Source organism: Actinomyces provencensis (assembly GCF_900155435.1).
GTDB lineage: Bacteria > Actinomycetota > Actinomycetes > Actinomycetales > Actinomycetaceae > Pauljensenia > Pauljensenia provencensis.
Genome location: NZ_LT700212.1, coordinates 120,507 through 223,330, shown reverse-complemented (window position 1 = coordinate 223,330; position 102,824 = coordinate 120,507). Strand labels below are relative to the sequence as shown.

70 protein-coding genes, 1 tRNA gene and 4 pseudogenes are annotated in these 102,824 nt (G+C 69.3%); 46 read left to right on the top strand and 29 right to left on the bottom strand.

Features of this window, described 5'->3' with window-relative positions:
• Nucleotides 1-89 precede the first annotated feature (89 nt).
• A tRNA-Arg gene (locus BQ9890_RS00910) sits at nucleotides 90-162 on the bottom strand.
• A gap of 526 nt (nucleotides 163-688) precedes the next feature.
• Between BQ9890_RS00910 and BQ9890_RS00905 the strand changes: the two genes are divergently transcribed.
• The 3 genes from BQ9890_RS00905 (at nucleotide 689) to BQ9890_RS00895 (ending at nucleotide 4,969) form a co-directional block, all read left to right on the top strand.
• Nucleotides 689-1,621, top strand: a complete 933-nt coding sequence (locus tag BQ9890_RS00905) for a methylenetetrahydrofolate reductase (RefSeq protein WP_075888630.1) — start codon at nucleotides 689-691, stop codon at nucleotides 1,619-1,621.
• Between the two features lie 92 nt (nucleotides 1,622-1,713).
• Nucleotides 1,714-4,044, top strand: coding sequence for a 5-methyltetrahydropteroyltriglutamate--homocysteine S-methyltransferase (gene metE / locus BQ9890_RS00900; protein WP_075888628.1), 2,331 nt, complete (start codon nucleotides 1,714-1,716; stop codon nucleotides 4,042-4,044).
• A gap of 502 nt (nucleotides 4,045-4,546) precedes the next feature.
• Nucleotides 4,547-4,969 (top strand): winged helix-turn-helix domain-containing protein, encoded by a 423-nt coding sequence (locus BQ9890_RS00895; protein ID WP_075888626.1) that lies wholly within the window; start codon nucleotides 4,547-4,549, stop codon nucleotides 4,967-4,969.
• Nucleotides 4,970-5,033: 64 nt separating this feature from the next.
• Here the strand turns inward: BQ9890_RS00895 and ilvA are convergent, their stop codons facing one another.
• Nucleotides 5,034-6,422, bottom strand: coding sequence for a threonine ammonia-lyase IlvA (gene ilvA, locus BQ9890_RS00890; protein WP_078062134.1), 1,389 nt, complete (start codon nucleotides 6,420-6,422; stop codon nucleotides 5,034-5,036).
• 94 nt (nucleotides 6,423-6,516) lie between these two features.
• Between ilvA and orn the strand changes: the two genes are divergently transcribed.
• A complete protein-coding gene (gene orn, locus BQ9890_RS00885) occupies nucleotides 6,517-7,194 on the top strand; it encodes an oligoribonuclease (RefSeq protein WP_268258636.1) in 678 nt (225 codons plus the stop codon).
• A gap of 165 nt (nucleotides 7,195-7,359) precedes the next feature.
• A complete protein-coding gene (locus tag BQ9890_RS00880) occupies nucleotides 7,360-7,683 on the top strand; it encodes a cupin domain-containing protein (RefSeq protein WP_143226190.1) in 324 nt (107 codons plus the stop codon).
• Between the two features lie 208 nt (nucleotides 7,684-7,891).
• Here BQ9890_RS00880 and BQ9890_RS00875 read toward each other — a convergent pair whose 3' ends face one another.
• The gene (locus BQ9890_RS00875; RefSeq protein ID WP_075888622.1) at nucleotides 7,892-9,619 is read right to left on the bottom strand and encodes an HNH endonuclease signature motif containing protein; all 1,728 of its coding nucleotides are present in this window, start codon (nucleotides 9,617-9,619) and stop codon (nucleotides 7,892-7,894) included.
• 214 nt (nucleotides 9,620-9,833) lie between these two features.
• Here BQ9890_RS00875 and BQ9890_RS00870 point away from each other — a divergent pair, with 214 nt between their 5' ends.
• Together BQ9890_RS00870 and BQ9890_RS00865 are read left to right on the top strand one after the other, a co-directional pair.
• Nucleotides 9,834-10,319 (top strand): hypothetical protein, encoded by a 486-nt coding sequence (locus BQ9890_RS00870; protein ID WP_075888620.1) that lies wholly within the window; start codon nucleotides 9,834-9,836, stop codon nucleotides 10,317-10,319.
• Nucleotides 10,320-10,592: 273 nt separating this feature from the next.
• The gene (locus BQ9890_RS00865) at nucleotides 10,593-11,105 is read left to right on the top strand and encodes a sulfite exporter TauE/SafE family protein (protein ID WP_230297755.1); all 513 of its coding nucleotides are present in this window, start codon (nucleotides 10,593-10,595) and stop codon (nucleotides 11,103-11,105) included.
• Here BQ9890_RS00865 and BQ9890_RS00860 read toward each other — a convergent pair.
• Nucleotides 11,026-11,592: a GNAT family N-acetyltransferase gene (locus tag BQ9890_RS00860; protein ID WP_075888618.1), complete on the bottom strand. Its 567-nt coding sequence runs from the start codon at nucleotides 11,590-11,592 to the stop codon at nucleotides 11,026-11,028. The genes BQ9890_RS00865 and BQ9890_RS00860 overlap by 80 nt on opposite strands.
• A gap of 211 nt (nucleotides 11,593-11,803) precedes the next feature.
• Here BQ9890_RS00860 and BQ9890_RS00855 point away from each other — a divergent pair, with 211 nt between their 5' ends.
• Nucleotides 11,804-12,484: a single-stranded DNA-binding protein gene (locus BQ9890_RS00855; protein ID WP_075888616.1), complete on the top strand. Its 681-nt coding sequence runs from the start codon at nucleotides 11,804-11,806 to the stop codon at nucleotides 12,482-12,484.
• Here the strand turns inward: BQ9890_RS00855 and BQ9890_RS00850 are convergent.
• From BQ9890_RS00850 to BQ9890_RS00830, 5 genes are all read right to left on the bottom strand, one after another.
• The gene (locus BQ9890_RS00850; RefSeq protein ID WP_075888614.1) at nucleotides 12,475-13,209 is read right to left on the bottom strand and encodes a holo-ACP synthase; all 735 of its coding nucleotides are present in this window, start codon (nucleotides 13,207-13,209) and stop codon (nucleotides 12,475-12,477) included. The genes BQ9890_RS00855 and BQ9890_RS00850 overlap by 10 nt on opposite strands.
• A gap of 159 nt (nucleotides 13,210-13,368) precedes the next feature.
• Entirely contained in the window at nucleotides 13,369-22,716 is a 9,348-nt protein-coding gene (locus BQ9890_RS00845; RefSeq protein WP_075892497.1) for a type I polyketide synthase, read from the bottom strand.
• 53 nt (nucleotides 22,717-22,769) lie between these two features.
• Nucleotides 22,770-24,350 (bottom strand): acyl-CoA carboxylase subunit beta, encoded by a 1,581-nt coding sequence (locus BQ9890_RS00840; protein ID WP_078062132.1) that lies wholly within the window; start codon nucleotides 24,348-24,350, stop codon nucleotides 22,770-22,772.
• Nucleotides 24,347-26,209, bottom strand: a complete 1,863-nt coding sequence (locus BQ9890_RS00835) for an ATP-binding protein (RefSeq protein ID WP_075888612.1) — start codon at nucleotides 26,207-26,209, stop codon at nucleotides 24,347-24,349. The genes BQ9890_RS00840 and BQ9890_RS00835 overlap by 4 nt, the downstream gene beginning before the upstream one ends.
• Before the next feature lie 145 nt (nucleotides 26,210-26,354).
• Nucleotides 26,355-27,350 (bottom strand): biotin--[acetyl-CoA-carboxylase] ligase, encoded by a 996-nt coding sequence (locus BQ9890_RS00830; RefSeq protein ID WP_195907599.1) that lies wholly within the window; start codon nucleotides 27,348-27,350, stop codon nucleotides 26,355-26,357.
• 617 nt (nucleotides 27,351-27,967) lie between these two features.
• Between BQ9890_RS00830 and ettA the strand changes: the two genes are divergently transcribed.
• Nucleotides 27,968-29,650, top strand: a complete 1,683-nt coding sequence (gene ettA / locus BQ9890_RS00825) for an energy-dependent translational throttle protein EttA (protein WP_075888610.1) — start codon at nucleotides 27,968-27,970, stop codon at nucleotides 29,648-29,650.
• Nucleotides 29,651-29,878: 228 nt separating this feature from the next.
• Here the strand turns inward: ettA and BQ9890_RS00820 are convergent, their stop codons facing one another.
• Nucleotides 29,879-31,057, bottom strand: coding sequence for a cation:proton antiporter (locus BQ9890_RS00820; protein WP_075892493.1), 1,179 nt, complete (start codon nucleotides 31,055-31,057; stop codon nucleotides 29,879-29,881).
• A gap of 177 nt (nucleotides 31,058-31,234) precedes the next feature.
• Here BQ9890_RS00820 and BQ9890_RS00815 point away from each other — a divergent pair, with 177 nt between their 5' ends.
• Nucleotides 31,235-31,594: an MGMT family protein gene (locus BQ9890_RS00815; RefSeq protein ID WP_075888608.1), complete on the top strand. Its 360-nt coding sequence runs from the start codon at nucleotides 31,235-31,237 to the stop codon at nucleotides 31,592-31,594.
• A 20-nt stretch (nucleotides 31,595-31,614) separates the two neighbouring features.
• Here the strand turns inward: BQ9890_RS00815 and BQ9890_RS00810 are convergent, their stop codons facing one another.
• On the bottom strand, nucleotides 31,615-32,595 hold the full coding sequence (locus BQ9890_RS00810) for an acyl-CoA thioesterase (protein ID WP_075892491.1): 981 nt from the start codon (nucleotides 32,593-32,595) through the stop codon (nucleotides 31,615-31,617).
• A 143-nt stretch (nucleotides 32,596-32,738) separates the two neighbouring features.
• On the opposite strand from BQ9890_RS00810, the gene malQ reads away from it, so the two are divergent.
• Nucleotides 32,739-34,922: a 4-alpha-glucanotransferase gene (gene malQ, locus BQ9890_RS00805; RefSeq protein WP_230297754.1), complete on the top strand. Its 2,184-nt coding sequence runs from the start codon at nucleotides 32,739-32,741 to the stop codon at nucleotides 34,920-34,922.
• Between the two features lie 29 nt (nucleotides 34,923-34,951).
• Here malQ and BQ9890_RS00800 read toward each other — a convergent pair whose 3' ends face one another.
• Nucleotides 34,952-35,410, bottom strand: coding sequence for a PTS sugar transporter subunit IIA (locus tag BQ9890_RS00800; protein ID WP_075888604.1), 459 nt, complete (start codon nucleotides 35,408-35,410; stop codon nucleotides 34,952-34,954).
• A complete protein-coding gene (locus BQ9890_RS00795) occupies nucleotides 35,407-35,637 on the bottom strand; it encodes a PTS sugar transporter subunit IIB (protein WP_075888602.1) in 231 nt (76 codons plus the stop codon). The genes BQ9890_RS00800 and BQ9890_RS00795 overlap by 4 nt, the downstream gene beginning before the upstream one ends.
• 396 nt (nucleotides 35,638-36,033) lie before the next feature.
• Here BQ9890_RS00795 and BQ9890_RS00790 point away from each other — a divergent pair, with 396 nt between their 5' ends.
• Together BQ9890_RS00790 and BQ9890_RS00785 are read left to right on the top strand one after the other, a co-directional pair.
• Entirely contained in the window at nucleotides 36,034-37,464 is a 1,431-nt protein-coding gene (locus BQ9890_RS00790) for a PTS transporter subunit EIIC (protein WP_078062501.1), read from the top strand.
• A 139-nt stretch (nucleotides 37,465-37,603) separates the two neighbouring features.
• On the top strand, nucleotides 37,604-38,233 hold the full coding sequence (locus BQ9890_RS00785; protein WP_075888598.1) for a GNAT family N-acetyltransferase: 630 nt from the start codon (nucleotides 37,604-37,606) through the stop codon (nucleotides 38,231-38,233).
• A gap of 532 nt (nucleotides 38,234-38,765) precedes the next feature.
• On the opposite strand, the gene pepN is transcribed toward BQ9890_RS00785, so the two are convergent.
• On the bottom strand, nucleotides 38,766-41,351 hold the full coding sequence (gene pepN, locus BQ9890_RS00775; protein ID WP_075888594.1) for an aminopeptidase N: 2,586 nt from the start codon (nucleotides 41,349-41,351) through the stop codon (nucleotides 38,766-38,768).
• Nucleotides 41,352-41,510: 159 nt separating this feature from the next.
• Between pepN and BQ9890_RS15075 the strand changes: the two genes are divergently transcribed.
• Both BQ9890_RS15075 and BQ9890_RS00770 read left to right on the top strand, forming a co-directional pair.
• The gene (locus tag BQ9890_RS15075; protein ID WP_143226188.1) at nucleotides 41,511-41,762 is read left to right on the top strand and encodes a hypothetical protein; all 252 of its coding nucleotides are present in this window, start codon (nucleotides 41,511-41,513) and stop codon (nucleotides 41,760-41,762) included.
• A gap of 72 nt (nucleotides 41,763-41,834) precedes the next feature.
• On the top strand, nucleotides 41,835-42,371 hold the full coding sequence (locus tag BQ9890_RS00770) for an IS110 family transposase (protein ID WP_326844901.1): 537 nt from the start codon (nucleotides 41,835-41,837) through the stop codon (nucleotides 42,369-42,371).
• Between the two features lie 179 nt (nucleotides 42,372-42,550).
• Here BQ9890_RS00770 and BQ9890_RS00765 read toward each other — a convergent pair whose 3' ends face one another.
• Nucleotides 42,551-44,560 (bottom strand): M13 family metallopeptidase, encoded by a 2,010-nt coding sequence (locus tag BQ9890_RS00765; protein WP_075888590.1) that lies wholly within the window; start codon nucleotides 44,558-44,560, stop codon nucleotides 42,551-42,553.
• Nucleotides 44,561-45,017: 457 nt separating this feature from the next.
• Between BQ9890_RS00765 and BQ9890_RS00760 the strand changes: the two genes are divergently transcribed.
• The 3 genes from BQ9890_RS00760 to BQ9890_RS00750 are packed head-to-tail and all read left to right on the top strand — an operon-like array spanning nucleotide 45,018 to nucleotide 50,652.
• Entirely contained in the window at nucleotides 45,018-47,960 is a 2,943-nt protein-coding gene (locus BQ9890_RS00760; protein WP_195907597.1) for a YhgE/Pip family protein, read from the top strand.
• On the top strand, nucleotides 47,957-50,206 hold the full coding sequence (locus BQ9890_RS00755; RefSeq protein WP_075888586.1) for a YhgE/Pip domain-containing protein: 2,250 nt from the start codon (nucleotides 47,957-47,959) through the stop codon (nucleotides 50,204-50,206). Before BQ9890_RS00760 ends, BQ9890_RS00755 begins: the two co-directional genes overlap by 4 nt.
• A 53-nt stretch (nucleotides 50,207-50,259) precedes the next feature.
• A complete protein-coding gene (locus BQ9890_RS00750; RefSeq protein ID WP_075888584.1) occupies nucleotides 50,260-50,652 on the top strand; it encodes a hypothetical protein in 393 nt (130 codons plus the stop codon).
• 121 nt (nucleotides 50,653-50,773) lie between these two features.
• Here BQ9890_RS00750 and BQ9890_RS00745 read toward each other — a convergent pair whose 3' ends face one another.
• Nucleotides 50,774-51,556, bottom strand: coding sequence for a MerR family transcriptional regulator (locus BQ9890_RS00745; RefSeq protein ID WP_075888582.1), 783 nt, complete (start codon nucleotides 51,554-51,556; stop codon nucleotides 50,774-50,776).
• Between the two features lie 13 nt (nucleotides 51,557-51,569).
• Nucleotides 51,570-52,061, bottom strand: coding sequence for a VOC family protein (locus BQ9890_RS00740; protein ID WP_075892489.1), 492 nt, complete (start codon nucleotides 52,059-52,061; stop codon nucleotides 51,570-51,572).
• Between the two features lie 264 nt (nucleotides 52,062-52,325).
• On the opposite strand from BQ9890_RS00740, the gene BQ9890_RS00735 reads away from it, so the two are divergent.
• From BQ9890_RS00735 to BQ9890_RS00725, 4 genes and pseudogenes are all read left to right on the top strand, one after another.
• Nucleotides 52,326-53,201: a M23 family metallopeptidase gene (locus tag BQ9890_RS00735; RefSeq protein WP_075888580.1), complete on the top strand. Its 876-nt coding sequence runs from the start codon at nucleotides 52,326-52,328 to the stop codon at nucleotides 53,199-53,201.
• Nucleotides 53,202-53,508: 307 nt separating this feature from the next.
• A pseudogene (locus BQ9890_RS00730) lies at nucleotides 53,509-54,201 on the top strand (type I restriction-modification system subunit M); the annotation flags it as partial.
• 99 nt (nucleotides 54,202-54,300) lie between these two features.
• Complete coding sequence (locus BQ9890_RS15070) at nucleotides 54,301-56,004, top strand: hypothetical protein (protein ID WP_143226186.1); 1,704 nt, start codon at nucleotides 54,301-54,303, stop codon at nucleotides 56,002-56,004.
• 320 nt (nucleotides 56,005-56,324) lie between these two features.
• Nucleotides 56,325-57,353 carry an IS630 family transposase gene (locus BQ9890_RS00725; protein WP_075888578.1) on the top strand — a complete coding sequence of 343 codons (1,029 nt, stop codon included), beginning with the start codon at nucleotides 56,325-56,327 and terminating at the stop codon, nucleotides 57,351-57,353.
• Here the strand turns inward: BQ9890_RS00725 and BQ9890_RS00720 are convergent.
• Nucleotides 57,341-58,621 carry an ISL3 family transposase gene (locus BQ9890_RS00720; protein ID WP_075888576.1) on the bottom strand — a complete coding sequence of 427 codons (1,281 nt, stop codon included), beginning with the start codon at nucleotides 58,619-58,621 and terminating at the stop codon, nucleotides 57,341-57,343. The genes BQ9890_RS00725 and BQ9890_RS00720 overlap by 13 nt on opposite strands.
• A gap of 220 nt (nucleotides 58,622-58,841) precedes the next feature.
• Here BQ9890_RS00720 and BQ9890_RS00715 point away from each other — a divergent pair, with 220 nt between their 5' ends.
• The 10 genes and pseudogenes from BQ9890_RS00715 (at nucleotide 58,842) to BQ9890_RS00665 (ending at nucleotide 70,196) form a co-directional block, all read left to right on the top strand.
• The gene (locus BQ9890_RS00715; protein ID WP_078062127.1) at nucleotides 58,842-59,915 is read left to right on the top strand and encodes an IS630 family transposase; all 1,074 of its coding nucleotides are present in this window, start codon (nucleotides 58,842-58,844) and stop codon (nucleotides 59,913-59,915) included.
• Nucleotides 59,851-60,202 (top strand): annotated as a pseudogene (locus BQ9890_RS00710) (transposase); the annotation flags it as partial. The gene BQ9890_RS00715 and the pseudogene BQ9890_RS00710, both read left to right, overlap by 65 nt.
• Before the next feature lie 191 nt (nucleotides 60,203-60,393).
• The gene (locus BQ9890_RS00705; protein WP_075888572.1) at nucleotides 60,394-60,933 is read left to right on the top strand and encodes an HXXEE domain-containing protein; all 540 of its coding nucleotides are present in this window, start codon (nucleotides 60,394-60,396) and stop codon (nucleotides 60,931-60,933) included.
• On the top strand, nucleotides 60,930-61,349 hold the full coding sequence (locus tag BQ9890_RS00700) for an HXXEE domain-containing protein (RefSeq protein ID WP_075888570.1): 420 nt from the start codon (nucleotides 60,930-60,932) through the stop codon (nucleotides 61,347-61,349). Before BQ9890_RS00705 ends, BQ9890_RS00700 begins: the two co-directional genes overlap by 4 nt.
• A gap of 229 nt (nucleotides 61,350-61,578) precedes the next feature.
• On the top strand, nucleotides 61,579-61,731 hold the full coding sequence (locus BQ9890_RS16750; protein WP_230297751.1) for a hypothetical protein: 153 nt from the start codon (nucleotides 61,579-61,581) through the stop codon (nucleotides 61,729-61,731).
• Nucleotides 61,732-61,811: 80 nt separating this feature from the next.
• Nucleotides 61,812-62,282: a helix-turn-helix domain-containing protein gene (locus tag BQ9890_RS16060; RefSeq protein ID WP_075888566.1), complete on the top strand. Its 471-nt coding sequence runs from the start codon at nucleotides 61,812-61,814 to the stop codon at nucleotides 62,280-62,282.
• Nucleotides 62,171-62,953, top strand: coding sequence for an IS630 family transposase (locus BQ9890_RS15060; RefSeq protein WP_230297750.1), 783 nt, complete (start codon nucleotides 62,171-62,173; stop codon nucleotides 62,951-62,953). Before BQ9890_RS16060 ends, BQ9890_RS15060 begins: the two co-directional genes overlap by 112 nt.
• Before the next feature lie 203 nt (nucleotides 62,954-63,156).
• The gene (locus BQ9890_RS00680) at nucleotides 63,157-65,565 is read left to right on the top strand and encodes a type I restriction endonuclease subunit R (RefSeq protein ID WP_230297749.1); all 2,409 of its coding nucleotides are present in this window, start codon (nucleotides 63,157-63,159) and stop codon (nucleotides 65,563-65,565) included.
• Between the two features lie 644 nt (nucleotides 65,566-66,209).
• On the top strand, nucleotides 66,210-68,789 hold the full coding sequence (locus tag BQ9890_RS16555; protein WP_268258635.1) for an excinuclease ABC subunit UvrA: 2,580 nt from the start codon (nucleotides 66,210-66,212) through the stop codon (nucleotides 68,787-68,789).
• Nucleotides 68,790-68,819: 30 nt separating this feature from the next.
• The gene (locus tag BQ9890_RS00665) at nucleotides 68,820-70,196 is read left to right on the top strand and encodes a GNAT family N-acetyltransferase (RefSeq protein WP_075888558.1); all 1,377 of its coding nucleotides are present in this window, start codon (nucleotides 68,820-68,822) and stop codon (nucleotides 70,194-70,196) included.
• A gap of 159 nt (nucleotides 70,197-70,355) precedes the next feature.
• Here BQ9890_RS00665 and aspA read toward each other — a convergent pair whose 3' ends face one another.
• From aspA to BQ9890_RS16050, 6 genes and pseudogenes are all read right to left on the bottom strand, one after another.
• Nucleotides 70,356-71,801, bottom strand: coding sequence for an aspartate ammonia-lyase (aspA, locus tag BQ9890_RS00660; RefSeq protein ID WP_075888556.1), 1,446 nt, complete (start codon nucleotides 71,799-71,801; stop codon nucleotides 70,356-70,358).
• A gap of 85 nt (nucleotides 71,802-71,886) precedes the next feature.
• Nucleotides 71,887-72,810 (bottom strand): asparaginase, encoded by a 924-nt coding sequence (locus BQ9890_RS00655; protein WP_268258652.1) that lies wholly within the window; start codon nucleotides 72,808-72,810, stop codon nucleotides 71,887-71,889.
• A gap of 269 nt (nucleotides 72,811-73,079) precedes the next feature.
• Nucleotides 73,080-74,033: an SDR family oxidoreductase gene (locus BQ9890_RS00650; RefSeq protein WP_230297748.1), complete on the bottom strand. Its 954-nt coding sequence runs from the start codon at nucleotides 74,031-74,033 to the stop codon at nucleotides 73,080-73,082.
• 3 nt (nucleotides 74,034-74,036) lie between these two features.
• Nucleotides 74,037-76,070: a cation:proton antiporter gene (locus BQ9890_RS15055; protein ID WP_230297747.1), complete on the bottom strand. Its 2,034-nt coding sequence runs from the start codon at nucleotides 76,068-76,070 to the stop codon at nucleotides 74,037-74,039.
• Nucleotides 76,071-76,215: 145 nt separating this feature from the next.
• Nucleotides 76,216-77,385 (bottom strand): annotated as a pseudogene (locus BQ9890_RS00640) (SLC13 family permease).
• Nucleotides 77,310-77,759: a hypothetical protein gene (locus BQ9890_RS16050; protein WP_230297746.1), complete on the bottom strand. Its 450-nt coding sequence runs from the start codon at nucleotides 77,757-77,759 to the stop codon at nucleotides 77,310-77,312. Before BQ9890_RS16050 ends, BQ9890_RS00640 begins: the two are co-directional and overlap by 76 nt.
• A gap of 712 nt (nucleotides 77,760-78,471) precedes the next feature.
• Between BQ9890_RS16050 and glpA the strand changes: the two genes are divergently transcribed.
• Genes glpA through BQ9890_RS00625 form a run of 3 tightly spaced genes read left to right on the top strand, consistent with a single transcriptional unit; the run spans nucleotide 78,472 to nucleotide 82,540 of the window.
• Nucleotides 78,472-80,058 carry an anaerobic glycerol-3-phosphate dehydrogenase subunit GlpA gene (gene glpA, locus BQ9890_RS00635; RefSeq protein WP_075888554.1) on the top strand — a complete coding sequence of 529 codons (1,587 nt, stop codon included), beginning with the start codon at nucleotides 78,472-78,474 and terminating at the stop codon, nucleotides 80,056-80,058.
• Nucleotides 80,055-81,302, top strand: coding sequence for a glycerol-3-phosphate dehydrogenase subunit GlpB (glpB, locus tag BQ9890_RS00630; RefSeq protein WP_075888552.1), 1,248 nt, complete (start codon nucleotides 80,055-80,057; stop codon nucleotides 81,300-81,302). The genes glpA and glpB overlap by 4 nt, the downstream gene beginning before the upstream one ends.
• A complete protein-coding gene (locus BQ9890_RS00625) occupies nucleotides 81,302-82,540 on the top strand; it encodes an anaerobic glycerol-3-phosphate dehydrogenase subunit C (protein WP_075888550.1) in 1,239 nt (412 codons plus the stop codon). Before glpB ends, BQ9890_RS00625 begins: the two co-directional genes overlap by 1 nt.
• A 142-nt stretch (nucleotides 82,541-82,682) precedes the next feature.
• Here BQ9890_RS00625 and BQ9890_RS00620 read toward each other — a convergent pair whose 3' ends face one another.
• Nucleotides 82,683-84,365 carry a DEAD/DEAH box helicase gene (locus BQ9890_RS00620; RefSeq protein WP_075888547.1) on the bottom strand — a complete coding sequence of 561 codons (1,683 nt, stop codon included), beginning with the start codon at nucleotides 84,363-84,365 and terminating at the stop codon, nucleotides 82,683-82,685.
• Nucleotides 84,366-84,752: 387 nt separating this feature from the next.
• Between BQ9890_RS00620 and BQ9890_RS00615 the strand changes: the two genes are divergently transcribed.
• Complete coding sequence (locus BQ9890_RS00615) at nucleotides 84,753-85,682, top strand: DMT family transporter (RefSeq protein WP_075888545.1); 930 nt, start codon at nucleotides 84,753-84,755, stop codon at nucleotides 85,680-85,682.
• A 169-nt stretch (nucleotides 85,683-85,851) separates the two neighbouring features.
• Here BQ9890_RS00615 and BQ9890_RS00610 read toward each other — a convergent pair whose 3' ends face one another.
• On the bottom strand, nucleotides 85,852-86,712 hold the full coding sequence (locus BQ9890_RS00610; RefSeq protein ID WP_075888543.1) for an SDR family oxidoreductase: 861 nt from the start codon (nucleotides 86,710-86,712) through the stop codon (nucleotides 85,852-85,854).
• Nucleotides 86,713-86,831: 119 nt separating this feature from the next.
• Between BQ9890_RS00610 and BQ9890_RS00605 the strand changes: the two genes are divergently transcribed.
• The 7 genes and pseudogenes from BQ9890_RS00605 to BQ9890_RS00580 all read left to right on the top strand — a co-directional run bounded on the left by BQ9890_RS00605 (nucleotide 86,832) and on the right by BQ9890_RS00580 (nucleotide 93,322).
• Complete coding sequence (locus BQ9890_RS00605; protein WP_075888541.1) at nucleotides 86,832-87,191, top strand: winged helix-turn-helix transcriptional regulator; 360 nt, start codon at nucleotides 86,832-86,834, stop codon at nucleotides 87,189-87,191.
• Between the two features lie 239 nt (nucleotides 87,192-87,430).
• Entirely contained in the window at nucleotides 87,431-88,405 is a 975-nt protein-coding gene (gene glsA, locus BQ9890_RS00600) for a glutaminase A (RefSeq protein ID WP_075888539.1), read from the top strand.
• Between the two features lie 45 nt (nucleotides 88,406-88,450).
• Nucleotides 88,451-89,627, top strand: a pseudogene (locus tag BQ9890_RS00595) (MFS transporter); the annotation flags it as partial.
• 63 nt (nucleotides 89,628-89,690) lie between these two features.
• Entirely contained in the window at nucleotides 89,691-90,029 is a 339-nt protein-coding gene (locus tag BQ9890_RS16045) for a hypothetical protein (protein ID WP_230297743.1), read from the top strand.
• Nucleotides 90,026-91,183, top strand: coding sequence for an AI-2E family transporter (locus tag BQ9890_RS00590; RefSeq protein WP_075888537.1), 1,158 nt, complete (start codon nucleotides 90,026-90,028; stop codon nucleotides 91,181-91,183). The genes BQ9890_RS16045 and BQ9890_RS00590 overlap by 4 nt, the downstream gene beginning before the upstream one ends.
• A gap of 134 nt (nucleotides 91,184-91,317) precedes the next feature.
• On the top strand, nucleotides 91,318-92,529 hold the full coding sequence (locus BQ9890_RS00585) for a trans-sulfuration enzyme family protein (RefSeq protein ID WP_075888535.1): 1,212 nt from the start codon (nucleotides 91,318-91,320) through the stop codon (nucleotides 92,527-92,529).
• 37 nt (nucleotides 92,530-92,566) lie between these two features.
• Nucleotides 92,567-93,322, top strand: coding sequence for an SDR family NAD(P)-dependent oxidoreductase (locus BQ9890_RS00580; RefSeq protein ID WP_075888533.1), 756 nt, complete (start codon nucleotides 92,567-92,569; stop codon nucleotides 93,320-93,322).
• 13 nt (nucleotides 93,323-93,335) lie between these two features.
• Here the strand turns inward: BQ9890_RS00580 and BQ9890_RS00575 are convergent, their stop codons facing one another.
• Nucleotides 93,336-94,694, bottom strand: a complete 1,359-nt coding sequence (locus BQ9890_RS00575) for an MFS transporter (protein WP_195907596.1) — start codon at nucleotides 94,692-94,694, stop codon at nucleotides 93,336-93,338.
• A 426-nt stretch (nucleotides 94,695-95,120) separates the two neighbouring features.
• On the opposite strand from BQ9890_RS00575, the gene ileS reads away from it, so the two are divergent.
• Nucleotides 95,121-98,381, top strand: a complete 3,261-nt coding sequence (gene ileS, locus BQ9890_RS00570) for an isoleucine--tRNA ligase (protein WP_075888529.1) — start codon at nucleotides 95,121-95,123, stop codon at nucleotides 98,379-98,381.
• Between the two features lie 135 nt (nucleotides 98,382-98,516).
• On the opposite strand, the gene BQ9890_RS00565 is transcribed toward ileS, so the two are convergent.
• Together BQ9890_RS00565 and BQ9890_RS00560 are read right to left on the bottom strand one after the other, a co-directional pair.
• Complete coding sequence (locus tag BQ9890_RS00565; protein ID WP_078062123.1) at nucleotides 98,517-99,374, bottom strand: PrsW family intramembrane metalloprotease; 858 nt, start codon at nucleotides 99,372-99,374, stop codon at nucleotides 98,517-98,519.
• Nucleotides 99,375-99,727: 353 nt separating this feature from the next.
• Nucleotides 99,728-100,426, bottom strand: a complete 699-nt coding sequence (locus BQ9890_RS00560; protein ID WP_075888526.1) for an MFS transporter — start codon at nucleotides 100,424-100,426, stop codon at nucleotides 99,728-99,730.
• 260 nt (nucleotides 100,427-100,686) lie between these two features.
• Between BQ9890_RS00560 and BQ9890_RS00555 the strand changes: the two genes are divergently transcribed.
• Nucleotides 100,687-101,748, top strand: coding sequence for a DUF4349 domain-containing protein (locus tag BQ9890_RS00555; protein WP_075888523.1), 1,062 nt, complete (start codon nucleotides 100,687-100,689; stop codon nucleotides 101,746-101,748).
• 280 nt (nucleotides 101,749-102,028) lie between these two features.
• Nucleotides 102,029-102,824, top strand: a 796-nt coding sequence (locus tag BQ9890_RS15040) for a class I tRNA ligase family protein (RefSeq protein WP_143226373.1), incomplete at its 3' end; no start/stop codon positions are given.

The window sequence follows — 102,824 nt, the reverse complement described above, 5'->3', positions numbered from 1 at the left end:
AGCGGGCGTGGCAACTCGACGACCTCGAAGCGGTCGCCCGAGTGCTTGGCGTCAGCCCTGCCGATCTGCTGCAACCCACGGGCCGTGAGTGCCCCCGACAGGACTCGAACCTGCAACCGTCGGATTAGAAGGCCGGTGCTCTATCCATTGAGCTACGGAGGCGGCGTGCCCTCACGGGCACCGGACAAGGATATCGCCCGCGACGCGGAGCGAGAACTCCCCGGGACCTGCGACTGCCGCTGAGCGTTCCCCGGCCGCCGCAGACCAGTCGGCGCACAGGTCCACGCTCGGCGTGCGACGCGCACCGCGGGGACACCCCGTCCGTGGTCCCCCGCATCGGCGCTGGTGGGGTGGGCACGCGATCCGCACTGCCCACACGGCGAGCCGGGACCGGGTGCGTTCACACTGTCCCGGAATGCGGACAGGTGTCGACGGACAGGGGTTTCGCTGAGACCCTGTCGCTCATGACCAACCGCGCGCTGCCCATCTCCCGCTCCGGCGGCGGCACGCGTGCGCGAATGTGCAACTGAGACAATCCCCGACCTGACCGTCACTGCCGCGACCCACCGACTGTGTCCGCGGCCCGCACCATCGGATGTCCCATGACCACCTGCACGTCCCCACATGCCGCCCCGCGCGTCCTGCGCGCCCTCCTCCCGTGCCCCTCCCGCACCCGGGCGGGTCTGCGATGAGCGACCCCAACTGTTCCCACGACCGTGGTGCCGTCACACTCTCCTTCGAGGTGATGCCCCCGCGGCGCCCCCATCTCGCCCCGCGCTTCTGGGCAACCGTGGACGCCCTGATCGGCGCCCACCCCGACTTCGTCTCGGTGACCTACGGCGCCGCCGGCCAGGACCGCAGCAGTGCGCGCAGCGTCGTGGACCGTCTGGTACGTGACACACCGGTGCAGCCGATCGCCCACCTGACCTGCGTGGGCAACTCCGTCGCCGAGGTCTCCCAGGTCGTCACCGACTACCTGGACACCGGGGTGCGGACCTTCCTGGCCCTCCGGGGGGACCCGCCCGCGGAGGACCCCAGCTGGACACCTGCGCCCGGAGGTGTCTCCTCCGCGACCCAGCTGGTCACCCTGATCCGTGCCCTGGAGACACGGCGTTGCGAGGCGCACCCGGGTGCAGCCCTGCGAGCGGCCTTCAAACCGCTGACCATTGCCGTTGCCGCCTTCCCGGGTGGGAACCCCGCGGCTGGCACCACCCCCGAACAGGAGGTCGAGCGCCTCCTGGTCAAACAGGCAGCGGGAGCCGACTTCGCGATCACCCAGCTCTTCTGGGACGCGGACACCTATGTCTCCTTCGTCGAGCGCGCCCGGGCGTGCGGCATCACCATGCCGGTGCTCGCCGGGCTGCTGCCCCCCACGGACCCGGCGCGGCTCCGGCGGGTCACGGACCTCACCGGCATCGAGGCCCCCCGGGGGATCCTCGACGGGCTCTCCGCCCAGGACGATCCGGTGCTGCGTCACCGTTTCGGGATCCACGAGGGCGCCCGCATCGCGCGGGAGGTCCTCGCTGCGGGTGCCCCGGGCGTGCACCTCTACACGTTCAACCGCTCCGCCCCCGCCCTCGACCTGCTCCAGGAGGCCGGACTTCTCGATCCCGTGACCTGAGGGCGCGGTGTCGCCCTCGTCCCTGTTCCCCTGCCCCCTTCCCGGCACCCATCCACACTTCCGCACCGAACCCCACCCCCGGAGGACCCACCATGACCGCCAGCTTCCCCACTGCCACGATCCTCGGCTACCCCAGGATCGGTCGGAACCGCGAGCTCAAGAAGGCCGTCGAGTCCTTATGGGCCGGACGCTCCGACGCCGCTGCACTGGCCGCCACCGAGCGCGACCTGCGCCACTCCACCCACGAACGCCTCATCGAGCTGGGCCTGGGAAGCGAGGACGCCTCCATTCCCGAGGCCGCCTCCCTCTACGACCAGGTGCTCGACGCGACCACCCTGTTGGGGGCCGTTCCCGACCGCTTCGCCGGGCGTGAGGGTCTCGACCTCTACTTCGCCCTGGCCCGCGGTGACGCAGCGGTGCCGCCGCTGGAGATGACGAAGTGGTTCGACACCAACTACCACTACTTGGTCCCCGAGATCGGGCCGGACACCCCGCTGACGCTCGCGGACCGGACCGTCGTCGAGCGCTTCACCGAGGCTCGCGGCTGGGGTGTGACCGTGCGACCCGTGCTCGTCGGTCCGGTCACCTGGCTGGCCCTGGCCAAACCGTCGGAGGACGCCCCCGAGGGGTGGTCGCCGCTGTCGCGCCTGGACGAGGTCGTGGACGTCTACGCCCAGGTCCTCGCAGAGCTGGCGGCAGCGGGAGCCCCCTGGGTGCAGCTCGACGAACCCGCGTTGGTCAGTGACAACCTGCCCGAGGCGCGCGCGGCACTGATCGAGGCGGCGTCCCGCGCCCACACCGCGCTGGCCGCCCGGGAGGAACGGCCCGCACTCCTCGTCACGACGCCCTTCGGGGACGGACGCGCGGCACTGGGGGCGCTGGTTGCCTCCGGTGTGGAGGCCGTGCACCTGGACCTGGTCCGTGGTGGCGCACCCGAGCCGGGGGACGTCGACCTGTCGGGGACGGTGCTGGTCGCCGGGGCAGTCGAGGGTCGAAACATCTGGCGGGCGGACCTGGGAGCGGTGGTGGGGGTGCTCGACTCCCTGCGCGAGCTGGAGCCCGCCGGTCTCGCCGTGGCCACCTCCACCTCACTGCAGCACGTGCCCCATGACACCGCCCTGGAGAAATGGGAGGACCCGGCCCTGGACGCAGCCCTGCACGAGTGGCTCGCCTTCGCCGACCAGAAGGTCTCGGAGGTCGTGACGCTGGCGAAGGGGGTCGACGGCGGGTGGCCGGGCATCGACCGCGAGGTCGCCGCCGCCCGCGACGCCCTGGCGGCGCGCGCCGTGGCCCCGGGGGTGTCCGTGGCACAGGTGCGCGACCGGGTCGCGGGACTCACGCAGGCCGACCGCACCCGTGTCGGGTACGCGGTGCGCGAAGCCGCACAGACCGCGCGCCTGGGTCTGCCGGAGCTGCCCACGACGACCATCGGGTCCTTCCCCCAGACCCCTGACATCCGACGTGCCCGAGCTGCCCACAACCGCGGGGAGCTGGATGACGCCGGGTACACGGCGCGCATGCAGCAGGAGATCGCCAGTGTGATCAGCCTGCAGGAGGAGATCGGCCTGGACGTCCTGGTCCACGGTGAGCCCGAGCGCAATGACATGGTGCAGTACTTCGCGGAGCTGCTGGACGGCTTCGCGGTGACACGCAACGGCTGGGTCCAGTCCTACGGGTCGCGCTGCACCCGGCCCTCGATCCTGTGGGGCGACGTCACGCGCTCCCGGGAGCTCACCGTCCCCTGGACGACCTACGCCCAGTCCCTGACCCCGCGCCCCGTCAAGGGCATGCTCACGGGGCCGGTCACGATCATCGCGTGGTCCTTCGTGCGCAACGACGTGCCCCTGGGGCAGGTGGCCGACCAGATCGCGCTGGCCCTGCGTGACGAGGTCAGTGACCTGGAGGCGGCGGGCACGGCCGTCATCCAGGTCGACGAACCCGCCCTGCGTGAGCTGCTGCCCCTGGACGCCTCCCGCCACGAGGAGTACCTGGCGTGGTCAGTGGGCGCCTTCCGGGCCGCCACCTCCGGCGTCCTGCCGACGACACAGATCCACACCCATCTGTGCTACTCGGAGTTCGGCCAGATCATCGATGCGATCGACGCACTCGACGCGGACGTCACCTCAATCGAGGCGGCGCGCTCCCGCATGGAGGTCCTGCCCGAGCTCAGGGCGCACGGTTTCGAGCGGGGTGTGGGGCCGGGCGTGTGGGACATCCATTCCCCGCGCGTGCCGTCGGTGGAGGAGCTGGAGGAGCTGATCACCGAGGCGACGCGGTCCATCGATCCCCGTCACCTGTGGGTGAACCCTGACTGCGGCCTCAAGACACGCGACTACCCCGAGACGGTGGCCACCCTGCGCAACCTGGTCCAGGCTGCCGGTGACGTCCGCGCCCGCCTGCAGGAGCCCACGCCCGTGAGCTGAGTGTGGAGCAGCGCCCGTGATGGGGCCCGACCGCCCGGGAACGGTGGTCGGGCCCCTGTCATGCGTGGAGGGCGCGCCCGCACGAGGTCGTGGCCCGCACGCCGTCAGTGACGCCGCGCCGGGCCGCCGGGGCGGCAGTGCCACCGGGCGGCCGGGCTGTCGGTCCGGGCCGTCGGTCCGTGCCGTCGGGCCCGGGGGACATCGCGGGGTGCGGTGCTGAGGGACCGACGGCTCCCGGGCACCGGGACTCCCGGACCCCCACGGCGTCCCTGCGAGCTCCGCGTTCACATTCGCCCAGAATGTGGACACTGCATTGACCCCCGGTGCCCTGACGAGCAGCATTGGGTTCGTGAGCACATTCCCGCAGCAGACGAGCCCCCTCATGGGTGGCACCTGTGCGCGAATGTGTCGGTGATTGACGCCTCCAACCCAGTCAATCACCTGCCGCCCCTTGACCCCACCCTGAGCGTGGGAGTGCGGCACCAAAAAGTCGGATACTCACATGGCACTCGTGTACACGCCCGCCCGTCCCGCGCAGACCTCCACCGCCTCCTCCTCCTTCGAGGACTTCCTGGACGTCCTGGACAACCTGACGCTCGGCCAGAACGTCGTCATCGACGTCGACCAGCGCACCGTCCGCATCCAGCAGCGCAAGGTCGACCTGACCCGCCAGGAGTTCGAACTGCTGGCACACCTGACCCGCAACTCGGACCGCACCGTCACCCGTGACGAGCTCTTCGAGACGGTGTGGTCGAACCGGGGCCTCGACGCCGAGTCCCGGACCGTCGACGCCCACATCCGTCGCCTGCGTCGCAAGCTGGAGGTCGCAGACCTGATCTCGACGGTGCGCGGCGAGGGGTACCGGTTCAACTCCACCCCCGGTGTGCGCGTCCTCCAGACGCGGCGCCACGCCCTGGCCGCCTGAGCAAGATCCATCCGGGACACGGCAACACGTACCTGTTGCCCATGCTGAGTGGGGACCGGACGCCTCAGACCAACAGCCGGAACAGCTCGGAGTCCGTCCCGATCTCCTCGACGTGCAGGGGAGAGGACTCCATCCGGCGGCGGAGCCCGTCGATGTCCTCGCGGTGGGAGAGGTCGATTCCCACCAGGGCCGGCCCGGTGTCACGGTTGTTCTTCTTCGTGTACTCGAAATGCACGATGTCGTCGCCGGGGCCGAGCACCTCGCCGAGGAACATCCGCAGTGCTCCCGGCTGCTGGGGGAAGGTCACCAGGAAGTAGTGCCGCAACCCCTCGTGGCGCAGGGATCGTTCCATCACCTCGGCATACCTGGTCAGGTCGTTGTTACCACCTGACACGAGGCAGACGACGGCTCCGGGGCCGCCCTCGTCACCGTCCCCGCCGAAGAGCTGCCGGGCGGCTGTGGAGGCGAGTGCCCCGGCGGGCTCGGCGATGACCCCGTCGGACTGGTAGAGGTCGAGCATCTCTGTGCACACCGCGCCCTCGGGCACGGTCACGATGTCGTCCACCAGTTCGCGCACCACCTCGAAGGCCAGGTCGCCGGCGCGCCCCACCGCGGTGCCGTCCACGAAGGAGTCGACCCGGTCGAGTCCCACCGGGTGGCCGGCCTCCAGGGCGGCCTGCATGCAGGCGGCGCCGACGGGCTCCACCCCGATCACCCGGATCTCGGGTCGCGCGTGCCTGAGCCAGGTGAGGATGCCGGCCAGCAGTCCGCCACCGCCCACGGGCACGAGCACGCAGGAGGTGTCGGGGGGCATCTGCTCGGCGAGCTCCACGGCGATGGTCCCCTGGCCGGCGATGGTCATCGGGTCGTCGTAGGGGTGGACGTAGACGCGCCCCGAGGCCCGCGCCGCCTCTTGGGCCAGGGAGTTCGCACGGTCGAATGTGCCGTCCACGATGACCTGCTCGACCCACGCTCCGCCGATGGCCTCGATGCGCTGGCGCTTCTGTCGAGGGGTGTTGGACGGCAGGTAGATCGTCCCGCGCACCTCCAGGTGGGAGCACGCATAGGCCACTCCCTGGGCGTGGTTGCCGGCAGAGGCGCACACGACGCCGCGCTCGCGCTCGGCGGGGGTGAGCATCGACATGCGCGCGTAGGCACCACGCACCTTGAACGAGCGGCACTTCTGGAGGTCCTCGCGCTTGAGGTACACGTCCCGGCGAAGCTGGTCCGAGAGGCGCACGGAACGCTCCAGCGCGGTACGGCGCACGACTCCGCGCAGGGCGCGGGCGGCGACCTCGACGTCGGAGGTGGTCACCGGCAGCGATGCGGAGGCTCCGGCCGAGCCTGGTGCCGTCGTGGGGGATCCGTCCGTGTGGGACCCGGCCGTGGGGGGCTTGGGAGATGTGTTCGGCGGGGGAGTGGCCGACAGGGGAGCGGCCTGGCTGGTGGACATGCGCGGGGCCTCCTGGAGGATGGTGCGGCTGGCGGTCAGTCTAGTGGGGCACGACCCGGGCGGGCCCCTGCGACCACCGCACTACACTGGGGCCGTGAGCAAGAACTTGAAGAATCCACTGGTGTGGATCGACTGTGAGATGACCGGCCTGGACGTGGCGGAGGACGCGCTGATCGAAGTGTCGGTGGTGGTCACCGACGGCGACCTCCGCATCGTCGATCCCGGCATCGACGTCCTCATCACCCCGCCCCAGGCAGCACTGGACCACATGGGGGACTTCGTGCGCGAGATGCACACCAGGTCCGGACTGCTCGACGAGCTGCCCGGCGGCCTGACCATGGACGAGGCGCAGCGTCAGGTGCTCGACTACATCAAGCGTTTCGTACCCGAGCAGGGCAAGGCGCTGCTGGCCGGCAATTCGGTGGGCACCGACAAGGCGTTCCTCGTGGCCAACATGCCCGAGGTCATCGACCACCTGCACTACCGGCTCATCGACGTCTCCTCCGTCAAGGAACTCGCGCGGCGCTGGTACCGCCCGACCTTCGAGGAGGCCCCGGTCAAGCACGGTGGTCACCGCGCACTCGCCGACATCCTGGAGTCCATCCAGGAGCTGGAGTACTACCGCCGCGTCCTCTTCCCCGCCGAACCCGGACCGACGAGGGCGGACGCACGTCGCGTGCGCGACGAGGTGCTGGCCGAGCGCATCACGGCCGTCGGCACGGACGAGGCTGTTGCCGAGGGCGCTGCCGCAGGTGTGACAGCTTCCGAGTGATCCGTTGACGCATCTCTCGTGGGGCGGGTGTCCGGGAGTCCGGGCACCCGCCCTCGTGCGTGTGCGTAGGTGCGTGATGCCCAGGTGAGTGGTCCGTTCCCATCCCGGTGACCGTGATGCGCCGGCCCAGATGGGCGGGTGACGCCGGTGGGTAGGCTTGTGGTCATGCAGCTCATCGAGTGCCCATCGGTCGACCTGGGTGGTGTCGAGGGAGTGGCGATGTCCCACATTGCCGAGAACATGGAGCCTGCGCGCTTCCGCGTGGACCTGGCGGTGCTGGAGGCCGGATCTGCCCTCCCGACACATCGCGCGGGCCAGCGGCAGGTGTTCGCGGTCGTCGCGGGACGGGGACTGGTCTCCGGTGAGGACGGCGTGGAGCAGGAGATCACGCCCGGGCGGGCCGCTGTCTGGGAGCGCGGGGAGCGCCACTCCAGTCGGGCGGTCGAGCGGATGACGGTCCTGATCGTCCAGTCGAGCGTGGCCGACTGACCCAGTACCGGTGCGTGGTCCAGAATCGGCGCATGATCCGGCGTGATCCGCCGTGATCCGGGGTGATCCGGGGTGGCCGCCTGGTCCGGCGCAGGCACGAGGGCAGGGCGCGGCGGCCCTTCTCCGCTGGTGAGACACGGATGGATTCGTCGTCCCCGAACTGCTACCGGCACATCTGCCGGTGATCGTGTGTACGGACGCGGTTGTTTCAGGGGGCGCCCGGGCCGGGTTGGAAGGGCTCGCCCTCGTTGCCACCTGCCCCGCTGCCGCCACCGGTTCCGACATGCGTTCCGGCATGGGGCGTGGTGGGCTGCCGGTGCCGTGAGTGCCCGGCAGGGGGACCGTGGTCGGGGCGCACACCGGAACGTTCCCCGCGGTGTCGTCGCCACTGGCGGTGCCGGGACCCGGGGGCCAGGCGAGGGCGGCCCTCGGGGTCGATCCAGGGCGGTGCCGTCACCTGCGGGACACCACGGTCCATGGTGATCTGCCATCCGGCCTCATCGAGGGTGCGGTGGTGGTACCAGCACAGGAGGACCCCGTTGTCGGTGTGGGTGGGCCCGCCCTCGTGATGGGGGAGCACATGGTGGATCTCGCACCAGGTGGCGGGCACATCGCATCCGGGGATCACACACGCCCCGTCGCGGAGGGTGATGGCCCGCCTCTGGTGGGAGGTGAATACGCGATGGGGGGAGGAGAGACCCCGGATGCGGCCCTCCTCGTCGAGGATGAGGACCTGGGTGGCCCCCGAGCAGGAGACGTGCCGGGCCACGCCCGTGCCGACGAGCGTGTCCAGCGGGCTGCCACCCTGGATGAAGGCCGCGCCCCGGGGGTCGTTGAGCTCCTCCGCATCCACCGTGATGACGAGGGTGGGAGCTGCCCCGCCCAGACGGGGTGCGTCCTCGTGCGCGGCAGCGACCGTGAGAATCCCGGCGAGGGCGTCGTGGCGGCGTTGGGCCTGGGTCCGTCCCAAGCGGTCCAGGGGGGTATCCGCCCGCCGGGGCGCTGTGCCGGCTCCAGGATCCCTCGCAGCCGCGGAGGCGTCATCCGTGCCGCACACCCCGATGCCGTGCGGAGTGGTGGAGTCCGGCGGGGCGGCGTCGACGCGAGGGTTGAGGTAGGCGTCGAAGAGACGCTGGAGTTGGGCTGCGACCTCCGGGAGGAGTTCACCTCTCACACTCACGGTCCCCCTGTACTGGCGCCCCAGGGTGATGCCCCGCCGCCGCAGGGCCAGGTCCTCATCGGGAGCAGCGCCATCAGGGTCCAGGAATGCCTGCCACACCTGAGCCATGACGGCCACGTCATCGGCCCGTGCGCCCCCGCCGGGTGAAGCGCTGCTCCCCACGTTGGTGGTCCCGCTGTCGTCGGTCTCTCCTGAGCGCTCCGGATCGAGGGCCGGGTCGACCCCGTCGGGGGCGATGGAGGCAGCGGCGACGAGTTCTCCCTCGGCCACCGCCACCAGCCGCGGGTCCGCCCCGTGGGACAGGGGCGGGGTCAGCGACCGGGTGACTGCGCGTGTGGCGTCGAGTCCCAACTCGCCACGTTCCAGGGCCTGCGCCACGTGGGGGAACAGGGCAGGTACGGACTCTCCCGACAAGGACCAGGACGGCATCAGTGGCTCCGCCAGTCGGATCCGCTCCGCGGCTGTGCCACGGGAGACGTGGGTGATGCGCGTGATGAGCTCCGCAGCGTTTCGGCACCCGTACCGGGCACACAGGCGCTCGGCCCCCAGCGAGGCGCGCGAGCGGCGCGCGACCTCGCCCGCGAGCAACACACGGGCGGCATCGACCACGCGACCCGCCTCCTCTGCTCCGCGCAGGAGGTCGATGAGAGCGCCATCGTCGAGGCCGGCCAGGTCCAGGGCTCGGACCCCCACGAGGGCATCCACCGCCCCCGCGGGGCTGCCGCCCTCGCTCTGTGACCCCAGCTGTTTGCTCATGCCCCCAGTGTGACAAGCACCATGTGCATCTGCGCTGAGAGTTCCGCCCAGGTTGGGGAGGAGGGACCTGTCCTGTGGACAACGGACCCGGGCTGGGCAACTCCACGCCGCCTCCGCCAGCCGGACACACGTTCGGCACCGGTCGCCCACACGGCGTGCCCACCCCGTGGGAGCATGGGATGGTCAGGGAGTTCGGGCCGGGGGAGCCGATCACATGGATGGCGGGGTCAGTCAGCGCACTGTCACGGAGGCGACGGCTGCGCGCAAGGCAGCTGCGCTGGTCGTGCTCTGGATCCCCGTCCTCATACTGGGCGCGTACGTGGTGGTCATGGCTGAGCGTCTCCCAGCTGTCGTCGCCACCCACTGGGGGCAGGGTGTGGACCCGAACGGTTTCATGACCGGCCGTGGGAACGTCGTCTCTTCACTGATCCCCGCCGTCGTCGGCGCTCTGATGGGTACGGTTGGCGTCCTCAGGACGCCGAGGGGCACGCTCGTCCCCACCGCGGCGCTCCTGCTCGCGGGAGGTGCGCTCGCCTGCGTGCCGAGCGTGGTGCTCGTGCTGACCACTCGGGCCACGCTCGCTGCGGGGGATCCCACCCACGCCGACCTCGATGGTTGGATGCCGCTCGTGTTCGCCGCCATGCTGTGGGGGCTCCTGCCCCTCCGCCTGCTCCACCTGCGCATCTCGGCGGGACACTGAGCACCGGGGGTGGGCCGGGCATCCGGCCTACGCTGGGCGGATCACTCCCGTCCTCTTCCTGGTCCTCGTCCTCGTGGGGGTCGCTGCCGGGCTGGTCGGCTACCTCGCAGGTCTTGCCTCCCTGGTCAGCTATCCGGCTCTGCTGGCTGTCGGACTGCCACCGGTGACGGCCAATGTCACCAACACGCTCGCGCTGGTCGGCTCGGGACTGGGCACGACCGCCCGTCCGGCAGGGAGTTCCTCGCCCGCGGGCGGCGCGCGACCCTGGTCGAGGTGGGAGTCGCCCTGGTCGGTGGACTGGCGGGCGGGTGGCTGCTGGTGGAGACCGGGAAGTCGAGCTTCTCCTCGGTCGTGCCGTGGATGGTCCTGGCGGCGGCGCTCCTGCTGTTGGTGAGTCCGCACCTGCACGGTCTCACTGCTCCCGGGGCGGTCCCTCGCCCCGTCTTCCTGCTGGCGCTACTGCTGACCTGCGTCTACGGGGGCTACTTCGGGGCGGGTGCCGGCGTGATCCACCTGGCGGTCGCCGTGCTCCTGTCGGGCGCGGACTTCACCTCATCCGTCCTCGTGAAGTCGATCCTCCTGGCCGTCTCCAACCTCGCAGCCGCCGTGTTCTTCGTCCTCACCACCCCGGTGGGCTGGTGGGCTGCCCTGGCACTGGGACTCGGCTGCGCCGTGGGCGGCTACCTGGGCCCGGCTGTCCAGAAGGTCATCCCCGAGGCGGCGCTGCGCAGGACGGTGGTCGTCGCCGGGGTCGGACTGGCCGTCTGGCTGTGGGTGAACCGCTGAGCGCAGGATGGAGTTCTGCGGTGCTCACGGCTCGCAGCTGGAGTTCCATGGGGATGACGTCCACGCGGGGAGAGGCGACGGCTTCCCTGAAGCCTGCTCGACGGTAGGTGCGCAGCGCAGGTTCGTTCCCGCGGATGACGTTGAGGCGGACGCGGGTGGCACCCTGACGTCCGGCCTGCAGGAGCGCCCGGTCGATCAACACATGCGCCAGCCCCTCGCCGCGTCTGTGCGGGTCGATGATGACGCGCCCCAGCTTGACGGTGGTGCCGACCATCGTGAGGTCGACGTGACCGAGGGGAGGCATGCCGACCTCGTCGACCAGGACCCACGCCCCGAAGCCGGGGACGTCGTCCATGGCGAGGAGGTCGTCGACGCGCAGGGGCCAGCGCACCTGCGCCCCCGTGAAGAGGTAGAGGGCATCCGCGTCCACCACCCAACCCACGACCGCGTCCGCATCGGCGGGGGAGCGTCGGCGCAATTCGGGCATGGGGACTCCTCCTGGAGGTGACGGGCGGGCCGGGGCCATCTGTGGGAATGCTATCCGCTCTCCACGTCCCCATCCTCCGCCGGTGAGTTGTCCACAGCTGGGGAAGTCTCCTCCGCTCTGTCCACAGTCGCGATCACTGCCGGTGGCGTGACCGCAGCACGAGGGCAACCCTGTGCGCACCGACATCCGTCGGCCGAGCAAGGAGGACACCATGACGGGCAACACCAGCATCACCCTGAGGGGCCGGATCGGCACCGACCTGAGGAGGTTCGACACGCGCAACCGTCAGGTCATCGTCCGATTCCGCCTCGCGGTCTCGCAGTACCGGATCCGCGACAACGGGACGTTCGAGGAGCGTGACGCGCAGTGGTACACCGTGCGGGCCTGGGACCGGCTGGCCCAGAACGCACTGGCCTCACTCGCCAAGGGTGACCCGGTCATCGTGGTCGGGCGCCCCACCGTCAACGCCTGGAAGGACGAACACGGGGAGGCCCGTGGCGAACTGGTCATCACCGCGCAGAGCATCGGACACGACTTGAACCTGGGCCAGACCCGGTTCGCACGGACCGGCGCACTCTCGAGCACGCGTCCCACCGACCCGGTTGCCCAGGACCCCGGCTCCGAGGGTGCGACACCTGCGGGAGAGGGCGTCGCCCCCGACGCCGGGAGCGCTCCCGTGGTGAGTTCCGGGGACGACGAGGGTGTCGGACCGGGTCTGGAGGGTCCCGACAGTGGCCTCCCCGCGCGGCAGTCGAGCTGGGGACAGGACGGGGCCGACGAGGGCGACCACAGCGGGGTCGGTCCGGACGGTGTGCTCAATGACGACGTGGAGGCACCCGGAAGTGCGAGCGGGGTGTCAGACGAGGAGGAGGAACGCTCGGTCTACGCCTGAGCGACACTGCGCTCCCCGGGGCTCCCGTCCGGCCCCGGATCCGCAGGATTGACGCCGGGAGCCCCACGGTGCGGCCCACTCACGGGGAGAGGGACGGAGCCTGCGGGTGGCGGTCCGGCGAGCTTCCCGGCCATGGAGGTGGCGAGGAACTCGGCCGTCGCGGTGGCGTCATCGGTGCCGGTGCCGGTGCCGATGACAGCGGTGGTGTCGGCGGTGGAGGCGCGTTCGAGGACCACGGCTGCCACGGCGAAGTCACCGTCGTGGGAGAGGGAGACGTGCCAGCGCACGTCCGTGGTGGTGCCGGGTCCGGTGGTGCCGCGGGCGGCGTCCCGAGGGATGCCCCCACCCCGGTCACCCTCACCCAGGGTGCGTGCCACCTCCCGGGCGACGCGCCCGTGCAGGACCAGGGAGGGTCGGCCCCAGTGGTCCTGGACGACCTCGATCTCCGACCACACGAGGTCCTCGGGGGTGATCGGGGGTGGGGTGCCCGCCAGGGCCGCGGACCAGGCCTTGACGAAGGCCTCCTTCGCGGCCCAGCGTGCGCCGACGTGGGGAGCCAGGGCCGTGGGGTCACCGGGGCCCCCGCCCTCGGCGCGGGCACGGGACTCCACCACGCGACGCTCGCGCGCCGTGAGCACCGAGGTGACGAAGGTCGAGCCCGGCAGCCCCACCTGCTCGGCGAGAGCAGGCAGGGCCACCAGGTCGACTCCGATGCCGAGGATCATCCCGGCATCATCCCAGGACCGCGCCGCGCCGGTCCCGGGCGGTCCCCGCGGATCCGGTGGAGCCGGTGCCGGTGCCGGGGCCGGGCGCCCCGGGGAGGCGACCCTGCGCCCCGGGGAAACGACCCCCCGCCCCTTGGCTCCCGTGCGCCTCCGATCACGTCATTCCGCCACCTGACCGCTCGGCACGGCGTAGAAGCCGTCGGCCCCCAGTCGTGCCTGCGGATCCAGCAGGATCGCGGCCTCGACCTCGTGGGGGTCCACACCCTCGGACTCCGCGGGCAGACGCCGCGACTCGACGGGCTCGAAGAGCGGGGCATGACCCAGCATGCCCGACTCGCGGTGGCGGGTGCCCGCACGCAGGCGTTCGTCCGACCGCTCGCGCCACGCGGCCAGGTCCGCCAGCCCCTGCTCCGGGTCGTCGGCGGCGGCCACCACCAGCGCCTCGAAGGCACCGGGGTGGACCACTGCCACCAGGGACGAGACGTGGCCGAAGCCCAACGAGGTGGCCACCGCCGCCCGGATCGGGCCACGCGAGCCCAGGTCCAGCGGGGAGCGGACCCACACCAGGCCCGGATTGACGGCCATCTCCTCGTCCACGCAGTCCAGGGAGGCGTTGGCCGGGACCACACCGGTCTGGAAGAGCTGCGTGATGCCGGCGACCTGGAAGACACAGGCACCGCCCTTCGCGTGCCCCGTCAGCGACTTCTGGGAGATGACGAACAGCGGGTTGCCCTCACTCCGCCCCAGCGCGCGGCCGAGACGTGTGTGCAGGTCGGACTCGTTGGGGTCATTGGCGTTCGTGGAGGTGTCGTGCTTCGACACCACCGACACGTCGTCGATGGCCACGCCCAGCTGCGCCAGGCGCCGTGCGAGCGTCGAGTCCTTCCCCCCACGGGCGCAGGCGAGCGCACCGATGCCGGGCGCCGGGATGGAGGTGTGGGCCCCGTCGGCGTGGGTCTCGGCGAAGGCCACGACGCCGAGCACCGGCAGGCCCATGGACTTCGCGATGTCCGCCCGGGTCAGCAGCACGGTGCCACCACCCTGGGACTCGACGAATCCTCCGCGTCGACGGTCGTTGGCCCGCGAGAAGAAGCGCTCCGGGATTCCCTGCTCCAGCATCGCGTCGGTGGCCGCAGTGGCGTTCATCGACCCGAAGCCCTCGATCGACTCCACCTGGATGTCATCGGTGGCACCGGCCACCACGAAGTCCGCCTTGTGGCAGGCGATCTTGTCCAGGCTCTCCTCGATCGACACGGCCGCGGTCGCGCAGGCGCCCACGGGGTTGATCATCGACCCGTAGCCCCCGATGTAGGACTGCATCGTGTGGGCGGCGACCACATTGGGCAGGGTCTCCTGCAGGATGTCCTGCGGGTAGTCCTCACCCAGGAACCGGTCCACGAACAACTTGCGCATGGAGGTCATCCCGCCGAAGCCCGTGCCCTGGGTGGAGGCCACCTCGGAGGGGTGCACCGCCGCCAGGAGCTCCGCGGGCGTGAAGCCCGCCGACACGAAGGCGTCGACCGCGGTGACGAGGTTCCACACGGCGATCCGGTCGATGGAGTCGATCATCGAGGCCGGGATCCCCCAGCGCGAGGGATCGAAGTCCGTGGGGAACTGTCCGCCGACGCGTCGGGTCAGTGTCGCGCGCCTGGGAACGCGGGCCTCCCCGCCCTTGAGACGGGTGACGGTCCACTCGCCCGTGGCCGGGTCGCGGTCGATCCGGGTGAAGCGGGGATCGGCATCCAGGTGGCTGCGTGCCTCCACCTCGCTCTCCACCGGGAAGGTGATGTCCCGGTCGAGGAAGACCGAAGCCGCCTCCGGGCTGTACCCGTCGTGGAGGGGACCGTCATCGGTGAAGGAACGGATGCCCGAGCGTGCCACGACCTCGTCGCGGTAGCGTTCGAAGATCGCCGACTCCTCGACCAGCTGGTCATCGGTGTCGTACCAGCCACCGACCGGCGAGTCACGCCAGGTCAGCAGGCCCGTCATCCACGCCAGCTCCAGGACGCCGGCAGGGGTGAGGTCCACCGTGCCGTCGGAGTGGATGCCGAGCTCGGCCTCCAGTCGGGTGCGGGAGGAGCCCCAGGGGCCGACCTCGCCGAGTCCGACGATGACGACCGTGTCGTGCAGGTCGGCGTGCACGGGTCCCCACTGCGCGGGATCGACGTGGTGCACCCGGGTGCGGGTGGGGGAGGGCAGGGCGGAGACGACCGCCGGCGGGGCGCTCTCCCCGGCGGTGGCCTCCGCGACGGTGGCCTCCGCCTCCGCCTGGGCTTCCGCGCGCAGGGCCCGCAGGTCCAGCTCGCCGCCCAGTCCGCCCGTGAGGTCGGCCTCCACCGGCGCCTGCGCCGCGCTCGCCCGCACCTCGGGCGTGCACAGCTCCAGGAGCTTCCCGGCCATCTCGCCGGTCGACCAGGTGTGCACCCCGGCACGCTCCACGGCGCCGACCAGGGGATCGTTGCCCCCCATCAGCCCCGTGCCACGCACCCACCCGATGCGCGGGTGGGCCAGGGAGACACGGTCGGACCACACGTGCTCGGCCCGCCACCGGGTCGTGATCGCGTCGAAGGAGGACTTCGCCTCCGCGTATGCCCCGTCTCCGCCGAACATCCCCCGGTTCGGGGAGCCCGGAAGGACGACGTGGAGGCGGTGGTCCACTGCCGTGTCCGAGCCGATGGCGGCGAGTCCGGCGATGGTGCGCTCCACGCTCCACAGGAGCAGTCGGAACTGGTTCTCCGGGGCCGGCCCCGCATCGGCCAGAGTGCCCGACACGCGAGGGGCCGCGAAGGGGAAGAACAGGGTGGGGACCAGCGCGGGCTTGACCTCCACGGCCGAGCCCCCCACGGTCTTCGTCTGGGTGCTGCCCACCCAGTCGACCAGGGCGTCGACGTCACGGTAGCTCGACAGGTTCGCCGGCAGCAGCCACAGTCGGGCGCCCGGTGCCGCATGGTCGCGGTAGAGCTGCTTGGCGAATGCCAGACGACGTGCGTCCACCTTCGAGGCGGTCGCGACCACGGTCGCACCCCCTGCCAGGAGTCCGGCCACGACACCTCCCGCGATGGAGTCCGGCGTCATGCCCGTCACCACCGCGACCTCGCGGGCCCATCGCCCGGCGGGGTCCGCGGTGTCGGGAGTGCGCCCGGCCTCGTGCGCGATGTCGGAGAACCGTGCCTCCAGGTCCTCCAGACCCTCGAGCCTGGCGCGGGTCGCCCACCACTGGGCCTGGTCCGCCACGGCGCGACCGGCCCCGGTGAAGACGGCCGTGTCCGCCACCTCCTCCCCGACCCAGAGGCGCGCCAGGTCCTCGCGCGCACTCGCCCACCGGTCGTCGATGAGCACTGCGCGGTGTGCGTCGAAGTGTGGGGCGACCAGGTCCTGCCAGCCCTGCCCCAGCTCCGCCGCAACGGCGTCGACGAGGGCGCTCCCGTCGTCGTCCGTGTCCGAGGGCACGGCGGGCGCGTCCAGACCCAACTGGTGCAGGACCTGGCGTGCCGCGGTGGCCAGCACCCCGTCGGATCCGGTCACCGTCTCAGCGAAGGCATCCAGGGCTGCGGAGTCCACGACCCCGCCACCTGCGGTGCCCCCTCCCGCGGAGGGGAGGGACACCTGGGTGCCGTGGGCTGCGGCGACGGCCTGGACGGCCGCGTCGATCAGGGAGTCCACGCCGGCCGCGGAGGACGGAGCCTCCGAACCCAGCGTCGCGAGGTCGCCCTCGCGGGTGGAGGATCCCTCGCGGGTGCCCAGGAGGATCTCGCCGGTGACGTGGGCGGCCCAACCGGCTCCCAGTTGCCACGTACCCGTGACCCGTTCGGTGATGTGGGAGGCCTTGACGCCGAGCGCTCCGAAGAGTTTCCGCGTGCGCTCGCGGATGGCCTCGCCCAGCACCGGTCCGAAGGGCTGGTAGTTGTGGGCCAGGCGGTCCACGGTCTGGCTGAGCGTGGCGACGTCCGCCTCCGCCGCGCCGTCGATCGAGGCCAGGTTGAGCTCGGCGGAGAGATCCATGAGCAGCTGGTTGCGGCGTGAGGAGACGCCGTTGGTCAGTGACTCCGTGGTGTCACGGTCCAGGACCTGGTCGGGCCGTACGCGGGCTGCGTGGGCCAGGAGGACGTGGATCGCGTCGGAGGCGTGGAAGGGCAGGTCGGCGACGTCGGCACCCGAGGGGCCCGATCCGACCGGTCCGGCGGGCGCGGAGGCGGGTGCCGCTGCGGGTGTCACAGTGGCGGGAGTCGGTGCGGCGGCCGGGGCAGGAGTCTCCGTGGTGGCTGGTTCGGCGACCTGCTCCTCGTCCTCGGGGGACTCGGCCACGGCGACGTCCGTGTGGTAGACGCGTGCCTCGTCTCGTTGGACATTGCGCACGGTGACGTGCCTGCCCGCGAAGGTCGGCTGGCGCAGCGTGCGGTCCGCCAGGTTCGCGAGCGTCGGGGCAGCACCGAGGCCCACCTCGACGATCTCCTCGACCGCCACACCGCCCTGCTCGGGGGCGGAGAGGAGCACGGCCTGGGTCTCGATCCACCGGACCGGGGAGGCGAACTGCCAGGAGAGCAGCTCGATCAGGAGCAACCGCGTGAGCTCCGAGGGGTTCGCCGCAGCTGCCTCCCAGGCCTCGTCGGACGTGGCCAGGGGTTCCAGCGCCTCGGAGGGCACCACGTCGAGGACCGCGCGGACGAAGTCACGGCTGAGCTCGAAGGGGCGTGCCACCAGGTTGGGCACGTAGCGCCCGACCATCGTGGCCGGGTCGATGTCGTGGGGGACGCGCTCCTCGAGCTTCTCGCGGAACTCGGGCACACCCCGGCGCAGCACGGTGGAGTGGAAGGGCACGTCGATGCCGGGGACGAACATGAAGGGGTTGCGTCCCCCGGCCGCCTCGGCACGCTCCCGCGCGTCGGCCGCCAGGGCGTCGAGCCCGGCGATGGTCCCGGCCACCGCGTACTGCTGTCCCGCGAGGTTGAAGTTGACGATCTCCAGGAACTCCCCGGACTCGCGCGCCACTCCGGCGACGTAGTCGACGACCTCGGCGTCACCGACGCCGAACTGGTTGGGGCGCAGGGCACCCATGCGGTAGTTCGAGCGGCCCTCGGAGTCACGTTCCACCAGGCCGTGCATCGTGCGACCCCTGTGGAAGACCAGCTCGATGACGGTTTCCAGGGGGAACACCTGGGCGTACGCCGACAGGGCGTCGTACTCTCCCAGGGAGTGCCCCGCGAAGCAGGCTCCGTCCACGGCGGCACCTGCCTCACGCAGACGCTCGGTCTGGGCGAAGGCCAGGGTGGCCAGTGCCACCTGGGTGAACTGGGTGAGGTTGAGGACTCCCTCGGGATGGCGGTAGGTGACGCCACGCGCGGTGATCTCCACCGGGTTGTCGCGCACGATCGCGAGGATCGAGAATCCGAGGGCGTCCCGGGTGTGGCGGTCCGCCCGTGCCCAGATGTCGTCCACGGCCGGGGACTTGGCCCGCTCGTCCAGACCCATTCCCCTGGCCTGGATGCCCTGGCCGGGGTACACGTAGGCCGTGCGCGGGGGCAGTGTCGTGGCGGTCGCCCGCGAGACGATCTCGTGGTCGACGCGGCAGGTGACCTCCAGGGCCAGTCCGCCGCCGGCCACCCGGCCGACGCGTTCGACGCTGATCTCCACCTCGTCGTCCAGGTCGACGGTGCCGAACATGTTGTAGGTCCACCCGCGCAGCACCGGGTGGCGCTCACCCTCCAGCGAGGCGCACACCACGTGCTGGGCCGTGGCCGAGAGCCACATGCCGTGCACGAGGGGAGCCTCCATCCCGGCCACCTTCGCTGCGGCGGTGGAGGTGTGGATCGGGTTGAAGTCCCCCGACACGATCGCGAAGGGCGTCATGTCGTGGGGGGCGGTGACCCGCACTCGGCGCAGCAGGGATCGCGGCGTGTCGCGCACCTCGCGCGGTGCCCCACCGGCGACCGGCGGCTCGACGGGCGGGGTGTCCCCGGTGGCGCGGCCGCGGATCGCGAAACGTTCCTGCGTGGAGCCCACCTGTTCCCCACCGGCGAACAGGCCCAGCGCCACGGTGACGATGCGTCCCGAGGAGGACTCCGCCACCTCGGCCACTCGGGAGACGACCTCGATCTCGTGGACACCGCGCGCCAGCAGGACCTGGGGCGTCTCGGCGAGTTCGATGACGTGGTCGAGGTGGACGGCATTGAGCAGGCCCTCGATGACGGGGTAGTCGTCGTGGACGGCGGAGCCGAGTGCTGCGTAGATCGCGGGCCAGGCCGGACCCAGCAGGGCGTCGGGCACCCAGTCGGCGGGGGCCAGGTCGGTGGGCAGCGCGTCCGCGGTGACCCCGGCGTGGTCCGTGCCCAGGTGGTCGGCGAGGGTGAAGACGTAGTGGGCCTCACCGAACTCGGAGTCCTCGGAGGCGACCATGGTCGGCAGGGCCTCGATGCGGTCTCCGTTGACACTGGTGGACCCGACGCCGGCGGTCCCGGCGAGCAGGGCGTACATGTGCTCGGGCAGGCGGGCCTCGTCGATGACGGGGACCGCGCCGCCCGAGGTGCTCGCCGGCAGGGAGAGCGGGAAGACGAGTCGGCGCACCGCGTGGTTCGAGCCTCCTGCGGAGTCGTCGTCCCAGAGGGTGTCGAGATGGATGACCAGGTCAGCGCCGGGCGTGCCGTCCTCCCCGGCATGGTCGAGGACCTCCACGCGCTCACGCGGGAGGATCGCAGCGGGGTTCGTGATGAGGTGTCCCGTCCACATGACGTGGGGCACCGTGCGCAGGAACTCCTCCACCGAGGCGGCAGGCTGGTCGTTGCCCAGGCGCGAGAAGGCGGGTGACGAGGGCGTCCCTGCCCGCTCCAGGCGCTCCACCGCGGCGCGCTCGAAGCGACCGAGCAGCTCACCGACGGGCTCGTCGACCCGGTCGATGCCGGCCACGGACACCGGTCCGGGGATGATGCGCACCGAGTCGGCGGGATAGCGGGCGTCCTGTGCCTGCCAGAGCCCGTCCTGGCCCCACCAGCGCAGCAGGTCGTCGTCCAGCACCGGCACGAAGGGCATGGGCTTGGGGTAGGAACGGCACAGGGTCGGGAACCAGGCGGCGTCGATGGGGGTGACCTCGGTGGTCTCCGCGCCCGGATAGGCGGCGATGAGGCGCTCAGCGGCTGCGGGGGCGTCCTCGACGTCGGCGAGATCGGGGAAGAGGGTGGGGACGTCGCCGTGGTCCACCGGGGACAGGCGTGCCTCGACGCGCTGGAGCAGGTCCTGGTAGCGCATGGTCCAGGTCGGGTCCACCCAGGGGTGGGACAGCTCGGCGAAGTGGCGCACCCACTGGGCGTAGGTCATGGACTCGAGGTCGCCGAAGTAGGGCTTGGAGGTCCGGGAGAGGGCCTCGATGATCTCGACCCTGCGGGCGCGCACGGCGGCGGCGTCGCCCCCGATCTCGGCGATGAGGCGAGCTGCGGCTGCTGCGGAGTTGTCGACCTCGTGCATGTCGGCACGCAGGTGGGACAGTCCCGACGTCACCCCGCCACGTGTCGTGCCCGGGGCGATCCAGCCGCCCCGGTCATCGACGCCCACGCCGGGGGTTCCGACCAGGACCTGCTTGACCTCAGGGGTGGTGCGGGCCTCCTTCACCGTCATGGCGGCGGTGCCCACCAGGACGCCGTCGACGGGCATGGCGGGGCGGTCGTGGCGCAGGGACCACTCACCCGAGAGGTAGTCGGCTGCGCGCTCGGGCGTGCCGATGCCACCTCCGACGCACAGGACCATGTTGGGCGTGGCACGCACCGTGGCATAGGTCGCCAGGAGGAGCTCGTCGAGCACCTCCCAGGAGTGGTGACCACCGGAGTGGCCGTCCTCGACGTGGATGATCACGGAGGTGTCGGGCACCGAGCGCGCGATGTCCACGGTGCGCAGGATCTGGTCGACGGTACCGGGCTTGAAGGCCACGTAGGGGAAACCGTCCGCCTGCAGCTGTGCGATGAGGTCCCCGGCCTCGTCCAGGTCGGGGATGCCCGCGGAGACGACCACGCCGTCCAGGGGCGCACCGGAGGCCCGCGAGCGCGGGACGATGCGCTGGACCCCGAACTGGAGGTTCCACAGGTAGCGGTCCATGAACATGGAGTTGAACTCGGCGGTGCGACCCGGTTCCAGCATGTCGCGCAGGCCCGCGAGGTTGCCCGCGTAGACCTCCTCGGTGACCTGCCCGCCACCGGCCAGCTCGGACCAGTGGCCGGCATTGGCGGCGGCTGCCACGATCTCGGGGTCCACGGTGGTGGGGGTCATGCCCGCCAGGAGCACGGGGGAACGTCCGGTGAGGCGGGAGAAGGCCGTGTCGACCACGGTCGAGCCGTCGGGCAGGGTGATCAGGTGGGGTGCCAGGCCCGTCCAGTCGGAGGGGGCGGGGGGACGGAATCCGGGGGTCGAGAGCCGGTCCCGGTCCTCCTGGGTGCCCGCCGAGGTGACGCCGACACCGCTGCCCTCCAGGACGAGGCGCGTCATGCGGGTCAGGGTCGAGCCGGGGCCGACGTCGATGAGCCAGTGGGCGCCGTGTGAGACGGCGTCGCGGACCTGGGCGGGCCAGTCCACCTGGTCGGTGAGGACCCCGCGGGCCAGGCGTTCCGCCCAGGTGACGTCGAGGCTGCAGGCCTGCGCCCAGGAGAGGGTCCGGGAGACGGCGCCCTCCAGCAGCTCGGAGTGGAAGGGGGCGTCGACGGGGAGGAACTCGCACACGGGGGACAGGGGTGCGCCACCACGACGGTGGGCGGCATGGTCGGCCCGGTCGCGTGTGGCGACCTCCTCGATCGCGGCCACGACCAGTGCCAGGTCCTCGGGGAAGCCGGAGACGACGTGGGTCTGGCGGTCATTGCGCACCCCGATGGAGACGGGGTGGGACAGTCCGTCGTGGCCCTCCACGACCGCGCGGAGGATCTCCTCGGGCAGGCGCCGCACGGAGACCATGGCGGTGGCCCCACCGACCGGGTGGATCCCGAGGCGGCGCGTCTCGCGCGTGGTGGCCGCCCCGATGAGGCGTGCCAGCGCGACGACGGCGTCGATGCCGGCGCCGTCCCCCGCCTGCCACACCCGCTGGAGGTCGACGCCGAGCACACCCTGGGAGTGTCCCTCCACGGCGACGGGGGCGTGGGTACGGGTGTCGAGGCCGTCCAGCGCCAGGGACAGGAGGGTCGCGTACTGGGCCAGGAGGATGCCGGGCACCGAGTGGGCCGGCGAGCGGTCGCTGGCCGTGTCGGCACTGCGGTGGCGGGGGAAGTCCTCCTCAGGAGCTGCGCCGGGACCGGCGGTGGCGTCCTCGGCCCCGGGCAGGCCCAGGTCCAGGGAGGCCACACCGAGGGTGGCCAGCTCCATGCGCACCGGTGAGAGCAGTCGGTCCGACGCAGCCAGTGCTGCCGCCAGGGGGGAGGCGAGGGTCGCGTCGGTGGCGGCCTCGTCGAGGGAGGCCCGCCACGGTGTCGCCTGCCCGGCGAAGAGCAGTGCGTAGGGGGTGTGTGCCAGCTCGGTGAGGAACGCGGGGGAGGTGGTCATGGAAGGGGCTCGTTTCTGCAGGGTGTCGGGGTCGTGGAGTTCGGGACGGGCGTTCACAGTGGCCCGTTGTCATGACGCTTGAGGTGGGGGTACGTCTGGTCCTTCGAGTCCAGGAGTTCCAGGGAGTCGATGAGGACCTGGCGCGTGTGCGAGGGGGTGATGATGCCGTCCAGTTCCCCGGTGCGCACCGAGAGGTCGGGGTTCACGCTGTTGGCCCGGTACTCCTCCACCAGGCGTGCGCGCTCGGCCTCGACGTCCCCGCCCGCCTCGGCCGTCCGGGTGAGGTCGCGGCGGTGCATGATCGAGACCGCGCCCTCGGCACCCATGACCGCGATCTCGGCGTCGGGCCAGGCGAAGGCCAGGTCCGCACCGATGGACTTCGAGCCCATGACGATGAATGCGCCGCCGTAGGCCTTGCGCAGGATCACCGTCACCATGGGCACGGTGGCATTGGCGTAGGCACTGATGAGCTTGGCGCCGCGGCGGATGATGCCTGCCTGCTCCTGCTCGGTCCCGGGTCGGTAGCCGGGGACGTCCACGAGGGTGACGATGGGGAGGCCGAAGGCGTCGCAGAAACGCACGAAGCGGGCGGCCTTCTCCGAGGCGTCCACGTCCAGGGTGCCCGCGTCCACCATCGGCTGGTTGGCGACCACTCCGACGGAGCGTCCCTCCAGGCAGGCGAGTCCGATGACGATGCGTGGTGCGAAGAGCTGCTGGATCTCCACGAACTCCCCGTGGTCGACGAGGTGCTGGATCACCTCGACGACGTCGTAGGGACGCCGGGCCGAGGTCGGCACCAGGTCGCCCACCGCCTGGGAGGCCGCGAGGTCCTGCGCATTGGCCTCGTAGTCGTAGCGCGGCGCGGAGGTGTCACAGGAGGAGGGCAGGTAGTCCAGGAGCGAACGGACGTAGTCGATGGCCTCCTGCTCGGTCTCGGCCAGGTAGTGCGCCACACCGGAGTGGAAGTTGTGCATCGCGGCACCGCCGAGGTCCTCGAAGGACACCTCCTCACCGGTGGTGGCGCGCACGACATCGGGTCCGGTGACGAACATGTGGGAGTGCTCGCGCGTCATGATGATGAAGTCGGTGAGGGCCGGGGAGTAGACGGCGCCGCCCGCGCAGGGCCCCAGGATCAGGGAGATCTGCGGGATGAGTCCGCTGGCCTGGCAGGACTTGCGGAAGATGCGGCCGTACTGGGACAGGGCGACCACACCTTCCTGGATGCGTGCGCCCCCGGAGTCGAGCATGCCGACCACGGGGATCCTCAGACGGATGGCCGTGTCGTAGAGGGCGATGATCTTGTCGCCCTCGACGCGCCCCAGGGTGCCACCACGGTTGGAGAAGTCCTGGGCGTAGACCGCGACCATGCGGCCCTGGACCTTCCCGAACCCGGTGTGCACGGCCGCTCCCGTGCGCCCCTGGCGGACGTCACCGCCCACGAACTGGCCGACCTCGGTCCAGATGCCGTCGTCGAAGAAGACCTCCATGCGCTCCTTCGCCGTCAGCTTGCCCTTGGGGTGCTGACGAGTCGCCGCGTGCTCCTCCGCCTCGGCGCTGACCTGTGCGCACAGGGCGGCGTAGTCCTCGCGGTCGCGGGTGTCGGTGGTGTCCAGGGTCTGGGGGACGGTGCTCATGCCTGCTCCTTCTCGATGCGCAGCAAGGGGTCGCCTGCGGAGACGCTGGTGCCCTGGGGGGAGAGGACCTCGGTGACGGTGCCGGGGAAGGGTGCCTGGATGTACTTCTCCATCTTCATCGCCTCCAGGACGGCCACGAGGTCGCCCTCGTCGACGCGCGTCCCGACCTCGACGGGAACCTGGACGACGATGCCCTGCATGGGGGACGTCAGCGTGCCGTCTCCGCGCACTGACTCGCGCGGTCCGGACGGGGTGCGCTCCTGGCGCTGGGAACGCAGGGGCTGGGCGGGGCGGGTCTGCATGCCTGGGGCGAGCAGCCCACTGGGCACGGTCAGGGTCATGCGCCGGCCGTCCAGCTCGATGACGTAGGTCTGGCGCGGTGTCGGTGCCACGGGGACGGCGCCCGGGGTGGCACCCTCCTCCGGGGAGTAGTCGTGGGACGGGAGGAAGGACTCCTCGAGCCACTTGGTGGAGACCGTGAAGCCGTCGGCACCGATGAAGGCAGGATCGCCGAGGACGTCGAGGTAGAGGGGCACGGGCGTGGCCACGCCCTCGACGGCGAACTCACCGAGCGCGCGACGCGAGCGGGCCAGGGCCTCCTCGCGGTCGCAGCCGGAGACGATGATCTTCGCGATCATGGAGTCGAAGGAACCCTGGACCTCGTCACCCTCCGCGAGGCCGAGCTCGAGGCGCACCCCGGGGCCCGAGGGCCAACGGACGCGTTCGACCCGACCGGGCACGGGCATGAGGTCCTGGGCGGGGTCCTCGCAGGTGATCCGGAACTCGAAGGAGTGCCCGCGCTCCGGTGCGGGTGGGGACAGCGGCAGGCCTTCCGCGATCCGGATCTGCTCGCGCACGAGGTCGACTCCGGCGACCTCCTCCGAGACGGGGTGCTCCACCTGCAGACGGGGGTTGACCTCGAGGAACCAGACCGACCCGTCGGGTTCGAGGAGGAACTCGCACGTCCCCACCCCGACATAGCCCACCGCCTCGAAGAGGCGACGCGAGGAGTCGACCAGCAGGTCGTGGACCCCGTCGGGCAGGTAGGGGGCGGGGGCCTCCTCGATGAGCTTCTGGTTGCGGCGCTGCACGGAGCAGTCACGGGTGGAGACCACGCGGAAGTTCCCCAGGGCATCACGTGCGCACTGGGTCTCGACGTGGCGGGCGACCTGGACGAAGCGCTCCACGAAGTACTGACCGAGGTCGTCGGCGGCCTCCTGGGGTGCGTTGCCCGCCGGGCGGGTGGGTGCCCCGTCCGCGTGTCCCTCCCCGGTGCCGCTGCCGGTGTCGGCGCCCGCGGTGTGGCGTGCGAAGAAACGGTCGAGGTCGCCGGAGTCGCGGAGCACGGAGATGCCGCGCCCACCGCCGCCGTCGGCCCTCTTGAGGACCACGGGGTAGCCGTGGGCCGAGACGAAGCCCTCGACCGCCGCACGCGAGCGCACCGGCTCCGACACCCCGGGGACGGGTCGCACACCACAGGACTCGGCGACCAGACGGGCGCGGATCTTGTCCCCCAGGGCCTCGATGACGTCCCCCGAGGGACCGATCCACGCGATGCCGGCGTCCTCGACGGCGCGGGCGAAGTCGGCGTTCTCGGAGAGGAAGCCGTATCCGGGGTGGACGGCGTCCGCACCTGTCTCGAAGGCGACGGTGAGGATGGCCTCGGCATTGAGGTAGGTCTCCTCCGCGGTGGTCCCGTCGAGGCCCCAGGCCTCGTCGGCCTCGTGGGCGAAGGGTGCTGCGATGTCCTGGTCGGCGTAGACCGCGACGGTCCCGATCTGCATGTCGATCGCGGTGCGGACGACCCGCAGGGCGATCTCGCCCCGGTTGGCGACCAGGATCCGGTTGATGGTGCGCAAGTGGTGACCTCGTTCAGACGGTGGTGGATGGACGGGTGGACGGAAGGTGGTGGGCGGGCGGGGCGGGAGCCACGCCTGCGGTGGCGGTGCGGNGGGGCCGACCGACCGGTGCCGTGGTCCGGGCTGTCGTTCCGCGGCGCGCCTCTCAGGTGGGGGCGACCATCTCCACGTCGCCGGTGGTCACGGCGACCGTGGCACCCCCGGGTGGTCGGACGAGCAGCGCCCCGTCGGGACCGATTGCGGTGGCGGTCCCCGTGAGGAGAGACGGGCTGGTCGGTGGACTGCCCGGGGTGGCGCGGCCGACCCCTGCGCTGCGCGGGGTGGACCTGCCGGCGTCGTCCGGCCTGCGCACCGACACCTGTCGGCCCACCGTCACACAGGACTCGCTGATCTCCGCGTGGACCCCTGCCGCCACGGCGTCGCCGTCATGGTCCACGAGGGCCTCGGCCCGCACGGCCAGGGCGTCGACCCAGTCGCACAGGAGTGAGTCGACGACCCGGGCCGGGTCGTTTCCGGCGTCCTCGTCCCCTTCCAGGGAGAGGGACGTCGCGACGGGGGTGGGGCGTTCGGCCGAGGTCATGGCGACGTTGACACCCAGTCCGATGACCATCCACAGGTCGGTCCCCGTGGGTTCGAGGAGCTCCGCGAGGAGGCCCGCCACTTTCCGGGTGCCGTCGACGACGACGTCGTTGGGCCACTTGACCCCCACGGCACGGCCCAGGGGCGTGAGACGGCGTGCCACGGCGTCGCGGGCAGCCAGTGCGGCGGCGAGGGCGAACCAGGGCAGGGCGCTGCGCAGCCCGGGCGTCGCGGGTACGCGCAGCAGGACCGATGCCGTGAGGGAACGTCCCGCCGGGGACTCCCAGTGCCTCCCGAGGCGTCCACGGCCGGCGGTCTGGTGGTCGGCGACGACCAGTGTCTGGTGGGGCGTGTCGATGCGGGCGTCCCGGTGCAGGTCGCGGGCCAGCTCATTGGTGGACTCGGCGGCGGCGACATGGACGAGGAGGGGGACGTGGGAGGCGGCGACGAGCGCCTCGGACGCGGAGCCGGTCCTTCCCGCCGGATCGCGTCCCGGGGCGTGGGAGGCGGGGGTGGACGAGGCCCGTCCGTCCATTCGTTCAAAGTTTGAAGTAGTGTGCATGCCTGAGGTCCCTCCTCCTTCCTTCTGATCGGTGGCCCGCGGGTCACGTGGGGTGTCCGGCGGGCGGGTCCGTCCCGGTTCCGTCGGGGCCGTCCCGGCGGGCGTCGGGCGGTCGGACAGGTTCACGACTTGCAGCAGTTCCTCGGAGTATAACCAGCGTCGGCACCCCGGACGGCGCATCCAGCGCAGGGCATGTCACCGTGTCGCGCCCGTGGACCCACCGCTCGCCCCGGACGGTCCGCACCGCTCCGGTCTGCGAAGACATCGCCCGGGACGCGGCCGGACGGGCGGAACCGTGCAGGTCACGGATTGATCACGAAGACCCGTGTCGCGCCGCGCGGAACGCTCCTGCAGGTGTCACGGGACAGGCGGGCAGGGGTTCCGAGTGATCTGCGTCATGGTGCCCACGATGTGGCACCCGGCGCGTCGTCCCCCGGCAGTCCTCCCGTCCACGGTGTGCGACGTGCGCCCCGCGTGAGTGGGCGTCCACACGTTCGCCCGGGGCGGATGGCTGGGCCCGCGGCAGTGGCCTAGCATTGTCGCGATGCCGGGTCCCCTGCGCGGCGTGCGCCCGGACCCGCCCCTACCAGGTCCCCTCGAGACGGATACGGAGAACCGTGGCTGAGTACATCTACCAAATGAGCCGGGCCCGCAAGGCCCACGGCGACAAGGTCATCCTCGACGACGTCAGCATGTCCTTCCTGCCGGGAGCCAAGATCGGCATGGTCGGGCCCAACGGCGCCGGCAAGTCCTCGATCCTCAAGATCATGGCGGGCCTGGACGAACCCTCCAACGGAGAGGCACGTCTCTCGCCCGGCTACACCGTGGGCATCCTGGAACAGGAGCCCAGGCTCGACGACACGAAGACCGTCATCGAGAACGTCCGCCTCGGTGCCTCGGACACCTTCGGGAAGCTCGACCGCTTCAACCGGATCTCCGAGGAGATGGCAGACCCGGACGCCGACTTCGATGCGCTCATGGAGGAGATGGGGCGCCTCCAGACGGAGATCGACGCCCTCGGTGCCTGGGACATCGACTCCCAGCTCGAACAGGCGATGGACGCCCTGCGCTGTCCACCGGCCGACCAGCCCGTCTCCGTCCTCTCCGGTGGTGAGCGTCGCCGCGTGGCGCTGTGCCGTCTGCTCATCGAGGCCCCCGACCTGCTCCTGCTGGACGAGCCCACCAACCACCTCGACGCCGAGTCGGTGGAGTGGCTGGAGAAGCACCTGCACTCCTACGCCGGTGCCGTCATCGCGGTCACCCACGACCGCTACTTCCTCGACCACGTGGCCGGGTGGATCGCCGAGGTCGACCGCGGGCGCCTCTACCCCTACGAGGGCAACTACTCGACCTACCTCGAGACCAAGGAGAAACGCCTCCAGATCCAGGGCCAGAAGGACGCCAAGCTCGCCAAGCGCCTCAAGGAGGAGCTGGACTGGGTGCGGTCCAACCCGAAGGGCCGTCAGGCGAAGTCCAAGGCACGCCTGGAGCGCTACGAGGAGATGGCCGCCGAGGCCGAGCGCACCCGCAAGCTCGACTTCGACGAGATCCAGATCCCGCCGGGGCCACGTCTGGGCTCCATCGTCCTGGAGGCGAAGGGCCTCCGGAAGGGCTTCGGCGACCGCACCCTCATCGACGGCCTGTCCTTCACGCTGCCGCGCAACGGCATCGTCGGGGTCATCGGTCCCAACGGTGTCGGCAAGACGACGTTGTTCAAGACGATCGTCGGCCTCGAACCCCTGGACGGTGGCGAGCTCACCATCGGTGAGACGGTGAAGATCTCCTACGTCGACCAGAACCGCGCCGGCATCGACCCCGACAAGTCCCTGTGGGAGGTCGTCTCCGACGGGCTGGACTTCATCCAGGTCGGCAACGTCGAGATGCCCTCGCGCGCCTACGTCTCCGCCTTCGGTTTCAAGGGACCCGACCAGCAGAAGCCGGCCGGGGTCCTCTCCGGTGGGGAGCGCAACAGGCTGAACCTCGCCCTCACCCTCAAGCAAGGCGGGAACCTGCTCCTGCTGGACGAGCCCACGAACGACCTGGACGTGGAGACGCTGGGCTCACTGGAGAACGCCCTGCTCCAGTTCCCCGGCTGCGCCGTCGTCGTCACCCACGACCGCTGGTTCCTGGACCGCGTGGCCACGCACATCCTGGCCTGGGAGGGGACGGACGAGGACCCCGCGCAGTGGTACTGGTTCGAGGGCAACTTCGAGGCCTACGAGAAGAACAAGGTCCAGCGCCTGGGCATCGACGCCGCGACCCCGCACCGCGTCACCCACCGCAAGCTCACACGCAGCTGAGAGGCGACATCCCGGCGGTCCGCCGCCCGACGCAGTGGACCGGAGGACGCCCAGGGGCGGCACACCACCGGTGTGCCGCCCCTGGGCGTCCGGGCGTCGGGGACACGCCGAGGCACACCGAGCCCACCACGCTCCGCCACACGGGGGCGTGGTCGTGTCGGGCCGGAGTGCGGGTGGGCATCGTGTCCCGGGCACGCCCCGGCACGGGGACGCCGCTGACCTGCGGGGTCAGGCAACCCGGGTCTGCACCCGGCGCGCGAGGGCGCGGGCCAGTGCGCCGTGGAGGACGACGACGATGCAGGCGGTGGCCACCAGGGCGGAACGGTCCGTGGCCGTCATGGCCCCGGCCTGGACCGCAGCCTGGGTCACCGCTGCCACCAGGCCCAGCCCGATTCCCGTGTACAGGCCGATCTGGGCCGCCTCGGCAGGTGCGAACCCGTCGACCCGCCACGAGTACAGCGCCACGGGGAGGACCCGGACCACCAGGTTCGCCCCCAGGAAGGCGAGGGCGATCCAGGGGCTGCGGGCCAGGCCAGCCAGGTCGATGTTCATGCCCGCCAGGACCAGGAACACGGGGATGAAGATCCCGAACGCCACTGCGTGCAGCTGGACGGCGAGGTCGGAGTGCTCGTCGGGGAACGCCTCGCGGACGACGACACCCGCGAGGAAGGCAGCCATGATCGAGTCCAGGCCGAGTGCCCCGGTGAGCAGGAGGAGCCCGAGCAGCACCACCATGACGAGGCGCACGTCGGTCTGCGTGCTGGAACGCGACCCCTCCCGGATCGCCTCCACCAACCACCCCATCCGCCTGCGGATCAGGTCGGGCACGGTGAAGAGCACGGCGACGAGGCAGAGGAAGGCGAGGAGGACCAGCGAGGAGGCCAGGCTGCCGCGCACCCCGAGGAGCACGGCCAGTGCGACGGGGGCGCCCATCTGTCCCGCCGTGCCGTGACGCAGGACGGCATCGCCCAGACGGGTGCCGGCCCCCAGTCCTCGCGACTTCAACATGGGTGTCACGGTGCCCAGCGCAGTGGCGACCAGCGCAATGGCGGTGGCGGTGGCCCCGGTGGAGTTGCTGAACACGCTGAGGGCCTGCCCCAGCAGGAGGGCGAGACCCAGGCAGACGAGCCAGAGCAGGGCCGCGCGCCGGCCGCGGGGACCGAAGTGGTTGCGCGGCTCGATCTCGTACCCGGCCAGCAGGAACATCAGTCCGGTCCCGATGTTCCCCATGATGGTGATCGACTCACCGGGGGTGATCCAGTCCAACGCGAACGGCCCGACCACGGACCCGAAGGCGATGAGGACCACGCCGTCGGGGAGGAACTGGCGGGGCACGAACCGCGTGACGACGGCGGAGACGGCCGCCGCGCAGAAGATGATGAACAGGTCCCCGAGTGCGGCATTCATGACGTGCCCCGTCCCCTTCCGCCTGTGTCGTCCCACGGGACGCATCCAGTATGGTCCTCCCGGGGGGGACGACCCTTCAGGCGACCGCCCACCGTCGGGACGCTCGAGGAACGGACGGCGACGCACCCGGACGCGCGCTGGCGCGCGGGAGGCCGGTTCGGGAGGGAGGTGGGAGACGTGGACGACGTCCTCGTCGAGCGTGTCCTGAGGGCCGTGGAGTGCGTGCCGGCCTCCCGCCTGGTGACCTACGGCGACATCGCGACGCTGGTCGGAACGGGGCCGCGTCAGGTGGGCGCCGTCATGGCGCTCTGGGGTGGGGGAGTCGCGTGGTGGCGCGTGGTCAGCGCCCGGGGTGCGCTCCCCGGCCACCTCCTCGTGCGGGCGCGTGCACACTGGGTCGAGGAGGGGGTCGCCCTGCCGGGCGAGGAGGGTCGGGCCGCCCTCGTCCACCATCGCATGGACCCCGCGGACCTGCGCGAGGCGTACCGGGCGGCCACCGCGGACCTGCCTCCGGAGCCGTCCCCTCCCGTGGCCTGAGGACCCGACCGGGCGCGGCCTCAGGCCCCCAGCTCGGCGTCGATCTCCCGGGCAGCGGCCTGGACGGTGGAGTCCTCCGCCCCGAAGCCCCAGCGTCCCGAGCCCTCGTGTCCCTCCAGGGGGACGCGCAGCATGCCCTGCTGCGTCGCCTCGGCGACCAGTCGGCCCTCGCGTGTGAAGACCCGGGCGGTGGTGAGCACACGTCCGTTGTTGACCGCCGAGCAGGTGCCGTCGAAGAGCAACCACTCGTTGACGTCGACGTCGCGGTGGAACCACATGGCGTGGTCCAGGGAGGCGGCCGACATGCCCGGCGTCATCCATGACAGTCCGGTGGCCCGCATGGCCGGCTCGAACATCACCTGGTCGATGACGTAGGCGAGCAGGGCGCGGTGCACGGGTTGGGGGGTGGCTGCCGGGATCGGGCTGCGGGGGGCCATCCACAGCTGCTGGCGGTTGGAGGGTGTGCGGTCGGCGCGCGTGTAGAGGGCGTCCTGGACGTGGCGGACGTCGAAGGCAGTCGTCCTGCCCAGGAAGCGGCCGACGGGATGGTCCATCGCGCGGAAGATCTCGAGGGCGGACCGCAGGTGCTCCGGTCCCGGAACCTCGGGGGCCGGGACCTCGAAGGCCAGTCCGTCCTCGGGACGCTGGAAGGAGCAGACCATGGCGAGGATCTCCCGTTCGTCCTGCCGACAGGTGATGCGGCGACTCGAGAAGGACCGCCCGTCACGCAGACGTTCGACGTCCAGGTCGAAGGACATCTCAGGATCCCCACCACGCAGGAAGTAGGCGTGCAGGGAGTGGGGGAGCCTCTCGGCGTCCTCGAGGGTAGCGGAGGCCGCGAGGAGGGCCTGGGCGATGACCTGTCCGCCGTAGACACGACGGATCTGGGGGAGTGAACGGGCGAGGAAGGAGTCGTCCCCGGTCTCCTGCAACTGGAGGATCCGGAGGACGGAGGCAACGGGTTCCTCACTCGTGAGGAGGATGTCGAGCGGTCGGGTCATGGGCCCATTGTGCAGGCACTGCCCACCGATGTGGTACGTGACGGGCGCGGTGGACGCCGGGTTGACCACCCGGGGGAGGGTGTGGCCACACGTGTCGGAATGCACCGACCGACCTGCTGACCCAGGAGGTGGCCGCCCGTAGGATGAGGGAACCAGCGAAACCTGATGAAGGGGGCACGGTGGACGCCTCGGCACCTGCTGTGAGCGACATGGACCTGCTGCGACGCCTGGCGGACGCCAATGGCGTGGCCACCGGCACCTGGGACTGGTACGGCACCTGGAGGGAGGCCTCGGGCCCCTCACTGCTGCGCGTGCTGGGCGCGCTCGGGCTGCCGGTCGGCCCGGACTCCGACGTCGACGACCTCCGGAGCGCCATGACGGCCACGGAGGAAGCTCCCTGGAGGACGACCGTTCCCCCCTGCACGGTCGTGCGCCGGGGCTCCACACGCGAGATCCCCGTCCACGTCCCCGACGGCTCCTGGGTCACCGTCTCCTACGTGCTGGAGGGCGGCGGCCGCGGCGACCTGGCACAACTGGACCGCTACGTCCCGCCCCGCACCATCGACGGCCGTCCCGTGGGCCGGGCCACCTTCGAGGTGCCCGACGACCTGCCGCTGGGCTGGCACCGCCTGGTGGTGACGATCGAGGGCGGGGCCGTGCACTCGGGTGCCCTCGTCATCGTCCCCGACAGGTTGGAACCCCCCGCACTCGCGGACGGGAAACGGCACTGGGGTGTCTCCGCCCAGGCCTACTCGGTGCGCTCCCGCGCCTCCTGGGGCATCGGCGACGCCCTGGACCTGGCGGACCTCGCGGCCGTGTGCGCGGACCGTGGGGCGGACTTCCTGCTCATCAACCCCGTGCACGCCTCCTCCCCGGTGGCGCCCATGGAACCCTCCCCCTACCTGCCGGTCACCAGGCGCTGGGTGAACCCCGTCTACGTCCGCCCCCAGGCCATCCCCGAGTACGCGGGCCTCCCGGAGAGGTTGCGGGGCAAGGTCGAGGAGCTCAGGCTCGCCGCCGTGGGTATGGACGAGGGCGGTTCACTCATCGACCGGGACCGGGTGTGGGAGGCCAAGCGCAAGGCACTCGAGGTCATCCACGACGTCCCGCGCAGCTACCACCGTGAGGCCGCCCTGCGCACCTTCACCCGGGAGGGCGGGGAGGACCTCGCGAACTTCTCCCTGTGGTGCGCGCTGGTCGAGCGCAATGAGGACCTCATGCTGCCTGAGGACCTGTCGTGCGCGGGCAGTGCGCGCGTCGACCAGGCCCGTATCGACCTGGCGGGACGCATCGACTTCTGGACCTGGTGCCAGTGGGTGGCCGACGAACAGCTGGAGGAGGCCCACAGGGTCTCCACCCGCCAGGGCATGGGCATCGGCGTCATGGCGGACCTGGCGGTGGGTGTGCACCCGCACGGGTCGGAGACCTGGTCCGAGCCGGACATGTTCGCACGCGGCATGACGGTGGGCGCTCCGCCTGACATGTACTCCCAGCAGGGCCAGGACTGGTCGCAGCCACCGTGGTCGCCGCGTGCCCTGGAGCGCAGTGCCTACCGGCCGTTGCGCGACATGCTGCGCGCAGTCCTCGCCCACGCGGGCGCGGTGCGGGTGGACCACATCCTGGGCCTGTTCCGCTTGTGGTGGATCCCGGCTGGTGCCGAGGCCTCGCAGGGTGTCTACGTGCAGTTCGACCACGAGGCGATGGTGGGTGTGCTGCTCCTGGAGGCACAGCGTGCCGGCGCCGTCGTCATCGGGGAGGACCTGGGGACGGTGGAGCCCTGGGTGCGGGACTACCTCTCCTCCCGCGGGATCCTGGGGACCTCGGTGCTCTGGTTCGAGAAGGAGCCCTCGGGGTGGCCGCTGCGGGCGGAGCAGTACAGGCGCGAGGTCCTGGCCACCGTCAACACCCACGACCTGCCCCCCACGGCCGGGTACCTCGAAGGCATCCAGACGACCCTGCGCGACCGGCTGGGGCTGCTGGTGGAGGACGTCGAGACGGTGCGCGGTGCCGACCGTGTCGAGCTGGAGCAGATGATGGCCCGGCTGCGGGAGTACGGCCTGCTCACCACCTCGGACCCCTCGGTCCGGGAGGTGGTCGAGGCACTGCACCGCTATGTCGCGCGCACGCCCTCCCGCCTGGTGGCCGCCTCGCTGGTGGACGCGGTGGGGGACCGCAGGCCCCAGAACCTGCCCGGCACCAACCGCGAGTACCCGAACTGGTGCGTGCCCCTGTGCGATGCGGAGGGCTCCGAGGTCCACGAGGAGGACCTGCCCGGGGACGTGCGCTTCGACGCGCTGCTGGACATCATGGAGCAGGACGTGCGCTGAGCGGGGGCGCCCTCGTCAGTGGTGGGTGTTCAGCTGACGTCGAGCAGTGCCCGGCCCCTCGCGGTGCGCTCCCCGACGGCGGTCCGGACCGTGATGCGTGGGTTGTCGAGGTTCATGACGACGACCGGGACGACGGTGTCCAGGCCGTGCGCACGGACGGCGGCGGGATCCCAGGTGATGACCGGTTCCCCCGCGTCGACGGTGTCGTTCTCGGCGTGCAGCAGGGTGAAGCCCTCGCCGTCCAGCCCGACCGTGTCGAGGCCGAGGTGGACGAGCACGCCGGGACCGGACTCGCTGACGATGACGAAGGCGTGGGGGTGCAGCTTGAGGATGCGCCCGGCAATGGGCGCGACGGCGTCCTGGGGGCCGTCCTCGTCGGGCACGAGGGCGATCCCGGGACCGACCAGACCCTGTGAGAAGACCGGGTCGGCCACGTCCTCCATGGCCGCGACCCTGCCCGTGACGGGCGCGAGGACCTCGAAGGTCACCTGAGGTCTTCGATGTCGGAGACGATGGTGTCGGCCTGGGGGCCCATCACCACCTGGATGGAGTTGCCGACCTTGACGACGCCGAATGCCCCGGCCTCCTTGAGGGCCGAGTCGTCGACCAGGGAGTCGTCCTCGACGTCGACGCGGATGCGCGTGATGCAGGCCTCGATGTCGTCGATGTTGTCCCAGCCGCCCAGCGCCTTGAGGATCGTTTCCGCCTGGCTCATGATGTGCTCCTCGCAGATGTGACCGCCGTCCCATTCGGGCGGTGATGAGGCGAGGCTAGCACGCGGACCGGGGTCTCCGGTCGTGGGCCGGAGAGGTGTGCGGGAGCGCCTCCGCAGGAGTGTGGCGGGGGGCAGTGGGGAGTGACGGGAGCATTGCCTTCGTGCAAGTCCTGTAGGAGAATCGGGCTGTGATGCACAGGGGTTGTGCACGTCACAGCCACGCCATGCGGGTACCTCTGCTCCCGGAGGTCGGCGGGCGATCCCATACACAGATGCGGCCCCCGCAGCTGGTGGTGCGGCCGCAGGAGAGAGGCTCCCGTGGCGCGACAGAACGCGACACAGAAGAAGAGGCGATCGGCGGCCTTCTCGTGGGCACAGCGGCTGGGTCGTTCCCTGATGCTCCCCATCGCCACCCTGCCGGCAGCCGGACTGCTGCTGCGCTTCGGGCAGCCGGACATGCTCGGGCGTGTCAACGAGGACGGGACGGTCTCCGGTCTCGCCGCCCACGTGGGCACCTGGCTCGACCCCGTCTCCCAGGTCCTCAGCGCCGCCGGTGGTGCGGTCTTCGACAACCTCCCGATCATCTTCGCCGTCGGTGTCGCCATCGGCATGGCGAAGCGCTCCGACGGGTCCACGGGCATCGCGGGGCTCTTCGGGTACCTGGTCTTCGCAGGGGTCCTCAACGTCATGGCGCAGTGGACCGGTGCGGGGGATCCCAAGACCATCAACTACGGGGTCCTCGGGGGCATCCTCATCGGCATCATCGCCGCGAAGTCCTGGGAGAAGCACTACCGCCAGAAGCTCCCCGACGTCCTGGCGTTCTTCGGTGGCAGACGCTTCGTGCCCATGGTCGTCTCCGTCTACGCCACGGCCCTGGCGATCGTCATGGGGTTCCTCTACCCGGCGTTCAACTGGCTCATCAACGAGAAGCTCGGTGGGTTCCTCATGGCCGAGGGCAACAATGTCTTCGGTGGGTTCGTCTTCGGCACGGCCAATCGTCTCCTCGTCCCCTTCGGCCTGCACCACCTGCTCAACTCGATCCCCTGGTTCCAGCTGGGGACGTGCACCTCCTCGCAGAACCCGGACCAGACACTCCACGGCGACCTCACCTGCTTCCTCAACGGGACGCCGGAGACCTCCGGCTGGACCGGTTCCTACATGACCGGGTTCTTCCCGATCATGATGTTCGGCCTGGTCGGTGCCGCCCTCGCCTTCGCCCACACGGCATTCCCGGAGCGGAAGAAGGCCACGACCGCACTCATGGTCTCGGTTGCCGCCACGGCGTTCCTCACCGGGATCACCGAGCCCCTGGAGTACTCCTTCGCCTATGTCGCCTTCCCGCTCTACGCGATCCACGCGGTCCTCACGGGTCTGTCCCTGGCGGTGGTCAACTTCCTCGGGGCGAAGATGGGCTTCAACTTCTCGGCCGGCTTCACCGACTTCGCGATCAACGCGACGAAGTCGGCCGACTACTCGGGAGGCTGGCTGAGGGGACCGGTGACGATCATCCTGGTCGGACTGGTCTTCATGGCCGTCTACTACTTCCTGTTCCGTTTCCTCATCGTCAGGTTCCACTTCGCCACCCCCGGGCGTGAGGTGGAGGAAAGCGCGGATGCCTTCGCCGCCGGTCAGGCCGCGGCCCAGGCCCGCACCGGGAAGGCCGCAGCGGCCGAAGAGTCGGGCGGAGCACAGGGCTCGACGACCGCGACCGGCGGGACGGGTGCGGCACCGGGTACGGATCCCGGTGCTGCCCCCGGTGCTGCGGGGGCACCCCGACACGCTGCCGACGAGGGGGACGACATCCCGCCCCTCATCGACCAGGACTGAACTCCGGGGCACGCCTCCCACCCGTCCCGGGGCACGCCTCCCACCCCTCCCGGGCGAGTCCCCGCCAGCATGCGGCGCACGTCCCGGGCCCGGTGGGGCGTGCTCCGGGCACCTCGTGGGCTGGCATACGCTGTGTCCCATGTCCGAACAGTTCGTCCCCAAAGTGCTCGACGGCGCCCTCGTCCGCCTGGAGCCACTCGCCACCGACCACGTCCCGGGCCTCGAGAGGGCGGCCGAGGGTGCCCGGGCAACCCCGTCGCTCGCCACCGTCCCCACCCCGGAGGGGGTGGAGGACTACGTGCACCACAACCTCGAGCGCCAGGCCGGCGGCGCCTACCTGCCCTTCGCCCAGGTCGAGGTCGCCACGGGCCGGGTCCTGGGCCACACCGCCTTCCTGACGCCGCGCACCTGGCCGGACGGGCGCCTGCTGGCCGTCGAGGTCGGCAGCTCCTGGCTGGCCCCCGACATGCGTGGGACGGCCGTCAACTCCGCCTCCAAGATGCTGCTGCTCAGCCACGCATTCGAGGACTGGCAGGTGGTGCGCGTCGACATCAAGACCGATGTGCGCAACTCCGCGGCACGGGCCGGGATCAGGGCCGTCGGGGCGCGTTTCGAGGGCATCCTGCGCAACTGGCAGCCCTCACTCGCCGATGGTGAGGCAGGGCGCCCCCGGGACACGGCGATGTTCTCCATCACGGCGACCGAGTGGCCGGACGTGCGTCAGCACCTCCAGGAGCGCATCGCGACCAAGCTCGCCGCCCGGGGCTGACACCACCCGGGCACCCGCGCACCCGCACCCGTCCACCCTCCCACCATTCTGGCGTCGCCCGGGTCCTCCCGGCGTGGGGAGGCGGAGGACAGCCGGGCCTTCCCGGCGCGGGGGCACGGAGAGGGGGGCGGGCACCGTGTGGTGCCCGCCCCCCCTCAGTTCCGACCCGGGGGCTGTCGCCNCGAGGGCATCCTGCGCAACTGGCAGCCCTCACTCGCCGATGGTGAGGCAGGGCGCCCCCGGGACACGGCGATGTTCTCCATCACGGCGACCGAGTGGCCGGACGTGCGTCAGCACCTCCAGGAGCGCATCGCGACCAAGCTCGCCGCCCGGGGCTGACACCACCCGGGCACCCGCGCACCCGCACCCGTCCACCCTCCCACCATTCTGGCGTCGCCCGGGTCCTCCCGGCGTGGGGAGGCGGAGGACAGCCGGGCCTTCCCGGCGCGGGGGCACGGAGAGGGGGGCGGGCACCGTGTGGTGCCCGCCCCCCCTCAGTTCCGACCCGGGAGCTGTCGCCCGGTCCTCCGTCTCAGGCGTCGGCGGCCTGGGCGGAGAGCATGCGCTCCACCACCGAGATCCGCTCACGCAGGATGCGCACGAGTGCTGCGGAGGCCTCCGGGTGGGCGTCGATCCAGGCCTGCCCGTCCGCGACCAGGTCCACGCCCTCCACGTAGCCGGCGAGGGCCTGGGGGAACATGAGGGTCACCAGGTCCTCCGCCGTGTGGAAGGTGTTGTCCGCCCACACCTGCTCCAGCGAGGCGAAGTAGTCCGCGACGAAGGGAACGTAGAGCTCCGGGGTGGTGTGGGCCTGGGTCCAGAAGCCCGAGACCATCGCCCAACGGGTGTCGTTCGCGATCGACTGGTCGCGCAGGATCGACTCCCACACGGCCGCCTTGACCGCGGCGTCGGGACGCGCGGCACGGGCGGCAGCAGCGTTCTGCCTGCCGGTCATCGTCTGGTCGGTGGCCTCCTGGACCACGATGTCGGCCTCGTCGGCGACGCCCCCGCGCACGAGCGCGATGAGGAGGTCCCAGCGCAGGTCGACGTCCATGTCCAGGCCCTCGAGCGTGTCGGAACCGTCGAACAGGGCCCGGACCGCGGCGAACTGCTCGGGCGTGACCGCGTTGCGGGCGGCGGCGCGCACCAGCATCTGCTGCTGGTCGGAGCCGGCAGCGGCCGCGCGTGCCAGCAGGAGCAGACGGTCACCGACCGAGACCTGCGCCTCGGGCCGGGCGGCCGGGGAGACGTAGCTGCGGACCGTCTCGTCGATGTGGCGCAGGCTGAGCTGCAGCATCGACATGTTGCGTTCCTCGGGCAGGGCCGCGATGGCCAGGTCGAGGAACTCCCGCGGTGCCATCTCGGCGTCGCGCACCATGTCCCATGCGCAGCCCAGGATGATGTTGCGGGTCAGGGAGTCGGAGAACTTCGTGATGTTCGCCGTCGCGAAGGCGAGCGACTCCGGGTCGAGGCGGACCTTGGCGTAGGCCAGGTCGCCGTCATTGACCAGGATCAGGTCGGGGCGCTGGATCCCGACGGCGGAGGGGACGTCGGTGCTCGCGCCGTCCACGTCGAGTTCCTCGCGGAAGACCCGCACGACGGAGTCGCCCTCGTCGGCCGCCCCGCCCTCGCCCGTGCTGGCGGGGAGTGAGTACCCGGCCACGGCGAGGCGGTGAGGACGCAGGGAGGAGCCGGGGGTGAAGGGGGACTGCTCCACGGCCAGGCGCGTGATGCGTCCGTCCTCACCGACCTCGATGGTCGGGCGCAGCAGGGTGACGCCGGCCTCCTCCAACCAGACCTTCGACCAGCGGGCGAGGTCGCGTCCGGAGGCCTTCTCCAGCTCGCCGAGCAGGTCGTCGAGGGTGGCATTGGCGTAGGAGTGGGCCGTGAGGTACTCATGCAGGCCGGTGAAGAACTGCTCGCGTCCCACGTAGCTGACCAGCTGGCGCAGCACGGAGGCGCCCTTGGCGTAGGTGATGCCGTCGAAGTTGACCTCGACGTCGGCCAGGTCACGGATCTCGGCCTTGATGGGGTGGGTCGTGGGCATCTGGTCCTGGCGCAGGCCCCAGTCCTTGCGCAGCAGGAAGCCGATCCACGCATCGGTCCACTCGGTGCCCTCGGCGAGGGCGAGGTGGGACATGAACTCGGCGAAGGACTCGTTCAGCCACAGGTCGTTCCACCACTCCATGGTGACCAGGTCGCCGAACCACATGTGGGCGAGCTCGTGGAGGATCGTGTTGGCGCGCGTCTCCAGCTGGGCCGAGGTCGGGCGGGTGCGGAAGATGTACTGGTCGCGGAAGGTCACGCAGCCCGCGTTCTCCATGGCGCCGGCGTTGTACTCGGGCACGAAGATCTGGTCGTACTTGGTGAAGGGGTAGGGGATGTCGTAGCGCTCCTCGTAGAAGGCGAAGCCCTTGCGGGTCGTGTCGATGATCGCCCCGGCGTCCAGGTGCTCCAGGAGGGAGGCGCGGCACCACACGCCCAGCGGGATCTCGCGCCCGTCGGAGGAGGTCAGCGAGTCGGTGACCCCCTGGTAGGGCCCGGCGACGATGGCGGTGATGTAGGTGGAGATCCGCTCCGTCTCCGGGAATGCGTAGCGCCAGCCCTCCTCGCCCTTCTCGGGCTCGGGGGTGGGGGCGTTGGAGAACACGGTCCAGCCCTCGGGCACGGTGACCGTGAAGGTGAAGGTGGCCTTGAGGTCGGGCTGCTCGAAGGTGGCGTAGACGCGACGGGCGTCGGGCACCTCGAACTGGGAGTAGCAGTAGGCCTGGCCGTCGGCCGGGTCCACGAAGCGGTGCAGTCCCTCGCCGGTGTGCATGTACTGGCACTTCGCGTCCACGACCAGGGTGTTGTGGGCCGCCAGTCCGGACAACGTGATGCGGGAGTCCTGGTGGGCGGAGGTGTCGACGGGCTCGCCGTTCAGGGTGATGGAGTTGATGTAGTTCGACACCAGGTCGACGAAGGTGGAGGCGCCCTCGGTCGCGTCGAAGGTGATCGTGGTGCGGGAACGGAAGTCCCGGTCACCCCCGGTCAGGTCCAGATCCACGTCGTAGTGGGAGACGGAGACGACCTCGGCGCGCTGAGCGGCCTCGTCGCGGGTGAGGTTCAGACCCGGCATGGGCACGACCTTTCTGGGTTGCGGGATGGGACATCGCGCGCCCGCGAGGGCACGCCCAACTCCACATCCTCCCACGGGCCCGCCGCGAACGCACACATGACGTGCCCTAGCATGGGCGCAGGTCGCGCCCGCACGGGGCGTGCAGGGAGGGGGCCCGGGTTGTCGCACGGGGACGCGGGGTCGCGAGCGAGCTCGGTGGGGGCCCGGGTCGGCGCAGGGACGAGGGCGGCCGCAGCCGTGATCGCCGGCGTGCTCGCCCTGGCGGCACTGGTCGGGTGCTCCGTGGACGAGCGTCCGGCGGACCAGCGCCCCCACGTGGCACTCACGCCTGTACCCGACCCGACGACCTCGCAGCTGCCGCCGGTACCGGCGGATCCCCGCAGCGTGGACCAGGGCTCCCAGTCCGGCTGACCCCCCTGTGTCGAAGACGATATGGGGGTGGGGGTGGTCTGAGGTTGGGTCTTGTGGCCTGGGGCCTTCCCTGTGCAACGTGGTTCAGTGCCCTGGTTGGGGTGCAGTGCCACGGTTTCGTGGATCGCCCTCGCCCGTGGGTGGGGGTGCCGACATGCGATTCAGGGGAGGCCCCAGGTGTTGTCAGATGCTACGTGTATTGGGTTGGATGTTCACGCTCGCAGTGTTCGAGCAGCAGCGATTGATCCCCTCTCGGGTGTGATCCGGGAGGCTGCGTTGGGGGGTGGGGACGGGGAGGTCCTCGACTTCATTGCGCGTGTGGGTGACGCCCGGGGGGTGCGGGTGGCCTATGAGGCCGGGCCGACCGGTTTCCACCTGGCACGGACCCTGGAGGGGGAGGGCATTGAGTGTGTGGTGGCGGCCCCCTCGAAACTGTTGCGTGCCAGTGGAGACCGCATCAAGACGGACCGTCGTGATGCCCTCCACCTGGCCCAGATGCTCGCGGCGGGCCAAGTGGTGGGAGTGCGTGTCCCCACCGTGGAGGAGGAGTCCGCCCGGGACCTGGTGCGTGCTCGTGATGACGTGCGCCGTGAACTCATGGNACCGTGAAGTCCGCTCTGTTCGGACCGTGAAGTCCGCTCTGTTCCCACCGTGAGGTCCGCTCAGTTCCCACCGTGAGGTCCGCTCTGCCGAAGGCTCGAAGACCGCCCTCCACGCGAGGAGCATTGCAGGAGAGCGGACTTCGAGGTCAGAACAGAGCGGACTTCGAGGTCAGAAGTGAGCGGACTTCACCAGATGCGCACCCGCTGGGTCGGGTCCAGCCACATGGCGTCCCCGGGCTTCACGTCGTAGGTGTCGGCGAAGGCATCCAGGTTGCGCAGCACCCCGTTGCAGCGGAACTCCGAGGGGGAGTGCGGGTCGATGGCCAGCAACTGGATGGCGAACTCGTCGCGCGACTTGGACCTCCACGCCCTCGCCCAGGCGGCGAAGAAGCGCTGGGGGCCGGTGAGCCCGTCGATGACGGGCGCATCGGTGGCCTTGTCGATCCCGCGGTCCGCCAGGGAGGCCACCCACGCCTTCCACGCGATCGTCAGACCACCCAGGTCACCGATGTTCTCCCCGATCGTCAGCGCACCGTTGACGTGGTAGTTCTCGGGGCGCCCCGCCAGTGCCAGTGGGGTGAAGGCGTCGTACTGGGCGATCAGCGCCTTGGTGCGCGCCTCGAACTCCGTGCGGTCCGAGTCCGTCCACCAGTTGTGCAGGTTCCCGTCCTGGTCGAACTGGCTGCCCTGGTCGTCGAACCCGTGTCCGATCTCGTGACCGATGACGGCACCGATGGCGCCGAAGTTGACGGCGTCGTCCGCCTCGGGGTCGAAGAAGGGGGGCTGGAGGATGGCGGCGGGGAAGACGATCTCGTTCATCGTCGGGTTGTAGTAGGCGTTGACCGTCTGGGGGGTCATCAGCCACTCGTCGCGGTCCACCGGGCGGGTGAGCTTGCCCAGCTCCCAGTCCAGTTCGAAGGCCTCGGCAGCGCGGACGTTGTCGACCAGCGTCGCCTCGGGCGAGAGCTCGAGCCCGGAGTAGTCGCGCCACTTCGGGGGGTAGGCGATCTTCGGGTTGAAGGTGGAGAGCTTGTCCAGGGCGCGTGCCTTGGTGGCCTCACCCATCCAGTCCAGACCCTTGATGGAGACCCGGTAGGCCTCCAGCAGGCGCCCCACGAGGTCCTCCATGCGCTCCTTGTAGGCGGGGGGGAAGTGACGGGCCACGTAGAGGCGTCCCAGCGCCTCTCCGAGGGTGCCCTCGACCAGGCCGAGGCCTCGCTTCCAACGGGGGCGCAGCTCCTCGGTCCCGGCCAGGGTGCGGGAGTAGAAGTCGAAGTTCTCCTCGACGAAGGCCCGCGACAGCAGGGGGGACCGTGCGTCGACCACCTTGCGCAGCAGCCACAGCTTGAGCACGTCCAGGTCGGTGCCGGCCCACAGGGCAGCACCCGCGGCCAGGAAGTCGGGCTGGTCGACATTGAGGGTGTCCAGTGTCCGGGGGTCCAGGCCGAGCTCTCGGGCCCAGGCGTCCCACGCGAAGCCGGGGTTCTGGGAGGCGACCTCCGCCCAGGTTCGCGGGTTGTTGGCCAGCTGCGGGTCGCGGTTCTTCACGGAGTCCCAGTGGTGGGAGGCCAACTGGGTCTCGAAGTCCATGACCTTGCGGGCGGCCGCGGCAGCGTCGGGCCCGTCGACGACGCCCGCCAGGGTCAGTGCGCGCCCGACGTGGGCGACGTAGGCGGCGCGCGTGTCGGCGTACTTGTCCTCACGGTAGTAGGACTCGTCGGGCAGGCCGAGCCCCGCCTGCGTCAGGTAGGTGATGTAGCGGGTCGTGTCGTTGATGTCGTTGTTGACGTAGGGCGCGAAGAAGAGCGAGACCGAGGAACGCATGAGGCGTCCACCGACGGCCGCCAGCTCGTCGGCGCTGGAGGCGGCCCCGATGGCGTCGAACTCCGGGATCAGGGGAGCCGCGCCCTGGGCCTCGATGCCGTCCTCGTCCATGAACTGGCCGTAGATCGTGGCGATGCGGGAGGCATCCGGGTCGTCGATCGCGCCCGCCGCGGCATCGTCGACGATGGCGCGCCCGCGCTCCTCGGAGAGGTCCCGCAGGGCGTAGAACGCTCCGTCGATGGGGCGGTCGGCGGGAATGCGGTGTTCCTTGAGCCAAGTGCCGTTGATGTGTCGGAAGTAGTCGTCCTGGGCGCGCACGGAGGTGTCCATGAGCGCGGGTTCCAGGACGTGGGCGAGGGTCTTCTCTGTCATGGCGCCAGCCTAGGCGCTGGGTCCCGTTGTGTGCCCAGGAGATCGACGAGGGCGACGCAGAGCCGGGTGATCGGGGTTCCCAGAAGATTCCCAGCCGTATCCAAGGATGCTCCAAAGGACGTTCCATAGTCTCGGTGACGAGTCATGGGAGTGTTCACCTGAGGGTGTTCCGACTCGAACTGTGTTGATGGGATGCTCGGGGCCCGCCGGAGACGGCGGGCCCCGAGCTGTGTCCGAGGTGCTGTCTCCCGGGCGCTCCCCAAGAGCCCATGTCGCGAAGCTCCTCGACACGTGTCCGGCAGCACTTCGACGCCGGTGTGGATCTGGTCGATACTGGACGGCGGCACAGGCGCGACGCCACCTCGGGTGCGTGTGCGCCCGGTCAGCGAGCGCGGTGGGCCACTGCCGCTTCGCGCCAGCCCGCACGCAGCGTCCGCCCGAGAGACCCAGGAGCACAGTGAGAAACGTCTGGCGCGTGTTCACCCGTGACCTGCGGCGCCTGGTCGCGGTACCACAGGCATGGATCATCATCCTGGGCATCATCGTGACACCCGCCCTGTACGCCTGGGTCAATGTCATCGCCTTCTGGGACCCCTACTCCAACACCTCCCACATCGATGTCGCGGTGGTGAACCAGGACACGGGTGCACACTCGGATCTGGCCGGTGATCTGGACGTCGGCTCACAGGTGGTCGCCCAGTTGAAGGAGAACAACCAGCTGGGGTGGCGCTTCACCGATCTGGACGACGCCATGGAACGAGTCCACAGAGGCGACTCCTACGCCGCCATCGTCATTCCCCCGGACTTCAGCCAGAACCTCCTGTCCATCACCACCGCGAACTTCACCCAGCCGCAGCTGCAGTACTTCGTCAACGAGAAGGCGAATGCCGTCGCTCCGAAGATGACGGATGTCGGAGCCACGACGCTGGACCGGCGCATCACCGACACCTTCACCTCCACCGTCGCCGAGAAGGCAGCCGAGGCGATCCGTGCCGCCGGGACGGACACCGAGACGCAGCTGGGTGAGGCACGTGACTCCACGATCTCCGCGCTCGACGATGCCACGGCCAAGGTGGGGGGTGCTGCGGACTCGGTCACGTCCCTGAAGACCACGCTGGAGGGCACCCACCACACGATCGCGACCGCCCAGCAGTCGCTGGTTGACGCCGACCAGGCCCTGGCCGACACCGAGCAGGCGATGTCCACGGGGCAGACGCTGGCGGCTTCCGCCCAGTCCAGCCTGACCACCTTCACCCAGAGTGCGGCCTCCTCCTACGTCCAGGGCGCGACCCTGCTGGCCGGGGTCTCCACCCAGGCCCAGTCCTCCCTGAAGACCCTGGGTGGGACGGTCACGGAGGTCAACGGGCACGTCGGCACCGCCCTGGACGCGGTGGACCAGGCGGTCACCGCCAATGGGCAGGCCATCTCCGACCTCCGGCAGGTCCTGGGCAATGCGCAGTTGGATCCGCAGATCGCCGACAGGCTCGCCGTCGTGCTCCACCAGCTCGAGGACCACAACACCGCCGACCAGCAGGTCGTCACGAACCTGCAGACGCTGAACACGGACCTGGACTCCTCGGTCAACTCGATCGGCACGGCGGCCACCGCGATCGACTCCTCCATCCAGGACGCCGCCACCGCCTCGGGCCAGATGCAGACGCTCCTGACCCAGACGATCCCGAGCCTCAATGCCGGGATGTCCGCCGTCTCGGCCAGCGCAGGGGGCCTCTCCACCGCGATCACCTCCTTGCGCACCCAGCTCGGTCAGGCCCAGCAGCTCCTCACCGACCTCGACGGGCAGGTCACCTCCACGGTCAGTGCGCTCGGTGGTCTCTCCGACACGCTGGGCGGCGTCGAGCAGGGCATCTCGACCATTCGCACTGACGTCGTGGCACTGAGCTCCGCCGCGGCCTGGAAGGACCTGGGGACGCTGACAGGTCTGGACCCCCAGCAGATTGCCCAGTTCATGGCCTCACCCGTTCAGGTGAGCGAGCAAGTCCTCTTCCCGGTCGCCGCCTACGGCTCCGGCATGGCGGCTCTCTTCACGAACCTCTCCCTGTGGATCGGCAGCTTCATGCTGGTCGTCGTCCTCAAGCTGGAGGTCGACCGCGAGGGGGTCCAACACCTGACCGTGCGCCAGGGATACATGGCCAGGTGGCTGCTGCTGGCCTGCCTGGCGACGCTTCAGGGACTGCTGGTGACGGTGGGGAACCTGGTGATCGGGGTGCAACACGTCAATCCGGTGGCCTTCGTCGCCACCGGCATGTTGATCGCGCCCGCCTATCTCAGCATCATCTACGCCCTGTCCGTGTCCTTCAGTCACATCGGCAAAGGCCTGTGCATCGTGCTGGTGATCATGCAGATCCCTGGTGCCTCAGGCCTCTACCCGATCGAGATGATGCCCGGCTTCTTCCGCCACCTCTATCCGTTCTTCCCTTTCACTTACGGCATCGATGCGATGCGCGAGGTGATCTCCGGGTTCTACGACGCTCACTACTGGAAGTGCCTGGGCATCCTGGGGATCTTCATTGCGTTGGCATTCCTGCTGGGTCTGGTCCTGCGCCGCTCGCTGGGCAATGTGACGCGCATGTTCAACCGGCGCATAGCCGACACGGGCCTGCTGGTCGCCGAGGAGGTGCACCTCCCTGGCACCTACCCCCTTCCCCAGGTCCTGCGGGCACTCGCCAACCGCGAGGAGTTCAGCGCATCCGTCCACCGCCGTGCCCACGCCTTCCGCCGCCGCTACCCCCGCCTGCTGCGGGGGGCACTGGTCGCGGGGATCGCGGTGCCGCTGGTGCTCCTGGCCGTCCCCTCCCACGACCCGAGCGTCAAGGCGCTGCTGCTGGGACTGTGGGTGGCGTGGTTCCTGATCATGTTCGCCTTCCTGGTGGCCACGGAGTACGTGCGTGAGTCCGTGCACGACGGCCTGGCACTGAGCGCCATGGACGAGGTCGACCTGCGTCGTGCCGTCGTGGCCGGGTATCGGCCCGCCGAGTCCGCACCCGGGAACGGGGCCGGGTCCGCACCCGGTGGCAGGGGGATCGACGAGGGCGACGCCACCAGGCCGCCGGCCGGGTCCCACGAGGCGGAGGACGTCTCGACCACGGAGCGGCGTCCCGAGGAGTCGGGGGTGAGCGGAGCTGACGATGCCGGTGGATCCACACCCCAGGACGGGACCGAGGCGCGCACTGCATCCGCCCAGGCGCAGGGTCAGCCCCCCAAGAAACCAGCAGACGGGGCCGGGGGGCGCCCTCGTCAGGAGGCTGAGGAGCGGGAGGCAGCAGGAGGCACCGCGGGTGACGACGTCGCCCCGGCACCGGGAGGCCCCGAGTCGGGGGCACAGGGGAGCAGGAAGCGGGACGGCGACGGCGAGCCGATGCAGGAAGGCGGACCGGCATGAGAGGCATCTGGATGCTCATGCGACGCGACCTGCGCCGGGCCACCAGCAACACCATGGCCGTCATTGTCATGGTGGGCGTCTGCATCCTGCCCTCGCTGTTCACCTGGTTCAACGTGATCGCCAGCTGGGACCCGTTCTCCAATGTCAAGAACCTGACCGTCGCGGTGGCGAACACGGATGAGGGGTACCAGTCCGACCTGATCCCCCTGCGCCTGAACATCGGGGACCAGGTGGTGGCGCAGCTGCGCACCACCCAGGACTTCAACTGGGTGGTGACCTCGCAGGAGGAGGCCATCGACGGCACGAAGTCGGGGGAGTACTACGCCGCGATCGTGTTGCCGCCCTCGTTCAGCAAGGACATGCTGACCTTCTATGACACCGATGCCCAGCGCACGGACATCGCGTACTACACGAATGAGAAGAAGAACGCGCTGGCGCCGAAGCTCACCGGGCAGGGGGCGGACCGTGTCTCCTCAGGGATCAACACGGTGTTCACGCAGACCCTCGGTGAGGTCGGCGTCAGCATCCTCTCCTCCCTGTCGCAGTACCTGGACAGCGCGGACACCCAGGCCCTGTTCACCCGCCTGGAGTCCCACATCGGGGAGGCTGCCACACAGTTGCGTGCGGCTGCCACCACCACCGACACCTTCACGACGCTCATCACCTCCAGCCAGGGGCTGGTGCGCAGTTCGGCGGCGCTGATCACGGCCACGGGACAGACGATGGACGATGCCTCGGGTGCCATCGGCGGCGGGGTGGCCGCCGCAGGCTCCCTGCAGACAACGATCGAGACGGCGACCCAGGGCCTCTCCTCGGCGCTGGAGCTGAGTTCACGGGGGTACGCGGACGTGAGGAGTGGCATCGACGCCGTGTTCAACGCGGCCGATGACCAGTCACACAGCCAGGTCGGGGTCCTCCAGGGCATGGCCCAACAGGTCCAGGCCCAGATCGATGACTACACGACGCTGCGCACGCAGTTGCAGACCGACATCGCCCCGCTGCTGCCCGACGGAGCACTGGACCCCGTGCTGGAGGCGCTGGACGCAGCGATCACCCACCTGGGGGCCCTCAAGGATGCGCTCGACCTGGCGGCCAGCCACATGAGTTCCGGCAATGCCAATGCACAGGCCTCCCACCAGGAGCTCTCCGACATCATCGACCAGGCACAGGCGGCGGTCGATGCGCTCAAGGCCGAGTACGACACGGACCTGAAGTCGCAGCTCGACCAGCTCTCCGGCGAGCTCGCCACAGCTCTGCAGGCCGCCGGAACGGTGGGGGATGACCTGGATGCGGCCGGAGCGGGACTGAGTGGAGCCTCGGGCACTCTGCTCGACCAGCTGGACCATGCGCAGGCCACCACTTCCGAGGTCTCGGCGTCCCTGACGCAGGCGGCGGACACCTTCGACCATCTGCGTGAGGCGCTGGAGACGGCGCGGACCACAGGGGACCTCTCGGCGCTCAAGGGGGTCCTCAGCCAGGACCCGTCCAGCGTTGCGGCCTCACTGGCTGCGCCCGTCGCGGTCAACCGGGTGGCAGTGTTCCCGGTGGCGAACTTCGGCTCCGCAATGGCGCCGCTCTACACGATGCTGGCCCTGTGGGTGGGTGCGCTCCTCATCGTGGTGTCGGTGCAGGTCGGGGTGCACCGTGACGCCCTGGCCGGAGTGGGCCCGCTTGCGGGGCGGCACGCACCGGGCGTCCACCAGGAGCTCGCACAGGTGCCGGGGATCGCCGGGGTGCCGGAGCTGCGCGCCCACCAGAAGTACCTGGGCCGCTACGGGATCTTCGCCCTGATCGGCCTGGTCCAGTCGACCCTGGTGTGCGGGGGGAGCCTGATCTTCGTCCACGTCCAGTCCGTCCACCCGTGGCTCTACATGCTCTGCGGCTGGGTGACCTCGCTGGTGTTCACCCTGACCGTCTACACCGCCGTCGTGGCCTTCGGCAATGCGGGCAAGGCGCTGTGCGTGCTGCTGCTGGTGGTCCAGATCTCGGCGTCCGGGGGCGCCTACCCGCTGCAGCTGCTGCCCCAGTGGTTCCAGCACCTCAGCGTCTTCCTGCCCGCCACCTACGCGGTCGACGCCTTCCGCGCGGCCATCGCGGGCACCTACGACGGTGACTACTGGATCGCGCTGGGCACCCTGGCACTGTTCATCCTGCCTGCGCTGCTGCTCGGTCTGGTGCTGCGCCGGCCACTGATCTCCTTCAACCGGAACCTCACCGAAGCCCTCGAGTCCACGAAGCTCATGTGACAGGGTTGACACGGAGAACCGTGGCGCTCAATCGGTGGAGGAAGGGGTGGCCCATGTGGAGCGAGGAGACGGCGGCGAACTTCGAAGCGCTGGAGGACCACGATCTCGTCTACATCGTGCACTTGTGGGTCAGACCCGATCCCTCGACGCTGCCGGAGTCGCCGTACGAGTACGCCTTGAACCTGGACACGAGGATTCTCCACGACTGCCGTGACGTGGTCGAGGCACTGGACTGGGCCCGCGAGAACAGTCGGGGTGGTCCCTTCCAACTGTTCATCGCCCCTGTCGAGCACGACGGTGAGGACGTGTGGCCGACGACCCTGCTGCCCCTGTGGGGGAGCAATCCGACGGTGCCGGAAGCGGACGGGGAGCCGGACCCGGGCCCGGACCCGGCTCAGGTGGTCATCATGGGGCAGGACAGCGACCCGGATGCCCACAGCACCTGAGCATGCTGAGCGCCGACCCGAGCGGTCCCTCCCGCGTTGACGGGGTCCTTCAGCTCAGCGTGCAGCACCTGGCGAAGCAGGTCGCAGAGAGCACGCTCGGGGTCGGCAAGGACTTCAGCGGTCAGGGTCTCCGGTCGGCAGAGGAACCTGTCTCCTCCGTGAGGTTGGCGGTGATCCACGTCTGCATGGCCGCTCGGATGCGTTCGGCGTTCCTCGGCCCGCCATAGGTGGCTGCGAAGCGAGGGTCCGCGACGTACATCTCGGAGAGGCTGATGTAGGCGTCTGTGTCGGGCTCACGTCCTCCCCAGTACTCGGTGATCCACCTGTGGTGGGCCGCGACCAGGGCCTGGAACCGAGGGCTCGCCGGATCCTCCTTGTCTTCGGCCGCGGCGCGCAGTGCTGCGTTGATGTCGAGGCTCTTCTGGTCCTCGTCTCGCCGCTGTTCCTCGGTCATCTCCACACGTCGCTTGGCTGTGCGCTCCCAGGCCTGGTCGCCCCAGCGTGTGCGTATCTCGGATTCGTACTGGCTCTGGTCGAAGCCTGCGAAGACTTCTTGGATGGTCATGGTCTGGCCCTTCCTCACCGAGTCGAGCGTGTGCTCGACGACGGCGATCTGCTGGACGGTGCGGTCTCGTCGCTCCTCCAAGAGCGCGAGATGAGATTCGAGCGCTGCGGACAACGACGTGTCGTTGTCGAGGGTGAGCTGGATGGTGGCAAGCGGGAGCCCGAGCGCACGCAGCGACAGGATTCGATAGAGGCGCGAGATCTCGGCGTCCCCGTAGAAGCGGTATCCATTGCTCGCCACCCGTGATGGGCGGAGGAGTCCGATCTGCTCATAGTGCCGAAGCGTTCGGCTGGTGAGTCCTGTCGCCCGCGAGAGATCCCTGATCGGCCACTCCGTCATGGGTCATCCCCTCTCAGACCTGAGACGGATCGAGGGCAGCGTCCTCGTGCCGCTCGAAGTCACCCGCGATCTGATCGGAGGCCCACGCCCGCGCTGCCTCCTGGTCCGCCATACGCGGGGCGGTCAGCGTGACCGTGTTCCCATCTCCGTCGGTGATTCTCACGTCAGTCGTGAACCACGGAGTGTCGAAAGGTCCGGTCATCTCACCTCCGGCGGAGCGCACACGTTGCGCGACGTCGGCGAGGTCGATGTTCCCGGCCGAGAACGATGCGGAAACGGTTCCGCGAACGGCTCTGCCCTGGACCATCAGGATGTCCTGGTACTTCTCACGACGCAGGTGCACGAGCGCAGGCACGCCGTCCGGCCCGGGGATCGTCGCCAGGGTCACGAAGCCCGCGGCAGCATACAAGGCCTGCGCGGCCACGAGGTCGCTGACCACGTAGTTCACGAACATCGGCATCGGGTAGATCGACCGGTCGATGACCGGCCCGTTCTTCTCTGTCATGACCATCATCATTCCGGTTGACGTTACGGCAGAGTCAAGTCCGTGTCGCCGCCTTCTTGACGCGGAGGGGCCCGCAATGGATCGGGTTCGATCGTTCATGGAGCGAGGTGCGCGCGCGGTGTCGTCGAGGCGGCACAACGCGCCGACACCCCTCCGGGCACGACAGGTGTTCAACCACCATGAGGCACGTCCCCGGGGTGCGGACCCGGGCGGTCACCGATAGCCTCGGGTCTTCCCACCAGACGGCGCGAGGAGACGACACCGATGACGGCACTGGTCGATGGAATCAACCGGTGGAGGCTCGTCATCTGGACGGGTGCGGTCGGCTTTCTCCTGATTGCGGCGCTCAGTGGCCTTCTGGGTGTTCCGGAGTCCGTGCGCACGCTCCTCGCAGGAGGGAGCTACGCGGTGCTCGCGCTGGCGGCGGTGACGGTGGTGGTCTCGGTTGCCGCAACCCACTCAGAGGAGGACCTGCCTCCTCAGCCCGTGTTCCCGCCGGTGCAGGGAAGATGGTGGGCCGTCAACAGCCCGTCCAGCCGGGTGCCCAGCCACGGGACCAGGCTCTACGGACAGACCTTTGCCATCGACCTGGTGTATGACCCCAAGGACGCGACTCCCCGGCCCAGCGGCGGGATGGTTGCCGCGAACCGTTTCCCCAGCTTCGGGCAACCCGTCCTGGCCATGGCCGACGGGGAGGTCGTCACGGTCTCCGACTGGCGACGCGACCACAGGAGCCGGACCTCGTGGTGGGCGCTGGCCTACTTCTTCACCGTCGAGGGAATCGCGCGCAGCATCGGTGGACCGTCCTGGGTGGTGGGGAACCACGTGGTGGTGCGCGATGTGCAGGGGAGCTTCGCCCTGGTCGCGCACCTGCGTCGCGGTTCGGCGCGCGTGCGAGTGGGAGACCGGGTGCGCGCGGGGGAGATCATCGGTGAGTGTGGGAACTCGGGCAACAGCACGGAACCTCATGTCCACATGCAGCTCATGGATCGGCGATCACTGTGGATCGCGCAGGGACTTCCGTTCAGTTTCGCGGGTGTCGGCCCCGTCACCGTCGAAGCGCACGAGGAGAGGGGCGGGGCGACGACGGAGGGCGGGTTCGAGGGCGTGCCCGCCAACGGTGAGCACCTCGACGTGTGATCGGCGGTGGTGACGGAGATCGGCAGCACCTGCCCCGGAGTGGACAGTCGGGCGGGACGTTGATCTCCTCATGGAGCGCCTGGTGAGGAGTCCTTTTCTCAGAGCATCGGTCCTGGCGAAGGTGCCGGATGTCCATGCAGCTCGACTCTGGGCCAGCTGCTGGAGGAGGCACGGCGTGCAGCAGGGCCGTAGCGGATCTGAAGGCCCCTCCTCCGGCCTTGTCGAGCCTGCCAATCAGCACTGACGAGGGCGAACCCACGGCGCGGCCGGACCGGAGATGCCGATGGGCAGTGTGACAATCGGACACATGACATCAGTAGTGGGCAAGGACGCGCAGCGCGCAGAGCTTCATCGAATGATCTGGCGCATCGCCAACGACCTCCGCGGTTCCGTGGACGGGTGGGACTTCAAGTCCTACGTGTTGGGGATGTTGTTCTACCGGTTCATATCGGAGAACCTGACGGGCTACCTCAATGCGCAGGAACATGAGGCGGGGGACCCCGACTTCGACTACGCGATCCTCCCGGATGCACAGGCACAGTACGGGCGCGACGACATCGTCGCGGAGAAGGGCTTCTACATCCTGCCCTCCGACCTGTTCGCGAACGTCCGTGCCCGGGCCCATACCAACACCAACCTCAACGAGACCCTGTCGAACGTCTTCGGGAACATCGAGGCCTCAGCGATTGGCACAGCGTCCGAGCGGGACTTCAAGGGCCTGTTCGACGACTTTGACGTCAACTCCAATAAGCTGGGCGCTTCGGTCATCGACCGGAACAGGCGATTGGCCAACCTCATGGACGCGATCGGTGACCTGAAGCTGGGGGAGTTCGCGGACGCCAGCATCGACACTTTCGGTGATGCGTATGAGTACCTGATGACCATGTACGCCTCCAGCGCAGGCAAGTCCGGGGGTGAGTTCTTCACCCCCCAGGAGGTCTCTGACCTGCTGGCCCGCATCACGGTGGTCGGCAAGACCTCGGTGAACAAGGTCTACGAAACTTCCCGAGCGGATTGGATACATTTTCGCGGCGGCTACGCGCTTGCGGCGTGAGTGGTGCAAATTGAGGGTGCGCGGTGCAAGTTTGAGGAGCAGTCTGTGTCTGACAAGAGAATGAAACGAGTCGACGAGGAGTTCATGCGAAAACTGGCTGAAAGTGCTTACGCAACACACCTCCGCTTCGCGCCAAGTGCGGCGAGAGAGGCTTGGAAAGTTTACGTCGATTCAGTTACTCGCCGGGATCTTAACAGTATGAAAGAGGCCCAGGAGCAAGCAGAGGTCTCCGCACGTGAGAGTCTCTCCGAGCTATGCTCGGCTTTGAAGAGCGTTAGCCCTTCGGCAGCACTCGAACTGTTGTGGGGCGAACACAATGATCGACTTGACGAATACCTCATCCCAAAAGGGGGTGAGACATTCTCTCTCGCGCAGGGCGCATGGCTGATCGGTGTTTTCGCTTGCGGGGAGGACTCCAGTAAATACGGGGCGCATAAAGTCTTCAATAAATATGTACGCTGGGCTGCTTCGTACCTAATCAAGTTACACATCAACGATTTGCTGATTGAAGACGAGGTAGACAGAAATATTGCTCGTGTAACGAGTCAGCTGGAGATCAGTCGTTTTGTGGAGCCAGAAACGCGGATGATGTGGATTACGGATGAGATCGCACTTCAGATAGGTCGATGGGTCGACGCGAGCATAGATCAAATCGACTCTCGCACCACCCCAAGCTTTGCCACCGTGGAGCAAATTAGCGAAAACATCTCAAGAGCAACAAATAACCTTAATGATGCCTACAGGAACAAATATCGGGTAATCCCAGAATCATTTAGCGCGACCCTTCTGGATGGTGTTCCAGTTGAGATGATTGACGCACTCACAGCGCCACACCGTCAGGTGACAGAGACTGACGTTGAAAACGCACTCAAAAGCGATGCCATGACTACAACTCCGTTTGTGCGAGTTGAGGGCACGACTCGGGTTCTCGGGCGATCCGCCTGGCTTATGAAACGTGATGATGCGCTCTTCCGACTCGTAATGCAGGCAAGCCCACGGGATAAAGAAGGAAAAGTATTCGAGGACGTTACTGCATCTCTGTTGCAAGCTTGGGGGCCTAGCGATATCTCATGGCAATCATCGGTTGATCTACCTAGCCCAGGCATGCCCAAGACCGCTGACGATATTGATGTTCTTGGATTCTCTGACGATGTTGCTTTCATTGGAGAGTGCAAAGCGAACCGTCTCCCTGAGAAAAACTCAAGCGTCGGTTCAACCTTGGAGACTGTGGTTCTAAACAAGGCAATTTCACAACTTGAGAAAAGGGTCGATCATTGGCGAAGTGGCTGGAGACCACAGCTAGCTGACCATTTTTTCCCTGATGATGTAATGGGCTTTGCCGTAACGTTCTCGAGCTACGGTGGCATGCTATGGAATCCAGATAGACTTCACCGTGACGACTCTTCCGTTCAATACGGTGTATTTCCGTTGTATTCACTCGTGCTGGCGGTAAGCATGCTTGTGCGACCATCTGATTTGAGAAGATATTTGAGTTTCCGGCTGAACGCGATGGTAAACGGAGTAACAAACTCTGATGAGCTTGAGCACCTGCTCGGATTTGTCTCCGCGTCAAACAGCCCGGGAGTTACACTGGATAGCGAAGCTAAGGGGCTTCTTCGCCAGTACGAATTGAGTGATCAAGGTGTCTTGATTGATCCACGGAAATACCGTAGGGACGCTAACTGGAAGCATCAGTTCTTATCTGAACTGTGGGAACACACTACTCCCGTGACCCCATCGTTGAACTGAGCTAGAAGAGTCTCTGAACATAAAGGTGATCGCGCCGTCGGCAGTGACTTCGGCGTGGTCGGTGAGTGTGTGCCAGAGGTAGGGCGTGAACTCGATTGCGTGTGCGTCTAGCTCGGAGACGTTGAGTTTGTAGGCTCTTCGTAATCAAGGGTGTAGGTGGGGTCTGAAGCCGCCGGCTTCGAGCAGACTCCGTGAGATGTATAGCGGGAACAGAACGAGTTCTGATGGTTCAGAATTGCCTGTCGATATTTCGCGATCGTAATCCGGACACGCTTTGGTGATAACGCCAAAATGTGTGAGCGGGCCCGTAGAATTACGCTATGGGAAAGATTGAGGTGACGGTGGAAGAATGGGATATTCTTCTTGACCACAAGAGACACGGGCCGACGGTCTTGATGCGTGAGAAGGCTGAGGCAATGCTCATGCTCGCCGAAGGTGCAGGCATTGATTTCGTTGCTCGCATTGTCGGACGTCAGCCCTCCACGGTCAATCAGTGGAAGAGGGACTTTGGGGAGTGTCGGTTGGCGTCCATCCATGACTTCAAGTTGGGGAACCTGAATGCTTCCAAGCTGACTGTCTCCCAACGGGAGGAAGTCATGGAGGTCCTGTCCCAACCACCCTCCCCGGACTTGGTGCCGAGTGGGTTTTGGACGGTGCCTGCACTGAGCGCGTGGGTCAGTGACCGCTTCGAGGTGACCTACGACAGTGACACGTCCTTGGTGTTCCTCCTCCACCAAGCAGGCTTGTCCTTCCATGGTGTGGAAGCGTTCGACAAGCGCCGGGCCAGCGACGATGTGATTGAGGTGCGCATGGGGGAGATCCAGGCGGAGCTCGCTGAGGACCTCGCCGACCCTGAGGTGATTGTGGTGGCAGCAGATGAGGTCCGCCTTGAGCACGAGGCGATCACGCGGCGGGCATGGTACAAGCGGGGTGAGAAGACGAAGCTGAAGGTCGACCGTCAGCGTCAGGCCCAGTCCTACATCGGGTTCCTCGACCAGAAGACGGGTAGCGTGCACCTGGAAGCAGTCGAGTGGCAAAACAGTGACACCATCATCACTGCGCTCACCAGTTTCGCACTCCACCACAAGGGCCACAAGATCACCATCGTGTGGGACAATGCAGGCTGGCACAAGTCGAAGAAACTCCGCCATGAACTCGCCACCAACCAGACGCTGGCCGGTATTCACTTGATCAACATGCCGCCCTACGCTCCCGACCACAATCCCATCGAACACGTCTGGGCAGAAGCCAAGGCCCAGATCTCCAACCTCCAACGCGACACGTTCGAACAGACCCGCCACGCGTTCGAAACATTCATCACCGGAAACACATTCCCCTACAAACTGTAAGAACTCGTTCTGTTCACGCTATAGTTCGTCAGGTTCCGGAAGCCCAGGGCGGAGCCGCGGAGGTGTTCGAGGCGCCCGTTGATCGCCTCCGTGGGACCGTTGCTGGTGCCGGGCCGGTCGAAGAACGCGAGCACGTCGATGGCGCGTTGCTTCAGTGTCCGGCCGAGCTTGCGCAGTTCGACAAGTCCGGCTGGGATGCCGCTTGTGAGGGAGTCGATGAGTTGCTGCATGACGAACTTCCCGAGTCCCCGGTCAGGTTCCCGGTAGGCGGTGACCATCCGCTGATAGATGCCCCAGGTCGCCTCGACCTCGACATGCTGCTCGTCGGCGAACAGCTCCTCGAGGCGGGTCTGCTGCTTCTCGGTGAGCAGCCCGGCTCCGGTGTGGAGGGTGCGGCGGGCCTTGTAGAGCGGATCCTCCTTCCTTCCGCGGCGCCCGAATGCGTCACGCTGGACGCGGCGGCGGCACTCGTCGAGCGCGTCGCCAGCCAATCTCACGACGTGGAACGGGTCCATCACCGCGACCGCGTCGGGGAGTTCCTCGACGGCAGCGGTCTTGAACCCGGTGAACCCGTCCATCGCGACAACCTCGACACCATCGCGCCAGGCCTGGGGACGGGCGGCGAGCCAGGTCTTGAACACGCTCTTGGAACGCCCCTCGACCATGTCCAGCAACCGTGACGGTCCGGTCTTGTCCCGCACCGGGGTGAGGTCGATGATCACGGTCACGTACTTGTCGCCGCGGCGGGTGTGGCGCCAGACGTGCTCGTCGACGCCGATCACCGCGACGCCGTCGAACCGGGCTGGGTCATCGATCAGTGCCCGCTTGCCCTCGGCGAGGACCGCGGTGTTCGCCGTGTGCCAGGACACCCCCAAGCCCGCGGCTACACGCGAGACCGTGAGATGGTCGACCACGATGCCCTCCAGCGCCCACCGCATCCCGCGACGAGACAGCTTCGCTCGCGCGGGCGCCGCCGCGGTGAGGTCTTCCCGCCAGGAACGCCCGCAGCCGGAACACTTGTATCGGCGGATCCGGACCAGCAGCGTCGTCGGGCGGTGTCCGAACGGCTCGTGCGCGAGCAACCGCGTATCAGTCCCGCGAGAAAGCCCCTGGCTGCCACAACCCCGACACCACGGATCCGGCTCCGCAACCCGGCACTCGATCACCGCCCGGTCCGACTCAAGACACTGCCCCACCGCGACGAGACCGAGCTCGTCCAGTCGGCAGAACACGGTCAGATCAGGGGTCGCAAAGGTAGCGTGGAGCACGTCGAGGTCTTCCGGCAGATGGTCAGTGTGAGAACTTCCATCATCGGGAGACCTCGACCCTCACCCCCGCAACGACGCGCTCAACCACCTACCCCCTCAACTGCGAAGAGCCAGATATTCGTTCCCGCTCCGTGAGAACTGACGGCTCGATGGCCGCGCTTGACTCTAGTGTCGCGTGTCGTTAGTTCCTCAATGGTTGGGTGTTTGAGAGAATTTGGTCATGGCGAATTCTCCGGCTCCGGCGTTGGTGCTTCTCGATGGCGATCGGGATGAGTTGGCGTCGTGGACGCGTTCCACGACAATTCGTGCCGGTCTGGCGTTGAGGGCTCGGATCGTGTTGCTCGCTGCGGATGGTGTCGCGAACGCGCGGATCGCTACCGAGGTGGGAACAACGACGACCTCGGTGTGGAAGTGGCGGAACCGGTATGTCGATGCTGGGCTCGCGGGGCTGGCCGATGCGCCGCGTTCTGGCAGGCCGAAGCACGTCGATGACGAACGAATCATCACCGCGACGCTTCAGGCGCCGCCGAAGAAGTACGGGGTGACGCACTGGTCCTCGCGGCTGCTGGCGACTCATCTGAAGATCGGGAACGCGACGGTCGCGCGGGCGTGGCGGAAGTATGGCGTGCAGCCCTGGCGGTCTGAGACGTTCAAGTTCTCCACCGACCCTGAGTTGGCCGGCAAGGTCACCGATGTCGTCGGCCTGTACTTGGCGCCGCCGGAGAACGCGATCGTGTTGTGTGTGGACGAGAAGAGCCAGATCCAGGCGTTGGATCGCACCGCCCCGATGCTGCCGATGCGCATCGGTGACGCGGAGAAACGCACCCATGACTACAAGCGGCATGGCACGACGACCTTGTTCGCGGCGTTGGAGATCGCGACAGGACAGGTCACCGGTGCGGTCAAGCCCAAGCACCGCAGGCAGGAGTTCCTCGCATTCCTGCGCCAACTCGATCGGGCCTACCCAGACCAGGAACTTCACCTGGTGATGGACAACTACGCCACCCACAAGACCCCCGAGGTCAAGGCGTGGCTGGAGAAGCACCCGCGCTTCCACGTGCATTTCACCCCAACGTCAGGGTCGTGGCTGAACCTCGTCGAGGTCTGGTTCGGGATCATCGATCGCCAAGCCATCCGCCGCGGCATCTTCACCAGCGTGAAAGACCTCAACGCGAAGATCCGCCAATTCATCACCGGCTGGAACAACCGCAAACACGCCTTCGTCTGGACCAAGACCGCCGACGAGATCCTCAAGAAAGCGAACCGTCAACCAACTTCAGAAACACGACACTAGNCGCCGCGTCGACGCCAGGGCGCGACGCACACGGATCGACTGGGCGGCCGAGATCGACGAGCTCCTCACTGTCGACTACGCGGACGCCGAACGCGTCGTGCTCGTGATGGACAATCTGAACACGCACACCCTCGGCTCGCTCTACGAAGCATTCGAGCCCGTCAAAGCCCGCGCCCTCGCCGAGAGGCTGGAGATCCACTACACGCCCAAGCACGGCTCCTGGCTGAACATCGCCGAGATCGAACTCTCCCGGCTGTCCCGGCAATGCCTCGACCGCCGCATCGACGACCTCGACGTCCTGAACACCGAGCTTGCTTCCTGGCAGTCCGCGACCAACGATGATCAGCGGCAAGTCGACTGGCAGTTCACCGCGGACGACGCCCGCATCAAACTCCGTCACCTATACCCAAATACTTAGCCGCGACGATCTACTACGCTACTGCGGGTAGCGTAAATACGCCAAAAGGGAGGTTATCCCATGAATGGGCAGCTTGAAGGTCATAAGCGGTGGACGGTCCCGCTGAGTCTCGCGTTGTCATTCCTCGCCAACGACGGTGAGGAGCTCCTGACCATCGTCCCATCGTTACCGGAGACCCTGGACAGAGTGTCTGAGCGAACGGCGGGCAGAGTCCCGATTCCCGGGCTGCTGCGAGACATCGACCAGACCCACATCAACGTGGGTGTCGCCATGATGGGTGCCCTGTGTGCCGCTGCCGTGGCGGACGGCGTGCGCAGCCGGGGCAGGGGCGCGCTGTACCAGGACTTCCAGTGGGTTTTCGGGCTGCACGGCCTCAGCCACATCGGCGCCTCGCTCGTCACCAAGGGCTACACGACAGGAGTGCTGAGTTCGCCCACCGTCGTGCTCCCGCAATTCGCCTACGTGATGCGCGCCCTGGATCAGGCACAGGTTCCCCATCGAATCCATCCTGTCCGTGCGATCAGCCGGGTGGCTGGCTGGTTGGCCGTGTCCCACCTGACCGGCTACATCGTCTCCCGGGGTAGGCGGACGGCCCGATGACCGACACGGATCGCGCCTGGGCCTGGACCGCGCTGCTGCTCGGCATCCACCAGAGCGAGGAAGTGGCGCTGTCCATCGCCGCATGGCTCTCCGACGTCGGCACCACCGGGATCGGCTGGTTCGACGAGCACATCCGCACCAACCCGCTGGCCGGAACCAATCCTGCAGCTCGTGCGGGGGTCGTCGCCGGGCAGGGCGTGGCGCTGTGGGTGGTGTATCGACTGACCCGCGACAGTCGCACCCTCACCAGGTGGGTCACCAGTGCTCTGGTGCTCAGTTGGGCGGCAGCCTTCTGCATGCATCTGGGCATGTCAGCCCGCACCCGCTCGTTCATGCCGGGCACGGCGACGTCGATCATCCCCGGAATCCCCGGGGCCATCTGGGTGTTGCGCAGGATCCGTGAGTTGACGGCGTGAGACCCCGGGTACTGGTGCAACGATGCAATGTCCGGCTCGCTCCACTCCCGGCGTGAGGCAATGAGTGGGGGAGACCGGTCTGTCGCCGCCACCGCACCGATCCGACTTCGCGTCGGGTCGCTGCGTCGGCACAGCCCAGGGTTGGGCTTCCTCAGCGCCCGTTCTGGTTGGCCATCGCGTCCAGGACCGGGCGCAGCGCCATCCACCACTGCTCGAGGTGTCGGGGGCGGTGAAGGTCCTCGAGGGCGTGGCCATGGAGCTCGAGGACTGCGCTTTCCCGACGCTGTGCGGGGTGGAGATCGGCGACGGGGCCAACCACATCTTCGACGGCGACACAGATGATTATAGGGGTGCGTTGCTGCCTAGTCGAGCAGGTGACTAGTAGCGTGTCGTTCCTAATGGTTTGGTAATTGGTGGGTTGGCTTGTCCTGATCGATACTTGATTGGGAGGAGTGGACTGTCATGCCCAGACCGAAGGATCACGTCGTCGTGCTGTCCGGCGCTGACCGTATGAAGCTGACGAGGGTGATTACGCGTGGCTCGCATCCGGCTCGGACGATCATGCGGGCGAGAGTGCTGCTGGAGCTGGACGAGAGCACGGGCGTGGTGCCGCCCAGGCGGGTCGTTGCCGAGCACGCGGGCGTGTCGGAGCAGACCGTCTACGTGATCGCGAAGCGGTTCACCGAGTCTCACGGGAACGTGGATGACGTGATCGGGCGCCGGAAGCGGACCACGCCACCGGTGCCGGCGAAGGTGACCGGAGATGTTGAGGCGCGGGTGATCGCGTTGGCGTGCACGAAACCCCCGGCGGGGTTCGACCGGTGGTCGTTGCGGCTGCTGGAGAAACATGTGCTGCTCACCGATGGGCTGCCGCCGCTGGATCACTCCACGATCGGTCGGACCCTGAAAAAAGGGGGCTTCGTCCTCACTTGAAGAAGTGCTGGACGATCCCGCCGCACGCCAGCGGTGAGTTTGTCGCCCGGATGGAAGACGTCCTCGAGGTCTACCACCGCCCCTTCGATCCCGCAGTGCCGGTCGTGTGCATGGATGAGAAGCCGTATCAGCTGCTCGGCCATGCCCGTGATCCGATACTCGCGGCGCCGGGCCATGACCTCAAGGAGGACTCGGAGTATGTCCGGCACGGGACCTGCTCGATCTTCGTCTGGGCCGAACCTCTCGCCGGGCGCCGCCGCGTCGACGCCAGGGCGCGACGCACACGGATCGACTGGGCGGCCGAGATCGACGAGCTCCTCACTGTCGACTACGCGGACGCCGAACGCGTCGTGCTCGTGATGGACAATCTGAACACGCACACCCTCGGCTCGCTCTACGAAGCATTCGAGCCCGTCAAAGCCCGCGCCCTCGCCGAGAGGCTGGAGATCCACTACACGCCCAAGCACGGCTCCTGGCTGAACATCGCCGAGATCGAACTCTCCCGGCTGTCCCGGCAATGCCTCGACCGCCGCATCGACGACCTCGACGTCCTGAACACCGAGCTTGCTTCCTGGCAGTCCGCGACCAACGATGATCAGCGGCAAGTCGACTGGCAGTTCACCGCGGACGACGCCCGCATCAAACTCCGTCACCTATACCCAAATACTTAGCCGCGACGATCTACTAGGAGTTTCTACTCCTGTTCGATACCAGTGCCGAGCCTGAGGGAGCAAGAGGCTGTTTCTGCACGTCTTCGATCGTTTGGTGAAATCACGAGTGATCTCTCGGCGGGACTTCCTGCTGAAATTGCGGCTCGCCGACAGCAGTACGAGTACTACCGCGACCGTCTGCTGACCTTCNTGTCCAATTGTTCGTGATCTCGAATGGCACGCTGACGAAGTACTACTCGAACACGACGCGGAAGCGACACGTCGAATCTGACGAGGGACGCAGCGGCGCACGCCGCGTGACCTCGACCAGCTTCGAGTTCACCAGCTGGTGGACGGATGCCGCGAACCACCGCATCGCCGACCTCACCGACTTCACCCGCACCTTCTTCGCCAAGCACGCACTGCTCAGCATTCTCACGCGATTCTGCGTGCTGGATGCGGAGGACAACCTGCTGGTCATGCGGCCCTACCAGATCGCCGCGGTCGAGCGGATCCTGGGCAGGATCGAGGTGTCGACCACCTACAAGCAGCTGGGTACCACCAAGGCTGGCGGATACATCTGGCACACGACCGGATCAGGGAAGACGCTGACTTCGTTCAAGGCCGCGCAGCTGGCCACGGAGATCGACGGCGTCGACAAGGTCCTGTTCGTCGTGGACCGCAAGGACCTCGACTACCAGACGATGCGCGAGTACGACCGGTTCCAGAGGGGAGCCGCCAACTCGAACGGCTCCACCCGCGAACTGCGCCGACAACTGGGGGATCCCCGAGCACGGATCATCATCACGACCATCCAGAAGCTGTCCCGGTTCGTGGCCACGACCGAGGGACACCCGGTGTTCGACCAACACGTCGTCCTAGTCTTCGATGAGTGTCACCGATCCCAGTTCGGCGACATGCATGCACTGGTGACCAGGGCTTTCAAGCGCTACCACCTGTTCGGCTTCACGGGTACGCCGATCTTCACCGACAATGCGGGCAGTGGTGGGCCGGGCACACTGCACACCACCGAACAGGTCTTCGGGGAGCGGCTGCACACCTACACGATCGTCGACGCGATCTCCGACCACAACGTGCTGCCCTTCCGCATCGACTACTTCGACACCGTGCATGCCCGCGGGGGAGTCATCGACAAGAAGGTCAGTGCCATCGACTCCGAGGCTGCACTGCTGGACTCGCGGCGACTCCACGAAGTGGTCGGCTACATCCTGGAGCACTTCGACCAGAAGACGAAGCGTCAGACGTCCTACGAGCTCAAGGAGCAACGCGTCCGGGGATTCAACTCACTGTTCGCGACCGCCTCGATCGAGGCTGCGAAACGCTACTACCAAGTGTTCCGAGAAATGCAGGAAGGGAGGCCCTCTGACAAGCGTCTGCGCGTCGCCCTCGTCTATTCCTTTGCTCCCAACGAGGACCAGCCGGACGGGTTGCTGGCGGAGGAGGACTTCGAGACCGGGCATCTGGACCAGTCGTCGCGGGACTTCCTGGACGGTGCCATCGCGGACTACAACGCGACGTTCGCCACGAACTATGACTCCTCCGCCAACCAGTTCCAGAACTACTACAAGGACGTGTGCGCCAGGCTGCGCAATCGTGACCTGGACCTGGTCATCGTCGTCAACATGCTGCTCACGGGGTTCGACGCGACGACCCTGAACACCCTGTGGATTGACAAGAATGTCAGGGCACACGGGTTGATCCAGGCGTTCTCGCGGACGAATCGGATCCTCAACTCGGTGAAGACCTACGGCAACATCGTCTGCTTCCGGAACTTGGAGGAGGCGACCAATGACGCTCTGGCCTTGTTCGGGAACCGCGAGGCCCAGGGCGTGGCCGTGCTCAAGCCCTACGCGCACTACCGCAAGGAGTACGGGCGCGTCGTCGAGGAGATGTTGACCGGCTTCCCACTCGGTCGGGAGATCATCGGCGAGGCGGCCCAGCGGCAGTTCATCGGACTCTTCGGCGACCTGCTGCGGCTGCGCAACATCCTCACGTCCTTCGACGACTTCGCCGAGGACGATCCGCTGGGTGAGCGGCAACGCCAGGACTACACGAGCCTGTACCTGGACCTGCATGCCCACTACCGGGAGCGTGCGACGGGCGAGCGGGAACCGATCAACGACGACATCGTCTTCGAGATTGAGCTGGTCAAGCAGGTCGAGGTCAACGTCGACTACATCCTCATGCTGGTACGCCGCTACATGGAGGAGCACGGTGGCAGGGGAGCGGACGAGGGCGAACTGCGGGTCAAGATCGACCGCGCCGTGGAGTCCAGCCCGACACTGCGCAACAAGAAGGACCTGATCGACGAGTTCGTGGAGTCGCTGAGCGTCAACACCGACGTGGACGCGGAGTGGGAGCGGTTCGTCGCCCAGAAGAAGCACGCCGAACTGGTGGAGATCATCAAAGACCTGGCGCTGCGCCCGAAGCCCACCGAGAGCTTCATGGAGGGGGCCTTCCGGGACGGGGCCGTACCTGTGTCCGGTACCGCCATCACGAAGATCCTGCCGCCCACCCCGCGGTTCCGGAAGGACGGCGCACACGCCGCCACGAAGCGGCGAGTCGTCGAGCGGCTGCTGGAGTTCTTCGAGAGGTACCGGGACCTGGGGTGACCGTGGATCCTCACACGGAGAGCTTGACCCGAGCGTCTAATGCGCTCAACGCTGATAAGTGCTGGATCGTTCCCAGGCGGCTGCTCGAGAGCCTTCGTGACGCAGATGACACGGGAGCGGCCGAGCGCAGGATGTAGACGAACACTACGCGCGTCTGCGTGTCTCGCTGGTTGTATGTCCATGATCCAAAGGGCGCATCCCGAAGCGGTCTCCGAACTTGTCGCGGCTGTGCGTTGGTACGATGCGCAGGAAGCCGAGATCGGCTTCGCTCTCATCGACCGGGAGCGACAGACCCAGCGGAGCATCGCGAACTGGTCGCATGCAGGACTGTCCTTCACGGGCTCATCCGAATCCAGGGTGTAGTCGGTTTCAGCCTCAAAGGTCGGCTTTCCGCCAAGGACATTTTGTGTCATCGGTGACGCGTGAGAGTCTCCACTCGTTCTGACCATCATCTTGAGGGCGTGTCACTTGGATGCCGTGGTACGAATGCTCTTCAGGGGCTGACGCGCGACAAGTACATCCACCGACTACAGTCGCCTCCATGCCGCGGATCGGCGACACCTGCACCTTATCGCGCGCGGCCCCGCCCTCGTGAGGCTGGTACCCACCGCGAACTCCACCCGCGACGCTCCTAGGATCGGGGCGTGACCCGAGCCGAAGCACCCACCTCACCCAGAGCACCAGTCCCGGCCGTCAGCGACCGGCTCATCCACCGGCACGGCCCCACCGCCATCGAGGTTCGCGGCGCCCGGGTCAACAACCTGCGCAGCGTCGACGTCGACATCCCCCTGGGGGAGCTGGTCGGCATCACCGGCCTGTCCGGATCGGGCAAGTCCTCCCTGGCCCTGGGCACCCTCTACGCCGAAGGGTCGCGGCGCTACCTGGACGCGCTGTCCACCTACACGCGCCGCCGCATCTCCCAGGCCGCCAAGCCCGACGTCGACCGCATCACCTTCCTTCCCAGTGCCGTCGCGCTGCGCCAGCGCCCACCCAAGCCCGGCCCCCGCTCCACCGTCGGCACCCTCTCCCAGTGTCTGAACGTCCTGCGCCTCATGTTCTCCCGCCTGGGCTCGCACGTGTGCCCCAACGGACACCGCCTCCCGCCCTCGTTGATGGCCTCCGTCCAGGAGCGTCGCACCTGCCCGGAGTGCGGAGTCACCTTCGACCAACCCAGTGCCGAGTCCTTCGCCTTCACCAGTCTCGGCGCCTGCCCCACCTGCCACGGACTGGGGGAGGTCCGCCAGGTCGACGCCGACGCCCTGGTCCCCGACCCTTCACTCACCCTGGACCAGGGGGCGGTCGCACCCTGGCGGGGCCCGGTGCGCGGCGCCATGCCCCTGGTCGCCCGCGAACTCGGCGTGCGCACCGACGTCGCCTGGAGCGAGCTGAGCGCCACGGAACGCGAGACCGTCCTGCACGGCCCGGCCACGCGCCGACGCGTGATCATCGGGTTCAAGGGCGACCAGGAGATCCCCCTCAACGTCACCTTCGAAAACGCCTTCACCACCGTGGAGAAGCTCGCCAGCCGCGAGGACCAGGACGGCCAGGCGGGCCCCAGCCGCTTCGGACGCTACTTCACGCGTCTGACCTGCCCCACCTGCCACGGTTCACGTCTGGCACCCCAGGTGCTCCTCTCTCGTCTCGCCGAGCGGGACATCGCCCAGGTCGCCAGCCTTCCACTCAGCGCCCTGGGCGACTTCGCCCGACGAACCCAGGACTGGGTGCCCGCCGACATGCGCGACCTCGCGACCCGCCTGGTTGCCGAGCTGCACCAGGCACTCGACCCCTTGCTCGGGCTGGGGCTCGGCTACCTCTCACTCGAGCGCGCCGGGGACACACTGTCCACCGGCGAGCGCCAACGCATCCAGCTGGCACGCACCGTCCTGGAGCGCGCCACCGGAATGCTCTTCGTCCTCGATGAGCCCTCCATCGGTCTGCACCCCTCCAATGTCGCAGGCCTGGTCGACGTCATGGGCGACCTCGTGGAGGCTGGCAACACCGTGGTCGTCGTCGACCATGACGTCATGGTGCTGAGGGCCGCCGACCACCTCATCGAGATGGGCCCGGGTGCCGGTAGCCTCGGCGGACGCGTCATCGCCCAGGGCAACCCTCAGCAGATCGAGGGCGATCCTCACTCCCTGATCGCCCCCTACCTCGACGGCTCCGCCCCTGCGCGCGTGCGCCCCCTGCGCCCACTCACCCCACCCGCGCGCGAGGGCGACCCCGAGGCGTGGTTCGGCGTGCAGATCTCCGACCTCTTCAACCTCCACGACGTCACCGCCCGGTTCCCCACCCACGCGATGACGGCGGTCACCGGGGTGTCCGGGGCCGGGAAGACAGCCATCGTGCTGGACAGCCTGGTTCCTGCTCTCACCGCGGGCATCGCCGGGCACCGCCTTCCCACGCATGTGCGTGAGGTCCATCCCGGAGCGATCCGCCGCGTTGTCGAGGTGGATGCGACCCCCATCGGGCAGAACGCCCGATCCACGCCCGCCACCTACTCCGGGCTGTTCAACCCCATCCGAGCCCTCTTCGCCGCCACGCCTGAGGCGCTGGCGCGCGGATGGAAGACCGGGCACTTCTCCTACAACACGACGGTGGGGCGTTGCCCCACGTGCCAGGGCCTGGGCGAACTCAGCCTGGACGTCCAGTACCTGCCCGACGTGCCCGTGCGCTGCCCGGACTGCGGGGGGAGACGCTACTCGAAGGAGACCCTGGAGGTCACCTGGCAGGGACGCACCATCGCCGACGTCCTGGCCCTGGACATCGAGGAAGCGCGCGAGGTCTTCGCCGACCAGCCCCAGGTCCTGCGCATCCTCGACTCCCTGCACGAGGTCGGACTCGGCTACCTGACACTCGGGGAGCCCACCCCCGCACTCTCGGGCGGTGAGGCCCAGCGCCTGCGCCTGGCCAGTGAGCTGCGCCGCGGCCAGTCGGGCACGCTCTTCGTCTTCGACGAGCCCTCCATCGGGCTGCACCCCCGCGACGTCGCGACCCTGTTGGGGGTGCTGGACAGGTTGGTGGTCGCGGGAGCCTCGGTCCTCGTCATCGAACACGACCTGGACATGGTGGCCAACGCCGACTGGATCCTCGACGTCGGGCCGGGCGGGGGAGACCAGGGCGGCCACATCGTCGCGCAGGGCACCCCCGACCAGATCCTCCACGACCCGGCCTCGGTGACCGGGCCGTGGCTGGCCGCCCACCTGGATGGGCCCGCGGCCTGAACCTGTGGCCTGCCCGTATACGATGGCGGGATGCCTGACTCCTCCCTCGATCTCCGACAGTTCATGCCCGGCCTGGCCTGCCCGGAAGTTGCGTCCCCGACCGCCTCGGAGGCCGAGCCCCCGATCCCCGGCACGCTCCCAGCCCAGGAACCCGATGCGAGGACCCGGGCCTGGTGCGAGGCGGTCTTCACCGGTTTCAACGAATCAGACCCCTCGGATGTCGCCATCCGCCGTGTCGCCGCAGCTGCGAAGCACACCGGTTCACTGCTGACCGAGGTCAGCGCCGACACTCCCAGCCCCGATCCGGACCTCGCGCAGCGTCCGGTGGGGACCTTCGCCGTCTTCGACGGTGAGGTCAACCTGGGCGCTGGCCGGATGGTCCCGGCAGCCCAGATCACCAGCGTCACCGTGCGTCCCACCCACAAGCGTCGCGGCATCCTGCGCTCCATGATGACCCACAACCTCGCCCAGCTTGCCGAGCGCCACGTCCCCCTGGCACTCCTCACCGCCACCAACGCCGTGCTCTACGGGCGCTACGGGTTCCAGACGGTGCTGCGCGAGTCCCAGGTGTCCGTGGCTTCCGGGCCCGGGTTCGCCCTGCGCACAGGGATGACGGGCCGGGTGGAGGCCGTGACCCTCGCATGGCTCCTCCCGCGGATGCCGGAGGTCTTCGCGTTGTACCACCAGCGCATGCGTGGTTCGACCACGCGTTTCGAGGGCTACTACGAGGACCTCTACCTCGATGCGCGCTCGGAGAAGGTCGACGGCAAGTACGTGGCCGCGGTCCACATCGATGACAACGGAGAGCTGGACGGATACGTCACCTTCGAGTTCCAGGAGCCCTCGAGGCTGAAGGTGCGTGAACTCGTCGCTGCCACCCCCGGCGCTGAGCTCGCGCTGTGGGATCACCTCAATCGGGTGGAACTGGTCAAGGAGATCACGGCCGGGACACTCCCGGAGGACTCCCTGCTGCCCCTGGCCTTGCTCGACGAGCGGGCCCTGCGCACGAATGCCGTCTCCGACGCCCTCTGGGCGCGCATCCTCGACCCCGTGCAGGTCCTGGAGGAACGGGCATACTCAGTGGCTGCACGCCGGGCGCACCTGCAGGCCGAGTTCCTCGTCGAGGACGACCTCGGGCACGCTTCGGGCGCCTACCGCGTGGCGCTGTCCCCGCAGGGCCCGCAGGTCCACCGCCTCGCCGAGGCAGGTCCTGGCGCGCCCGATCCCGACTTCGCTGCATTTCCCCGGGTGTCTGTCCAGGCGCTCGCAGCCCTCGTCTTCGGTTCCGCAACGACCACGCAGCTGGCCGCAGCACAGATGATCACGGGTGCGGAGGACCCCGTTCGGGAGACCATGGACGCACTCTTCGCCCCCGTGGGTCGCGCCGGGTTCCTCTCCCACTTCTGAGCTCCTGGCACGGGTGCCATCGCCGGTGGTGCGCAATCCGGCGATGGCCCGTCGCTGCCCGGGCAAGGGGCGCCAGAGCACCCGGCTTGCCGCACCGCACGCAATCCGCGTCGCCCTCGTCGGCCACGTCGGCTCGTGCGCAGCCCGCCCCCGCCGGGCTCAGGCCCTGGCCGGCAGCCCGCGGTCCTCGGGGGAGTAACGGATCCCCTTGTACTCGGGGTGCAGGAGGTTCTGCGGGGTGAGGATCGCGTCGATCTGGGCTTCGTCCAGCAACTTGCGCTCCAGGAGGATCTGCCGCACGGACTTGCCGGTGCGCGCCGCCTCGCGGCCGACCTCGTCCCCCATGTGGTGGCCGATGAGGTCATTGAACAGGGTGACGATGCCGATGGAGTTCAGGACCATCTCCCGGCAGCGCTCCTCATTGGCGGTGATGCCGACGATGCACTTCTCACGCAGGGTCCTCAGGGCGTTGGTCAGCAGGGTCAGCGACTCGAACATGGCCTGGGCCAGGCCCGGCTCCATGACGTTGAGCTGGAGCTGGCCGGCCTCCGCCGCCATCTCCAGCGTCACGTCATTGCCCATGACGGTGAAGCAGACCTGGTTGACGACCTCGGGGATCACGGGGTTGACCTTGGCGGGCATGATCGAGGACCCGGCCTGCATCTCGGGCAGGTTGATCTCCTTCAGACCTGCGCGCGGCCCAGAGGACAGCAGTCGCAGGTCGTTGCACATCTTGGAGACCTTGATCGCCAGACGCTTCACCGCGGAGTGGGCGGCGATGTAGGCGCCGTTGTCGGAGGTCGCCTCCACCAGGTCCACCGCGGAGACCACGGGCAGGCCGGAGACCTCGGCCAGCATCTCGCATGCCGTGTGGGCGTATCCGTCGGGGGTGTTCAGTCGTGTGCCGATGGCGGTGGCACCCAGGTTCATCTCCAGCAGCAGGGCCTGGGCATTCTCCAGTCGATTGATTTCCTCCAGGATGTTGGTGGCGAAGCCGTGGAACTCCTGACCCAGACTCATCGGCACGGCGTCCTGGAGTTGGGTACGTCCCATCTTCAGAACCCCTTCGAACTGGTCGCCCTTCTCGTGCAACGCCGCGCCCAGATCCCTCACCTGCGCCGCAAGTGTCCGGATCTTGGCGTGCACCGCCAGGCGGAACCCCGTGGGATAGGCGTCATTGGTGGACTGCGACTTGTTGACGTGGTCATTGGGGTTGATCAGGTCGTAGCGTCCCTTCTCGAATCCCGCCAGCTCCAGGGCGAGGTTTGCCACGACCTCGTTGGTGTTCATGTTCACCGAGGTCCCGGCACCTCCCTGGAACACGTCGATGGGGAACTGGTCCAGGCAGCGGTCCTCCTCCAGGATCGCGTCGCAGGCCGCCACGATCGCATCGGCGATGTCCCACTGGAGGACGCCGAGTTCCTTGTTGGCCAGTGCAGCGGCCTTCTTCACCATGACCATCCCGCGCACGAACTCCGGTTCCTGGGAGATCGTGCGCCCCGAGATCTGGAAGTTCTCCATCGCGCGCACCGTGTGCACGCCGTAGTAGGCATCCACGGGCACCTCGCGTCGTCCCAGCAGGTCTTCCTCGATGCGGGTGTCCATGATGTGTGTCCTTGTCCTGGGTCACGGGTGGGTGCAGGGGTGGGCAGGTCCGTACCCTCGCGGGGACGAGGGCGGCGTCGACACCTCAGCAACGGTCCCAAGCATCGTAGAGCGCCTGGAGGCGATCCGCGGTGAACCCGTCGGTGAGTGCCACGACCAGCAGCAACCGGGCCTTCCATGCGGGCAGGCGGCCCGCCATGACCACGCCCCTGGACAGCAGGTCCATCTCAGAGCCGGGATAGGCATAGGTCTGTGTGCCCGTTCCTCCCTCCGGGCAGCGGGTACTCACCACGACGGGGCACCCGCGCGCCACCAGGTCCCCCAGCACCTGGGCTGCCGGGGCCGAGACATGCCCCAGACCCACCGCGGAGACCACCAGAGCCTCACATCCTGCCTCGTGCAGGACACGGAAGGCGCGACCGTCCTCGTCAATGCCCACACCCGCCTGCACCACCCAGGGGAGGCGGGTGGGGACGGGGAGTGGGTCTGGGTGCGGGTGTGGCCGGATGGCGCAGAGGTGGAGGACGCCCTCGCGGAACTCAGCGGCGATCGGAGCGCCCAGCGACCGGAAGGAGTCCGTCGACCTGGAATGTGTCTTCGTCACGTGGTCCGCCCAGTGGACTGTGTCGTCGAGGACCACCAGGACGCCCTGCCCCCGGGCGCGCGGATCGGTGGCGACGGTCGTGGCCTGCAACAGGTTGGCCGGGCCGTCCGCACCGGGCTGGGTGGCACCCCTCATGGCGCCGGTCAACACCAGCGGCTCCTCGTGATCCCACAGGAGGTCCAGCAGGAAGGCCGTCTCCTCCAGGGTGTCGGTGCCGTGGGTGAGGACGACCCCCGCGCACCCGTCGGACACCCGTCCCCGGGCCCACTCCAGTGCCGGCAGGACGTCGGCGATCGTGATCGAGGGTGACCCGACACTGCACAGGGCGGCGGTCTCGACGCGGGCCCAGTGGGAGAGCTCGGGCACCGAGGCAACCAGGTCCGAGGTGTCCATCCGGGGGACCAGACCGGCAGAGCGCTCCCCGGAGGGTCAGTGGTGGGGGCCGTGGTGTGCCCGTGGACATGTGCGTCGCCCACCCGGTCTGTGACAACCGCCTGAGCCATGGCAATGGTGCCCCCCATGGAACCCACCGCAATGCGGGGCAGGGATGCGGTGGCAGTGTTCCCACGGGTGCGGTCACCGGGGTGCACCGGGAGGGCGGCTCCCGGCTCGCGGGCCGGGGGAAGTCCATCCGTGTCGAGTTCCTCCAAAGGGCAGTGGCGCGGTCGGGCGCGTCAGGAAGCGGACAGTGAGAAGCCGCCGTCACTGGTCAGGACCTGTCCGACCACCCAGGAGCCCGCGTCGGTGGCCAGCCAGGAGATGAGGTGGGCGGGATCGGCAGGTTCCCCGAAGCGCCCGAAGGGTGTGGCGGCCAGCAGCTCCTGCACGCGTTCCTCTCCACGGTCGGTGGTGTCGGGGTCCAGGTACCCGGTGTTGACGGGACCCGGGTTGATGGTGTTCAGGACGATGCCGAGGCCCAGCAGCTCCGCGGCGACCGTGGGGGTGACACCGGCGAGCGCCGCCTTGGAGGTGGCGTAGGCGACCTCACCGCGCATGGGGGAGTGGACCTGCCCGGACGTCATCCAGAAGACCTTGGCCCGGGGACGCGCGGGCTCTCCCGGGTGGCGCCAGTGTGCACCCGACCCGATCGCTTCACCCGGCAGGGCTGGTCGGGTGCGCGATCCTGCGACTCGGCGAGCGAAGTCGGCGGTGAGGAGCAGGGTCGCGCGCGCATTGACGTCCCAGTGGGCGTCGAGGCGGGCGGCGTCCATGTCCAGGATCGATCCGTCGGAACCGCTGCGCGCTTGGTTGCACACCAGGACCTCCAGGGAACCCGTGAGAGCGCTCGCCTCCTCCAGGAGTGGTCCGATGGTCTCCGCATCGCTGAGATCCGCATGCCTGTGGCCCAGCTGCGCGCCGGGAGCGAGGTGCGTACGCAGCTCCTCCACCAGGCAGTCGATGTCATCCCCGCCCCATGGCTGGGCGCGGTCATGGGGCGCGTAGTGGTGGAGGAAGACACTGGCCCCCAGGTCGGCCAGCGCGCAGGCGACGCCGAAACCGATGCCACGGCGCCTCGAGACGCCGGTGACCAAGGCGGCGCGACCACTGAGGGGACCGGGCACGGGCGGGGAAGTGGGGGTGGGCAGGGAAGTGGGGGTGGGCGGGAGAGGGCAGCTGGTTTCGGACACGATTCAGTCCTCCTCATCAGGGAGAGTGGGACCCCTGCGGGCCTGGATCTCGATCTGCTCGGAGTCGAGCAGACCCAGGGCGTACTGGAGGGTGCGCGAGGAGTAGGCGCGGCTGGCGCGAGCCCGCTCCAGTGCGCTGCGTTGGGCCTGGATGGCGACCATGCGCAGTTCACGGTACTGGGAGAAGAGGTCGGGGGTCGTCGTGGCCGCCGCCTGGCGCGAACGTCGCATCCGGTCCACGTCCGTGCGGGCCCGGCTGAGGGTCTCCTGGTCGAAGGCGGTGCCGTCGGCGCGGCGCAGCTGCGGGTCGTCCAGTGCTGCCAGGGCCGCAGTGTCCAGTGACGTCCGCAGCTTCAGGCGGTCACTGTCCTGACCGCCGGTGTCCCCCGCCAGTCCCAGCCCCTTCGCCACCATTGGCAGCGTGGCTCCCTGGACCAGCAGGGTGCCTGCGGCCACCAGGAAGGCCACCAGGACCAGCAGGGAACGCTGGGGGATGGAGGTGGGCAGGGACTGTGCCGCAGCCAGGGTCACCACACCGCGCATCCCCGCCCACACCAGGAGGATGCCCTCGCGCGGACCCAACGGTGCGGAGGTGAAGTGGTCGATGTCCGCGGAGTGCTGGGAGAGTCTGCGCTGCCAGCGTGCCAGCGTGCCAGGCGCTCGCGGGAGGGCGTGGGGCGGGGTGCCACTGCGCGTCGGACCCGGCGCCGGACCTTCCACGCCAAAGGCTCGGGGCAGGGCACGCAGGTCCAGCAGCGTGGGCCCGGTCCGCGCGGGGGAAGCGGCTTCGGCGCGGACAGGGGAATCGGCGACGGCCGGGGAGGAGACAAGCGGCGTGTGAGGAATGACGTCGCCGGGACCTGCATCAGCCCGGGCCGAGGGGGTGGAGTTCGCGGTGTGCGGAGCGTGGGTGGGGGTGTCCGCCACGACGGGTCCACACGTCCCCCCGGCTCCGCCACGGCGTGGCCGGGCGTAATGGGACCGCAGGTCACGGTAGGCGTCGCGCAGTGCCTGCCCCCGTCTCACCCGGCGGTTCAGCCACACCAGCAACGGCGCCACGAAGAGTGCGCGCAGGACCAGGATCACCACCACGGCGACCACCGCGATGCCCAGGGCCAGCCACAGGCTCTCGTGCTGCTCACGCACCTGGGTGACGAGTCCGAAGAGTTCCAGGCCCATGACCAGGAGCACCCCGCCCTCCAGCAGCAGCTCCACGGTGCGCCAGTTCGACGCCTCCGACCGACGGTCCAGAGGGCTGAGGTGGGTCACCGCACCGTGACCGGTGACCAGACCCGCCGTGGCCACGGCCACCAGGCCGGAGGCGTCCAGGGCCTCGGTGGGCAGGAACGCCAGGAAGGGTGTCGCGAAGGACACGGCAGTGGAGAGCACCGGACTGTCCACCCAACGGCGCAGCGCGAGCCCGGCCCGGGCGACCACGACACCGATGATGACGGCCACGACAACGGAACGCAGGAAGGAGGTCCCGACCTCCCACAGGGGTACCGACACAGCGGTGGCGGCGACGGCGGACCGCATGAGGACCAGGGAGGTGGCGTCGTTGAGCAGGCTCTCACCCTCCAGCACCGTGACGATGCGGGGCGAGACCCCCAGGCGACGCACGATGGAGGTGGCCACCGCGTCGGTGGGGCTGAGGATGGCACCCAGGGCGACGCCCACGGACAGGCTGATGCCCGGCACCAGTGCATGCAGGACGACACCCAGCACCAGGGAACTGATGACGACCAGGAAGACCGACAGCCCGCCGATGGCGCGGAAGTCACGGCGGAAGTCCATGGCCGGAAGGCTGACGGCCGTGGCGTAGAGCAGGGGAGGGAGAACACCTGCCAGGATCCACTGGGGTTCCACCGTGATGGCCGGGATGGCGGGTACGAAGGACACCCCGACCCCCAGCAGGACCAGCAGCAGTGGGGTCGCCACCCCGACCTTCGGTGCCAGACGGTTGACCAGGACGATGACGAGGACTGCCAGGACCATCACCAGGGCGATGCCGGTGACCTCCATCTCGCCTGTGCCCACGACGGTCCTCTTCCCTCACTCCAGTGTTTCCACCGTAGCGTGCCGCGCAGATGGGCAGGGGTCGCCCTCGTGGGTGCGTCCCCGCCGGGACGGCCCGGGGCAACCGCAGGCGGCGGTGGCGGGACGCGCCCCGACGGAGGTGGCGTCAGTAGCCGAAGACCACCCGGCCCAGTGTCATCACGAAGGTCGTGATGAGGAGAGCCCCGATGATGTTGAGGACCAGACCGGCCTTGATCCTGTCGGCGATGCGCACGTAGCCCGAGGAGTAGGCGATCGCATTGGGTGGGGTGCCGGCGGGCATCATGAAGCCGTAGGTGGAGGCCAGCGCCACGGGAATCACCAGCAACAGCACGTTGATGCCGGTCCCCGCCGCCAGACCACCCATGATCGGCAGGAAGGCAGCGGCGGTGGCCGTGTTGGACGTGAACTCGGTGAGGATCACGATGAGCACCGTGATGAGGAGGACCAGGACGACTGGGGGAAGGTCGGCCAGGGAGCGGGTGTTCTCACCGATCCACAGTGAGAACCCGGTCTTGGTGAACATCGCGGACAGGGACAGCCCGCCTCCGAAGGGCAACAGCACGTCCCAGGGGATGTGCTTGGCGGTCGCCCAGTCCAGCAGCGGGATACCCAGGACGGGGCGCACCGGGGTGAGGAAGAGGACCAGGGTGATGATCATCGCGATGAGTTCGTCGGAGAACGTGTCGGGGAAGACTGTGGGGAGGATGACCCAGGACAGGGCGGCCAGCACGAAGACGACGGAGACCATCTTCTCCCCGCGCGACATGGGCCCCATCGCCTGGAGCTCGTGCCTGATCATGTCGCGTCCCCCGGGGATCTCGGAGATCTCGGCCTTGAAGAGGACGTTGACGATCAACCACCATCCGATGAACAGGAAGCTCCATCCCAGGGGCACCCCGAAGAGCATCCACTGGGCGAAGGTGATCCGGATGCCTTCCTGCTCGGCCAGCTAGGCGCGCAGCAGGGTGGCCGGGGGTGTGGAGATGATGGTGGACACCGAGGCGATGGACGCCGAGTACGTCACCCCCAGGGCCAGGGACTTCCCGAAGTTGGACTTCAGCATGTCGGAGGCGGAGGCGCCCTCGTAGACCAGGGACAGGACGGACAAGGCGATGGGGACCATCATGACGGCGGTCGCCGTGTTCGACACCCACATCGTCATCACGCCGGTGGCAACCATGAGGCCCAGGACGAGTCGCTTGGGGGTGGTGCCCACGGTCAGCACCGTGACCAGTGCGATGCGACGGTGCAGGTTCCATCGCTGGATGGCCAGCGCCAGGAAGAAGCCTCCCATGAACATGAAGATCGTGCCGTTGGCATGGGGGCGGCAGTGGTCCCGAAGTCGGAGACCTGGGTGAAGGGGAAGGCGACCAGGGGCACCAGGGCGGTGGCCGCCAGGGGGATGGCCTCGGTGACCCACCACCTGCCCATGAGGGTGTCCACTGCGGCGGTGACGGCCAGTCCGTGGGCGGTGAACTCGGCTCCCTCGGGGGCTGCGTCGATGACGGCCTGGGGGACCTGGTCGGGCATCACCCAGTAGACGAGGGCGGCCAGGAGGAAGCCGAGGCCGATGCCGATGACGCGGCGGTGGAGTCTTCGGGGCTCGACGGGTGTGGCGTCGAGTCCGGGTGCGTGGGATGTGCTGGGACGGATTTCCGGTGTGCTCATGCGGCGTGTTCCGATCGGGGGCGCGGGACGGACGGGCGGTTCGGTGGGCGGCGCACCGGCAACGGTGGCGGGGCCGACCCGTTTCTGACACCAACCGTTGCGGGGAAGTCTGTGTCGGCTTTCACACAAGATGTGTCGAAATCGAGATAATCGACTCCGAGAGATCGGTGTCGGGTGGTCTCTCCCGCGCAGTGTCGACAGGGTGGGGGTGGCGAGGGCGGCGCTGTCTCAGGCGTCGGTGCCGTCGGGTTCGTCCGGACTCGTGTCCGTCGGCGGCGCCCCGAAGTCCCCCCGCCGCTGACGACCCCACCAGATGACCAGCAAAGGACCCAGGGTGACCAGGGCGGTGGATTCTGCAACACCTGCTTTGTCAAAAGGGGCCCTTCCTCAGGGACGTGGAGGTCACCGCCGTCATGTCCCCAGGCAGCAATGTGTCGGTGTGGGCGCGTCCTCGACAGAGGGGCAGGCAGGGCCGGTGACCTGCGATCCCCCCGTTCCTCGTGGGGAGGGTGAGGGCTGCCGCCCGTCATCTGCGAGCGTGCACAGATGTGCAGACCGTCTGGACGATTTGTAGGAGGGGTCTGTTTAGGCTGAACATGGACGTGTTGCCGGAGGTTGACGTGCCTCGTGAGGGGCGTGGCGCGGTGATCGGTCAGGGGCAGCGACGCCCGGTGGCGCAGGCGCCATCGCAGTGGGAGGGAAGGAACACGTGGTGAAGACGATCCAGACGGACGTCGTGGTCATCGGTGGCGGCTCGACCGGCGCCGGTGTGGTCCGCGATGCAGCAATGAGGGGATACCGCACGGTCCTGGTGGACCGCGCCGACCTCGGTCAGGGCACGACGGGGCGCTTCCACGGCCTGCTCCACTCCGGGGGACGCTACGTGGTCTCCGACCCGGAGTCGGCCACGGAGTGCGCGCAGGAGAACGCGATCCTGCGACGGATCCAGGCGGCGGCGGTCGAGGACACCGGCGGCATGTTCGTCACCACCCCCGTCGACTCCGAGGAGTTCGCCGACGGGTACGTGGCAGCCTGCCGGGCTGCGAAGGTCCCCGTCGAGGAGATCTCGGTGGCCGAGGCCCTGCGTCGCGAGCCGCGCCTGCACCCGGCCACGAAGCGTGCCTTCGCGGTCCAGGACGGCTCGGTGGACGGTTGGCAACTCGTGTGGGGCGCCGTCCGCTCCGCCGAGGCCTACGGGGCGAAGATCCTCACCTACCACCGCGTCACCCAGATCGAGCACGGTGACGGCCAGGTCCGCGCCGTGGTCGCCCACGACGAGCGCTCGGGGGAGGACGTCCGCATCGAGTGCTCCTTCGTCCTCAACTGCGGCGGTCCCTGGGCCGGGAAGATCGCGGCCATGGCCGAGTGCCACGGGGTCGACGTGGTCCCCGGGGCCGGCATCATGATCGCCATGAACCACCGGCTCACCCAGTCCGTGCTCAACCGGTGCATCTACCCCGCCGACGGCGACATCCTGGTCCCCGTGCACCCCGTGTGCATCATCGGCACGACCGACCAGAAGACGGACGATCCCGACCACCTGCCGATCCCGCGCGAGCAGGTCCAGCAGATGTTCGACTCGGGGGAGCACATGATCCCCGGGTTCCGCCACGCCCGCGCCCTGCACGCCTGGGCCGGTGCCCGTCCCCTGGTGCGGGACAGCAGGGTGTCGGCCACCGACACCCGGCACATGGCGCGCGGCATGAGCGTCGTCAACCACCTGGAGCGTGACGGCGTCAAGGGCCTGCTGACCATCGCCGGCGGCAAGCTCACCACCTACCGCCTCATGGCCGAGCGCATCGTGGACCAGATGTGCGAACAGATGGGCGAACAGCGCGAGTGCCACACCGCCGACGAGGCCGTTCCCGGGTCCGAGGACCACCGCCTCTACACCCTCGGTCACCGGCTCCACGACGTCGAGACCGAGACGAAGGCCCCCGGTGGCCAGCAGATCATCTGCGAGTGCGAACTCGTCACCCGCTCCATGCTGGAGAAGGTGATGGACGGACTGGGGGAGTTCACCCTCGACGACGTGCGTCGCCAGGTGCGCCTCGGCATGGGGCCGTGCCAGGGCGGGTTCTGCGCCTCCCGCGCCACCGGTATCGCCCATGAGCGCGGCGACATCGACGCCGCGCGGGCCACGGGCCTGCTGCGACTGTTCATGAAGAACCGTTGGATCGGGCTGTGGCCCATCCTCTTCGGTGAGCAGGCACGACAGTGTGCCCTGGACAACTGGATCTACGAGGGCACGCTCGACCTCGAGCACCTGCCCGAGCCCTCCGAGGAGGTCGTGCGATGAGTGACGTCGTGGTCATCGGAGCCGGGCTGGCCGGCCTGGCCGCCACTGTGAGGCTCCAGGAGCAGGGACGTGAGGTCACCCTGGTGACCAAGGGGATCGGCGGCCTGCAGCTGGGCCAGGGCACGGTCGACGTGCTCGGGTACACGCCCGAGGCAGTGACCGAACCCCTCGCCGCGGTGGACACCCACCGATCCGGGCACCCGGACCATCCCTACGCCCACTTCCCGGGCTCCGAGGTCGGAGCCGCCCTGGAGTGGTTGGAGGGCACCGTGGGTTCCGGGCTGCTGGTCGGTGACGGACGGCGCAACTTCCGTCTCCCCACCGCGGTCGGCGCGCTGCGCCCCACGGCCCTCGCCCAGCCCTCCATGGTCGCGGGCGAGCCCGCGGACGGTCGGAGCTACGTGCTCGTGGGCCTGCGCCGACTCAAGGACTTCTACCCGGACCTGGTGGCCGCGAACCTCGCGCGCCAGACGACGCCCTCGGGTGAGCCCATCCGTGCGCGCGCCGTCCACGTGGACCTGGAGGTCCGCGAGGGCGAGGCCGACACCAGTGGCCTCAACTTCGCCCGCGCCCTCGACCGCCCCGAGGTCCGCCAGCAGCTGTGTGCGCTGGTGGCACCCCTGCTGGAGGACGGCGAGACCGTCGGTTTCCCGGCAGTGCTCGGTGTCGAGGACACGGACGCCTGGCGTGACATCGCCGCACGCCTCGGGCACGACGTCTTCGAGGTGCCACTGCCCCCGCCCTCCGTGCCGGGCATGCGCCTCAACGAACGCCTCACCCGCCTGGTCAAGTCGCGCTCGCGCCTCATCGTGGGGTCGAGGGTGCTGGGGTACGAGGCCGAGGACGGACACGTCGTGTCGGTGACCATCAAGTCCGCCGGTCACCACCGCCAGCTGCGCGCGGACGAGTTCGTCCTGGCCACCGGCGGCTTCGAGTCCGGCGCGCTGGCCATGGACTCCTACGGCACGGTCACCGAGACCACCTTCGGCCTCCCACTGGTGGGCACCGGCGGTGAGCTGGTGCACGCCGACTACTGGGGCACCGAACAGCCCCTCTTCCGGGTGGGCGTGGCGGTCGACGAGGCCATGCGACCCCTCGACGAGGACGGGACCCCCGTCCTCGACAACCTGCACGCCGTGGGTGGACTGCTCGCCGGTGCCACGCGGTGGCGTGAGAAGTCCGGCGATGCCATCGCCCTGGTCAGCGCCCTGCGGGCAGCCGATTCGATCCTCGGGAGCAAGTGATGAGCAACGAGACGATCCTCGACCTGGAGTCCTTCGGGCTGCGTTCCAGCCTGGACGCCTGTGTCAAGTGCACGATCTGCGAGACCCAGTGCCCGGTCGCCCGGGTCACGCCCCTCTTCCCGGGCCCGAAGTTCGTCGGTCCGCAGGGGGAGCGCTTCCGCGACGGCAAGCTCTCCGTGGACCACTCCATCGACTACTGCTCCTCGTGCGGCACCTGCACGCTGGTGTGCCCGCAGGGCGTCAAGGTCGCGGAGATCAACCACCATGCGCGTACCGCCATGAAGGAGCAGGAGGGCATCCCCCTGCGGGACAGGTTGATCTCCCGCACCACCCTCATGGGCATGGTGATGACACCCTTCGCCCCCGTCGCCAACTGGGCGCTCGACCAGAAGCCGATCCGCTACGCGGTGGAGAAGGTCATCGGTATCCACCGCAACGCGCCCATGCCCAAGGCCCAGCCCCACACCTTCGACCACTGGTTCAAGCACCACACGCCCCAGCCGGAGTCGGGCACCAAGGGACAGGTCATCTTCTTCCACGGATGTGCGGGGGAGTACTTCGAGGTCGAGACCTCGATCCACTCCGTGCAGATCCTCGAGCACCTCGGCTACGAGGTGCTGGTGCCCAAGCACGGGTGCTGCGGTCTGGCCCTGCAGTCCAACGGTCTCTACGACGACTCCCGCAAGTACGTCTCGAAGCTCACCGAGCAGTTGCGCAGCGTCAACCGGGACGCCCCGATCATCAGCGCCTCCGGGTCCTGCGCCGGCATGCTCAAGCACGAGGCCGAGGAGATCCTCCAGATGGACACCCCGGAACTGCACGACGTGTCCACCCGCATGTGGGACATCTGCGAGTTCCTCCTGGACCTCCACGACAAGGGCGAGCTGGACGAGGACTTCGAGCGCTTCGACGTGACGATCCCGTACCACGCCCCCTGCCAGCTCAAGAGCACGGGCATCGGCATGCCGGCCATCCACCTCATGGAGCTGATCCCCGGTGTGAAGGTCGTCGAGTCCGACCAGCCCTGCTGCGGCATCGCCGGCACCTACGGCCTGAAGAAGGAGAAGTACGACGTCGCCCAGGCGGTGGGCAAGCCGGTCTTCGACTTCATCGAGCGGGTCAACCCGGAACTGGCGGCCTGTGACACCGAGACCTGCCGCTGGCAGCTGCGGACCTCCACCGGTGCCAATGTCGTCCACCCGATCTGGCTGCTGCACAAGGCCTACGGTCTGAGCTGAGCTGAGCCACTGTGTCCCCGGGCGGCACACGCCCGGGGAGTACGGCGAACGGCCCGCCCCCGCAGATCTGCGGGGGCGGGCCGTCGGCCTGTCCCGGGACCCCGCCCGCACGAGCGGCGCGGAACCCGGTGGAACGGTCTGCTCAGTGGTGGCTGCGCGGGGTCTCCGTGCTCCACACCACGGCGCGGTGACGCTTGGGCACCGCGCTGGCCGCCTGGTCGTTGCGGGAGTTGCGACCCCTGGAACGACCCGAGGAGTTCTTCGCCGACCCGGAGCCGCGGGTGGCGGATGCGTCCCCGTGCTGGTGCTGGCCCGAGCGACGCGAGCCGCGGCCGCCCTCGTCCGCGCCGGTCGCGGGGGAACGGGTGGCGGAGGAGTGGGAGGACGTCGAGGGGGAGGAGCCTGAGCGGGACCCCTGCGACGGGGCCGGGCCGCGCCCGGAGGCGCTCCCGCCCTGACCGCCCTGACCACCGCGGCGGCCGCGTGAGCGTCCGCTGCCGGTGGAGCCGCCGGAGGTGCGACCACCGGCGGGGTGGCGACGTGAACCCGTGGAGGAACCCGCGGAACCCTCGGGCTGTGCCGCCGGGCGGGGCGCCACGCGGGCCGCGCGCTCGCCGACCAGCTCGGCGACCTCGGGGGAGTGCGCGTCCACGCGCTCGGGGGTGACGTGGATCTTCGCCTTGCGCAGGACCTGCGCCAGGTCCCGGCGCTCCTCGGGCAGGCAGATCGTCACGACGTCGCCGGAGTGCCCGGCGCGGGCGGTGCGCCCGGAGCGGTGCAGGTACTCCTTGTGCTCACGCGGCGGGTCGGCGTGGATGACCAGCTCGACATCGGCCACGTCCACCCCGCGTGCCGCCACGTCGGTGGCCGCCAGGACCCGGACCTCGCCGGAGTCGAAGGCCGCGAGGTTGCGGTCGCGTGCGTTCTGGGAGAGGTTCCCCTGCAGGTCCACGGCCGGGATGCCGGCGGCGGAGAGCTGGCGGGCGGTGCGCTTGGCGCGGTGCTTGGTGCGGAAGAACAGGATGCGACGCCCGGTGCCGGAGGCCAGGGCCTCGATGAGGTCCTTCTTGCGGTCGGCGTCGGCCACCTCGAAGACGTGGTGCGTCATCTGCTCGACGGGGGACTCGGCGGGGTCCACCGAGTGGAGGACCGGGTCGTGCAGGAACTGCCTGACCAGACGGTCCACGCCGTTGTCGAGGGTGGCGGAGAAGAGCATGCGCTGGCCGACCTTGGGGGTGGCGCGCAGGATGCGGGTGACGGCGGGCAGGAATCCCATGTCGGCCATGAGGTCGGCCTCGTCGATGACGGTGACCGCGATGCCGGACAGGGAGACCAGACCCTGGCCCATCAGGTCCTCCAGGCGCCCGGGGCAGGCCACGACGATGGCGGCGCCACGGGAGAGCGCCATCTCCTGGCGGGTCTGCTTGACGCCGCCGAAGACGGTCGTGACCCGCAGGCCGTAGGCGCGGCCCAGGGGCTCGATGACCTCGGCGATCTGGGAGGCCAGTTCACGGGTGGGGGCGAGCACGAGGGCGCGCGGACGGTGGGGGGTGTTGGTGCGGCCGACCTCGGCGAGGCGGGCGACCAGCGGGATCGCGAAGGCGAGGGTCTTGCCCGACCCGGTGCGCCCGCGTCCCAGCACGTCGCGCCCGGACAGCGTGTCGGGCAGCGTGTCGGTCTGGATGGGGAAGGCCGTGGCCTTGCCCTGTCCCTCGAGGACCGTGACCAGTTCGGCGGGGACGCCGAGGGAGGCGAAGGTCGGGGAGGAGGTGGTGGCCGCGGACGCGTCGGAGCGCGCCTGTGCGGCGAGGATGGTGGAAGTCATGGACTCTCTTCGACGGACCTGCCGGCCCGGGGTACGAGGACTGTTGGCGAAGGCGCCCGGTGGCGCATCCGTTCGCCGTGCGAAGGCATCCCCGCCGCCTGGTGGTCGGGCGGGGCCGGGTTCAGTGATCGACCCGGGAAAGCGTTCAACGACGCGGGCGGTGTGCAGGACCGCCACTGACGAGGCTAGCACGATCAGCCGTCGGCACTGCTGAGACGTGGTTCACCCGTGCCCAACGGTGCTCTGGAACGGTGTGTGCGGGGCGCGCGGGGCGTGGTGTCCCTATGCTGCTCCGGTGCCCGAGAACCGACTGGACCCCGACTCCCGGGTCAGCGCACCCCAGCTGCCCCGCCCTCGTCACCGCCGCGTCCCCACCCGGGGGCTGTCGTGATCGGCGGTGTCCTGGCGGGGATCTCCGCCGGGCTCGTGCTGCCCGTCCAGACGACGATCAACACGCGTCTGGGGCGCCGGGCCGGCTCCGTCTTCCTGGCCTCCCTGATCTCGTTCTCGGTGGGCACCCTGGTGCTGGTGCTGGCCCTGGGGGCCACCCGTCCGGGCATCGACTGGGGGGTCCTGCCGGGCCAGCCGTGGTGGATCTGGGTGGGTGGTCTGTGCGGGGTCGCCTTCCTCACCTTCAACATCGTCCTCATGCGGGCACTCGGCGCCTCCTCCGCAGTGGTCCTGCCCATTGTCGGGCAGGTGATCGGCGGGGTGCTCATCGACACAACGGGCGCCTTCGGTGCCACGCGGGTCGCGCTGGGTCCGGCGAGGAGCGCCGGTGCACTCCTGGTGGTCCTCGGTGCTGCGATGGCCAACATGCGCCCTCGGCGCGGGCGTCCCCAGGACATCGACGAGGGCGCCCCGGGCGCGCTCCGTGTGGTCGCCCTGGGTGGGGCCGCCGTCCTGACCGGCACCCTCTCCGCCACACAGGCAACTGTCAACGGGCGTCTCGGGGTCGTCGCCGGGTCCCCGCTCTTCGCCGCGACGGTCTCCTTCGTGGTGGGGACCCTGGCGCTGGCACTCATCGTGGCATCCCTCCGGGTGCGTCCCGTGCTGCGGCAGATCGCCTCCGCCGAGCCCTGGTGGATCTGGAGCGGCGGAGCCCTCGGTGCGGGCTTCGTGCTGGCGAACTCCGCGATCGCCCCGCTGCTGGGGACCGGGTTGACGGTGTCGGTGGTCCTGCTCGGCCAGATCGTCTCCGGGCTGGTGGTCGACCACGTGGGTCTGCTGGGTGCGCCCCGGCGCCCGGTCGGTGCGCTGCGGGTGCTCGGGGCCCTCACGGTCCTGGCCGGGGTGGTGCTGGTCCGCCTCGTGTGAGTGCAACCGGTCGGGGAGCCGGTGCTGACGAAGTGGGGTCTCGGCGTCCGATGGGGGCGTTGCGGCACCGGAATCCACGTCGAGACCCCACCTCGTCACCGTCCCCTCTCCCGATCAGCCTCACCGAGGGGCGCACCGGCAGCTCCGGGACGGTGCACAGGTCGGGGTCTCAGGCCTGCGCCAGGACCGGGGCCAGGGTCTGGGCCAGGGGAGTGGTCGGGCGACCGATGAGCTCCGAGAGGGTGCCGGGTGTGTCCGCGAGCTCCCCCAGGGAGATGGCCTGATCGGTGCCCACGACGAACTGCGCCCCGCCCTCCGGGACGCCGGCGTCGAGGAGGAGGCGCAGGTGCTCCCCGGGGGTGACGTCGTGGACGTGGACCTCGCGACCCGAGAGTTCGGAGACGATCCGCGCGAACTCCTTGAGGTCCCAGGCGTGGTCACCGGAGAGCTCGTAGGTGCCCGGGCGAGGCTGGGGAGAGGTGAGGACTGCAGCTGCTGCAGCCGCATAGTCCGCCCGAGCCGCGGAGGCCACACGACCGCTGCCGGCACTGGTGAGGACCTCGCCCGTCCCTGCGGCCTGCTGGGCGGTGGGGACGTAGTTCTCGGAGTACCACCCGTTGCGCAGCAGTGCGACCTCGAAGGGTGCCTCGGCCAGGAGGGCCTCTGTGGCGCGGTGCTCGGGGGAGACGGGTCCGGTGGCGATGTCGGCGTGCAGGACGCTGGTGTAGGCGAGGAAGGGGACGCGGGCCGCGGTGGCGGCCTCGATGACGGCCCGGTGCTGCGGGATCCGGTGCCCGACCGCATTGCCGGAGACCAGGAGCAGGCGGTCCACGCCCTCCAGTGCCGGGGCCAGCGTCGCGGGCCGGTCGTAGTCGAAGTGGCGCGCCTCGACACCTCGGGCGGCCAGCGGTGCTGCCTTCCCCGTGTCGCGGACGAGGGCGATGACGTCTGTGACGGGAACGCGCTCCAGGAGCGCGTCGATCGTGAGGGAACCGAGGTGGCCGGTGGCGCCGGTGACGGCAATGGTCATGGTGTGTCCTTCCGCTGGGGACCGGGTCGTGGTGGCACCCCGGTGTATACTTACTTTTCGTAAGTACACGCCCAGTATGGGCACGTCGGGCAACGACGTCAACAGGGAGGGGACAGGCCATGGAGGATGCACGCCACCGGGTGGCGCCCGCCTTCGACGTCTTCGACGAGCGATGCCCCTCCCGGGGCGCCCTCCTCGACGTCACCGGACGCTGGGGGGCACTCACGCTGCTCGCACTGGCTCGTGGGGCCACGCGTTTCGGGGAGATCCACCGGATGATCGGTGGCTCCAACGAACGCATGCTCGCCCGGACCCTCCGCTCCCTCGAGACCGACGGACTGGTCAGCCGTGGTTCGGTGGCACCGGGTCGCAGCGCCGGATATTCGCTCACCGGAGCGGGGTGTGAGGTCGCCGCCCGGGTGGAGGGCCTCGTCGACGCGCTCTACGGGGCGCTCGCGGTCGGCCTCCAGCAGGACTGAGGCGGGGAGGTCGCGGACGACCGGTGTCCGCGCATCCCGGCGCTGCGCCGGAATCCTCCGGCACGACGCCCACCCCACGGCCCCCGGACCCGCCGCCGACCGCCCGAGCGGCGGTGACCGATGACCTGGGGGCCCGGTTCGGGCTACCCTGCCGTCCGCAGGCGCGCAGAGGGTGCACCGGGGCGGAGGACACATGGACATCGACATGAGCGAGGTCCCCACCAGGGTCCCCCGGGCACCTGCCCGGATCCGAGAGGGTGGAGGAAGCCGTCTCGGCCGCGGTCTCCCACGCCCTGCCCCACACCGAGGGCGCGGTGGCCGACTACATCCCCACCCTCGCCGAGGCGGATCCCGGTGTCCTGGGGGTCGCCCTCGCCGAGGTCGGTGGAGAGGTCCACGAACGGGGGGACTCCCGCCTCGAGTTCTCCATCCAGTCCATCTCCAAGGCATTCGTGTACGCCCTCGTCTGCCAGGAACTCGGCCACCGCGCGGTCCACGACCGGGTGGGGGTGAACAACACCGGTCTCCCCTTCAACTCCGTCATGGCCCTCGAACTCAACGACGGACACCCCATGAACCCGATGGTCAACGCGGGTGCCCTCGTGACGACGTCCCTGGTGCCCGGGGCGACCCCCGCCAGACAGTGGGACCGCATCCGGCGCTGCCTGGGGGCCTTCTGCGGACGGGAACTGGAGGTCTACGAGGAGACCTACCGGGCGGAGTCGCGCACCAATGGTCGCAACCGCGCCATCGCCCAGCTGCTGGCCTCCTACGGCCGGCTCGACGGGGACGCGGAGGCGGTCGTCGACGTCTACACGCGCCAGTGCTCCCTGGCGGTGACCACCCGGGACCTCGCGGTCATGGGGGCGACCCTGGCCGACGGCGGCGTGAACCCGGTGACCGGGCAGCAGGTCGTCCCCGCCTCCGTGTGCCGTGACACGCTCGCCGTCCTGGCCTCCACCGGTCTGTACGAGCGCTCGGGGGAGTGGCTCTTCGAGATCGGCCTTCCCGGCAAGTCAGGGGTGTCAGGGGGCATCCTCACGGTCTCGCCCGGCAAGGCGGGGATCGCAGCCTTCTCCCCACGCCTGGACGCCGCGGGCAACTCGGTGCGCGCACAGCGCGTCACCGCGCACCTGTCACGCTCCCTCGGCCTCGACGTCTTCGCATCCACTGCCGCCACCACCACGGAGGACCACACCCATGACCAGTCCTGACACCCGCACCTACGTCCCCGGGGGGGGAAGGCCTCCTGGGTCCCCATGATCGGGCTCTTCCTCACCCAGGTGCTCATGTCCTTCAACGTCGCGGCGCTCCCGGTCTCCATGGGCGGCATGGTCGAGGACTTCGACGTCCCCTCCACGACGGTCAGCACCGCCATCGTGACCTACGGACTGGTCGTGGCAGCCCTGGTGATGGTCGGGGCGAAGCTGGGACGGCGTGTGGGATGGTCGCGGATCTTCCGCACCGTGATCGTCGTCTTCGGCATCTCCTCCGCCATGATGGTCACGGCCCCCTCCGTCGGGTGGGTGATCGCCGCACAGGGGCTCGCGGGCGCCAGCGCAGCCGTCATCGTCCCCTCCCTGGTGCCCCTCATCGCCGAGAACTACCACGGTGACCAGCAGGCCACCGCCATCGGCTCCCTGGGCTCCGCGCGCGCCATCTCCGGTGTGTCCGCCTTCTTCATCGGAGGTGCCCTGGGCACCCTGGTCGGGTGGCGCCCCGTGTTCGGGGTGACGCTGGCCCTCGCCGTGGCGGTCTTCCTCCTCTCCTTCCGCCTCCGCGGGGACGAGGGCGACCCCGAGGTCTCGATCGACGTCCTCGGCGCCCTGTTCATCGGCTGCGCGATCGTGTCCCTGACCCTCGGGTTCAACAACCTCAACGGCTGGGGTGTCCTGCGTGCTTGTGGCACCGCCCCCTTCGACATCCTGGGAGTGTCCACGGCGCCGCTCCTGGTCCTCATCGGTGTGGTCCTCGCCCAGGCGTTCCTGGTGTGGACGCGACACCGCGAGGCGCAGGGCCGGCCCGCACTGGTCAGCCTCTCGGTGGTGGGGTCCGCCCAGGAACGTGCGGCAGTGGTCGCCATGTTCGTCGTGGTCAGCCTCGAGGCCGCGCTGAACTTCACGGTGCCCCTCTACATCCAGATCGTCCAGGGGCGCACCCCCTTCGCGACCTCGGTGGCGATGATGCCCTTCAACCTCACGGTCTTCATCACCGCGCTCCTGGTCGTCCGGCTCTACAGGCGGTTCACCCCCCCGCCAGATCGGGGTCGTGGGCTTCGTCCTCACGACCTCCGCCCTGGCCTGGCTCTCCTTCGTGGTGACGAACAACTGGCAGACGGTCCCGACGATCCTGGGACTCGTGGTCTTCGGGATCGGACAGGGTGCCCTCGTCACCCTGGTCTTCAACGTGCTGGTGACCGCCTCGCCGAAGGAACTCGCCGGGGACGTAGGGTCGGTGCGCGGGACCACCCAGAACCTCGCCTCCGCGGTGGGGACCGCGGTGGCCGGTGCCCTGCTCGTCTCGCTGCTGACGCTCGGCCTCGGACGCGCCCTGGTCGAGCGTGAGTACGTGCCCGAGGAGATCGCCGGGCACACCTCGCTCCAGGACCCCAACTTCATCCCCAACGACCAGCTGCGCGCCTCCCTCGAGGAGACCGGGGCCAGTGCCGAACAGGTGGAGGAGTTCGTCTCGCTCAACACGGACGCCCGTCTGCGGGCGCTCCAGCTGGGACTCCTGATCCTCTCCGGTGTCAGCGCCCTGGCAATCCTCCCGGCGACCCGCCTGCCCGACTACCGGCCCGGGGAGATCCCCAATCCCTCACCGGAGGTCGAGGGATGACGGAGACCCGCGGACCGGCGACCTGGTTCGACCGCGCAGGAGCCTGGGCGTGGCGCTTCGTCGGCATCTGCACCACGCTGGTCATCGTGGCACTGGGTGCCTCACGCCTGCGCGTCGTGCTGGTCGCAGTGTTCCTGGGCCTGGTGATCACCGCAGTGATGCGTCCCCTCGTCACCGTCCTGCGTCGACGCCTCCCCGCCCCGCTGGCGGTGCTCCTGAGCCTGCTCGGCGGCCCCGTCCTCGTCCTGGCGCTCCTCGGGATCGCCGTGCTCGGGATCTCCTCCCAGTGGGACCTCGTCGTGAAGGGGACCGGTGAGGGCATCGCCGACATCGTCCGGGCCCTGAGGGACGGGGGGCTCCCCATCACCGTCACCGAGCAGGACGTCGAGGGGTGGACCGTGGCGGCGCTGGCCTGGCTGCGGGCCAACTCGTGGGGTCTCGCCGGGTTCGCCGCCACCCAGGTCGGGACTGTCGCGGTGGTCGGGATGGTCATCGCCTTCGGTGTCTTCACCTCCGTGTGCCTGCTGGTGGGTGGCAACGGGATGTGGGAGTGGTTCCTCGACCAGGTTCCCGCGCACGTGCGCTTCTCCTGGGACGAAGCGGGGCGTGCGGCCTGGTCCTTCTTCGGTGGGTACACGCGGGGTGCCTTCTCGATCGCGGCCATGGTCGGCATCATCGCCTGGGTGGTGCTCCTGTTCCTCGGTGTGCCCTTGGCCGCCCCGCTCGCGATCCTCGTGTTCATCGGCTCCTTCATCCCGCTCATCGGCGCACCGGCCGCCATGTCCCTGGCGATCCTCGTGGCCCTCGCGACGAACGGGTTCTGGAGCGCGGTCATCGTCGGCGTGGCGATTGCCCTGGTCGGCCAGTTGGAGGGCAACATCCTGGAGCCCCTGGTCATGGGGCGTCACGCCCACCTCCACCCCTTCGTGGTGGGTGCCGCCGTCACCGTCGGGACCGTCCTCGGAGGGCTCATCGGGGCCCTGGTCGCCGTGCCGGTGCTCGGTGTGGCCTGGTACGTCTTCGTGGCCCTGCGCGACCACCCCCGCACCGGAGCGATCGCACCGACCGGGCCGACGGCGGAGGTCGGGGGACCGGAGTCGGCGGACACGGGGACGGCCGGCGGTGTGCCCGGGGGCACAGCCACGCACCCCTGACCCCGCGAACGGGGCAGTCCGACCGGTGCACGCCGGTCCCCGGCCCCGGACGACACCGGCTGCGCCCTCGTCACACGGGCCCAGCACTCGGCACACCTCCGCACGGTCCCGCCACCCACCGCTACCGTCGACCCATGACCGCACGCCCCGACAAGCACGACCCCGACTCGTTGCGCACCGCCACCCGCGCCGTCCACGTCGGCAACGACATCGACCGAGGTTCGGGTGCCATCCGGACCCCGCTGGTCATGGCGAATGCCTACGCGCTGCCGGAGGACCCCTCCGACATTGACTGGTCGGGCACGGACGAGTTGATCTACACCCGCAACTCCGGGGTCAACCAGCTCGGCCTCCAGGCCCGCCTGGCCGCCCTGGAGGGAGGGGAGGAGGCGGTCGTCCTCGCCTCCGGGGTGGCCGCCCTGCACGCCGTGTTCTTCACCCTGCTGCGCTCGGGGGACCACGTGGTGGTCGCCGACGTCACCTACGAGGCGACCTGGCGCCTGCTCTCCGTGCTCCTCCCGGAGAAGTACGGCATCGAGGCGACCTTCGTGGACGCATCCGACCCCGACGCCATCGCGGCGGCGATCCGCCCCACCACCCGACTGGTCCACGTGGAGACCATCGGCAACCCCACCACGCGTGTCAGCGACGTCGCGGCCGCCGCCCGCATCGCGCACGACGCCGGGGCGCTGCTCAGCGTGGACTCCACCTTCACCCCACCCCCGCTCTACCGGCCCCTGGAGGACGGGGCGGACCTGGTGGTCCACTCCCTGACCAAGTACATCAACGGCCACGGCGACTCCCTGGGTGGGGCCGTCATCGGCAGCCACGAGCTCATCCACCGCATCAAGTCCGAGGCGATGGTCGACGTGGGCGGGGCGATCTCCCCCTTCAACGCCTGGCTCATCACCCGCGGCTCCGTCACCCTGCCCCTGCGCCTGGCGCGCCACCTCACCTCCGCACAGCAGGTCGCGGAGTTCCTGGAGTCCCAGGACCGGGTGGCCCTCGTCGAGTACCCCGGGCTGGCCTCCCACCCCCAGCACGACCTGGCCCGACGTCAGTTCGGGGACCGCGGCTACGGCGGCGTCCTCGCCCTCGCACTCGATGCCACACCCGAGGAGCACAACCGCTTCGTCGCGAACCTGCGGGTCATCACGTCCGCGGTCTCCCTGGGCCACGACGAGTCCCTCATCGTGTACACGGGGACCGACGGCCCACGTGTGGCGACGTATCCGGAACCGTTCCGCAGACTGGGACACCTGCGCCTCTCCATCGGCCTGGAGGACCCCGAGGACCTGGTGGAGGACCTCGCCGCGGCCCTGTCCGAGACCTTCCCCCGGTCATGACCTGCCCACCCACCCCTGACTGCGCGATACTGGGGGCATGAGGACACGAGAGGTGCGCAGGGCCGTCGTCACAGGAGCATCGACCGGGATCGGGGAGGCCACCGTGCGTCTCCTGCGCGAACGGGGGTGGGACGTCACCGCCGTGGCGCGGCGCGTCATGCGCCTGAAGAAGCTCGCCGAGGAGACGGGGTGCACCTACTTCGCCGCTGACCTCACCGATGACGAACAGGTGCAGGCCATGGCCGCCTACGTCGACACGCTGGGCCCCGTGGACGCCGTGGTCAACGACGCGGGCGGTGCGCTGGGTGTGGAGAGCGTGGCCGATGCGGACATCGAGCACTGGACCCAGATGTACGACCGCAATGTCATCACCGCCCTGCAGGTCACCCAGGCATTCCTGCCGACGATGCGTCAGCGCGGGGGCGACCTCGTCTTCGTGACCTCCACCGCCGCACATGACACCTATCCCGGGGGCGCGGGCTACGTGGCCGCCAAGCACGCCGAGCGGATCATCCCCAACACACTCCGCCAGGAGCTGGTGGGGGAGCCCGTGCGCATCATCGAGATCGCGCCCGGCATGGTCCGCACCCCGGAGTTCTCCCTCAACCGTCTGGGGTCGCGTGAGGCCGCGGACAAGGTCTACGAGGGCGTCGCCGAGCCCCTGGTCGCCGAGGACATCGCCGATGCCATCGTCTGGACGCTGACCCGTCCCCACCACGTGAACATCGACTCCCTCGTCATCCGCCCGATCGCCCAGGCGACGAACACACTGGTGGCGCGCACGGGCGACTGACACCGCACGCCCCTCAGAGCCCCTCCTCCAGGGGACGCCCGCGGTCGTCGACCCCCAGGCGTGCGTAGGCCCGCGGGACCGTCACCATGAACCAGACTCCTCCCAGGAGCGACAGGATTCCCGTCACCCACGCCGAGGAGGCCACTCCGAAGGCGTGGACGAGGGCGGCCACGGCGAAGGGCCCCACGGTGGAGCCGATCTGGCTGATCGACTGCCACAGGCCCAGGAACTGGGACCGGTTGACGTCGGGGGAGAGATCCGCACCCATCGTCATGACGATCCCCGACCCGAACCCGTTGCCGAAGCCGATGATGCAGGCGGTGACGACGAATCCCACCGGGGAGGTCCACAGGGCCATGGCGATGAAGCCGAGCCCCATGATCGCCAACGTCGGCAGGAGGTCGCTGCGGCGACCGAACCGGTCCGAGATGCGCCCCGCCGGGTAGAACATCAGGGAGTCGAGCACCGCTGAGGCGGCGAAGGTCGCCGAGATCGTGTGGTCCGCAATCCCCAGCTGATGGCCCCACAGGGGGATGATGACGGCGCGGTTGGCCCGCACCAGTCCCAGGATGATGATGCCGACGGAGAGCAGGGCGGTGGCCCCCGTGTCGGCGCGCTCGCGCAGGGGCGGGCGGCGCAGGTCGTCGGCGTGGGGGTGGGTGGGGTCGGAACCGGTGGAGGAGTTCGGGCCCAGCTCCTCCCACTCCTCGTCCTCCCACTCCTCCTCCTCGACGAGCTCCGGGACGGTGACCCCGGGGGCGGGGTCCGGGAGGACGAACCCGAGCACGAAACCCAGGGCGACCAGGGTGGTGACGATCTGGAGCCAGAAGGAGCCGGGCAGGTCCCACAGCGCGATGGCCACGGAACCGACTGCGGGGCCGATGAGCTGGCCCAGCCGGAGCATCCCGCCCAGCATGGACATGGCGCGTGCGCGGTAGCCGACCGGCACGGACTCGGCGACGTAGGACTGCCGGGCCAGGGACCAGATGTTCGCCGAGACCGCCAGTGCCACGATGCCGAGGAGGTAGGCGATCTGACCCCACCGTTGCCTGGGATGGGCCAGTGCGACCAGGGTGACCGCCAGCGAGACGACCGCGAGCAGGGTGCCGGTGATGAAGGCGGGACGGTCACCCCACCGGGTGATGCGCCGCCCCACCCAGGGACCGGTGAGGACCCCGACGAGGCCGGAGATGCCGGCGATCGTGGAGGCCGCGGACTGCGAGTAGCCGAGCGAGAGCGCGGCCAGCACCATGACGGGTGCCAGGGCACCCGATCCCGTCGACCAGATGAGGCTGGGGACGTAGACGGGCAGGGCCAGTCGTGTGAGGGGGGAGTGCGCGCGGGGCTCGTGATCGGGATGGGGGTCTCTCACCTGATCCATTGTGGGGTCTGGGCAGGCGGGGCGCACCGCCGGGTCACCNGACGCCCACCGGTGGGAGGGACACGGGGGACGACGAGGGCGCCGCACGTGGCACGGGGCGGGCCGAGGGCCGGAGTTCCGCCCACGGCGAGGAGTGACGGTCCCCTCAGCGCGACGGGCACGCGATCGGCTACCATGGGCGCCGACGTCGATCCGGCCCGCAGGTGGTGACACCGCGCGGGGCATCACCGGGGAGTCTCCGGAAGAACGGGACGGCCGGTCACCGGCCGACCCCACTAGACCCGGACGGGTGGGCCCGAGACAGCCCCAACGAAGCGGGTGCGTGCGAGCGTGCCAAGCGGGGTGGTACCGCGGTTCCCGGCGTCGCCGGGCGTCGTCCCTGGACTGTGCAGCACTGGAGACGACACCGAGGACACCATGACCAAGCACGGGTTCTACCCCCGCCACCGGGACACCGAGGTCGAGGCGAACGCGTCCTTCCCCCGCATGGAGGAGGACACGCTGGCGTACTGGAAGGCGGACGACACCTTCCGCAAGTCCGTCGAGGAGCGCCCCACCGGGCGCGACGGCGACAACGAGTTCGTCTTCTACGACGGCCCGCCCTTCGCCAACGGCCTGCCCCACTACGGCCACCTGCTCACGGGCTACATCAAGGACCTGGTCGGGCGTTACCAGACCATGCGCGGCCACCACGTCGAGCGGCGGTTCGGGTGGGACACCCACGGACTGCCCGCCGAGCTGGAGGCCCAGCGCCTCCTCGGCATCGACGACGTCTCCGAGATCACGCGTCCGGGCGGCATCGGGATCGAGAAGTTCAACGAGGAGTGCCGCGCCTCCGTCCTCCGGTACACGGGCGAGTGGCAGGACTACGTCACGCGCCAGGCGCGCTGGGTCGACTTCGAGCACGACTACAAGACCCTGGACCTGCCCTACATGGAGTCCGTCCTGTGGGCCTTCAAGACCCTCTACGACAAGGGCCTGGCCTACAAGGGCTACCGCGTGCTGCCCTACTGCTGGCACGACCGCACCCCGCTGTCCAACCACGAACTCAAGATGGACGACGACATCTACCAGGACCGCACGGACCAGACGGTCACCGTCGGCCTGCGCCTGGAGACCGGTGAACTCGCACTGATCTGGACGACGACACCGTGGACACTGCCCTCCAACCTGGCCATCGCGGTGGGTCCCGACATCGACTACGTCACGGTGCGCCCCGCGGAGGGCGCCCTCGCGGGCGAGCGCGTGGTCCTGGCCCGGGCCCTGCTGGGCTCCTACGCCAAGGAACTGGGGGAGGACCCCGAGGTCGTCGACGAGTTCCCCGGCTCCGCACTGGTGGGTCGCCGGTACGCGCCGATCTTCGACTACTTCGACACCCCCGAACGTCGTGCCGAGGGCGCGGCCCCGGGACCCGACGCCTGGACCGTCATCGCCGGCGACTTCGTCACCACCGAGGACGGCACGGGCCTGGTCCACATCGCCCCCGCCTTCGGTGAGGACGACATGTACGCCTGCCAGGCCGTGGGGATCCAGCCCGTCGTCCCCGTGGACGAGGCCGGCTGCTTCACCTCCGAGGTCAGTGACTACGAGGGCGTCCAGGTCTTCGACGCCAACCGCCTGGTCATCGCGGACCTGCGGGAGGGGACGGGGAACCTGGCACGCAGGGACCCGGCCCACCGGGCCGTCCTCGTGCGCCAGGCCTCCTACACCCACTCCTACCCGCACTGCTGGAGGTGCCGCAAGCCACTGATCTACAAGGCTGTGAGCTCCTGGTTCGTGCGCGTCACCGCGTTCCGGGACCGCATGGTGGAGCTCAACCAGCAGATCACCTGGGTGCCGGAGCACATCAAGGACGGCATCTTCGGGAACTGGTTGGCGGGGGCGCGCGACTGGTCGATCTCCCGCAACCGCTTCTGGGGAGCGCCCATCCCCGTGTGGGTCTCGGACGACCCCGCACACCCCCGTGTCGACGTCTACGGGTCCATCGCCGACCTGGAGCGTGACTTCGGGGTCGAGGTCACGGACCTGCACCGTCCCTTCATCGACACCCTGACGCGTCCGAACCCGGACGACCCGACGGGCAGGTCCACGATGCGCCGCATCAGTGACGTCTTCGACTGCTGGTTCGAGTCGGGGTCCATGCCCTTCGCCCAGGTGCACTACCCCTTCGAGAACCAGGGGTGGTTCGAGGACCACTACCCGGGGGACTTCATCGTGGAGTACATCGGTCAGACGCGCGGGTGGTTCTACACCCTCCACGTCCTGGCCACGGCCCTCTTCGACCGTCCGGCCTTCACGCACTGCGTCTCCCACGGGATCGTGCTGGGTGACGACGGGCGCAAGATGAGCAAGTCCCTGCGCAACTTCCCCGACGTCAACAAGGTCTTCGACCAGTACGGCTCGGACGCCATGCGCTGGTTCCTCATGAGCTCCCCGGTCGTGCGCGGAGGCAACCTGATCGTCACGGAGGAGGCCATCCGCGACACGGTGCGCCAGGTCCTGCTGCCCCTGTGGAACGCGTACTACTTCTTTGCCCTCTACTCGGGGGCGGCCGACGGTGGTCGCGGGTACCTGGCCCAGCGCCTGGACCTGGAGGACCCGGAGCTCGTGGCGTCCCTGGACGTCATGGACCGCTACCTCCTGGCCCACACCCGCTCCCTCGCGGACACGGTGGGGGCACAGATGGAGGCCTATGACATCGTCGCGGCCTGCGAGGAGGTGCGCCAGTACCTCGACATGCTCACCAACTGGTACGTGCGCACCCAGCGCCAGCGTTTCTGGGACGAGGACGCGCGTGCCTTCGACACCCTGTGGACCGCACTGGTCACCCTGTGCGAGGTCGCGGCCCCCCTGCTGCCCCTGGTCACGGAGGAGATGTGGCGTGGCCTGACCGGTGGGGAGTCCGTGCACCTGGCGCTCTGGCCCGGGCTGCCCGCCACCGTGGAGGACCCGGCACTGGTCGCCTCCATGGACGAGGCCCGCGACGTGGTCTCCGCCGCCCACTCCCTGCGCAAGGTCAACGCCCTGCGGGTGCGCCAGCCCCTGGCCCGCCTCGAGGTCGTCTCCCCGCGGGCGCGTGCCCTGGAGCCCTTCACGGGCCTCATCGCTTCCGAGGTCAATGTCAAGGAGGTGCTGCTCGCCACCCCGGAGGAGTCCGGGCTGGCGGTCCACACCGCCCTGACGCTGAACCCACGGGCCTTCGACCCCACGGTGCGTCGCGCGACCTCGGCCCTGTTCAAGGCGCAGAAATCCGGGGCCTGGGAGCTCTCCGGGGACGGCACCTCGGTGACCTTCCCCGGTGTCGAGGTCGAGGGTGCACCCGTGGTGCTCACCGGTGACCAGTTCGAGGCGACGACCAAGGTGGACGCCGCCGAGGGCCAGGTCGCCTCGGTGCTGGCATCGGGGGCCTTCGTGGTCCTCGACACCGTGCTCACCCCCGAGCTGGAGGCGGAGGGCTACGCCCGTGACGTGGTGCGCGCCGTCCAGGACGAGCGCAAGGCGGCGGGACTGCACATCTCGGACCGCATCGACCTGTCCCTGGGTGTCCCGGCCGAGCACCTGGAGGACGTGGAGTCCTTCGCGGACATGATCGCCCACGAGACCCTCGCGCTCTCCCTCGCGGTCACGCCCGCCGGGGCGCTCGAGATCGGTGTCGCCCGCGTGGCGCACCAGGACTGAGACGCATCCGGCCCGCGGTCACCCCGTCCCCCGGGGTCGGCCGCGGGCCGTCGTGTCTCCCACACCCCGGGCCGGGTCCGGCGGCGCCGGTCCACGGTGGTGCGTCCACCGCGGCGGGCACACAGCCCGGCGGGCTCACCAACCGGTGGCGGACCCCACTGCGTCGCCCCCGGGCCCGGCGGGTCCCCCGTGCCGCCGGGTGTGGCGTGAACGCAGGATGAGCGTGAGCAGGACGGCCAGGGAGATGACGACGACGCCGACGTGCACCACGAGGATGTCGACGCCGTCCCAGGTGGCGTGCAGGAGGACGGCCAGGACGAAGCAGCCCACGAAGTCCCGCACCGCGTGGCGCACCGGGGGAGTTGCCCCGACACGCCACAGGGCCCACACCGTCATGCCCGTCCAGGCGACGTGGCCGGCAGGGGAGAGCAGACCGCGCAGCAGCAGTGTCCCGTCGACCTCGGCCATGTCCCCCTTGCTCTCGATGAGGGCGACCAGGCCGTAGCCCATGGTCTCCAGCACCGCGAAGCCGGCGCCTGAGGCGATGCCGATGACGATCCCCATGCCGCGGGTGCGCCTGCGCGCGACGAGCAGCACGATGAGCGGGACGATCAGCTTGGCCGCCTCCTCGATGACCCCGATGCCGAGCATGCCCAGCCACGGCAGTTCCTTCAACGTGCGGTACTCGAGGAGACCGGCAGTGGTCGTACCGATCACCCCACCGGCGATCGCGGTGAAGGCCACCGTCGCACCGTTGCCGACCGCGGGCCGGTCGATCGCGTAGGCGAACATGAGCACCGACAGCGGCACCGTCACGGCCCCGACGAGGAGCAGTGTGGGGAAGAGGTTGATGTTGTCCGTGGAGACCATGACCTCCAGGACCACGACGTAGGCGAGCACACCCACGACGAGCACCAGGGGTGAGCCGAATCGCGCGTACCAGGGCAGGGACGGGGCAGGGGCACCTGCCGGGACTTGGGAGGTCTGGGTCATGGTCGACTCCTCGCGGGCGGGACACTGTGGGACGGGACGGGACGGGAGGGGCACCGTCGGAGCGGTCACGACCCTGGCGCCAGCATATTCACGCCGGGCCCGACTCCGGGAGTCCCCCGCCCCCAGCACCTACACTGGTGAGCCGCGTGCACCGGCATCCGGCCGGTCGCGCCCTGGAGGCCCCACATGAGTGATCACCCCGCATTCTTCGGCGACGCCGAGGGTCCCGCCGAGGACTCCGCCGCCGGGCGGACCCCGGCCAACCGCTTCGAGCAGGCGGCAGCCCAAGCCGCTGAGGCGAGCGCCTCGGGTGGCGGCGCGGGTGGGGGAGGCGTGCCCGCGGACCTCATCCCCTACCTCGACGAGGCCGATGCCCCCGACGAGGACGAGCAGGAGGCCNCGACGAGCTCCGGGACGGTGACCCCGGGGGCGGGGTCCGGGAGGACGAACCCGAGCACGAAACCCAGGGCGACCAGGGTGGTGACGATCTGGAGCCAGAAGGAGCCGGGCAGGTCCCACAGCGCGATGGCCACGGAACCGACTGCGGGGCCGATGAGCTGGCCCAGCCGGAGCATCCCGCCCAGCATGGACATGGCGCGTGCGCGGTAGCCGACCGGCACGGACTCGGCGACGTAGGACTGCCGGGCCAGGGACCAGATGTTCGCCGAGACCGCCAGTGCCACGATGCCGAGGAGGTAGGCGATCTGACCCCACCGTTGCCTGGGATGGGCCAGTGCGACCAGGGTGACCGCCAGCGAGACGACCGCGAGCAGGGTGCCGGTGATGAAGGCGGGACGGTCACCCCACCGGGTGATGCGCCGCCCCACCCAGGGACCGGTGAGGACCCCGACGAGGCCGGAGATGCCGGCGATCGTGGAGGCCGCGGACTGCGAGTAGCCGAGCGAGAGCGCGGCCAGCACCATGACGGGTGCCAGGGCACCCGATCCCGTCGACCAGATGAGGCTGGGGACGTAGACGGGCAGGGCCAGTCGTGTGAGGGGGGAGTGCGCGCGGGGCTCGTGATCGGGATGGGGGTCTCTCACCTGATCCATTGTGGGGTCTGGGCAGGCGGGGCGCACCGCCGGGTCACCGCAGTGGGTCCCCGCCGGGTCCGGTGCACCGAGCCGGTGTCGGTGCCCCTCCGGGTCCTGCTCCCGGGGAACGTCCAGGAGGTCCGGGACGGTCTCAGGTCAGTGACGATTGCGGCAACACCTTGCCAGGAGTGACACGGACCACCCACGCTGGAGGCATGAGACACAGCGAGGTCCGGGCGGCCCCCATTCGGTCAACTCCGTCAGTTCCCCTCCCCACCGTGGGGAGGGACGGGCGCCGGAGCGCGCGGGTCGCTGGCCTGCGTCTCCCTCTCGTCGTCCTCCTGCTCGTCACGGCACTGGCCGGCTGCTCGGCGGGCCGCTCCGGCTCCGACTCCGGGAGCGCGGGCTCCCTCCCGGCTGTCGAGCAACAGGCGGACGGCTCGGACGGCTCGGTCGCCGAGATCGGCTCCTCCGCCGAGGAGGCCGCGGACCAGGCCGCTGCGGACAGCCGGGGCACGGGTGAGGTCACCCAGCAGGTCGTGGTCACGGGGGAGGCCTCGGTGCGCGCCTCCGACCCTGTCGCGGCACTGGCGGAACTGACGGCGACCGTGGGCGACCTGGGTGGCAGCGTCGCCTCGTCGACGACGGACACCGACGGGAACAGTCCCTCGGCGTGGGCGACCGTGCGGGTGCCGGCCGCGAGGTACCAGGAGCTCCTCGACTCCCTCCCGGAACTCGGTACGGTGATCTCGACCTCGACCTCGACGGAGGACGTGGGCCAGCAGGTGGCGGACCTGGACGCGCGCATCGAGGCCCTGGGGGCCTCCGTGTCGCGACTGAGGACGCTCATCGACGAGGCCTCCTCGACGAAGGACCTCCTGGAGGCGGAGTCCCAGCTGACCTCCCGGCAGGCGGAACTGGACTCCCTCAGGGCGCAGCGGACGTACCTGGCGGACCAAGTGACGCTGTCCACGCTGTCGGTGAGCCTCCTCGCCGAGCGCGTGGTCGACGACCCGGGCGCCTCCGTGTGGCAGAGGTCGTGGGAAGCATTCCTCGGGGCCCTGCGGGGCATCGGCGTCGGGTTGGTGTGGGCGTTGCCCTGGCTGGTCGTGACTGCGGTGGTGCTCGGCGCGGTGGTGCTCGGAATCCGGCTGGCCGCCCGTCGTCGCGTCGACGAGGGGACCCCTCCCGGACCCGGTGCGGAACCGGCTCCCGCCCCGGTGGCGGACTCCGGCGGGGGAGAGACGCCCACCGGTGGGAGGGACACGGGGGACGACGAGGGCGCCGCACGTGGCACGGGGCGGGCCGAGGGCCGGAGTTCCGCCCACGGCGAGGAGTGACGGTCCCCTCAGCGCGACGGGCACGCGATCGGCTACCATGGGCGCCGACGTCGATCCGGCCCGCAGGTGGTGACACCGCGCGGGGCATCACCGGGGAGTCTCCGGAAGAACGGGACGGCCGGTCACCGGCCGACCCCACTAGACCCGGACGGGTGGGCCCGAGACAGCCCCAACGAAGCGGGTGCGTGCGAGCGTGCCAAGCGGGGTGGTACCGCGGTTCCCGGCGTCGCCGGGCGTCGTCCCTGGACTGTGCAGCACTGGAGACGACACCGAGGACACCATGACCAAGCACGGGTTCTACCCCCGCCACCGGGACACCGAGGTCGAGGCGAACGCGTCCTTCCCCCGCATGGAGGAGGACACGCTGGCGTACTGGAAGGCGGACGACACCTTCCGCAAGTCCGTCGAGGAGCGCCCCACCGGGCGCGACGGCGACAACGAGTTCGTCTTCTACGACGGCCCGCCCTTCGCCAACGGCCTGCCCCACTACGGCCACCTGCTCACGGGCTACATCAAGGACCTGGTCGGGCGTTACCAGACCATGCGCGGCCACCACGTCGAGCGGCGGTTCGGGTGGGACACCCACGGACTGCCCGCCGAGCTGGAGGCCCAGCGCCTCCTCGGCATCGACGACGTCTCCGAGATCACGCGTCCGGGCGGCATCGGGATCGAGAAGTTCAACGAGGAGTGCCGCGCCTCCGTCCTCCGGTACACGGGCGAGTGGCAGGACTACGTCACGCGCCAGGCGCGCTGGGTCGACTTCGAGCACGACTACAAGACCCTGGACCTGCCCTACATGGAGTCCGTCCTGTGGGCCTTCAAGACCCTCTACGACAAGGGCCTGGCCTACAAGGGCTACCGCGTGCTGCCCTACTGCTGGCACGACCGCACCCCGCTGTCCAACCACGAACTCAAGATGGACGACGACATCTACCAGGACCGCACGGACCAGACGGTCACCGTCGGCCTGCGCCTGGAGACCGGTGAACTCGCACTGATCTGGACGACGACACCGTGGACACTGCCCTCCAACCTGGCCATCGCGGTGGGTCCCGACATCGACTACGTCACGGTGC

What these genes read in the sequence shown, in the direction of transcription:
- BQ9890_RS00845 (WP_075892497.1), bottom strand. Translation starts at nt 22,716, where the DNA reads ATGACCACCTCCCCCGCGTTCCTCACCGAGCTGGCACACACCCCCTAC.
- BQ9890_RS00580 (WP_075888533.1), top strand. Translation starts at nt 92,567, where the DNA reads ATGAGGACACGAGAGGTGCGCAGGGCCGTCGTCACAGGAGCATCGACC.
- BQ9890_RS00790 (WP_078062501.1), top strand. Translation starts at nt 36,034, where the DNA reads ATGCTCCCCATCGCCACCCTGCCGGCAGCCGGACTGCTGCTGCGCTTC.
- metE (WP_075888628.1), top strand. Translation starts at nt 1,714, where the DNA reads ATGACCGCCAGCTTCCCCACTGCCACGATCCTCGGCTACCCCAGGATC.
- BQ9890_RS00875 (WP_075888622.1), bottom strand. Translation starts at nt 9,619, where the DNA reads ATGAGCAAACAGCTGGGGTCACAGAGCGAGGGCGGCAGCCCCGCGGGG.
- BQ9890_RS00610 (WP_075888543.1), bottom strand. Translation starts at nt 86,712, where the DNA reads ATGACCATTGCCGTCACCGGCGCCACCGGCCACCTCGGTTCCCTCACG.
- BQ9890_RS00740 (WP_075892489.1), bottom strand. Translation starts at nt 52,061, where the DNA reads ATGACAGAGAAGAACGGGCCGGTCATCGACCGGTCGATCTACCCGATG.
- BQ9890_RS00820 (WP_075892493.1), bottom strand. Translation starts at nt 31,057, where the DNA reads ATGAATGCCGCACTCGGGGACCTGTTCATCATCTTCTGCGCGGCGGCC.
- ilvA (WP_078062134.1), bottom strand. Translation starts at nt 6,422, where the DNA reads ATGTCCACCAGCCAGGCCGCTCCCCTGTCGGCCACTCCCCCGCCGAAC.
- BQ9890_RS00725 (WP_075888578.1), top strand. Translation starts at nt 56,325, where the DNA reads ATGGGAAAGATTGAGGTGACGGTGGAAGAATGGGATATTCTTCTTGAC.
- BQ9890_RS00870 (WP_075888620.1), top strand. Translation starts at nt 9,834, where the DNA reads ATGGATGGCGGGGTCAGTCAGCGCACTGTCACGGAGGCGACGGCTGCG.
- BQ9890_RS00905 (WP_075888630.1), top strand. Translation starts at nt 689, where the DNA reads ATGAGCGACCCCAACTGTTCCCACGACCGTGGTGCCGTCACACTCTCC.
- BQ9890_RS00620 (WP_075888547.1), bottom strand. Translation starts at nt 84,365, where the DNA reads ATGACTTCCACCATCCTCGCCGCACAGGCGCGCTCCGACGCGTCCGCG.
- BQ9890_RS00855 (WP_075888616.1), top strand. Translation starts at nt 11,804, where the DNA reads ATGACGGGCAACACCAGCATCACCCTGAGGGGCCGGATCGGCACCGAC.
- BQ9890_RS00590 (WP_075888537.1), top strand. Translation starts at nt 90,026, where the DNA reads ATGACGGAGACCCGCGGACCGGCGACCTGGTTCGACCGCGCAGGAGCC.
- pepN (WP_075888594.1), bottom strand. Translation starts at nt 41,351, where the DNA reads ATGCCGGGTCTGAACCTCACCCGCGACGAGGCCGCTCAGCGCGCCGAG.
- BQ9890_RS00810 (WP_075892491.1), bottom strand. Translation starts at nt 32,595, where the DNA reads ATGACCCGACCGCTCGACATCCTCCTCACGAGTGAGGAACCCGTTGCC.
- BQ9890_RS00705 (WP_075888572.1), top strand. Translation starts at nt 60,394, where the DNA reads ATGAATGGGCAGCTTGAAGGTCATAAGCGGTGGACGGTCCCGCTGAGT.
- BQ9890_RS00880 (WP_143226190.1), top strand. Translation starts at nt 7,360, where the DNA reads ATGCAGCTCATCGAGTGCCCATCGGTCGACCTGGGTGGTGTCGAGGGA.
- BQ9890_RS00745 (WP_075888582.1), bottom strand. Translation starts at nt 51,556, where the DNA reads ATGACGGAGTGGCCGATCAGGGATCTCTCGCGGGCGACAGGACTCACC.
- BQ9890_RS16050 (WP_230297746.1), bottom strand. Translation starts at nt 77,759, where the DNA reads ATGAGCACACCGGAAATCCGTCCCAGCACATCCCACGCACCCGGACTC.
- BQ9890_RS00895 (WP_075888626.1), top strand. Translation starts at nt 4,547, where the DNA reads ATGGCACTCGTGTACACGCCCGCCCGTCCCGCGCAGACCTCCACCGCC.
- BQ9890_RS16060 (WP_075888566.1), top strand. Translation starts at nt 61,812, where the DNA reads ATGCCCAGACCGAAGGATCACGTCGTCGTGCTGTCCGGCGCTGACCGT.
- BQ9890_RS00860 (WP_075888618.1), bottom strand. Translation starts at nt 11,592, where the DNA reads ATGCCCGAATTGCGCCGACGCTCCCCCGCCGATGCGGACGCGGTCGTG.
- BQ9890_RS00840 (WP_078062132.1), bottom strand. Translation starts at nt 24,350, where the DNA reads ATGAGCACCGTCCCCCAGACCCTGGACACCACCGACACCCGCGACCGC.
- BQ9890_RS00605 (WP_075888541.1), top strand. Translation starts at nt 86,832, where the DNA reads ATGGAGGATGCACGCCACCGGGTGGCGCCCGCCTTCGACGTCTTCGAC.
- BQ9890_RS00715 (WP_078062127.1), top strand. Translation starts at nt 58,842, where the DNA reads ATGGCGAATTCTCCGGCTCCGGCGTTGGTGCTTCTCGATGGCGATCGG.
- BQ9890_RS00665 (WP_075888558.1), top strand. Translation starts at nt 68,820, where the DNA reads ATGCCTGACTCCTCCCTCGATCTCCGACAGTTCATGCCCGGCCTGGCC.
- aspA (WP_075888556.1), bottom strand. Translation starts at nt 71,801, where the DNA reads ATGGACACCCGCATCGAGGAAGACCTGCTGGGACGACGCGAGGTGCCC.
- BQ9890_RS00785 (WP_075888598.1), top strand. Translation starts at nt 37,604, where the DNA reads ATGTCCGAACAGTTCGTCCCCAAAGTGCTCGACGGCGCCCTCGTCCGC.
- BQ9890_RS00700 (WP_075888570.1), top strand. Translation starts at nt 60,930, where the DNA reads ATGACCGACACGGATCGCGCCTGGGCCTGGACCGCGCTGCTGCTCGGC.
- BQ9890_RS00585 (WP_075888535.1), top strand. Translation starts at nt 91,318, where the DNA reads ATGACCGCACGCCCCGACAAGCACGACCCCGACTCGTTGCGCACCGCC.
- BQ9890_RS00565 (WP_078062123.1), bottom strand. Translation starts at nt 99,374, where the DNA reads ATGACCCAGACCTCCCAAGTCCCGGCAGGTGCCCCTGCCCCGTCCCTG.
- malQ (WP_230297754.1), top strand. Translation starts at nt 32,739, where the DNA reads ATGAGGGAACCAGCGAAACCTGATGAAGGGGGCACGGTGGACGCCTCG.
- BQ9890_RS00755 (WP_075888586.1), top strand. Translation starts at nt 47,957, where the DNA reads ATGAGAGGCATCTGGATGCTCATGCGACGCGACCTGCGCCGGGCCACC.
- BQ9890_RS00850 (WP_075888614.1), bottom strand. Translation starts at nt 13,209, where the DNA reads ATGATCCTCGGCATCGGAGTCGACCTGGTGGCCCTGCCTGCTCTCGCC.
- BQ9890_RS00735 (WP_075888580.1), top strand. Translation starts at nt 52,326, where the DNA reads ATGACGGCACTGGTCGATGGAATCAACCGGTGGAGGCTCGTCATCTGG.
- BQ9890_RS00765 (WP_075888590.1), bottom strand. Translation starts at nt 44,560, where the DNA reads ATGACAGAGAAGACCCTCGCCCACGTCCTGGAACCCGCGCTCATGGAC.
- glpB (WP_075888552.1), top strand. Translation starts at nt 80,055, where the DNA reads ATGAGTGACGTCGTGGTCATCGGAGCCGGGCTGGCCGGCCTGGCCGCC.
- BQ9890_RS00830 (WP_195907599.1), bottom strand. Translation starts at nt 27,350, where the DNA reads ATGCACACTACTTCAAACTTTGAACGAATGGACGGACGGGCCTCGTCC.
- BQ9890_RS00625 (WP_075888550.1), top strand. Translation starts at nt 81,302, where the DNA reads ATGAGCAACGAGACGATCCTCGACCTGGAGTCCTTCGGGCTGCGTTCC.
- BQ9890_RS00795 (WP_075888602.1), bottom strand. Translation starts at nt 35,637, where the DNA reads ATGAGCCAGGCGGAAACGATCCTCAAGGCGCTGGGCGGCTGGGACAAC.
- ileS (WP_075888529.1), top strand. Translation starts at nt 95,121, where the DNA reads ATGACCAAGCACGGGTTCTACCCCCGCCACCGGGACACCGAGGTCGAG.
- BQ9890_RS00750 (WP_075888584.1), top strand. Translation starts at nt 50,260, where the DNA reads ATGTGGAGCGAGGAGACGGCGGCGAACTTCGAAGCGCTGGAGGACCAC.